Here is a 110,276-nt window from a genome sequence, read left to right on the forward strand (position 1 = left end):
CCGGACCCTCTTACTAGCCCCCTATAGTCGAATGTGTCTTTTTGTTCGATGGCACTTGTTTCGTCCGCGATCGCCCGCCCTGTCGTGTGCATCGGTCCGAATCCGTCAAAAGACGACACAGCCAGACAGTAAAACTCTCGCGCGCCGCGCCTTCGAGCGCGATTCAATTAGAAGGACGAGACAATGCCAAACGGCATCAGGCCACGAAGGGGAGCATTGACGGTGCTACGCCGTCAGGACGCTGGTTACAAGACCGCCGACGAGAAGCAGCAAGCGAAGCGAGCCGCGCGGGTGTTCCTCTCGAACAAACTAGACTGGATCGGCGACGAGCAATTTTTGGAAGGGGCGCGCAGTCTGCTGGGAATCAGCGAACCGGAGGCGGCGAACCTGCGATGGAAGATCGAGCGCGCCATTGAAACGGGCGAACTGGTGACGGTTCCAGATACGCCGATCAAGCCGACCCCGGATCGGCCGCGCGGGGGCGGTCAATCTGGCGGCGAGCCCCGCTCATTTGCATCAGGACCAACGTTCACGCCGTCGCAGCTCTTTAAGCGCGCGGCGAGCGTGTTGCCGCTCGCCGCGTCGTACGTTGCGCCAGCGGTGCGGCAGCTAACTGCCGCCGATGGCCCGGCAATTTGGGCAGCGGAGCCGGGCGACATCCTGCCGGACGGCTCTATCGCAACGCCGGTCTCGAAGTCCTTTTTCGCCGACGCACAGCCGTTCGAGTATGTCCCCGATGACCTTGGCGGCGATGTCGACGAGCTGGCGGCCAGCACGAACAATCCGCGCTATGCGGCCAAGATGCTCGGTTACTCCAGCCAGCAGTTCCGCGAGATGGTTCACCGCTTCAAAACCACCAACGGGATTGCTGCAGACGATGACCTGCTTTGGCACGACAACGGCGATGTCTATCTTGACGGCGATTACATCGATAACTTTCACGGTTACGAGAACTGAGAGAGAGGCATGAATAAGAGTCCTCGGCTGGCCCACGCCAGTTTCATCATAACGGGCGATCGTGTCGTGCCCGATTTCTGGACGAGCTATTTCGGTGTGCAGCCCGACATTGCAGTGAAAAAAGGTGATGCAATCCGAAGAAGGCGTGGGACGATAACGGCGCACCGCCGAACCGGCGTTTGGAGCGTCAGCAGTGAGTCGGCGGTCGCTAGCGACCAACTTTCGCCGCATCTGCGATACCTGAAAAGCAGTCTTGGCCTACCGCGCGAAGACCTTCGGACGCTCGTCGAGCAGGCGGGAGCGAAGATGCGGTTCTTCTGCTTCTGGGTGAATGAGTCCGGCGACCGAATTCCAGACGTGCCGGCCGATATCCAATCAATGATGGATGCTCTCGGCGGCACCATCGAGATTGACGAGTATCAGTGAAAGATTCGCCCGGCGGCTTGAGGATGGTTTGTTTGCCGCACGCGACGCCTGTGGAGCCGTCGGGACTCTACTATTGAGGCGGGCCACAGCATGAATGCGCGTCGTTTGGCCTATGCGTCGTTTTCCATCTATCAAGACGTGGAGCCGCCAGAATTCTGGACGGACTATTTCGGCGTGCCGCCTTCGACGGCCGGCGTAAAGGGGCAGCCCCGGCTAACCCGATCCGGCCGCAAGAGTGCATTCCCTTGGCGCCAAGGAATCTGGAGCATTTCCAGCAAGGATGTCGTGTCTAGCGACTACCTATCGCCGCACCTCCGCTATCTCGTCAGCCTTCTCGCTCTTCCTCGTGTTGATCTGCGCGCCCAGATCGAGCGGCAACACGCGAAGGTTCGGTTCTTCTGCTATTGGAACAACGCGGACGGAAACCGAGTGCCGGACGTGCCTCCGGATATTCGAAGGATGTCTGAAGCGACGGGAATCGAGATTGATATCGACGAGTACCGATGACAGGGCGGGGCGACGCCTGCGGGAGTTCCGTCCGCCGGCGCGCCGGCGCGCGAGCATCGGTCAGGGGCGGCGAGCCCGGCCGCTCATGTAAGCAACGGATCGGCTTTTGCGTGTCCAGCGAAGCGCTAAACAACCGGCGGCGGCTCCCGAGGCGATTCGGGCTGAAAGCCCTTATCTGGCAAGCTTTTCGAGGATTTGATGCAGACGGAAGGAAACCAACGCGGACAGGAGATTGGCGGAGGCGGTGAGATTCGAACTCACGGAAGGATCGCTCCTTCGCCGGTTTTCAAGACCGGTGCCTTAAACCGCTCGGCCACACCTCCAGCAAGGCGCGTATTGTAGCGCAACTCGTCGGCGTCGAGCGACCTCAGCCTTCGAGTGTGCGCGTCGCGCTGAGCGCGGTGAAAAGCCGCATCCACACGAGCGCGACGATGATCGTCCCCAATCCGCCGATCAGCACCGCCGGCACCGCGCCGAACAGTCCCGCCGTCATGCCCGATTCGAATTCGCCGAGCTGGTTCGACGTGCCGATAAAGAGCGAGTTGATCGCGCCGACGCGACCGCGCATCTCGTCCGGCGTCTGCAACTGCACGAGCGACATGCGCACGACCACGCTGATCACATCGGATGCGCCGAGCGCCGCCAGCGCAATTAGCGAAAGATAGACGTTGCGCGAGAGCCCGAACACGATCGTCGCGATGCCGAACGCAATCACGCCGGCAAAGAGCGCCGTGCCCGCGCGCCGTCGCAGCGGAAAATGCGCGAGCCAGATCGACCCGCAGAGCGCGCCCACGGCCGGCGCCGCGCGCAAAATGCCGAGTCCCCACGGCCCCGTATGCAGGATGTCGCTCGCGAAAACCGGCAACAGCGCCGTCGCGCCGCCAAGCAGCACGGCGAACAGATCGAGCGACAGCGCGCCGAGAATCACCGGCTTGCTGCGAATGAAGCCGATGCCCGAGAACAGCGCCTCGAAGGACAACGGCGCGCGCACGCGCACGGCGTTCTCGATCTTGATCGCGCCGACCGCGCACCCGGCAACGAGAAACGCCACGCACACCGCGCCGTACACGGTCGACGCACCCAGGCCGTAGAGCAGGCCGCCCATCGCGGGGCCGAGAATCTGCGCGGTCTGGTTCGCGGACGTCGACCAGGCGCTTGCGTGCTGCAACTGGTTTCGCGCGACGAGGTTCGGCAGGAGCGCCGCCATCGAAGGCGATTCGAATGCGCGCGCCGCGCCCGTGATCGCGGCAATCGCGTAGATCGGGCCGGCGTGATTCCAGCCGCGCCATGCGTAAAGACACAGCATGAGCGCCGCGACGCTCTCGACCGTCTGGCAGACATACGCAATCGTGCGCCGGTCATAGCGATCCGCGACGTGCCCGACGACGAGTGTCAGCACGAACATCGGCAGGAACTGCGCGAGGCCGACGAGACCGAGCGCGAACGCGCTGTGTGTGATCGAATAGACCTGCCAGCCGATCGCGACCGACATCATCTGAAACGCGACGGAAGACATCACGCGCGCCGTCCAGAAGAGCGCGAACGGGCGATGCCGCATGACCGAGCCCGGCGCCATCGTCGGTGCGCTCATCGTGCCGAATCGTCCAGAAAGAGCTCTTGCAGATCGTTGAGGAAGCGTTGACCGCGCTCGGTCGGCGCAATGCGCTCGAAATCGCGCGTGATGAGGCCGCGCTTCTCCGCTTCGACGAGCGCCGGCTCGATGGCCGAGAGCGCCAGTCCCGTGCGCTCGACGAACGCATGCACCGGAAAACCTTCGACCAGCCGCAGCGTGTTCAGCATGAACTCGAACGGCAGATCGCGCGGGCCGACTTCGCGCTCTTCCTGAATCGCGCTTTCCGTGGCCGACAGCGCGTGATCCATGTACGTCGCCGGATGCTTGAAGCGCGCCTGCCGCACGATCTTCGACGGAAACGACAGCTTGGTGTGCGCGCCCGCGCCGATGCCGAGGTAATCGCCGAAGCGCCAGTAATTGAGATTGTGGCGGCTCTGCCGATGCGGCTTCGCATACGCCGATACTTCGTAGCGCTCGTAGCCGGCATCGCGCGTGCGCTCGTGTATCCAGTCCTGCATGTCGGCGGCGGCATCGTCGTCGGGCAGGGCGGGCGGGTACTTGGCGAAGAGCGTGTTCGGCTCCATCGTCAGGTGATACAGCGACAAATGCGGCGGCGCAAATGCAATCGCCGTCTCGATATCGCGCCGGCATTCGTCGAGCGACTGCTGCGGCAGCGCGAACATCAGGTCGAGATTGAAGTTGTCGAAGTGCTTCGCCGCGATCTCGACGGCGCGCTGAGCCTGCGTCGCGTCATGGATACGGCCGAGCGCCTTCAGATGCGCCTCGTTGAAGCTCTGAATGCCGATCGACAGCCGGTTCACGCCGCTCGCGCGGAACGAAGCGAACTTCGCCGCTTCGAACGTGCCGGGATTCGCTTCGAGCGTGATTTCGGCGTCGGCGTCGATGGGCAAGAGCGCGCGCGCGTCCGAGAGCAGCCTGTCGAGCCCCTTGGCCGACAACAGCGACGGCGTGCCCCCGCCGATGAAAATGGTATGCACGTGCCGTCCCCAGACGAGCGGCAACGCGCGTTCGAGGTCGGCGCGCAATGCATCGAGATAGCGTTCTTCGGGGAACGTATCGTCCTTCCACTCGTGCGAGTTGAAGTCGCAATACGGGCACTTGCGCACGCACCACGGAAAATGCACGTACAGCGAAAGCGGCGGCAGCGACGTCAGCCGGATGCTTCCGGGCGACGTGAACGCCTGCACGATGTTGATCGTCTTCGGTCCGCTGCTCACGCGAGTTCCTTTAGTCGTTGCAGCAGATCGCGCAATGCAAGCGCGCGATGACTCACCGCGTTCTTGCGCGCCGGATCGAGTTCGGCGGCGGTCGCGCCGAGCGCCGGCAGGAAGAAGTGCGGGTCGTAGCCGAAGCCGTGCGCGCCGCGCGGCGTGTCGATCACTTCGCCGTGCCAGCGGCCTTCCGCGATGAGCGGCTCGGGATCATCGGCGTGACGCACGAGCACGAGCACGCAGAAGTAATACGCGCGACGATCCGCTTCGTTCGCGAGGTCGGCGACGAGTCGCGCGTTGTTCGCGGCATCGCTCTTCTCGCCGCCGTGCTTCATCGCGTAGCGCGCCGAGTGCACGCCGGGTGCGCCGTTCAGCGCGCGCACGCAGAGGCCGGAATCGTCGGCGAGGGCGGGCAGGCCGGTCAATGCCGACGCGTGACGCGCCTTCGCGAGCGCGTTCTCGACGAACGTCGGATGCGGCTCCTCGGCTTCCGGCACGCCGAGTTCGCCCTGCGCGATCAGTTCGATGCCCGCGGCGTTCAGGAGCGACGCGAACTCGCGCAGCTTGCCCGCGTTGTTCGACGCGAGCACGACGCGTCCGATGCCATGCCCGATGCCATGTGAATCAGACACCTTCGATCTCCAGCGCGGCCTTTTGCTTGGCGATCAGCGCCTTGATGCCGCTGTCGGCGAGATCGAGCAGCGCGTTCATCTCGTCGCGCGAGAACGGCGCGCCTTCGGCCGTGCCCTGTACTTCGACGAAGCCGCCCGCGCCGGTCATCACGACGTTCATGTCGGTATCGCACTGCGAGTCTTCCTCGTAGTCGAGGTCGAGCACGGGCGAGCCGTCGAAGATGCCGACCGAAATGGCCGCGACGAAATCCTTCACCGGCGATTGCGCGATACGTCCGCTCGCGAGCAGCTTCGTCACGGCATCGTGCGCGGCGACGAACGCGCCCGTGATGCTCGCGGTGCGCGTGCCGCCGTCGGCCTGGATCACGTCGCAGTCGAGATGCAGCGTGCGCGGGCCGAGCACGTTCAGATCGAACACGGAGCGCAGCGCCCGGCCGATCAGCCGTTGAATCTCCTGCGTGCGACCGGTCTGCTTGCCGCGCGCGGCTTCGCGGTCGCTACGCGTGTGCGTCGCGCGCGGCAGCATGCCGTATTCGGCGGTGAGCCAGCCTTGCTCGCGTCCGGTAAGAAACGCCGGCACGCGTTCGGCGATGCTCGCCGTGCAGATCACTTTCGTATCGCCGAACTCGACGAGCACCGATCCTTCCGCGTGCTTCGTGTAGTGCCGCGTGATGCGCACGTCGCGCAACTGGCTCGCGCGGCGGCCGCTCGGGCGGGCAATGGAAGGCTTGAGCAGGGGAGAGTCGGTCATGGTGAGCGAGGGAAGAAAGAGTCGGGCGCGATTCGAATGTTCGGTGCGCCAGGTGGTGCGATTTTATCGTCAATCACCGGGCGGCGTTGCCGGCCGCGGAATGTCCGGCGCGCGTTCGGGCGGACGGCGCGCGCGGTAAAAATGGGATAATGCGGGTTCATCGCCCGGCGGCCAAACGCGTGCCAATCCCAGCGCACCTTCATTCGCGCCGGGCGTTTCGTTGAACCGGCCTTCGGCAAGCGAAGGCGCACATCGCGAGACGTACCATGATCTACAGCATGACAGGCTATGCCAGCGCGACGCGCGAAGTCGTCGCGGACGGCGCGGGCGGCGCAGGCGTCGGCGTTTCGGTGGAATTGCGCACGGTGAATTCGCGCTTTCTCGACCTGAACTTCCGCATGCCCGAAGACGTGCGCGCCACCGAGCCGCAAATGCGCGAAATGCTGATGACGAAGCTCTCGCGCGGCAAGGTCGATATCCGCATCAACCTGAATCGCGTCGAGCAGACGGCCAATGCGGGCGCGCTCAATCGCGACGCGCTCACGCAACTCGCCACGCTGGAGCGCGCGGTGCTCGACGTCTTTCCGGATGCCGAACGCATGCGCACCGGCGAGATCCTGCGCTGGCCGGGCGTGCTCGCGGAAAGCTCGGTCTCGCAGGACACGCTGCGCGAAGCGGTGCTCGCGTGTGCCAAGCAAGCGATCGCGGATCTCATCGAAGTGCGCGCGCGCGAAGGCGCGGCGCTCGCCAACGTGCTCATCAACAATGTGACGGAGATGGAAGCGATCGTCGCGCGCATCACGCCGCTCGTGCCCGAACTGATCGCGAAGCATCAGCAGAAGATCGTCGAGCGCCTGCAGGACGCGCTCGGCATCGCGACGTCGGACAATGCCACGACGACGAGCGTGCCGCGCGATGAAATCGCCGAGCGCATCCGTCAGGAAGTGACGATGTACGGCATTCGCATCGACATCGCGGAAGAGTTGCAGCGCCTGAGCGCGCATCTCACGGAAACGCGCCACGTGCTGCAAAAGGGCGGCAAGGTCGGCAAGCGGCTCGACTTCATGATGCAGGAGCTTAATCGCGAAGCGAACACGCTCGGCTCGAAGGCGGCCGCCAAGGAACTCGCGGATGCGTCGATGACGCTGAAGCTGCTCATCGAACAGATGCGCGAACAAGTACAGAATCTGGAGTAACGCTCGATCATGCCGAACACCACGCACCGCTCGCATAGCACGTACACGGGCATTTATCCCGGCAACCTGTTCATGGTCGTCGCGCCGTCGGGGGCAGGCAAGTCCACGCTCGTGAACGCGCTGCTCGCGCAGGACCCGGCCATTCGCCTGTCCGTCTCGTACACGACGCGCGACCCGCGCCCGGCCGAGACCAACGGCGTGCAGTATCACTTCGTGTCCGTCGACGAATTCATGGAGCGGCACGACAAGGGCGAGTTTCTGGAAAGCGCGGAAGTGCACGGCAACTACTACGCGACCTCGCGCCTGTGGATCGAGGACCAGATGAAGATGGGCCACGACGTGCTGCTCGAAATCGACTGGCAGGGCGCGCAGCAGGTCAAGAAACGCTTTCGCAATGCGGTCGAGATTTTCATTCTGCCGCCTTCGCTGGACGCGCTCGAAGACCGCCTGAAGAAGCGCGGCCAGGACGCGCCTAACGTGATCGTGCGGCGGCTGCTCGCGGCAGGCAGCGAGATGGCGCATGCGTCGGAAGCGGAGTATGTCGTGATCAACGAGAATTTCGATCGCGCGCTCAACGAACTGCGCTGCCTCGTGGCCGCGACGCGCCTGCGCTTCACGTCGCAATACGCGCGTCACACGCAGCTTTTCGTCGAGCTCGGCATTCATCCCACGCACCCGCAATGACGCGAGCGGTGGCCGAGTCGTATCGGTCACATAAGGTAGAATAAAACCCACATCGAGAAGGATACAAACATGGCCCGCATCACTGTCGAAGACTGCCTGAAACAAATTCCGAACCGCTTCGAGCTCGCGCTCGCGGCAACGTATCGTGCGCGCCAGCTCGCGCAAGGCCACACCCCGAAGATCGAAAGCCGCGACAAGCCGACCGTCGTCGCGCTGCGCGAAATCGCAGCGGGGCAGGTGGGCGTCGAAATGCTGAAGAAAGTGCCCGTCTGACGGACGGTTCTTTCGACCTCTTTTACCCGTTTCATCCGTTTCACTTTTTGCAAACCCGGCGCAACTGATGGATAAGCGGCGCGTCAGACGAACACGGAGGCGAACATGAGTCAGACACCGCTGCCCGTCTCCGCTTCAGTGGACCCGGACATCGAGATCGATCAGGATTCGCTTCTCGATGCCGACAAGCCGCACGCGGCGCGCAAGTACATCGACGCGGTTCTCGAACAGTCGTTTCGCCATCTGTTCGGGCCGACCGCCACGCCGGAGCAGCCGCGCAAGCACGACGTCGTTTCCATCGCGAATCTGACGAACGCGCTGGCCAGCTACATCTCCGCCGACGAGATCAAGGAAGTCAAGGCGGCTTTCCATTTCAGCGACGAAGCGCACCTCGGGCAATATCGCCAGAGCGGCGAGCCGTACATCACGCATCCGGTCGCGGTCGCGGAAATCTGCGCGGGCTGGAAGCTGGACGCGCAGTCGATCATGGCCGCGCTCCTGCACGACGTGATCGAAGATCAGGGCGTCACTAAGACGGAAATCGCCGAGCGGTTCGGCGCGAAGGTCGCGGAACTGGTCGACGGCTTGTCCAAGCTGGACAAGATGGAGTTCCGCAACCGCGAGGAAGCGCAGGCGGAAAACTTCCGCAAGATGCTGCTCGCGATGGCGCGCGACGTGCGCGTCATTCTGGTGAAGCTCGCCGACCGGCTGCACAACATGCGCACGCTGGGCGCGGTGCCGCCGGAGAAGCGTCGGCGCGTGGCGCGCGAAACGCTGGATATCTACGCGCCGATCGCGCATCGGCTCGGTCTCAACAACACGTATCGCGAGTTGCAGGATCTGAGCTTCGCGAACTTCAATCCGAACCGTTACGCCACGCTCGAAAAAGCGGTGAAGGCGGCGCGCGGCAATCGGCGTGAAGTGGTCGGCAAGATTCTCGAAGCGGTGCAGCGCACGATCGCGGACGCGAAGATCAGCGCCGAAGTCACCGGCCGCGAAAAGACCATCTACAGCATCTACAAGAAGATGCGGGACAAGCAGTTGTCGTTCTCGCAAGTGCTGGATGTGTACGGCTTTCGCGTGGTCGTGGAAAGCGCGCTGGAGTGCTACACGTGCATCGGCGCGCTGCATGCGCTCTACAAGCCCGTGCCGGGCAAGTTCAAGGATTACATCGCGATTCCGAAGGTCAACGGCTATCAGTCGTTGCATACCACGCTCGTCGGGCCGTTCGGCGCGCCGATCGAGTTTCAGATTCGCACGCGCAAGATGCACGAGATCGCCGAGGCAGGCGTCGCGGCGCATTGGCTTTACAAGAACGGCGGCGCGGATCTGAACGACGTTCAGAAGCGCGCGCATCAATGGCTCAAGTCGCTGCTCGACATCCAGAGCGAAGCGGGCGATTCGAGCGAATTCCTCGAACACGTCAAGATCGACCTGTTCCCGGACGCGGTCTATGTGTTCACGCCGAAGTCCAAGATCATGCCGCTGCCGCGCGGCGCGACGGCGCTCGACTTCGCGTATTCGATTCACAGCGACCTCGGCAATCAGTGCGTCGCGGTCAAGATCAACAACGAACTGCTGCCGCTGCGCACGGAGTTGAAGAGCGGCGATATCGTCGAAGTGATCACCGCGCCGTACTCGAAGCCGAATCCCGCGTGGCTCGGGTTCGTGCGCACCGGCAAGGCGCGCTCGGCCATCCGTCACTACCTGAAGACGATGCGCCTGAACGAATCCGTGCAGCTCGGCGAGCGGCTCGTCGATCAAAGTCTCAAGGGCTACGGTCTCGCGCTGTCGGACGTGACGCCGGAGGTCTGGGAAAAGCTCGTGCTGTGGACCGGCAACAAGACGCGTCAGGAAATCTTCGCGGATATCGGTCTGGGCCGGCGCGTGGCGGCCGTGATGGCCAAGCGCATCGAAGTGCTGATGAACGGCATTGCGGACGACGAGGATCATCCGCATCGCGAGCACCACAACACCAATTCCGCGCCGCCCGTGGTTATCACGGGTACGGAAGGCATGTCGGTGCAACTGTCGCCGTGCTGCCGCCCGATTCCCGGCGACGACATCATGGGCTATATCGGGATCGGGCTCGGCATGGCGATCCACACGACCGAATGCCGCGTCGCGCAGCGCATCCACCGGCGCGATCCGGGGCGCTGGATCGACGTGGCGTGGGCGCCGCAGCCGGGGCGTCTCTTCGACGTCGCCGTGAAGGTGCTCGTGAAGAACACGAAGGGCGTGTTCGCGCGCGTGGCGGCGGACATCACGTCGGCGGACGCGAACATCGTTCACATCGCAATGGACGAGGACGTCTCGCAGGAAGCGAAGCTGCTGCGCTTCGTCATTCAGGTGAGCGATCGCGTGCATCTCGCGAATGTGATGCGTCGCGTGCGCACGAATCTGGACGTGATGCGCATTGCGCGCGAGCGTCCGAGCGACGAGCCGCATCATCGCAATCAGGACGGCGGCATGCGCATCGACCGGGAACGCGCCGACTACTGATCCGGCGCGGGAACGCGGCGTGCATGCGGTCGTCAGTCGACCGAAAGCATGGAGAGCGCCGTTATGAATACATCCGACCTCGAAGGCCCCACGCTCGATTACTGGGTGGCGCGCGGCCTTCACGACTTCATCAGGGAAATCCACTTTACCGACAGCGGCACGACGCTCTCGATCCGCGGCAATGACCGCGGCAAGGCGTGGGACGGGCGGTTTCTGCCGTCGACGTCGTGGGAGGCCGCCTCTGTCGTGCTGGAGCGCGCCTGCCGGCTCGAAATGAGCGACGTGGGACGCGGGGAAGTGGAGTGCACGGCGACGTTCGGCAAGGACGGCGAGCCGGTGCACGCGCGGGGGCCGTCGCTGCGCGTGGCGCTCTTGCGCGCGTTCGTGCGGCATTCGTTCGGCGATACCGTCGACGATGTCTACTTGCGGCATCCGCAGACCTTGCTCGGCACGCGCGCGGAAGCGATCAGCGAGCCGACGGCGTTCATCTCGGCGGAGGACGTGCCGGCGCCCAACGCGCGCATTGGCGATATCAAGTCGCCGCCACGGCCCTGACGATCAGCGTCGCGATAAGCGAGGGGAAAAACAAAAAGGGCCTTCCGGATGGAAGGCCCTTCAAAAGTGGCGCGGCTGGCAGGATTCGAACCCACGACCCCTTGGTTCGTAGCCAAGTACTCTATCCAACTGAGCTACAGCCGCACGCAAAACGGTACTACAACGATACTGCTAGTGACTTCAACGCGCTTTTGGTTAAGCGCTGGTGTTTGGCTTCGAAGCAAAACACCGGAAAAGGTGGCGCGGCTGGCAGGATTCGAACCCACGACCCCTTGGTTCGTAGCCAAGTACTCTATCCAACTGAGCTACAGCCGCACGCAGAAGCGGAATTATAGCCAAGCCCGTTTGAAAAGGGAAGAGGCGTTGACCGAAAAGTGGGTGAGATGGGCTAGCGTCGTGGTAAGTTGACGATTACACGCCTCTACACACTCAGCGCGCGATGCGCGGAATTCTGGAATCGGTTTGCACCATGAACAAGGCATTTGTCAAAGAATCCGACGAGAGCGACGACGATCTCGAACTGGGCCAGCCGGATGTGCCGGCCGGCGCGAAGAACTACATCACGCCTGCCGGCCATCAGCGGCTGCGCGACGAGTTGCTGCAACTGCTCGACAACGAGCGCCCGGAAGTGGTCAAGCTCGTGTCGTGGGCGGCGTCGAACGGTGATCGCTCGGAGAATGGCGATTACATCTACGGCAAGCGGCGCCTGCGAGAGATCGACCGGCGCATCCGCTTTCTGACGAAGCGTCTCGATCTCGCGGAGGTCGTGGATGCGCGCAAGCAGGAGAACGTCGATCAGGTCTTCTTCGGCGCGACGGTGGACTACGCGGGCGACGACGGCATCGTGCATACGGTGACGATCGTCGGCGTCGACGAGGTGGATTTGGACCGCGGGCACGTGAGCTGGATCTCGCCGGTCGCGCGGGCGCTCCTGAAGGCGCGTATCGGCGATACGGTGCCGCTGCACACGCCGGCGGGCGTGCAGCAGATCGATATTCTCGACGTGCGGTATCCGCGCTAGTTCGCGCGTCATGTCGGCGTAGAGACGAAAAAAAGCCGCTCCGAGGAGCGGCTTTTTAACAAGCAGAACTGCAGTCGAGGCTTAGAAGCGGTGACGAACGCCAACCGTTGCCGAGACTTGGTTCGAGGTCGACGAGATGCCAACGCCGTTGATCGTCGCGCCGATGTTCGTGCCGTCCGTGTTCGTCACGTGCTGGTACTCGCCCTGCAGATACACGTCGGTACGCTTCGACAGCGCATATGCCGTTTGGAGGTCGACCTGGTGGAACTTCGGCTTCACGCCTTCGATGCGCGCATCGGTGAACGTGTAGTTCGCTGCCAGCGACAGAGCCGGCGTCAGGTTGTAGCGGCCGTTCACTTCGTAGTTCTGGAAGCGCACGCTGTTGCCCAGCGTGATGTTGCCGAGACCTTGCGAGCCGACGTTCGTCAGACCGACGCCGCTGTCGAGCATGGTTTGCGTGAACACGAAGCCAACCGTCGCCGGACCGAACGCGTAGTTCAGGCCACCACCGAAGATGCGCTGACGGCCTGCCGAGAACGGAGCCTGGTCAGCCGTGACCGCGCCGCCCGCGATTGCCGCGCCCGCTGCATTGATCGGCGCGCTGTTGTTCGTCTGGAAGTACGCACCCGCCACGTTCAACGGACCGTAGTTATACGACACACCCGCGCTGTACGCACGGTTGTTCGCGAAACCGCCAGCCTGGTTCGAGAAGCCGTACATCGCGCCGAACTTCAGGCCAGCGTAGTTCGCGCTGGTGTACTTGACCGAGTTGTCGACGCGGAACGTGTTGGTCAGGTTGTCGTTATCGAACGGGTGGGCGAACTGCGTGCCGCCGTATTGCGTGCCCGTCAGAGCCAGAGGCCCGAGGAAGTCGACCACGGAGTCATATTGACGGCCGAGGGTCACAGCGCCGAACTGGTTGCTCGACAGACCAACATATGCCTGACGGCCGAACTCACGACCACCTTGGCCGTTCGTGCCGTTCATGATGTTGAAGCCGTTCTCCAACGTGAAGATCGCCTTCAGGCCGCCGCCCAGGTCTTCCGAACCGCGCAGGCCCCAACGGCTGCCGTTGACCGCGCCGCTCGTCGCCTTCCAGTTGCTGTGGCCGTTCTGATTGTTCGTGTAGGTGATGCCCGCATCGATCAGGCCGTAGAGCGTGACGCTGCTTTGCGCGTGAGCGGCGGTAGCGAAGACGCCCGTGAGGGCTGCGACCATGAGAGTCTTTTTCATCTTTGTAACTCCGAGAGCAGATTGGGCCTAAGGAACCCAGGCTTTGAGGAAACCTCGCTGCGACCGGCTGCGAGAGGCGCGGTCGGAGGAGCAACGTGCCGCGGACAGCGACGCGTTTGTTTCCGGACCAGACGAAGTGTAAAGACGGTGTTACATAGCGACACGTTCCACTTCGCGCAATAAATCATTCTCCGATTAGCAATGATCGCAAGAGGCGATTTTCTGCTTTAGATTCAGTGATTTATTGGCGAATAAAGGGCGCGGCGCTTAAGTGTCAACCAATCTGCGTTGCAGATGTGCGACACGATTTGCGCCGAAATGGAATGGGACGAGTTCGGAAAATGGATTGTTGAGAAAACAGCAACAGAAGATTGCCACGCCTGAGGGTAATTATTGCGACGGCGGTGGCTATACTGTCATTTCTGCTTTCCGAAGCAGACTTTTTCGTTGACGGAAAAGATCTCCAAACTTTGTCAGCGCGGCCTTTTGGTCGCGCTTTTTTTTTGCTTGTCACAGTGTGGTCGAGGCTTCAGCGGGCTCGAGGTCGACGGCTTCCTCCCGGTTCGGCACGAGGTCGTCGTCCAGCGGCGTGGCCCAGTCCTCGGTGACGTAGCGGCGGGCGTCCATCGGCGATGCAAGCAGGTTCTGCCAGTGATCACCGTGCCATGCCGGTTCGAATGAAAGCGGCGATATCGACGGCGCGCCAGATGGAATAAACGAACCGACGAGTGACTTCAGCCATTGCGCAAAGCGCGTCAAGTGATTCATCGTCGATCCTCCTATTCATTGCATCACATCTTATTTCCATGATCCTCTCGGGTGGAGAATCGGGCAAGGCGAGTTAACACTTACTCCTTGGTAATGAGATTTGCACCTCGCGCCAGATAATCGGCTTTTCACGAATGCTATCTTTATCGAAACTATATGCGCCGAGTAAAGCCGTCACATGATCCCAACTGCGGCTAGTTAATCAAGCGTGATGAAGTAACTTTGCAGAACGCCGCGAACCGTTAATTCCGGAGTTAATCAGCCGTGGCTGATCTACGCTGCCTGGCGAGGCCGCGAAGCGTGGCCCACACGGCGCAGCCGCCGAGCGGGAACGGCTGTCCCGCGTGGCGCAGGTGCGGCAAGGCCTACCACGCCGAATTTCCGAGCAGTATTCCCGCATGCGTTTTATGACTGGGGTTTATACGAGATTGCAAGGCGAAAACATGCGCGACCACGCGCGAAATCGGCTTTCGCCGTATCGACGCACCTGCGACTCCATAATATCCCGGTAAATCGGTGAAACTACCTACGTCGGCGCCCTCAAGATATTCGATGAATTGCCGAGACCGCCCGATTTGCCCGAACCTTCCGCCGACGCCTCGGAGATACCGGTGCGTTAGAATGGGCAATTCGAATTCCCCGTTGCACGGCCGAAGCTGCCGCACTGCCTTAGATCACGATGCACCCCAATTTCCCTCCCGCGCTTGCACTGCCTTCCACCCCTCTCGTTTTCGTCGATCTCGAAACCACCGGCGGCACGTTCGGCGTCGATCGCATCACTGAAATCGGTATCGTCGAGGCCGGGCCGCAAGGGGTGTCGCAGTGGACCTCGCTCGTGAATCCGGAGCGGCCGATTCCCGCATTCGTTCAGCAGCTGACCGGCATCGACGACGCGATGGTGCGAGACGCGCCCACCTTCGCCGAACTCGCGGCCGGCTTGCTCGACCGGATGGACGGGCGGCTCTTCGTCGCGCACAACGCGCACTTCGATCACAGTTTTCTGAAGAGCGAGTTCAGGCGCATCGGCATGCGCTTCGTGCCGGACGTGCTGTGCACGGTCCAACTGTCGCGGGCGGTGTATCCGGCGGAAACGCGGCACGGGCTGGATGCGCTCGTCGAACGTCACGCGCTCGTGCCCGCCGCCCGGCATCGCGCGCTCGCCGATGCGGATCTGCTGTGGCAGTTCTGGCAGCATCTGCATCGGGCGCACGCGCCGGAGACACTGGCGGAACACGTGGGCCGGGTGACGCGCCGCTTCCGTCTCGCGGCGCAGATCGACGAAGACACGATCGAGCGCATTCCGGCGGGCTGCGGCGCGTACGTCTTCTTCGGCGACGACGACGCACCGCTCTATGTCGGCCGCAGCGTGCGCTTGCGCCAGCGCGTGCGCTCGCATTTGACCGGGCCGCGCCGGTCAGCGAAGGACCTGCGCCTGGCCGCCCTTGTGCGACGCGTGGAATGGAAGGCGACGGGCGGCGAAATCGGCGCGATGCTTGCCGAGGCGCAGATGATCGCGACGCTGCGTCCTTTGCTCAACCGCGCGCCGAAGTCCCGAGCCGGTGATGCGCGCGGCATGCCGTGGCCGCACACAGGCGCCATCGCCATCGAGGAACGCGACGCGGCAACCGGGCACCGCGCATGGCATGTGGTCGACAACTGGCAGTACTTCGGCACCGCTGGGACGCTCGAGCAAGCGCATGAATTGCGGGCGACAGGCGAACCCGCGCGTTTCGACCTGGCGGTATACCGCATTCTCGGCGAACGTCTGGCTCGCGGTCTCGCGTTCGTGCCGTTGCGGCAGGACGTGCTGGCGAGCGCGGCTTCCTAACCTCAGCCGATCCCGCCGACGCCGCCGGCCGCGCACACGTGAGACAACGCGCGCCCGAGCGGCGCGTTCATCGACGAGTCATAGCGCGTGACGTGCTTCCAGCGCGCGAGGCTATCGGCGAGACGCAGCGGACAGTCATCGGCGTGGCGCATCGGCTCGATACGCGAGAGCGCGGTCAACAGCGCGCTCGTCAGCCGATCCAGCTTCGGGCGGGTCTCGGTGGCGAGATCGGGCGGCGAACCTTCGGGCGCGGCCCTCAGCGCGCGCCAGTTCGCGAACAGCGCGTTCTGCACGTCCTTGCTCGCGTCGATCTGATCGCGGAAGAACTGCTGCGCGAATTCTGGATCGATGTCCGCGGCGCGTGCTTTTTCGTCAACGTGCCGGAGCAGCGCGGCTTCGCGCGGCGCGTCGGTGATCGGCTCGTGGCGCGCCCACTTATAGCGGGCGACCGGTTCAGCGAGAGCTAAGCGTTGAGAAACGAGCGCGATGAGGTTGGTGAACGCCGTGTCGTCGCCGTCTGCTTGCGCGGGCGCGGCAGCCGCGAGCAGCAGCGTGCAGGCGACGGTCAGGCGAGAAAGAAGAGAGAGAAGAGCGGGGGCCGATCGGTGGCGCATCGTCTGGGCGGTTCGCGCAAAAGCGCCAGCATAGCGCAGGCGCGCAGTCGTGCGGACGGTTGGATCAGGCGAGCGAAGCCAGGCGTCAGCCCGACTCGTTTCAGAAGGAGAGGGCGTGACGCTTCCTGGCGAGCGCCATGTGCGGACTGCGAAGTCCGTGCGCGCCGCGCGCACCGGGCGTCGTCTTCACGACGGCGGCGTGATGGTTCAGCGCGGCCGCCTACTTGACCGAAGCCAGCTTGCGCTGTTCGTCGAAGAACGCGCGCACGTGCTCGGGCAGTTCGGTCGCGAGAAACTCGACGGCTACCGGCTCCGGGTCCGGACAATGCACCTTGTCGGGCGTCGGGATTTTCGTCGGTTTGGCGTCCATGGTTCTCTCCTCGGGTGACATCGACATTCGATTGCTGGCTATTGCGACTGCTGCATGTCTCGTGCGCTGCCGCATGGCCGATTAACTGATCCTCTGTTTAAGCGTTATCGGTTCGGCGTGGCTTCGGCTTGAGCGCAAAACTATGGTGACCGATCAAGCATATGACCGTTCGTGCGGCGGTCGGTAATTTTCGCTGACGGATGAACCCGCTTACTTAAGTTTTAGCAAAAACAACCGCAGTGGACCAAGCCGTTAGAACAACGCGGAGCCCCGTCGCGCCAGGCGCGGCGCCGCGCCCACGCTGAATCGTTGCCTTTCCTCTATGGATATAACGATACCGGGAAACCTTCGTTGACGCTGTGGTGCAAAGCGGAAAATGGCTCGTCGTTGTACGAAAGCGCACATATCGCGCGATTTAGAGAAGCCGGTTGCGCGAATGCGAAATGCTTTTGCGTATTTGCGCCGCGAACCGAAATTCGAGGCAGTCGAGGAAGCCGGAGGAAGCAACTACGCATTGGAGGAGAGCCGGTCTCGCGCGCGTTCGAGACCACCAAAAACAAAAACCCGCGTCATTTGCATGAACGCGGGTTTTGGTTTGCTGCTTGAAGCTTGTGGTGCCGGAAAGAGGAATCGAACCCCCGACCTTCGCATTACGAATGCGCTGCTCTACCGTCTGAGCTATTCCGGCATCAGAGAAACAAGATTATAGCGACCACATTCTCGATTTGGCAAGACCCTGAATCAATTTTTCTTTGTCTGATGGTAGCGGGTGACGCGGTCCACTTCGTTCTTCGAGCCGAGGAACACCGGCACGCGCTGGTGCAAGCTCGTCGGGACGATGTCGAGAATGCGCCGCTCGCCGTCGGTCGCCGCGCCGCCCGCCTGCTCGACGATGAACGCCATCGGGTTCGCTTCGTACATGAGGCGCAGCTTGCCCGGGCGATCCGGCGTGCGCTTGTCGGCCGGATACATGAAGATGCCGCCGCGATTCAGGATGCGATGCACGTCCGCGACCATCGACGCGATCCAGCGCATATTGAAGTCTTCCTTGCGCGGACCGTCCTTGCCTTCGTTCAGTTCGTTGACGTAGCGCTGCACCGGCTCGTACCAGTGGCGGCTGTTCGACGCGTTGATCGCATATTCGCGGGTTTCCGTCGGCACCTGCATGTCGCGCTGCGTCAGCACCCAGGAGCCGAGTTCGCGGTCGAGCGTGAAGCAGTTGACGCCATTGCCCGTGGTCAGCACCAGCACCGTCTGCGGCCCGTACACGGCATAACCTGCGGCCACTTGTGCGCTTCCCGGCTGCATGAAGACCGCTTCCGTCGGGTCCGCGCCGTCCGGGCAGCGCAACACCGAGAAGATGGTCCCGATCGACACGTTCACGTCGATGTTCGACGAGCCGTCGAGCGGATCGAAGGTCAGCAGATAGTTGCCCTTCGGATAGCGGTTCGGAATCGGGAAGATCTTTTCCATCTCTTCCGATGCCATCGCGGCCAGGTTGCCGCCCCATTCGTTGGCTTCGAGCAGGATTTCGTTCGAGAGCACGTCGAGCTTCTTCTGCACTTCGCCTTGCACGTTCTCGCTGCCGGCGGAGCCGAGCGCATCGCCGAGCGCGCCTTTGCTCACCTGATAGCCGATTTGCTTGCAGGCCCGCGCGACGACTTCGATCAGAAGACGCAGGTCGGCCGGCAGGTTCTGGTGTTCGCGCTGCTGCTCGATCAGATACTTCGTGAGCGTGGTACGGCTGGAAATGGAGGACATGCTGGGCTCCGGTGAGCGTTAGACGAATATTCACGATTCTAACCGCTCGATCCTGCTCGCCCATGTGACAGCACCGGCCGTCGCCGCCATAAACAAGAATGGCCGTCGCACGAAACATCGCGCGACGGCCACTGAGCGGGTCAAGCGCGGTTACGCCGCCAACGCCTTCTCGACCACTTCCCGCACGTCGCGCGACTTCGCCTTCGACGCGACTTCGCTCAACGCCGCGTGCATCTTCTCGCGCAGCGCCGGGGTGAAGCGCCGCCACATCTCGAGTCCGCGCGCGAGCCGCGCCGCGACCTGCGGATTCAACGCGTCCAGCGCGATAACCTGCTCGGCCCAGAACGCGTAGCCGGAGCCGTCGACCGCGTGGAACTGCGCGGGATTGCCGCTACAGAAGCTAAAAATGAGCGAGCGCGCGCGGTTCGGGTTTTTCAGCGTGAATGCCGGATGCTGCATCAGCTGCCGCACGATCTCGATCACCTTACGCTGCTCGCCGCCGCGCTGCGTCGCCTGAAGCGCGAACCACTTGTCGACCACCAGCGCCTCCTTCTCGAAGCGGCGATAGAAGTCCGCGAGCGCCGCATCGGCGACGGTCGGGTCCGCGCCTGCCGTCGCGCTGGCAAGCAACAGCGCCGAAAGCGCGGCGGAGCGGTCCGTCATGTTGTTCGCGTCGTCGTACTGCTTTTGCGCGAGACGCACGGCGTCGCTCGGATCGTCGACTTGGCTCAGATAGGCGAGCGCCAGATTCTTGAGCGCGCGCTTGCCGGCGTCTTCGGGCGTCGGCCGGTATTCGCCCGGCGTCTGGTTCGCCTCGTAGACAGCGAGCCACTTGTCGCGCAACTGCGACGCGAGCCGGCGGCTCATGAACACGCGCGCCGCGTGCACCGCGGCGGGGTCCGACACGCTCATCTGCTCGGCGAGATAGCTCTCGGACGGCAGCATCAGCGCGAGTTCGCGGAAGGCGGGCGTGAGCGTGGTGTCGTCGAGCACCTGAGCGAACGCCGCGATCACTTCGTCGTCGATCGAAAGCGTCTCGCCCTTCGCCGCGCGCCCGGCGAGCGCGAGCAACTCGCGCGTGGCGAGGCGCTGGCCGGCTTCCCAGCGGTTGAACGGATCGCTGTCGTGCGCGAGCAGGAACGCGAGCTGTTCATTCGTGTAGTCGTATTCGACGATCACAGGCGCCGAGAAATTGCGCAGCAGCGAGGGCAGGGGCGCCTCGGCGACATCGACGAAGGTGAACGACTGCTCGCGCTCCGTGAATTCGAGCACGCGCGTCGTGCCGCTCGGCTCTTTTTCGCCTTCGAGACGCAGCGGCAGATCCGCACCGTTCGCGCCGATCAGACCGACCGCGAACGGAATCAGAAGCGGTCCCTTCTGCGTCGCGCGGGCGGCTTCCGAAGTCTCGCCGTAGCCTTGCGTCAGCGTCAGCGTGTACTTCTTGTTCGCGGCGTCGTAGGACGCGCGCACGGTGACGCGCGGCGTGCCCGCCTGGCTGTACCAGCGCTCGTATTGCGCGAGGTCGCGATGATTTGCGTCGGCCATCGCCTGACGGAAGTCGTCGCACGTCACGGCCTGGCCGTCGTGGCGCTGGAAGTAGAGGTCCATGCCGCGCCGGAAGCCGTCGCGGCCGAACAGCGTCTGATACATCCGCACGACTTCCGAGCCTTTCTCGTAGACGGTCATCGTGTAGAAGTTGTTGATCTCGACGTAGCTCTCCGGGCGCACCGGATGCGCCATCGGGCCGGCGTCCTCGGCGAACTGCATTTGCCGCAGCACGCGCACGTCCTCGATGCGCTTGGTCGCGCGGGCCGCCGCGCTCGCCGCGCCATCGGCGTCGCCCGCGGCCATGTCGGCGGAGAATTCCTGATCGCGGAACACCGTCAGCCCTTCCTTCAGGCTCAACTGGAACCAGTCGCGGCACGTCACGCGGTTGCCGGTCCAGTTATGGAAGTACTCGTGGCCGACCACCGCCTCGATGTTCGAAAAGTCCGTGTCCGTCGCCGTTTCCGGATTGGCGAGCACGTACTTTGTGTTGAAGATGTTGAGGCCCTTGTTCTCCATCGCGCCCATGTTGAAGTCGCTCACCGCGACGATCATGAAGCGGTCCAGATCCAGTTCCAGCCCGAAGCGCTTCTCGTCCCAGCGGATCGAGTGAATGAGCGAATCCATCGCGTGGCGCGTCTTGTCGAGATCGTGTTCCTCGACCCACACCTGCAGCAGCTTTTCCTTGCCCGAGCCGGTCTTGATGCGTTCTTCCAGCGCGACGAGCTTGCCCGCGACGAGCGCAAATAGATAACTCGGCTTCTTGAACGGATCTTCCCACTTGGCGAAGTGGCGGCCGTCGGGCAGATCGCCTTCCTCGATCAGATTTCCGTTGGACAAAAGCACCGGATACGCCGCCTTGTCGGCGCGCAGCGTGACGGTGTAGGTGGCCATCACGTCCGGACGGTCGAGGAAGTACGTGATGCGCCTGAAGCCTTCCGCCTCGCATTGCGTGAAGAAGTTGCCGCTCGACACATAAAGACCGGAGAGCGTCGTGTTCTGCTCCGGATTGCAGACGGTTTCGATGCTGAGTTCGAACGCGTCGCCGGGAAGGTCGCCGATCGACAAACCGTTCTCGCTGGTCTGCACGTCCGCGTGCGCTGCGCCGTTGATCGCGGCGCGCACGAACTCCAGTTGCTCGCCGATCAGTTCGAGGCGCGGCGCATGGCCCGGCGCGTCCGGGTTGCGGCGCAGGCGCATGGTGTTCTTCACGACCGTGCGCGACGGCACGAGGTCGAATTCCAGCGCGACCGAATCGATGAGGAAAGCGGGCGGCGTATAGTCCTCGCGGCGAATCACAGCGGACGCGGTCGGTGCGGGCGTGTTGGACATGGCAAGATCATCTCGGTGAGAGTGGCGGCCCGAACGCTCACGTGCGGCTCATGCGCGCACGAACGCGGGCTCAGCAGGTCGAACCATTGTACAAAACGGCTGGCTATCGTGAGTCCGGTGAGTCCGGTGAGTCCGGTGAGTCCGGCGCCGCCGTTCGACGCTCGCCCGAGCGCAGTCAACGAAATGAGGATGGCCATGAACCTCTCGACCCATCGGCTGATACGCGCGGCCTCCCTGCCCGGCGCGTTGTGGCTTGCTGGCTGCACGACCTACGTCCAGACGCAGGTGACCGCGTTCTCGGACTGGACGGGCAGCGACGCCACGCGCACCTATGCGTTCGCCCGCGGTGACGACCAGCAGAACAGCATCGAGCAGAAGACTTACGAGACGCTCGTCGCGAGCGAACTGGCGAAATACGCGTTCAAGGAGGCGCCGCAAGCAAGCGCGCATTTTCAGGTGGCGCTCGCGTATTCCGTGCGCGGCGACCTCGTGACGGTGCGGCAGCCCGTCTATTACGATCCGTGGCCGTGGTACGGCTACTACGGCCGTCCGTTCTGGGGGCCGTGGGGCGGCTTCGGTCCATACGGCCCGTGGGGTCCGACGGGCTATGTCGACCAGAGTTACCCCGTCTATATCCACGCGCTGCAGATCCGCATGACCGAGCGCGTGACCGGACGCGAGGTCTACAAGGTGACAGCGGTCAATTCGACCGACGACGCCTCGCTGTATCGCGCGATGCCGTATCTCGCCCGCAGCGCGCTCGCCGACTTCCCGCTCGGCAACGGCACGGTGCGCACGGTGACGCTGCCGGTGGACAAGAACGTCGGCATCGGCAACGAGACGGCGGCATCGCCCGATTCGACGGCGAGCGGCGCCGCGCCGGCGCCTGCAACAGCGCCCAAAACCGCGGAGTGACGGTGGCTCGCGGCACGCCGAGACGCGCCAGAACAGGGCATTCGGCCGCGCCGCAATATATGCAGCGGCGGTCAATAAGCGATATATTCGCGGTCATGACAAAACCGTGTCCGCCCCGTCCGAAAGCCGTTCCCGAGCCCGCCACATGGGACGCCCGGCTCGCCCGCCGCCTCGTCACGCCGCTCGTCGGCACGCCCGTCACGCCGAATCATCTGACGACCGTTCGCCTCGCCATCGGGCTCGGCGGCGCGTACTACCTTTCGCTCGGCGACTTCTGGCTGTGCTCGCTCGGCGCGCTCCTGATCGCGCTGTCAAATTTCGTCGATCACACCGATGGCGAGCTTGCGCGCATCAGCGGTCAGTCGAGTAAGATCGGACACTTTTACGACCTTGCGTGCGACGCGCTCGTGACCGTGCTGCTCTTCGCCGGCATCGGTTTTTACGTCGCGGTGCATCATCCTTCGTACGCGACGGCCGCGCAGTGGCTCGGCGGCGTGGCGGGCGTCGCGGTCGCGCTCATTTTCTTCCTGCGCATGCGCATCGAGTCGATGGTCGGCAAGTCCGGCACCAAGCAGGCAACGGTCGCCGGCTTCGAAACCGAAGACGTGCTGTATCTGCTGCCGCTCGTGACGGTGCTGAACGGCATGACGCCGTTTCTGATCGCGGCGGCCATCGGCGCGCCGTTGTTCGCGGTGTTCGTCGCGGTGGACTACCGGCGCGTGACGCGCCGCGTGCGCGCCGAAGCCACCGTGCGCGCGAAGGCACAGACAGCACAGACGGCGCACGCCGCGCGCAAGGACGGCAACGATTTTCAGGCGGTGAGATGAGCGATACGGCAACTCCGGTCAACCAGCAACCTCGACAGTCACACGCGGACCACGCGGGCCGCCCGTCGCCACGCGATATCGACGCGACCCTCAACGCGCGCCTCGCCACGTTGCCCACGCCGAGGCTGCACGCGGACTACGAGAAACAAGGCTCCTTCCTCTATCTCGACGACTTCCTTCCGCGCGACTACACCGAACGCCTGATCGCCGCCGTGCACGACGTGATGCCGGCCGTGAACCGCAACTACCTGCCGGGCCACAAGGCGGGCGGCAGCGTGAGCCGTCATACGCTCGACAAGCTCGCGCCGTTCATCGCGGACCTGTACCGCTCGGAGGCGCTCATCAAGTGGCTGGAGGCGGTGAGCGGCGACAAGCTGCAACTCTCGCCCGAAGACGATCCGCACGCCTACGCGCTTTATTTCTACACGCGCCCCGGCGATCACATCGGCTGGCACTACGACACGTCGTACTACAACGGCCGCCGCTACACCATGCTGCTCGGCGTGATCGACGACTCGTCCTGCCGCCTCGACTACGAACTGCACACGCGCACGCCGAACGCGACGCCGCAGCCCGGCTCGGTGCAGTATCCGCCGGGCGCGCTGGTGTTCTTCGACGGCGACAAGCTCCGGCATCGCGTCACGCCGCTCGGCGAAAACGAGATGCGCGTGTCGCTCACGTTCGAGTACGTCACGAACCCGGAGATGCGGCCGTTCCAGCGTTTCATCTCGAACATGAAGGACTCGATCGCGTACTTCGGCTTTAAGCAGGTCTTTCGCCGCAAAGGCGGCAAGAACGGACAGGCATGAGCCGCGCGGGCACGTTTCTGCTGTCGATCGGCGTGGTGTTGTTCATCGCGCTGCTCGGCTGGCAAGGTTTCGGCTCGGTGGCGTCGACGCTCGCCGCCGCGGGCTGGGGCATCTTTGCGGTGGCCGCGTTTCACTTCGCGCCGCTCGTGCTCGACGCGGGCGCGATCAGCGTGCTCTTCTCCCGCAACGAACGCGACGTCACCTTGCGCGACGCGCTGCTCGCGCGCTGGGCGGGCGAATCGGTCAATAGCCTGATGCCCGCCGGACAAATCGGCGGGCCCATGCTGATGGTCCGCCATCTCTCGCAGCGCGGCATGCGCGCGCGCGACGCAGCCGCCGTCATCACCGTGAGCACGACGATGCAGACCGTCGCGCAGCTTCTTTTCGCGCTCGTCGGCGTCGTGCTGCTGACGAGCTACGCGGCGGGCGGCTCGTCGACGGTCGTGTCGATTGCGGTGCTCGCGGTCGTCGCCGTGATCGGCGCGATGATCTTCGGTTTCTATCTCGCGCAGCGGCGCGGTCTCTTCGGCCGCGCGATGCGCTTTGCGTCCGGCATTGCCGCGCGCTTTTCGAAGAAGCGCGACTGGTCGTCGCTCGTCACGCGCGCCGAGGCGGTCGATACGGCCGTTCACGCGCTGTATCGCGAGCGCGGCAAGGTGGCGGCGAGCTTCCGCCTGAGCCTTCTCGGCTGGATCGTCGGCACGGGCGAAGTCTGGATCGTGCTCGATCTGCTCGGGCATCCGGTCGGCTGGACCGAAGCGCTGCTGCTCGAAAGTCTCGGTCAGGCGATTCGCGGCGCGGCGTTCGCCATTCCCGGCTCGCTCGGCGTGCAGGAAGGCGGTTATCTGCTGCTCGCGCGCCTCGTCGGCCTGCCGCCCGAAACGGCGCTGGCGCTCTCGCTCGCCAAGCGCGCCCGCGAGCTCTTGCTCGGCGTGCCGGGCATCGTCTATCTGCATTTCGTTGAAAAAGGCTGGCAGCGCCGTCGTCTTGCGCGCGTGCCGGATATCGACTGATTCACCCTCGAAGGGAACAACAACCATGCGCGCAATTATTCTTGCGGCCGGGATGGGACTGCGTCTTGTTCAGCCCGAAGGCCAGCAAAAGCCGAAATGCCTGCTGCGCTTTGGCGACGCCTCGCTCCTCGAACGCCATCTTCATTATCTGAAGGGCGCGGGTGTCGATGAAATCGTCTTCGTCACCGGCTTCAAGCACGAACAGATCGAGGCCGAACTCGCGTCGATCGACTGGAAGCCGAAGACGGAGATCGTCGTGAACGAGGAATTCACGCTCGGCAGCGTGCTGTCCGTGCATACCGCGCGCGAAGCGATGACGCGCGGCGGCGACGTGCTGCTGATGGACGCCGACGTGCTCTACGATGAGCGCATCATCGAATCGCTGGTCGCGGGCGGCGCCGTGAATCGCCTGCTGATCGACCGCGATTTCGAAGCCGGCGACGAGCCGGTGAAGCTGTGCGTCGAAAACGGCGTGCCGGTGGAACTGCGCAAGCAGGTCGCGGCGGGCCTCGCGTACGACACCATCGGCGAATCGGTCGGTTTCTTCCGCTTCGACGAGAAGACGGCCGCGCGTCTTGCCGATATCGTCGCGGATTATGTCGAAACGGGCCGCGCGAAGATGCCGCACGAAGAAGCGGTGCGCGACCTGCTGCTGGAAAAAGCCCACGTGTTCGATATCGCCGATGTGACCGGCGCGCCGTGGATTGAAATCGACTTTCAGAACGACGTGAAGCGCGCAGCCGACGAAGTGCTGCCGCAGTTGCAACCGCTACGTCAGTTTGCAGGAGCCTCCCAACAATGAACGCACCCCGAACCATTCCCGTCGGCTACTCGCGCACCATGCGCCTGCGCGAGATGCTGCAAAGCAGCCGCCTCGAATTCCTGATGGAAGCGCACAACGGCATCTCGGCGCGCATCGCGAAGGAAGCCGGTTTCAAGGCGATCTGGGGCTCGGGCCTCTCGATCTCCGCGCAGTTCGGCGTGCGCGACAACAACGAAGCGAGCTGGACGCAGGTTGTCGATAACCTCGAATTCATGGCCGACGCGAGCGATCTGCCGATCCTGCTCGACGGCGACACCGGCTACGGCAACTTCAACAACGTGCGCCGGCTGGTGAAGAAGCTGGAGCAGCGCGGCATCGCGGGCGTGTGCATCGAGGACAAGCAGTTCCCGAAGACCAACAGCTTCATCAACGGCGAAGCGCAGCCGCTCGCGGACATCGACGAATTCTGCGGCAAGATCAAGGCCGGCAAGGATTCGCAAAGCGATCCTAACTTCTCGATCGTGGCGCGCGTCGAGGCGCTGATCGCCGGCTGGGGCATGGAGGAGGCGCTCAAGCGCGCCGAGGCGTACCGGCAGGCGGGCGCGGACGCGATTCTGATCCACAGCAAGCTCTCGAAGCCCGACGAAATCCTGACCTTCGCGCGCGAATGGGCCGGGCGCGGTCCGCTCGTGATCGTGCCGACGAAGTATTACAGCACGCCGACCGACGCGTTCCGTCAGGCGGGCATCAGCTGCGTGATCTGGGCGAACCATCTGATTCGCGGCGCCGTTTCCGCGATGCAGGCTATCGCGAAGGAAATTCACGACAGCGAGACGCTCGTCAATGTGGAAGACCGCATCGCGACGGTCAACGAGATTTTCCGGCTGCAAGACGCCGACGAATACTCGGCGGCAGAGAACATCTATCTGACGGCGGCCAACGAAAAGCGCAGCGCGGTCGTGCTGGCGGCGAGCCGCGGCGCGGGCCTCGAAGCCGTGACGGCCGATCGTCCGAAAGTGATGCTGCCGGTCGCGGGCAAGCCGCTTCTGCGCCATCTGGTCGAGGCGTTCAAGAAGGAAGGCATCAATGACATCACGGTGGTCGGCGGCTACCGTGCCGATGCGATCGATATGTCGGGCGTCCGGCTCGTCGTCAACGACAAGCACGCGTCGACGGGCGAACTGGCATCGCTCGCGTGCGCCGCGAAGCACATCACCGGCGACACGGTGCTCTCCTACGGCGACCTGCTGTTTCGCAGCTATATCCTGCGCGATCTCGTCGAATCGCCGAGCGACTTCTGCGTCGTCGTCGATTCGTCGCAGACGCCGCAATCGGGCGCGTCCGCGACGGACTTCGCTTATTGCTCGCAACCCGATGACCGCGCGCTCTTCGGGCAGGAAGTGTGGCTGGAAAGCGTGGTCGGCGCGGGACATGGCCTGACCGAAAACCGCGCGCCGCAAGGCCGCTGGATGGGTCTCATCAATGTACGCAGCGGTGCCCGTGACCGCCTGCTCGCGGTGCTCGCGCAGCTTCAGGCGCGCCCCGACTTCGATACGCTCGACATGGCCGCGCTGCTGAATGCGCTCGTCGCGGCGGGCGAAAAGATCGAAGTGCAGTACGTGCACGGCCACTGGCGCGGCGTGAACGACCTCGACGACTTCCGTCGCGCGGGCGACTTTGCGCACGGTCAAACGCCGATCGGCTCGGAAGGACTGGAGAACGCGCGTGATTGAGGCCGCCCAGTTCGTCGAGGCGGCGCGCGCGCGCGGCTTCGACTGGTATGCGGGCGTGCCGTGCTCGTTTCTCACGCCGTTCATCAACTACGTGCTGCAGGACGAATCGCTGCATTACGTGTCGGCGGCGAACGAAGGCGATGCGGTCGCGCTGATCGCAGGCGTCGCGCTTGGCGCAGGGAACGGCGAGCGCAAACGTCGCGGCATCGCGATGATGCAGAACTCCGGCCTCGGCAACGCAGTGAGCCCGCTGACCTCGCTCACGTGGACGTTCCGGCTGCCGCAGCTTCTGATCGTGACGTGGCGCGGCCAGCCGGGCGTCGCCGACGAGCCGCAGCACGCGCTGATGGGCCCGATCACGCCGCAGATGCTCGACACGATGGAGATTCCGTGGGAGCTTTTCCCGACGGAAGCGGACGCCATCGGTCCGGCGCTCGACCGCGCGACCGAATACATGGACCGCACCGGCCGACCGTATGCGCTCGTGATGCAGAAGGGCAGCGTCGCGCCGTACGAACTGAAGAAGACCGGGCTGTCGGGCGTGCGCTCGTCCGAAGCCTCCGCGCCGGTCGACCGATTCGAAGGCGAGCGCGTGACACGTCATGCCGCGCTCGAGCGGGTGATCGCACGCACGCCTAAGGACTCGACGGTCGTCCTGGCTTCGACCGGCTTCTGCGGCCGCGAGCTGTACGCCATCGACGACCGCGAGAACCAGTTGTATCTCGTCGGCTCCATGGGCTGCGTGACGCCGATGGCGCTCGGCCTCGCGCTGTCGCGTCCGGACCTGACCGTCGTCGCGCTCGACGGCGACGGCGCGGCGCTCATGCGCATGGGCGCGTTTTCGACGCTCGGCGCGTACGGCCCGGCCAACCTCATCCACTTGTTGCTCGACAACGGCGCGCACGAATCGACCGGCGGACAGGCGACCGTGTCGCGCGGCGTCGATTTCGCGTCGATCGCGTCGGCGTGCGGCTATGCGCTCGCGCTCGACGGTGACGACATCGGCGTGATCGACCGCCTCTTCGACGCGCAAGCGCCCGAAGGCGCGCGCTTCGCGCGGCTGTCGATTACCACCGGCACGCCCGCCGACCTGCCGCGCCCGAAGATCACGCCGGAAGACGTGCGCGCGCGTCTGCAACGACACATCGGAGAACGCTGATGCTGCTGCTCAATCCCGGTCCCGTCACGCTGACCGAACGCGTGCGCAACAGCCTGCTGCGGACGGACCTGTGCCATCGCGAGCCGGAGTTCTTCGACTTGCAGGACGAAGCGAGAACGCGGCTCGTCGCGGCATACGAGCTCGATCCCGCGGAGTGGACCGCGGTGCTGATGACCGGTTCCGGCACGGCTGCCGTCGAAAGCATGATCGCGGGCCTCGTGCCGGAAGGCGGGCGGCTGCTCGTCGTGGAAAACGGCGTGTATGGCGACCGCATCGCGCAGATCGCGGCGCAGTACGGCATCGAGCATGACGTGCTGAAGTACGAATGGATGCAGGCGCCGGACACCGACGCGATCATCCACATGATCGACGAGAAGGCGTTCTCGCACGTCGCGATCATTCATCATGAAACGACGACGGGCCGCCTGAATCCGCTCGATGCGCTCTCGCGGGCGTGCGCCGAACGCGGCGTCGGCCTCTTGGTCGATGGCGTGAGCAGCTTCGGCGCGGAAGCGATCGACTTCGACGGCGGCGGTATCGTCGCGGTGGCGGCGACGGCGAACAAGTGCCTGCACGGCGTGCCGGGCGCGGCGTTCGTGATCGCGCGGCGCGACGCGCTGGCGAAGGCCGCGAGCCGCACGTATTACCTCGGCATCGCGCGGCTCGCCAAGTTGCAGGACGCGCGCAACACGCCGTTCACGCCGTCGGTGCATGCGTACTACGCGCTCGTGGAGGCGTTGCGCGAGTTCGAGGACGAAGGCGGCTGGCGCAAGCGCCACGCGCGCTATGCGGCGCTCGCCGAGCAAGTGCGAGCGGGCTTTGCGGCGCTCGGCATCGAAAGCGCTTTGCCGGCGGACGAGTCGTCGGTCGTGCTGCGCGCGTACCGGCTGCCGGCGGGCATCAGCTACGAAACGCTGCACGATGCGCTCAAAGCCAAGGGCTTCGTGATCTACGCGGGGCAGGGCGGCTTGTCGAAGACCTTGTTCCGCATCTCGACGATGGGCGCGCTCGACGCCAGCGACATGGATCGCCTCATCGCATCCGTCGCGGACCTGCTGCGTTGAGCGTAAGCGTCAGGGGCCTTTGCAGAAGATCGCCGTGATGAAGGGCGCGACGTGGTGTACATCCGCGTCGCTGCCCGCTGCGTCGACCTTTTCCTTCACGGCGTCGTCGCTCGCCCAGACGACCACGCCGTAAGCCGAATCCGCGATCGGCTCACCGTTGCCCTGTCGGAAGATCGGATCGTCCTTCTGGTAGCCGACGACCGCATACACCTTGAATCCGTATGCCGTCAGCGTCGCGCCTTTGACCGCCTTGAACGCGTTGACCGAGTTCGGCTCCACGCGCATGGGCTTCTTCTCGATCAATCCGTCCTGCTGAAGCGGCGCGATGAAGTCGTGCGCGGTGGAGTGGCAGTCGAGTTGCGCTTCGATTGCGCGTGCATGCGACGGCGCAGCCGACAGGGCGAGCGCGAGGGATGCGGCTAGGCGAAAGAAAAGCGCGGCGGCCTTCATAACGAATCTTCACGGTGACGGACGAAAGCTTGCACTTTAGCGAGCGCGCAAAATTTGTGCTCGGATCAGCGCTTTCTCGGCATCGCAAAGGAAAACGCCCTTCGTGCGAAGGGCGCTTAATCGACACTCAGGCCGCCAGTTCCAGCGCCGTCGTCCTGCGTCGCTCGCGCTCGTGCACGCGCTTGCCTGCCGCGTAGGTTTCGAACACGGCGCGGTCATCGCCGAGCAGCGCGAACGCGAACAGCAGTTCTTCGAGCGATTCGACGCGCGCCGTGCGCCGGGCGAGCAGCGGCGTCGCGGCCGGATCGAGCACGACGAAATCCGCTTCGCTGCCGGGCGCGAGCGTGCCGATCTTGTCGTCGAGTTCGAGCACTTGCGCGGCGCCCGTCGTCGCGAGCCAGAACATGCGCGTCGCGCTCAGGTGATGCCCCGTCAGACGCGCGACCTTGTGCGCTTCGTTCATCGTCTGGAGCATCGAAAACGAGGTGCCGCCGCCCACATCCGTCGCGAGCGCGACCGGCATCTTTGACGCGCCAGCTTTCTCGAAATCGAACAAACCGCTGCCGAGAAACAGGTTCGACGTCGGGCAATGCGACGCCACCGCGCCCGTTTCGGCCATGCGCTGCCGGTCGGTGTCATCCAGATGAATGCAGTGGCCGTACACCGCGCGCCGCCGCAATAGGCCGTAGTGATCGTAGACGTCCAGATAGCTGCGGTGCCCCGGAAACAGGCGCTCGACCCACTTGATCTCGTCGGTGTTCTCCGCGACGTGCGTCTGAATGAACACATCGCGATGTTGCTGCGCGAGCGCGCCGCACGCTTCCAGTTGCGCTTCGGTCGATGTCGGCGCGAAGCGCGGCGTCAGCGCGTAATGCTGTCGGCCGCGACCGTGCCAGCGCGCGATGAGCTCGGCGCTGTCGTCGTAGCCGGATTGCGCCGTATCACGAAGAAACTCGGGGCAGTTGCGATCCATCAGCACCTTGCCCGCCACCATGCGCAGATTGCGCGCCTCGCTTTCGGTGAAGAACGCATCGGCGGATTGCTTGTGCACCGTGCAGTAGACGAGCGCTGTCGTCGTGCCGCACGCGAGCAGTTCGTCGAGGAAGAAGCTCGCCGTCTCCCGCGCGACGGCCGGATTCTCGAAGCCGCGCTCGGTCGGAAACGTGTACGTGTTGAGCCACGGCAAGAGACCCGGCGCGGGCGACGCGATCATGTCCGTCTGCGGAAAGTGAATGTGCGAGTCGATGAAGCCCGGCACGATCAGCTTGTCGCGCATGGTGTGCACGGTCGCGTCCGCGCCGAGCCTGTCGCGCAGCGACGCATACGCGCCTGCCGCGGCCACTTTGCCGTCCTCGACGATCAACAGGCCGTCGGCCTCGTACACCGCGCCGTCGGCGGCGAGCGCGGGGTCTTCGCGGAAGGTGAGCAACTGGGCGCGGTAGGCGGTCTGAGTCATGGTGCAACGTCTCCGATTTCTAGTGATGTCTACAACTGCGAAAGCAATACGAGCGAGAAGGCCGCGATGATCCACATCGCCGGCTTGATCTCGTTGAAGCGCCCGGTCGCCGACTTGAGCACGACGAACGCGAGAAAGCCGTACGCGACGCCGTCCGTGATCGAGTAGGTCAGCGGAATCAGGATCATCGCGAGGAACGCGGGAATGGCTTCATCGAAGCGATGCCATTCGATTTGCGTGATCGCTTCCATCATGAACACGCCGACGAGCACGAGCGCGGGCGCGGTCGCGATCGCCGGAACGAGCGACAGGAGCGGCGAGAGGAACAGGAATGGCAGGAAGCACAAGCCCGCGACGACGGCGACGAGCCCGGTGCGCCCGCCCGCCGAAATGCCCGCCGCCGATTCGATATAGGCGTTCGCGGGACTCGTGCCGAGCGGCGCTGAAACGAGCGCGGAAAAGGCGTCGACCATCATCGACTGGCGGATGTTGCGCGGGTTGCCGTTCGCGTCGAACAGCTTGCCGGCCTCGGAAATCGCCATGAAGGTGGAGAGCGCGTCGAAGAACGACGTGAAGAGCATCACGAAGATGAACGGCCAGTAGACCACTTTCAGCGCGCCCGTCAGGTCCAGTTGCCAGATGCCCGAGAAGTCCGGCGCGGCGAAAAGGCCGTTCCAGTTCACGAGCGTCTTTGTGGCGATGGCGGCGGGCCAGTACGCGGTGCCGTCGCCCCAGACGCGGCCGATCGGAATGGCGATGATCGTCGTGAACACGATGCCGAGCATCAACGCGCCGGTCACTTTGCGCGCGACCAGAATTGTCGTGACGGCAAGGCCGATCAGGAACGTGATGACCACCGGATTGAGCGAGGCCGAATGCACGATGGTCACCGGATCGCCGACGACGAACTTCGCGTTCACGAGCCCGATCAGGCTGATGAACAGGCCGATGCCGCACGACACCGCATGGCGCAGGTTCGCGGGAATCGCATCGACGACGAGCTTGCGCGCGTTGAACACCGCGAGCACCGCGAAGATCACGCCGGCCCAGAACACGCAGCCGAGCGCCGTTTGCCACGGCATCTTGCCGCCGTGGACCATCACGAAGGCGAAGAGCGCGTTCATGCCCATGCCGGGCGCGACCAGCACGGGGTTGCGCGCGTAGAGGCCCATCGCGCAGCTGCCGAGAAAACTGACGATGACGGTTGCCGTGAGCGCTGCCGGAAACGGCACGCCGGCCTGCGAAAGAATGCCGGGGTTGACGACGATGATGTACATCGCCGTGAGAAAGGTCGTGATGCCCGCGACGATCTCGGTTTTCGTGCGCGAGCCGGCCGCGCGAATGCCGAAGAATCGTTCGAGGGCGGTGGTGTCGCGTTGTGTTGTTGCTGTGGTATCCATCTTTATTGCATTAGTGCGGTTAGTGCTTGGGTTACTGCTTCCAGTACGCGTCGAGGCGCGCGACCATCGCGGCGCGTTCCTCGTCGGTCACGAACGAGGCTTCCAGGCTGTTTTTCAACAGCGTGTAGACCTCCTTGTCCGAGAGCTTCAGCGCATCGACGATGGCGAAGTAGTTGGCGTTGACGTAGCCGCCGAAGTACGCGGGATCGTCCGAATTGATCATCACCGCGACGCCCTGATCCAGCAGGTCTTTCAGCGTGTGCTTCGTCATGTCATCGAACACGCAGAGCTTGATGTTCGAGAGCGGGCACACGGTCAGCGCGATGCGCGCATCCGCGAGACGCGCGACGAGCGCCGCGTCTTCGATGCTGCGCACGCCGTGATCGACGCGATCCACCTTGAGCACATCCAGCGCTTCGTAGACGTACGCGGGCGGACCTTCCTCGCCCGCATGCGCGACGAGCTTCAGCCCGCGTGCGCGCGCCTTCGCGAAGACGCGCTCGAACTTCGACGGCGGATGCCCGCGTTCCGACGAATCCAGCCCGACGCCGATCAGCCGGTGCGCGTACTGGTCGAAAAGCGGCAGCGCGCTTTCATACGTGGCGAGCGCGTCTTCCTCGGAGAGATGACGCAGGAAGCAGAGAATGAGCTTCGACGTGAGGCCGCGTTTCTCGCCTTCGGCGAGCGCGCGCTCGATGCCCGCGACGACCGTTTCGATGGCGACGCCGCGCTCCGTATGCGTTTGCGGATCGAAGAAGATCTCCGCGTGCGTCACGTGGTCGGCGAGCGCGCGCTCGACGTAGGCCATCGTCATGTCGTAGAAATCGGCCTCATGCAGCAGGACGCTCGCGCCCGCGTAGTAGATGTCGAGGAACGACTGCAAGTCGGTGAACGCGTACGCGGCGCGCAGCGCGTCGATGGAGTCGTACGCGAGCTTCACGCCGTTCCTTTCGGCAAGCGCGAAGATCAGTTCGGGTTCGAGCGAGCCTTCTATGTGAATGTGCAGTTCCGCCTTCGGCGCGCGCGCGATCTTGTCGGCGAGTGTGGGATTCATGGGCTTGGGGTTCTTATGTCGATGCTAGGGGCTTCCGCTCGGGGTCAAGCGGTCTGTTGCGACGACGCGGAGAGTTCGGCACGCGCTTCCACCGCCTGCAGCAGTTGGGCGGCTGCTGCGACGGCGATCACTTCGGGCGCTTTATCGACGATGCCGTCGATGCCGATCGGACACACCATTCTCGCGATGCGCGCGGGGTCGATGCCGCGCGCCGCGAGCCGGTGCTCGAACTGCCGGCGCTTCGTGTGCGAGCCGATCATGCCGAAGAACGCGAAGTCGCCGCGCGCGAGAATGCGTTCGGCCAGCACGAGATCCACCGCATGGTTGTGCGTCATGACGATGAAGTACGTGCCCGGCGGCGCGTTGTCGACGGCTTCGTCGGGCGCGTCGTTCGGCTCGATCGTCACGTTGTCCGGCACGAACTGCGCGGCCGGAAACGCGGCGTCGCGCTCGTCGACCCATCGCACATGGCAGGGCAGCGTGGCGAGCACGCGCACGAGCGCGGCGCCCACGTGACCCGCGCCGAACAGCACCACCTGAAAGTCGCGCGGCGCGATGGTTTCGGTGAGCAGCGCGCCGCTCTCGTCGAAGCCGGCGCCGTCCCACAACAGGCAGTCGGCGGTGTCGGCGCCCGGCTCGGGATCGGACAGCATCACGGCGTCGGGCATCGGCGCGAAGGAGACGCTGCGCACCGTCGAAAGCCCGGCCGCCGTGCGTTTGGCGAGCGAAGTCACCCAGTTCAGGTCCGATACGTCGAGCCGCTCGAAGGCGAGCACGACCGCGCCGCCGCAGCACTGGCCGAGGCTCGGACCGAGCGCGAAACGTTCGAGCCGGCGCATGCGCGGGCTGCGCATGCCGTCCTTCAGCACTTGCCGGGCGGTTTCGATCGCCTTCCACTCGAGATGGCCGCCGCCGATGGTGTAGCGGGCATCCTCGCGCGTCACGATCATCTTCGTGCCCGGCTCGCGCGGCGCGGAGCCTTCGACACGCGCGACCGTCACGAGCACGACGGCGTCGCCGTGCGCGAGCAGGTGTTGCAGGTCGTTCAGCCAAAGTTGCATGGATGAGGCTCCGGGAGAGGATCGGGTTATTGCGTCGTCGCAGGCGCTAGTTTACCGGGGCGGCGGACTGAGCCTCGGCGGCGACGGAAGCGAGCGCGTCGAGAATCGCTTCGGGCGTGGCGGGCGCGCGCAGCTTCGGCGCGTCGGGCGCGTCAGGCGAAGCGCCCGCGATGGCCGCGCGGATCGCGAGCAACACCGAAAACGCGAGCAACAGCGGCGGCTCGCCGACCGCCTTGGAGCGGAAGATAGTCGGCTCGACGTTCTCGTTGCCCGCGCCGCGAAAGAGCGCGACGTGGAACGCGGCGGGCGTGTCGTTGACGGCGGGAATCTTGTAGGTGGAAGGCGCGTGCGTCATCAGACGTCCGTCGCGGTTCCACCACAGCTCCTCGGTCGTGAGCCAGCCCATGCCCTGAATGAACCCGCCTTCCACTTGTCCCAGGTCGATGGCCGGATTGATCGAGCGCCCCGCGTCGTGAAGCACGTCGGCCCGCAGCAACTTCCATTCGCCGGTGAGCGTGTCGATTACGACCTCCGACACCGCCGCGCCGTACGCGAAGTAGTAGAACGGATGTCCGGTCAGCGTCTTCGCGTCCCAATGCACTTTGGGCGTCGCGTAGAAGCCGTCGGACCACAACTGCACGCGCGCCAGATACGCCGCCGAGACGAGTTGATCGAACGGCATCTGCCCGCCGTTCGCCTCGACCACGCCGCCGTGAAAGCGCACGTCCGCGGCTGCGCCGCCGAGCTGCTTCGCGGCCAGTTCCGCGAGGCGCTCGCGGATGGTCAGCGCCGCCGCTTCGGCCGCCTTGCCGTTGAGATCGCTTCCGGTGGATGCCGCCGTCGCCGACGTATTCGCGACCTTCGACGTATCGGTGGCCGTCACCCGCACGCGCGCCAGGCCGATGCCGAGCACGCTCGCCACCACTTGCGCGACCTTCGTGTTGAGCCCCTGGCCCATTTCCGTGCCGCCATGATTGACGAGCACCGAGCCGTCCTTGTAGACGTGCACGAGCGCGCCGGCCTGATTCAGAAACGGCACGTTGAACGAGATGCCGAACTTGACTGGCGTGAACGCGATGCCGCGCTTGAGCACGTCGTTCGTCGCGTTGAACGCGGCGATCGCTTGCCGGCGCGCGTGGTAATCGCTGGATGCGATCAAGTCGTCGGTGAGCGGGGCGAGCACGTTGTCCGCGACCGTCTGGCCGTACGGCGTGACGTTGCGCTCGTCGATGCCGTAGTAGTTCGCGCGCCGCACGTCGAGCGGATCGCGCTTCAGCCGATGCGCGATTTCATCGAGCATCACTTCCATCACGAGCGCGCCTTGCGGGCCGCCGAAGCCGCGAAACGCCGTGTTCGACTGCGTGTTCGTCTTGCAGCAGAACGCGCGGATATCGACATCGCTTAAGTAATACGCGTTGTCGAAGTGGCACACGGCGCGCGTCGCCACCGCGCCCGACAAGTCCGCCGAATAGCCGGCCCGCAGCGCGATCTCGACGCGCGCGCCGACGATGCGCCCGTCGTCGTCGAATCCCGCTTCGTATTCGTAGACCGCGTCGTGGCGCTTGCCGGTGATCATGAAGTCGTCGTCGCGATCGGCGCGCAGCTTCACCGGGCGCTTCAGCACATGCGCGGCGAGCGCCGCGACGCACGCGAAAAGCGCCGATTGCGATTCCTTGCCGCCGAAGCCGCCGCCCATGCGCCGGCATTCGCACACGACCGCGTGCGTCGGCCAGTCGAGCATGTGCGCGACGACCTGCTGCATTTCGCTCGGATGCTGCGTCGAGCTGTAGACGAGCATGCCGTCCGATTCCTTCGGCACCGCGTACGCCACCTGGCCTTCGAGATAGAACTGCTCCTGCCCGCCGACCTCGAATTCCCCGGCAATGCGATGCTTCGCGCCCGCGATGCGCGCGTCCGGATCGCCGCGTTTCAGATGCAGCGGCGGCAGCACGAACTGCTTGCGCGCCTTGGCTTCGCGCGGCGTCAGGACGGCTTCGAGCGGCTCGTAGCGCACGACATCGTCGCTTTTGGCGAGCGCGGCGGCGCGGCGCGCCAGATCGTGCGTCTCTGCGATGACCGCGAACACCGGCTGCCCGAGGTACTGCACTTCGTCGGCGGCGAGGATCGGGTCGTCGTGCAGCACCGGGCCGCAGTTGTTCTCGCCGCGAATGTCGGCGGCGGTCAGCACGGCGACCACGCCGGGCGCGGCGCGCACGGCATCGAGATTCATCGAGACGATGCGCGCGTGCGCGTATCGCGACAGCCCGAGCGCCGCGTGCAGCGTGCCGCGCAATTCGCGGATGTCGTCGGTGTAGATCGCCTCGCCGCTCACATGCAGCGCCGCCGATTCGTGCGGCAGCGCGGCGCCCGCAGCGTCGGCGTCCACGTTGGCGGGACGGGCTGCGGCATCCAGTGCGATCGGTTCGCTCGCCTTGTTCATGGCTGCTCCTCGGAGATCGACGCATGCGCGGCGTACGCGAACGCGTTCACTTGGGCCAGCGCGAGCGGCGCGTCGGCGCGCGTCTCCAGATGGAAGCGCCGCAGCAGGTTGCGCGCCACCTTCGCCCGATACGCGCTCGATGCGCGCATGTCGGTGAGCGGCTGGAAGTCGGCGTCGAGCGCGTTCATGGCGGCGCGCACGGTGTCGTCGCTCCATGGCGCGCCGATGAGCGCCGCTTCGGCCTGAGCCGCGCGCTTGGGCGTCGCCGCCATGCCGCCGAACCCAATCCGCGCGCTCGTCACGCGATGGCTGTCGTCCAGCCGGATCGCGAAAGCGGCGCAGACGGCGGAGATGTCCTGATCGTAGCGCTTCGCCACCTTGTACGTCCGGAACCGCAAGTCCGAGCCCGGGCGCGGCACGCGGATCGCCGCGACGAATTCGCCCGGCTGAAGCGCGGTCTTCTGATACGCGAGGTAGAACGCGTCGAGCGGCATCGTGCGCGTCTTGTCGCCGTGTTGGAGCACGAGTTCGGCGTTCAGCGCGATGAGCGCGGGCATCGAATCGCCGATCGGCGAGCCGTTCGCGATGTTCCCGCCGAGCGTGCCGGCATTGCGGATCGGGCGCGACGCGAAGCGCGTCCATAGCTCGGCGAGCTCGGGGTAATCGGCGGTGAGCGCGGCGTACGCATCTTCGAGCGATGCCGCCGCGCCGATCGTCAGCGTCTGCGCGTCGCGCTCAATGCGCTTCAGTTCCTCGACGTTGCCAATGAACAGAATGTCGCCGAGATCGCGAAACTGCTTGGTGATCCACAGGCCGATATCCGTGCTGCCGGCGAGCAGCCGCGCGTCCGGGTTCGCTGCGCGAAGGCGGGCGAATTCGGCGCGCGTGACGGGCGCAAGAAACGCCGACATGCCGAAGGCTTCGCCGCGCGCGTCCGGCGCGCGGTACTCGAGCGTCTGCGTGCGGCGCAGGCCGGCGAGCGTCGCGCGGATCGCATCGCGGTCGAAGGCCGGCGGCGGGTAGTCGAACATGCGCTCGGCGGCATCGATGATCGGCCGGTAGCCGGTGCAGCGGCACAGATTCCCGGAAATGGCGGCGGCGATCTCGTCGCGCGAGGGCGGGCCGGCATCGCGCGGATGGGCGTGATACAGCGCCCAGAGCGACATGACGAAGCCCGGCGTGCAGAAGCCGCATTGCGAGCCGTGGCAATCGACGAGCGCCTGCTGCACCGGGTGCAGCGCGCCGTCGGCGCCGCGCAGGTCTTCGACGGTGAACAACGCGCGCGAATCGAGCGTCGGCAGAAGCTGGATGCACGCGTTGACGGCCTTGAGCGCGAGCTCGCCGGCTGAATCGAGTTCGCCGACGACCACGGTGCAGGCGCCGCAATCGCCTTCGGCGCAGCCTTCTTTCGTGCCGGTGCAGTCGTTCGCGCGCAGATGCTGAAGCACGGTGCGCGTGGCGGGCGTATCGGCGATGTCGCGGACGGCGCCGCGGTGCAGGAAGCGGATGGTGTGCGTTGTCATGAGCCGGGCAGGGACATTGCGGACCAGGCGCGCGTTACGCGGTTTCCGCCCGCATCCCGAAGTTCGGGCATGCAGCGCGGACTGCGCGCACGTAGATCGCCATCCAGCCTCGACCATAGCACCGCAATATCCCAAAAATATTTTTGGGATCGTATTCAGATTATGCGGAAGCGGTGATGCGGGGAAGTGAAATGCGAGAGAAAGGCAAGACGCGCGGGACGCAAACGCCCGCGCCGAACGCAGTTAGAGCGCCGCCGCCCGCGTTTTGCGCCTCGACCGGAGGCTCAACGCAACCAGCGCGAAGATGATGGCGAACGCGACCAGCGACCACTGCGGCAGCGAGAGCCCGAGAATCGGCGGATAAGCGCTCTCGCAAAGCCCCGCCACCTTGAAGACTTGCGGCAGCCAGCGCGCGGGCGGCAGGCTGTCGACGACGGGTTGCAACGCATCGAAGCCGCAGCTAAAGCCGGGATTCGCCTGAATGTAGACGTGCCGCGCGGCCGTGGCCAGCCCGCCGAGCGCCGAAAGCGCGACGAGCGCCTCCAGCAGCGCGACGCCGCGCCAGCCGTTGAAGCCCGCGCCGAGAAACGCGAACACCGCAATCAGCACGAAGAAATAGCGCTGGATGATGCAAAGCGGACAGGGGTCTTCGCCACGGAAGAACTGCAGATACAGCGCCCCCGCGACGAGCCCGAGACATACGAAGCCCAGCAGCGTCAGAAGCCGCCGCTCGCGGCGCAGCGCGCGGTCGTCCTCGTGCATCGTGAATTGATGTAAATGGTTGTTCATTATTTCGCAACGTTTCGAGAAGGAAGCACCTGACCGGGCCGGCATCGCGCAGGAATTCTAGCGCGATCGCCCGGCGCGAAACACAGCCGCGTTTTTCGTGAACGATGCGGCGTGTCAGCGCGTCGTCTCCAGCACGGCTTCGACCGCGCGGCCGATGGACAGCAGCGTGTCGTCGGCGTTCGGCGCGCCCGCGAGCATGAGGCCGACCGGCGCCTCGCCGCGCCGGTGGCACGGCAGCGACAGCGCGCAGGCATCGAGAAAATTGAAGGTCGTCGGGTTGCGCAGCACGAGCGCGTTGGTGCGCGCGAAGCGGTCGTCGTCGGCTTCAAGATCGGCGATGCGCGGCGGCAGCACGGGCACCGTCGGGCAGAGGATGGCGTCGAAGCGTTGCCAGAGCGTCGTGCGCGCGGCCTCGATCATCGCGGCGCGCGCCTCGCACAGTTCGATATAGTCCGCGGCGCTCGCGGTTTCCGCGCGCATCAGACGCGCGAGCACGCGCGGATCGTATTCGCCGGCATGCTCGGCAATCAGCTTGCGATGCCACGCGTACGCCTCGATCGCCACCAGCCCGAAGCGGTTGATCTCGGGCAGACGGTCGAGCGGCGCGAAGCGCACGTCTTCCACCAGCGCGCCCGCGGCGGCGAGATGATCGACGGCCGCCTGCACGGCCTGCGCGACAGGCGCTTCCACGCCGTCCGTCACGTAATTCGTGAGCACGCCGAGGCGCACGCCGTCGAGCGGGCGGGTGGCGGGCACGTCCGGCTCGCGCCCCGCGAGAATGCGATCGACGAGCGCGCAACACGCGACCGTCGCGCCGATCGGCCCGAACGAATCCAGCGTCCTGGAAAGCGGCACGCCGCCTTGCTTCGGAATGCGGCTCGCGGTCGGCTTGAAGCCGGTCAGGCCGCAGAACGCGGCGGGAATGCGCAGCGAACCGCCGGTATCGGTGCCGAGCGCGACGGCGGCCATGCCGTCCGCGACCGATGCCGCCGCGCCCGACGACGATCCGCCCGCAATGCGCGCGTCGTCCGGCACGTTCGCACGGTACGGCGAGCGCGGCGTCCCATAGTGCGGATTCAGGCCGAGCCCCGAAAACGCGAACTCGCTCATGTTCGTGCGTCCGACGATCACCGCGCCCGCGCGGCGCAGGCGCGCCACCGTGACGGCATCGGCGCGGGCGGGCTCGGCGTTCCCGAGCACGCGCGATCCGGCGCGCGTCACCTGACCTTCGACATCGAAAAGATCTTTCACGGACACCGGAATGCCCGCGAGCGGCGAGAGCACCGTGCCGGCGCGGCGCAGCGCGTCGTGGGCGTCGGCGGCGGCGCGGGCGTGTTCGGCATCGACCTGAAGGAACACGGTCGAGCCCTGGCCGTCGGGATCGGCGATCCGTTCCAGCGCGGTCTCGACGAGCGCGCGGCTCGTCGTGCGGCCGCACTTCAATTCTGCGGCGAGGAGGGCTAGCGGGGGGAACTGCGGCGAAGTGGTCGGCATGGCATCGAGCAGTGGCGTTGCCGGCGGCGGCGCAGGCGAAGCGTGCGGCGGGCTTCGTTCATCGTGCCGGCGGCGGTCCGATGCGGGCGGGGGCGCGACGCATCGGCGGTGAAAGGGCGGGCGGTCGTGGCGAACTGAAGCCGGACGCCCAGGGTGGCTGTCATTCTAAGCCAGCGCAGTAAGAAATACGCCACCCCGACGCCACCACGACGCGACGTTGACGCGATGGCTGCGACGAGTCGCCCGCTTAGATGGTCCGCGAGAAGCGCCGGAGGCTGGCCTGTCCCAGATAGCGGTCGAACACCGACGCGACGTTGCGCACGAGCATTCGTCCGGCAGGCAGCACGCGAATGGCGTCCGGCGTGATGTCGATGAGGCCGTCGTCGGCCATCGGCGCGAGGCGCGCGAGTTCCGCCGCGAAGGCGTCGCCAAAGACGATGCCGTGTTCCCGCTCGATGTCGGCAAACCGCAGGACGCCGCCGCACATGAGCCGCATGATGACGTCGCGGCGCAAGAGGTCGTCGGCGGAAAGGCGAACGCCGCGCCGGATCGCGAAGCGCCCGCCGTCGATGGCGGCTGCGTAGTCGGCGAGATCGCGCGCGTTTTGCGCATAGACGTTGCCGACCTTGCCGATGGACGACGCGCCGATGCCGATCAGATCGCAGTCCGCATGCGTGCTGTAGCCCTGAAAGTTGCGCTGGAGCGTGCCGGCCTCAAAGGCGCGGGCGAGTTCGTCGCCGGGCAGCGCGAAATGGTCCATGCCGATGTAGACGTAGCCCGCATCGCTCATCCGCTCGATCACGCGCTCCAGAATGGCGAGCCGCACGGCGGCCGAAGGCAGCGCCGCTTCGTCGATCTGACGCTGCATCTTGAAGAGCGCGGGCATGTGCGCATAGCCGAACACGGAGACGCGGTCCGGCGCGAGCGCGATGATCGAATCCAGCGTGCGCGTGAAGCTCTCGACGCTCTGATGCGGCAAGCCGTAGATCAGATCGACGCTCACCGACTCGAAGCCGTGCTCGCGCGCCGCGTGCATCACGTCCTCGGTCATCGCGCGCGGCTGGATGCGGTTGACGGCCCGCTGCACGCGGTCGTCGAAGTCCTGCACGCCGAGACTCAACCGGTTGAAGCCGAGTTCGCGCAGCACCGCGATGGTTTCGGCGGACGCTTCGCGCGGATCGACTTCGATCGAATATTCGGCGCGCGCATCGGGCACGAGGTTGAAATGCTCGGCGGTGGCGGCCATGAGCTCGGCCATCTCGTCGTGCGAGAGGAAAGTCGGCGTGCCGCCGCCCCAATGAAGCTGCGTGACGGGGCGGCGAGTATCGAAGCACGCGGCCTGCATCGCGAGTTCGCGCTTCATGCGGTCGAGATACGGGCGGGCGTGCGCGCGATTCTTCGTCGCGACCTTGTTGCAGCCGCAATAGAAGCAGACGGTGTCGCAGAACGGAATGTGGAAGTACAGCGACAGATCCGCCGATGCGCCGCCTCGGCGTGCGGCTTCGTAGTAGTGCGCGGGATCGAACGATTCCGTGAACTGGACGGCCGTGGGGTAGGACGTGTAGCGCGGGCCGTGCGCGTCGTAACGCGCGAGCAGGTCCGGGCGAAAAATAGTGTCGGCGAGAGTCATGGGCAGCCTTCGAGTTGCGGCGATCTTACGCGGGCGCGTGCGCGCGCGCCTTGCGTGATAACGTCGCAGCCGCTTTGGCCTGGCATGGGAGAATGGAGGATCGTCCGCTGTCTCGTTTTTGCCATGTCAATTCCGTCTTCGTCCCCTCATGCCTGCCGCGAACGATGCGGCGCGTGCTGCATCGCGCCGTCCATCACGAGCGCCATTCCCGGCATGCCCAACGGCAAGCGCGCGGGCGAGCGGTGCGTCCAGCTCGACGATGACCTGCGCTGCAAGATCTTCGGCGATCCGCGCCGGCCCGCGTGTTGCGGCGGCCTGCAGCCGTCCGCCGAGATGTGCGGCGAGACGCGCGAGCACGCCGTTCAGTGGCTCACGCGGCTCGAAATCGACACGCAACCGCAATGAACTTCGTTTGTCCAAGCACCGTCACGACATCTAGTAGAGGAGATTCCCGCATGCCACGACCCGTCGCGCCGCTCAGGCGCCGGTTGCTGCTGGGCGCGCTCGCCGCGTGGCCGGCACTCGCGCTCGTATCGACGGCGCATGCCGCATCCATCTTTCCGTTTATTCCGGACCACTACACATTTTCGCAAAAGCAGGTGCAGGAAGCGGTCGCGCGCAAGTTTCCGCTGGAACGCACCGCGCGGCAGATTTTCGATGTCGTGCTGAGCAATCCTGTGGTCGGCATGGCGGCGGACCGCAATCGCGTGACGGTGCGCGTGGACGCGCGGCTGTCCACGCCTTTCATGCCGAACCCGGTGAACGGCGCATTCACGTTGTCGACGCAACTGGCCTACGACGCCCCGAGCCGCTCCGTCGTGCTCGTCTCGCCGACAGTTGACGACTCGCAGCTAACCGGCGACGCTGCCCAGTACAACCAACAAATCGCGGCGGCCGGCGCGCTGCTCGCCGCGCAATTGCTCGACCGCTATCCGATCTACACGTTCAAGCCGGAAGAGCTGCAATTTGCGGGCGTGTCTTACGAACCCGGTACAATCACAGTCCTTACAAACGGCATACGCGTTCAGATTGTCGAGAAGTGATTCGAAATCTCGGCGCGCAGTGCTCCACACCTGCAGCAAAAAAGCGAACAAGGGCTGACGGATGGACTGGATTCTGATGGTGAAGGCGCTCGTGCTGGGCGTCGTGGAAGGCTTGACGGAGTTTCTGCCGGTGTCGAGCACGGGGCACTTGATCGTCGCGGGCAGTCTGCTCAATTTCACCGACGCGCAAGCCAAGACGTTCGATGTCGTCATTCAGTTCGGCGCGATCCTCGCGATCTGCTGGGAATACCGCGGCAAGATCGGCTCCGTGGTAGGCGGCCTCGGCAGCCGTCCGGACGCGCGGCGTTTTGCGATCAACGTCATCATCGCGACGATTCCGGCCATCGTCTTGGGCCTCTTGCTCGAAAAGAAGATCAAGTCGGTGCTGTTCTCGCCGGTGCCGGTGTCGGTCGCGCTGATCGTCGGCGGGATCGTGATTTTGTGGGCGGAGGCGCGTCAGCGCGATCGCGGGGCGCCGCCACGCGTGCATTCGGTCGATGACCTCTCGTACGCCGATGCGCTGAAAGTCGGCCTCGCGCAATGCCTCGCGCTGATTCCCGGCACCTCGCGTTCGGGCGCGACGATCATCGGCGGCATGCTGTTCGGGCTGGAGCGCCGCGCGGCCACCGAATTCTCGTTCTTCCTCGCCATTCCGATCATCTTCGGCGCGACGCTCTACGAGATGGCCAAGTACTGGCGCGCGCTCACTGTGAACGACCTCGGGCTCTTTGCCGTCGGGCTCGTATCGGCGTTCGTGAGCGCCTTTATCTGCGTGCGATGGCTGCTCCGTTACGTCGCCTCGCACGACTTCACGGCATTCGCGTGGTATCGCATCGGCTTCGGGCTGCTGATTCTGATCGTCGGCTATAGCGGCGGGTTGAGCTGGGCGGACTGATCCGGCTTGATTGCCGCACAAACGACAACGCCACGGCTAGCCGTGGCGTTGTCGTTTGTCAGCGCGACTTACTTGCGGCGAAAGAGCAGATCCCAGACGCCGTGTCCGAGCCGCAAGCCGCGGCGCTCGAACTTCGTCACCGGCCGGTAATCCGGACGCGGCGCGTAGCCGTCCGCCGTATTTTCGAGCGTCGGTTCCGCCGAAAACACGTCGAGCATCTGCTCCGCGTAGTTCTGCCAGTCGGTCGCGAGATGCAGGTAGCCGCCCGGCTTCACGCGCGAGCTCAGGAGCGAGACGAACTTCGGCTGGATGAGCCGGCGCTTGTGGTGCCGCGCCTTGTGCCACGGATCGGGAAAGTAGATGTGCACGCCGTCGAGACTCGCGGGCGCGATCATGTGTTCGAGCACCTCGACCGCGTCGTGCTGGAGGATGCGGATGTTGCCGAGCTGCTGCTCGCCGATCAGCTTCAACAGCGCGCCGACGCCCGGCTCATGCACTTCGACGCCGATGAAGTCGTCGCCGGGGCGCGCGGCCGCGATTTCCGCCGTCGTCGCGCCCATGCCGAAGCCGATCTCCAGCACGCGCGGCGCCTGCCGGCCGAAGAGGGCGTCCCAGTCGGCGAGTTCCGGCGCGTACGGCACGACAAAGCGCGGACCCAGTTCGTCCATCGCGCGTTGTTGGCCCGGCGAAACGCGGCCCGCGCGCGTCACGAAACTGCGAATGCGCCGATGATGCAGCGGCTGCGATGCCGCACTCTCGGTACGCTCACCGGCGGCATGCGCGTCGTCATCGTGGGAATCGTGGGATTGGTCGTTCATGGCGGGATCGGAAGGCGAAGAAGCGTCGCGCGGAAACTAAAAAGCCGCCTCGCTGTATGGAAGGCGGCTTTCGCTTGTTTGCTGCTTATTTGCTGCTTATGTGTTGCTCGTGAATCTGGAGCGGGCGATGGGAATCGAACCCACGTCAGTAGCTTGGGAAGCTACGGTAATAGCCATTATACGACGCCCGCGTGAGCCGACTATTGTAAGCGCAACGCGCGCCGCCGCGCAATCGCGGGCGGCGCGGCGTCACTCAGATGCCGAAGAGCGTCATCGAAACCGCGACGCGCGTCACCACCATCAGCAGCACCTGCACGATCACGAAAAGCAGGATCGGCGACAAATCGATGCCGCCCAAGCGCGGCAAGATGCGGCGCAGCGGATCGAGAAACGGCGCGGTGATCTGATAGAGCAGCGGCATCGCGGGCGACTGCGGATTGAGCCACGAAAGCAGCGCCATCAGAATCGTCATCCAGATGATGAGGTTGAGCGCCCACTTGACGACCGTCAGCGCCGCGACGAGCAGGAGCATCGGCAGCATGACCGTCGGATCGACGCCGGCGAGATAGACCATCAACGTCACATAGACGAGCGCCGCGATATAGGCGGCGACAATGCTGGCCCAGTCGATCTTGCCGCCCGGCAGAATCTTGCGCAGCGGCAGCACGATCCAGTTGGTCGCCTGCATGACGGCATTCGAAACCGGGTTGTACGGCGGCATGCGCACGACCTGCATCCACGCGCGCAGGAGCAGCGCCGCGCCGAACAGAGTGAAGACGGTATTGAGCAGAAAACGGGCGATATCGCCGAACATCTCGGGTCCTCTGGAAAACGTGCGCGGCAAGAAGGCCGCGCCGGGGTCGGGAAAAGCGAAGGAACAGACGACGCTGGCAGCCGCTAAGACGGCCGCCGGGACTGAGGCTGGCTTGGCGCCGCGCACGCGCACGCTGCGTCGCGCGAGTCGTAGTGAGTGACCTTGATCATTGTTCGTTCTCTGGACTGAATGTCATGTGAAGTCGTCGCGCTCGGGCCGGAGCCCGCGAGCGCCGCGATTTCTTTCTCTTGCGAGCGAAAGGCGCCTAGCATTCCCCGCCCACCGTCAATGCCGGTGGGGCGCCGGACGTCACCATAACATGGCTGCGGGGCGGCTTGGGCGCGTTGTCGAACAACGACGAGCGTTTCCTCTCACAGTCGACTGAAAGCCGATCGCAAGCATAGCGCATGCTCGCGCGCATTGCCGCAAACCCTGATGTTGCCGGCGCACGACGTTTTGCGCGAGCGCGTTTCACGCAAAGATGGCAGCATAGGATGACAGAAAACGATTGAATCAGACGCCGTTACGGATCTTTCGGCTTTGCGCCGTTTAATCGATGGCATGTTTTCTGCTGATTATGTGGTTCACCGCACGCGGTTAGCGTGTTCTAGTTCTTTTGCGAACATTGATGAACGAACCGGGCGCGAATACTAAAGACAAGAGTGATTAACGGAAACGCATCGCTTTTAAGCGGCTGCTTTCCTCGACGTTTTCAAAACGCTACGTTCGGAGGTCGCATGAGCATTTTCTCTTATCGAAAGCATCTGCGTTTCTTGAGCCAGGCGCAAAGGCGTCGCTGGTGGGATCAGAAGAAGCGATTGACACCGCGTGTCGTAATCGGCGGGGCGTATGTTCCGCCCAATGTCACGCGCGAATTCGCTTATGTGAAAGTAGGCTGATCGCCTCAAAAGGAGTCGAGACACAATACATAGCCCCGCCGGACGGCCCGTCCGGCGGGGCTTTTAATTTGATTTGTAAAGATGCGTTACTCGAGCGGCACGCTGTCTCGACGCAAACAAACCATCAGCGCGCCCTCTACCTTGCCGTTCGGACTGCTCCTCGCCCGCGGCATCGCCAACCTGCCCGAGCGCCAGTCGCAGACCTTGCAATTTGCAACAAATGGCTCGAGCGGCCGCGCGCGTTTTTCGCTAAATTCAGAGTACGCAGCCGCGCGACCGGATGGACCGGTCGGCCTCAAGCGGCGAGGAGAACCAAAGTGAATAAGCTCGGTAGTTTGTTGGTCGCCGGCGCCCTCGGCCTGGGTGTCGCGAGTCTGGCGCAAGCGCATGTGTCGGTCGGGGTCGGTATCAGCGTGCCGGCGTATCCGGTGTATCAGGCGCCGCCGGCGCCGGTTTATGTCGCTCCGCCGCAGCCGGTTTATGTCGCGCCGCCTCCGCCTGTCGTCTATGGGCCGCCGCCGGCAGTCGTCGTGGGCGGATATGGATACGGTTATTACGGCCGTCCTTATTGGCGGCACGGGTATTATGGCCATCCGTATGGCCACGGTTACGGCTACGGTCGCGGCCACTGGCACTAATAGTCGCTTTTCCGCGATCGACCGCCCGAGCCCCGCAAGGGGCTTTTCTTTGGCATCGATGAAACTGGCTATTCCGATTCGCTTCGGAACTGGCGAGAATGGCGTTTTTCCGACGCCACTTCACATCCGATGCTTCCACTTCCTGCCCCGACTTTCGATGACGTCGCCGATGCCGCCCGCCGCATAGACGGCGTCGCGCATCGCACGCCCGTTCTCACGTCCCGCACGGCGGACGAAATCGCCGGCGCGTCGCTCTTTTTCAAGTGCGAGAACTTCCAGCGCATGGGCGCTTTCAAGTTCCGCGGCGCGTTCAACGCGCTTTCGCATTTCGACGACGCTCAGCGCGCGGCCGGCGTCATCACGTATTCGTCGGGCAATCACGCGCAGGCGATCGCGCTGTCCGCCCAGCTCGCCGGCATTCGCGCGACGATCATCATGCCGGAAGACGCGCCCGCCGCGAAGATCGCCGCGACGCGCGGCTACGGCGGCGAAGTCATCACGTATGACCGCTACACGCAGAATCGCGAAGAGATTGGCCGCGTGCTCGCCGAAGAGCGCGGCATGACGCTGATTCCGCCGTATGACCATCCGCATGTGATCGCGGGGCAGGGCACGGCGGCGAAGGAGTTGATCGAAGAAACCGGGCCGCTCGATTATCTCTTCGTGTGTCTCGGCGGCGGCGGGCTGATCGCGGGCTGCGCGCTCGCGGCGGCGGCGCTCTCGCCTTCGTGCAAGGTGATCGGCGTCGAGCCGGAAGCGGGCAACGACGCGCAGCAGTCGCTCGCGCGCGGCGAGATCGTGCATATCGAGGTGCCGCGCACCATCGCCGACGGCGCGGCGTCCACGCACGTCGGCGAATACAACTTCCCGATCATCCGCAAGCATGTGGAGCGCATCGTCACGGTGAGCGACGCGCAACTCGTCGATACGCTGCGCTTCTTCGCCGAGCGCATGAAGATGGTCGTCGAGCCGACCGGCTGCCTGGGGGCAGCGGCCGTGCTTCAGAAGGTCGTGCCGGTGGAAGGCAAGCGCGTAGGCGTGATCGTGAGCGGCGGCAACGTCGACCTGGCGCGCTTCGCGCAGTTCATCGCGTGAAGCGGGCCGTCAGGACGCCGCGTGCACGATCAGATCGCGGTAGCCGTTGACGATCACGCTGTACGCGAAATAAGCGAACAGCACGGCGGACATCACATGGCACGCGCGTAAGAGGCGCGTGCCGGCGCGCTTGCGGCCGTGGGCGGCGAGCGTGCAGACGAAGAGCGTCCAGCCGAGTCCGCCGCAGAAGAAGCCGAGCAGAAACACCGACGCGCTGATCGGGCTCGTCGCCCCGGCTTTCGCGATCAGCGCGCCGCCGACCGCCGCGAACCACAGAATCGCGCTCGGCGATGAAACCGCGAGCAGACATCCGCGCAGGAAGCTCTTGAGATGGCTTTGGCGCGGCGCGCGCGTGTCCGCTTCGCCCTCGACGGGCGGCGCGGACGCGGGGTTCATCGCCTCGCGCGCCATCTTCCACGTGAGAAACAGCAGCACGATGGCCCCGCCGATCCACACGACCCACCGCACCGCAGAGAACTGCAGCAGCGCCGACATGCCCGCCAGCGCCAGCGCGGCGTAGAACAGGTCGCCGAAACACGTCCCGAGGCCGAGCACGAGCCCCGGCTTGAACCCGTGCGACAGCGCGAGCGAAATGATCGCGACGTTGGCGATCCCGATATCCAGACATAGCGACAGCGACAAGAAGAAGCCGTCCGACATCAACGACCACGAATGCGTCATGCGTGCTCCGTGAGCGCGAGCGTCACGTCGAGCCGGCCGGTCGGCACGCCCATCGTGTTCACCATCGGCGGGTGACGAAAATCGTCGAGCGCGGCGCGTTGCTCGCGCGTGCCGATGTCGAGCAATTCCAGCACGTGCGCGACGACCGCATGCAGCACGTTCGTGTTGCCGTCCTCGACCTTCACCGCAATGCCGAGCGCGCCTTCCGGACGCTTGACGCCGATCGCATAGCTCGCGTCCGCGCCCGTCTTGCCGACGAGCGCGCCGCCGTACGCCCGCATCAGTCGCGTGCAGAAGCGTCCTTCGCCCGCTACAAGTTCGGGGTGCGACGTCATCGCGCGATAAATGCGTCCGAGCGGCGAGCCGTCCGGCGCGCCGGCGATCTTCATGTAGAGCCGAGCGAGGCGGTCGAGCGGGAAAGCGGGCGTCGGCAGATTGCATCCGTCGATGGCCCAGAGCACGTCGCCGAACGGCAGATCGACTGCCTGCGCCGTCGCGTGCTTCACGCGCGCCTGCAGCGGATGCTCCGGCAGGTGATAGCCGTCGAGCGCCGCGTTCATGGCCCGCGCGCCCGCCAACATGCCGGCGTGCTTGCCGGAACAGTTGCTGCACACGGGCGTCGGCGTGAAATCGCGGCGAATCCAGTCTTTGTACACGGCGTCCGATATCGGCGGATGGCCGCCGCAACGCAGATCACTCTCGCTCGCGCCGGACTTGGCCAGCATCGCGCGGGCGCGTTCGATGTGGCGCGGCTCGCTGCTGTGCGAGCCGCACATCAGCGCGAGATCGGCTTCGTCGAAGCCGAACTGTTCCAGCGCGCCCGTTTCGATGACGGCAAGCGCCTGCGCCGGCTTCGCCGCCGAGCGCGGCAGCGTCACGCGATGCGGATCGCCGAACGAATAGAGCAGACGGCCGGCGGCATCGACCACCGCGACATGCGCGACGTGCGTGTTCTCGATTGCATTTCCCCGATACAAGGTCGCTGCGATCATGCGTTTTTCCCCGCGTTGTCCAGTCCGATTTCGGTCCACAGCGCATCGACGCGCCGCTTGACGGCCGCATCCATCGTGATCGGGCGGCCCCATTCGCGGTTGGTCTCGCCCGGCCACTTGTTGGTCGCGTCGAGTCCCATTTTCGAGCCGAGGCCCGCGACCGGCGACGCGAAGTCGAGATAGTCGATCGGCGTGTTGTCGACCATGACGGTGTCGCGCGTGGGATCGACGCGCGTGGTGATCGCCCAGATCACTTCCTTCCAGTCGCGCACGTTGACGTCTTCATCTACCACGACGATGAACTTCGTATACATGAACTGCCGCAGGAAACTCCAGACGCCGAGCATCACGCGCTTGGCGTGACCGGCGTAGCTCTTCTTCATCTGCACGATGGCCATGCGATAGCTGCACCCTTCCGGCGGCAGATAGAAGTCCGTGATCTCGGGAAACTGCTTCTGCAAGAGCGGCACAAAGACTTCATTGAGCGCGACGCCGAGCACCGCGGGTTCGTCGGGCGGCTTACCGGTGTAGGTCGAGTGGAAGAGCGCGTCGCGGCGCAGCGTGATTTTTTCGACGGTGAAGACCGGAAACCACTCCTGCTCGTTGTAATAGCCGGTGTGATCGCCGTACGGACCTTCGAGCGCGTGTTCGTAACGCGCGGCGGCGCCTGTCGACGGACGCGGCGGCGCGCCTTCCGGCGCGGGTGGCATCGCGCCTTCCTGCGGATAGATGAAGCCTTCGAGCACGATCTCGGCACGCGCCGGGACCTGCAACGTATCGACGCCCGGCGTCAGGCACTTCGCGAGCTCGGTGCGCGAACCGCGCAGAAGGCCCGCGAACTGATACTCCGAAAGCGTATCGGGAACCGGCGTGACCGCGCCGAGAATGGTGGCCGGGTCCGCGCCCAGCACGACCGCCACCGGATACGGCTTGCCCGGATTGGCGAGCGCGAACTCGCGGAAATCGAGCGCGCCGCCGCGATGCGCGAGCCAGCGCATGATGAGCTTGTTGCGCCCGATGAGTTGCTGCCGATAGATGCCGAGGTTCTGCCGCGTCTTGTCCGGGCCGCGCGTGACGGTAAGGCCCCACGTGAGCAGCGGTCCGGCGTCGCCCGGCCAGCAGGTCTGGATCGGCAGGCGCGCGAGGTCCACGTCGCCGCCTTCCCACACGATCTCCTGGCAAGGCGGCGCGCCCACCGACTTGGGCGCCATGTCCCACACGGCCTTGGCGAGCGAGAGCAGCTTGCCGGCGTCCTTCAGGCCGCGCGGCGGCTCCGGCTCCTTCAGCGCGGACAGCAGCCTGCCGATATCGCGCAGCGAACTGAGCGCGGCGGTATCGCTGCCGAGGCTCGCATCGGCGCCGGTCTGTGGCTCCGTTTCGATGCCCATGCCGAGCGCCACGCGCCGCGTCGTGCCGAAAAGGTTCGCGAGCACCGGCATGCTGTGACCGGTCGGCGCTTCGAAAAGCAGCGCCGGGCCGCCCGCGCGCAACACGCGGTCGGATAGTTCGGTCATTTCCAGGACGGGGGAGACAGGCTGCCGGATGCGGCGCAGTTCACCGAGCGCTTCGAGGCGGGCGGTGAAGTCGCGCAGATCTTTATATTTCATCGATGGTCGGACGAGGACTCGAGGCCGCTACATGGAGCGGGGCGGGCGGGACGGCTGCGCGCTAGGCGATTGTCGATTTTACCTGCGTGTCAGTCCGTGCGCTGGGAGACATTCAGGAAATTCCGCTGGAAAGCGCCTTTGGGACGTGCGCTGGCGCTCCTAAACGGTGTTCATTATTACTGTAAGTAATTGAAACGGAACGGTATAGCATTGACGGATCATTAAACCCTGCTAGAATCCCTTCGCATCCATTGCAGGTTTTGAAACTTTTTACCTTAGCCTCAGGTCTTTTCTCAGACGCTATGCGTCGCCTGCGCCGCACCTGCCCGGCGATTCATGGCTGTTGGTTGTCACGGCCGGCGTTATCGAACGCCGGTTTTTCGCGTGGGAAGCCATCTGCGCATCAAGGGCATGCTGTTCGTGCCGCGCACTCCGGCCGCTTTTGCCGGTTCGGCTTTCCAGACGGCGCATGCCGTTTCCCCGATGCCGCTTACGCCTTGCCAAGAGCGAGCGGTGTCTGATTTGCGCTTTCGAACACCGGTTTATTGGTATTCATCAGCCTAAATCATGCAACATTGGGAGCATCGATGAACGCTTGGTTATCGTGGCGTCCCGACACTCGCGTCGCGCAAAGTTTGCGCACCGCGCTGCGTCGTGGAAGCCGTATGAGTCACTATCTCTTCAGCCTGGTCGGTTGCGCGGCGATCGTCACGGCGCTCGCGCTGTGGCTTCTGCCGTCCTGGCGCACCACCTTCGCCGCACGGATCATGCCGTTCGTGTCCGCCGCGGTCCAGGCGGGTCCTGCGCGGCTTCTCGCCGGCCAGCCGCTTCCTCCGTTCTCGGCGGTGCATCGCCAGCCGGCGGACGCGGCGCCGATCAGCCTCGCCGCGAACTCCGACCGGACCGCTGCGCCGGCGGCGCAGGTGCCGTCGCTAGGCGCCGCCGCCACGGACGACGAGAGCACGCGCCAACTGACCGGCGGCATCAGTCTCGCCGTGTCGCCCAACGGGCTCGATCCGCGCACCATGCCTTCGGTCAGCTTGCTGGCGAGCGCGATTCCGGCGCAGCGCATTGTCGCCGATGCGCGCGACGACCGCGTGCTCGTCTCCACGCGCGAGCAGAAGCTCGTCGCGAACTTCATCGCGCGGCGGTATCGCGTGGCCGAAGAGCCGGTCAGCGACCTCGTGCGCGCCGCGTTCGACACCGGCCGCGAAGTCGGTCTCGATCCGCTGCTGCTGCTGTCGGTGATGGCCATCGAATCGGGTTTCAATCCGTACGCGGAAAGCGGCGTCGGCGCGAAAGGGCTGATGCAGGTGATGTCGAAGGTGCACTCGGATAAGTTCGAGTACTTCGGCGGCAGCCACGCGGCGCTCGATCCGCTCGCGAACATCAAGGTCGGCGCGCTGGTGTTGAAGGATTGCATCGCGCGGGGCGGCTCGGTGGCGGGCGGCCTGCGCTACTACGTCGGCTCGACCTCGCAGGACGACGGCGGCTATGGCGCGAAGGTGCTGGCCGAACGTGCGCGTCTGCGCGATGTCGCGCGCGGCCGCAACGTGCCGATCAACGCGCCGCAGGCGCCGGTTCAGGCCGCGCCGAAGCAGGTGCTGGCTTCCGCCTCGGCGGATACGGCCAAGCGCGTCCACGTGACGATCGACGGCGCGAAGAAGGCCGACGCGCAGGACGAGAGCGATTCCGGCGAGTCGAAGCACGCCGTGTCCGCTGAGCTGGGCGCCTGATCGGTCAGTCGAACGGTCGGACAAAAGAAAAGGGCACCTCAAGCGGGTGCCCTTTTTGTCGTTTGAGTCGACTGAAACCCAGCGACTGAAATCCAGCGACTGAAATTCAGCGACTGAACAAGTCCCCGAGCCGCGACACCGCTTGTTCCAGCTTCGAATACGCCGTCGCATACGAGAGCCGGATGTAACGGTCCGGCGCGTGAAAGCCGAAATCCGCGCCCGGCACGAGCACTACGCCGGCGTCGTGCAGCATGGAACGCGTGAGCCTTTCGCTGTCGCCGGCGGCGGGATGCGGCACGCTCGTCGTATCGGCGTAGACGTAAAACGCGCCGTCCGGCACCACCGGCACGCCGAAACCGAGCGACCGCAGCGCCGGCACGATGTAGTCGCGCCGCCGCTTGAACTCCAGCCGGCGCGCTTCGTAGATGGCGAGCGTCTCCGGCTCGAAGCACGCGAGCGCAGCATGCTGCGCCAGCGCCGAGGCGCAGATGAACAGATTCTGCGAGAGCTTCTCGACCGCGCCGACCATCGCGTGCGGCACGACGAGCCAGCCGAGCCGCCAGCCGGTCATGTTGAAGTACTTCGAGAAGCTGTTGACCGTCACCACGTCGTCGCCGAAGGAGAGCGCCGACACGGGCTTTGCGTCGTAGCTCAGGCCTTGGTAGATCTCATCGACGATGGTGAAGCCGCCGCGCTCCCGCACCTTCCCGACGATGCGCCGCAGTTCGTCCGGCTCGATGGAGGTTCCCGTCGGATTCGACGGCGACGCGAGCAGCACGCCGCGCGTCGCGGGCGTCCAGTGCGCTTCGACCTGATCGGCGGTGAGCTGGAAGCGTTCGGCCGGGCCGCTCGCGATCAGCACCGGCTTGCCGTCCGCCGCCGACACGAAGTGCCGGTTGCACGGATAGCACGGGTCGGGCATCAACACTTCGTCGCCGTTGTCGACGAGCGCCATGCACGCGAGCAAGAGCGCCGCCGACGCACCCGCCGTCACCACGATGCGCGCGGGATCGACGCTTAGGCCGAACGCGTTGCGGTAATGCGCGGCGATCGCCTCGCGCAACGCCGTGACGCCGAGCGCGTTCGTGTACTGCGTGACGCCGCGCGTGAGCGCGTCGGCGGCGGCACGCGTGACGGGCGCGGGCGCGGTGAAGTCCGGCTCGCCGATGCCCATGTGGATGATGTCGCGTCCGGCGCGTTCGAGCGCCTGGGCGTCCTTCATCAGCTCCATCACGTAGAACGGCTCGATCGCGTCGACGCGGGAGGCGAGCCGCATGAGCGGTTCCGAAGCGGTATTCATGCCGTCGATCCCGTTAGCCGCGCCCGCGCGCCTGCGCTTCGGCAGGGCGCATCGCGACGGCGAGCTTGTCCAGCACGCCGTTCACGTACTTGTAGCCGTCCGAGCCGCCGAAGGTCTTCGTCAGCTCCACGGCCTCGTTGATGACCACGCGATACGGAATGTCGATGTGATGCTTGAACTCGAAAGCGGCCACGAGCAACACCGCGCGTTCGACCGGCGAGAGCTGGTCGATCGGGCGGTCGAGGCACGGTTGCAGTTCGGCGGAAAGCGCATCGGCTTCCTTGATGACACCGTGCAGGATCGCGTCCAGATGTTCGTGGTCGGCCTTGTCGAAGCCCTGCGCGTTGCGCAGTTGCGCGTCGATCTCGCCGCCGGGCGCACCCGACAGCAGCCATTGGTAAAGCCCTTGCGTCGCGAGTTCACGCGAGCGGCGTCGTGCGCTCTTCATGCGCGGTCCTCGTCTTCGTCTTCGTCATCTTCTTCGTCGCCGCCGAGCTGTTCCAGCGCGACCGACAGATTCGCCATTTCGACCGCCACGCGCGCAGCGTCGCGGCCCTTTTCGGTCATGCGCGCGACGGCTTGTTCGTCGTTCTCGGTCGTGAGCACCGCGTTCGCCACCGGAATGCCGAAATCCAGCGCGATGCGCGAAATGCCCGAGCCGCTTTCGTTCGACACGAGCTCGAAGTGGTACGTCTCGCCGCGCACGACCGCGCCGAGCGCGATCAGGGCGTCGAACTGGCCGGATTCTGCGAGCTTTTGCAGCGCGAGCGGAATCTCGAGCGCGCCCGGCACGGTCACGAGCAGCACGTCCTCGCCGATCACGCCGAGGCGCTCCAGCTCCTCGATGCAGGCATCCGCGAGGCCGTTGCACACCGGTTCGTTGAAGCGCGACTGCACGATGCCGATGCGCAGGCCGTCACCGTCGAGGTTCGGCTGGTATTGTCCGATTTCCATGTAGAGATCCGTTGGTTTGGAATAAGTTGGATGCGGCGGCTGTCGTGAATCAGGCCGAACGCAGATGCGCCACTGTGCCGTCCGTGGCGCTCGCCGCCGTCGCGGGGCAGCCGGGCATCGGAATGAAGCCGGTCACTTCGAGCCCGTAGCCCGACATGCTGCCGAGGCGCCGCGGATTGGCGAGCACCTGCATCTTGCCGACGCCCAGATCGCGCAGAATCTGCGCGCCGATGCCGTAGGTCTTGAAGTCGATCGGGCGGCGCTGCGGCTTCGCCGCTTTGTCGCTTTCGTCGAGCGCGCGGAAGGTTTCGACCAGATGCTCGCGGCTGTCGCCGCAATTCAACATGACGATAGCGCCGAGATCGCGCGCGGCGATTTCCTTCATGGCGGCGTCGATGGTCCACGAGTGCGTGGACGCGTCGATTTCGAGCAGATCCAGCACCGACAGCGGTTCGTGCACGCGCACGGGCGTTTCGCGGTCCGGCGACGGCGTGCCGCGCACGAGCGCGATATGCGGCGAGCCGGTCGGTTCGTCGCGATACAGCACCGCGCGGAACGTGCCGTGCGCGGTCTGCATGGTGCGCTCGCTGACCTTCTCGATGATGGATTCGGTGCGGCTGCGATAGTGGATCAGGTCCGCGATGGTGCCGATCTTGATGCCGTGCTGCTCGCCGAATTCGATGAGGTCCGGCAGACGCGCCATTTCGCCGTCGTCGCGGATCACTTCGCAGATCACGGCAGCAGGCGTGAGGCCCGCGAGCGCGGTCAGGTCGCAGCCGGCTTCCGTGTGGCCCGCGCGCACGAGCACGCCGCCCGGCTGCGCCATGATCGGGAACACGTGACCCGGCTGGACGATGTCCTCGGCGCGCGCATGGGCCGCGACCGCCGCGGCGATGGTGCGCGAACGGTCGGCGGCGGAAATGCCGGTGGTCACGCCCTCGGCGGCTTCGATGCTGACGGTGAACGCCGTGCCGTACTGCGTGCCGTTGCGCTGCGTCATGAGCGGCAGGTTCAGCAGCTTGCAGCGTTCCTGCGTGAGCGTGAGGCAGATCAGGCCGCGGCCGTAGCGCGCCATGAAGTTGATCGCTTCGGGCGTGATGAAGTCGGCGGGGACGATCAGGTCGCCTTCGTTCTCGCGATCTTCCTCGTCGACGAGGATCACCATGCGGCCGGCCTTGAGCTCGGCGATGATTTCTGGAGTGGAAGCGATCGACATGGTGGCGTCCCGGCAGGTCTGTTTGGGAAAGGCCTGTATTTTACGCCACGGCCGATGGACAGTTGTCGGGAAAACGCGGGGCGGGGCGGCGTGTCGTGCTGCTTGCAACGCGATCGAGCGTTGCGTCGGCTTGGGTAGAGCGCAGGGCCGCGGGAGGCGCCGGCGCCGGACGAACGCGCGATGTCCGGCAACGCGCGCGCTTCAGCGACGTTTGCGTATGACGCTCACCAGCCGCCGAACAATCGGTCTAGCGCCGACAAGATCTCGTCCTGTCGATGTACGAGCGAGCTGACTGGCTTGGTCAACGCGCTGCGCGGAATGGCGGCAAGCGTCGGGGTATCGAGCATGCACTCGATTCCCTCGATTGAAAACACGGGAATCAGATCGGGCGGAAGCGGTACCGGAGCGATCCGGTCTAATCGGCGCAGTGGAATGACCACGCGCGTTGCCAGCCCCGATAGATGATTCCCCTGGACCTCGACAATATAAGGCGTACTGGCGTGTCCACTTGGATTGGCGAAAACGTCGAACCGGGCCATCAAAACGTCCGGTATTGTCCGAGCGGCAAGCCATCGCGCTCGATCATGTCGTTGTACGCCTGGATGAACTCCGCATGTTTGATCGCCCACTGGCGATCTTTCTCCAACTGCACTGCCTGTCGTATCGCGCGCTCGCACGTCTGCGAGAAGTTGATGCCGAGCTCCTTTGCGTCCTTGTAGACGTCCTCGGGCAGGCTAATGTTGGTAGCCCGGCGCGGAATGGTGTCGGTCGTCGTGTGGCGCATGATCGCCCTCTCGATGTGGGTATTTATGCGCATTGTAACCCACATGAGGCCGTTACCTCGCGGGGGGCCTCGCGCTATGCGCCGTACCGGCTTACCCCGCCGACATCATCCTCTCCACATACCGCGCGATCAGATCGATCTCCAGATTCACCTTCGCGCCCGCGTGAAGCGCCTTTAACGTCGTCACTTCGACCGTATGCGGAATCAGGTTGATCGAAAACTCGCAACCATCCGCGCGATCCTCGACGGCGTTCACCGTCAGACTCACGCCGTTCACCGTCACCGAGCCCTTGTACGCCAGATATTTGCCAATGTCCTTCGGCGCGACGATCCGCAATTCATGCGATTCGCCCACGCGCTCGAAGCGCGACACCGTGCCGAGCCCGTCTACGTGGCCGGACACCAGATGCCCGCCCAGCCGGTCGTGCGCGCGCAGCGCCTTTTCGAGATTGACCTCCGCCCCCGCATCGCCCAGGCCGACCGTCTTGTTCAGGCTTTCGCGCGAGACGTCGACATCGAACGCATCCGGCGTCTTCTCGATCACCGTCATGCACGCGCCCTGAATCGCGATGCTGTCGCCCAGTTCGACGTCCGCGAGATCGAGGCCGCCCGCCGCCACCCGCAGACGCACGCCGGCTTGCGGCTCCGCGCCGAGCGGCGTGACCTTTTCGATGCGGCCTACCGCCGCGACGATTCCTGTAAACATGAAGCGCGTTCCTTTGTATCGAAGCGTGTTTAGAGCAAGGGACCGGCGACGTGCGCATCGGCGAAGCGCGCCAGAATGCGCAGATCGTCGCCGAGCCGGTCGATGCGATGAAACTTGAGATGCGGCCGCGCATCGAGCGTGGCGGGCGGCGCGAAGTCGAACATGCCGGGCGCGCTGCCGAGCAGGCTCGGCGCGAGATACACCAGCAGTTCGTCGACGCAGCCTTCGCGCAAGAGCGAGCCGTTCAGCTTGTGCCCCGCCTCGACGTGCAGTTCGTTGATGCCGCGATCTGCGAGCGCCGTGAGCATCGCCGGAAGATCCACCTTGCCGTGCTCGTTCGACAACTCGATCAATTGCGCGCCCTTATCGCGCAGCAACTCGGCGCGTTGGGCGTCGGCGTGCGCGGAATGGAAGATCCACGGCGGCGCGTCGTCGAGAATGCGCGCATCCAGCGGCACGTCGAGCCGGCTGTCGATCAGAACGCGCTGCGGCTGGCGCGGCGTGTCGACCGCGCGCACGGTGAGTTGCGGATCGTCCTCGCGTACCGTGCCGATGCCGGTCAGGATCGCGCAGGCGCGGGCGCGCCACGCGTGACCGTCGGCGCGCGCGTCTTCGCCGGTGATCCACTGGCTTTCGCCCGATGGCAGGCCTGTGCGTCCGTCGAGCGTCGCCGCCACTTTCATGCGCACCCACGGCCGACGGCGCGTCATGCGCGAGACGAAGCCGATGTTCATTTCGTGCGCCTCGTTCGCGAGCAGCCCGCAGCGCACGTCGATGCCCGCGTCGCGCAGCATCGCGAGGCCGCGGCCGGACACGGCCGGGTTCGGGTCTTCCATCGCGGCGATGACTTTCTCGACGCGCGCGTCGATCAGCGCGTGCGCGCAGGGCGGCGTGCGCCCGAAGTGGCTGCACGGTTCGAGCGTCACGTACGCGGTCGCGCCGCGCGGGTCCTTGCCGCGCGAACGGGCGTCTTTCAGCGCGCGCACTTCGGCGTGATCCTGGCCGGCCGGCTGCGTGAAGCCCATGCCGATCACTTCGCCGTTTTTGACGAGCACGCAGCCGACGCGCGGATTCGGCGTCGTCGTGTACATGCCGCGCGAGGCGAGCGCGAGCGCGCGCTCCATGTAGGTGAAATCGGATTGCGAGAACATCGCGGCGGCCCGTTGCGCGACGCGGCCTTAAACCGCGAGCGACGCGAACGCGCCACGCGCGGCGTCGAGCGTTGCGTCGAGCACGGCGTCGTCGTGGGCGCTGGACACGAACCCCGCTTCGAACGCGGACGGCGCGAAGTACACGCCGGCATCGAGCATCGCGTGGAAGAACGCGTTGAAGCGCTTCGTGTCGCCCTTCGCGATCTGCGCGAAGCTGCCCGGCACCTGATCCATGAAGTACAGGCCGAACATGCCGCCGATCGAGTCGGCGCAGAAGGGCACTTTGGCTTCGCGCGCGACAGACGTGAGGCCGTCGACGAGCTTGCGCGTCTTCTTCGCGAGGTCGTCGTAGAAGCCTTCGCGCTGAATGATTTGCAGCGTCTTTAGGCCCGCCGCCACCGCGATGGGATTGCCCGAGAGCGTGCCCGCCTGATAGACGCCTCCGAGCGGCGCGAGATGCGCCATGATGTCGCGTCGTCCGCCGAACGCCGCCGCCGGCATGCCGCCGCCGATGACCTTGCCGAGGCACGTGAGGTCCGGCTTGATGCCGTACACCTGCTGCGCGCCGCCGAGCGCGACGCGAAACCCGCACATCACTTCGTCGAAAATCAGCACGGAGCCGTACTCGTTGCAGCGTTCACGCAGCGCGTTCAGGAACTCGGGTGTCGCGCGCACGAGGTTCATGTTGCCCGCGACCGGCTCCACGATCACCGACGCAATCTCCGCGCCGAACGCCGCGAATGCTTCGTTGAGCTGCTCGACGTTGTTGTATTCGAGCACCGTCGTGTGCTTTGCAATGTCCGCGGGCACGCCCGCCGACGTCGGATTGCCGAAAGTCAGCAGGCCCGAGCCCGCCTTCACGAGCAGGCTGTCCGCGTGGCCGTGATAGCAGCCCTCGAACTTCACGATGCGGCTGCGGTTCGTGAAGCCGCGCGCAAGACGCAGCGCGCTCATCGTCGCTTCGGTGCCGGAAGACACCATGCGCACCTGTTCGATGGACGGCACGAGCTTGCAGATTTCCTCCGCGATTTCGATTTCCGCTTCGGTCGGCGCGCCGAACGAGAAGCCGTCGGCCAGCACGCGCTGCACCGCTTCGAGCACTTCCGGGTGCACGTGGCCGACGATCATCGGCCCCCACGAGCCGATGTAGTCGATATAGCGTTTGCCTTCGGCATCCCAGAAGTACGGGCCTTGCGCGCGCTCGATGAAGCGGGGCGTGCCGCCGACCGAGCGAAACGCCCGCACCGGCGAATTCACGCCGCCGGGGATGGTTCGCTGAGCGCGTTCGAAGAGGGCTTGGTTCTTGGACATGGAGAAGGCCTGCGCTGAAAGTGGATGCAAGACACGCGACCGGCTTGCGCGGCGAAAGACGCCGCCCGGCGCGATGAAAGCACGGCGCCGATGCGCGTCCGGTGCGACAAGTGTTGCCTGAAATTGTACCGGACTCGTTGACGGGGAGCCGGTTACTGCTGGCGCGTTCGCGCGGGCTTGCGCGGCGGCGCGTCGTCGGCTGCGCGGGCCTGGCGCGCGCTCGCTTTGCTCGGCACTGCGGGAACGGTGGATTGGCTCAACGCGGGCGGACGGCCGCGCCGGCCGGTGCGCTCGGTCCAGAGCTTTTCGAGCGCGCCCTCGGCCATCGGCTTGATGAGCGTGCCGGAGCTTTGCGCATCCCACGTCTGCACGGAGAACGGATGCGCGCGCAACTCGTCGCGCGTGACGACGACATGTTCATGTGCATCGACGAGCCAGTCATACACGAAGTCGATGCACAGCCGATACCCGCGCTTCGACTGCGCGTCGGGCACTTCATACGGCGCGCGCGTCACGTAGCCCGAGCCCAACACGCCTTTCGGTTCCTGCGCCACGCGATGCACGAACACGCGATCGCCCGGCATGAGGCCGCGCGCGGTGCCGCAGCCCCAGACATCGGCGACGGCTTCGCCTGCCGCCACCCGGCGCGCGATCTCGGGCAATTCGGGCCACGGCCACTTCTTCGGGCTCCAGATCAGCAGAAAGGCGGTCATCGTGTCGAGGAAAGGAGGGAAGGGCGGAAGCGGTGAGCTTAGCGTACCCGGTCAAACCGGGGCGTCGCGTACAATGGCCGCTCGCTTCGAACGCTTTCTCCGATAGCTGCAACCACCACGACGGGCCACGCAGCGCTCGTCTTCATCCTTGCACACTCGATGTCAGACACTACCCGCCGCCGGCCCGATGGCCGGCTGATCCTGTTGCTCGGCGCGCTCGCCGCATGCGGTCCGCTGTCCATCGACATGTATCTGCCGAGCCTGCCGTCGCTCGCCGCCGCGTTCGGGACGAGCCCGGCCGCCGCGCAAAGCACGCTGACGAGCTTCATGTTCGGCTTCTCGTTCGGCATGCTGCTGTACGGCCCATTGTCCGATGCCTACGGCAGGCGGCCGATTCTTCTGGGCGGCATCGCGCTGTACGCGCTCGCGAGCATCGCGTGCGCGACGGCGTTCTCCATCGACGCACTCGTGTTCGTGCGCTTCCTGCAGGCGCTCGGCGCGGGCGCGGCGTCGGTGCTCGCGCGCGCCATCGCCCGCGACGCGCACGCGCCGACCGACGCCGCCCGCGTCCTGTCGATGCTCTCCATCGTCACGTCCATCGGCCCGTTGCTCGCGCCGCTGATCGGCGGGCAACTGCTGCTGCTCGGCGGCTGGCGTGTGGTGTTCGTTGCGCTCACGCTCTTCGGCACGCTGTGCGCGGTGACCGCGTTCCTGCGCGTGCCCGAAACGTGGCCGAAGGAGAAACGCGCGGGCGCGGCGCTCGGCACGTCGTTCGCGGCATACGGGCATCTGCTGACCGATACGGTCACGTGGGGCCATGTGTTGTGCGGCGGCATGGCGTTCGCGTCGATGTTCGCGTATATCACCGCGACGCCGTTCGTCTACATCGACTATTTCCACGTCAAGCCGCAGCATTACGGGCTTTTATTCGGGCTCAATATCGTCGGGATCATCGGCGGGAATGTGCTCAACACGAAGCTCGTCGGGCGCGTGGGCGCGATGAAGATGATTTCCGGCGCGGCGTTCGTCAGCGTCGTGGCGGCCCTCGTGGTCGCGCTCGTCTCGCTGACGGGCTGGGGCGGCTTGTGGTCGATCGTCGCGAGCCTGTTCTTTGTCGTCGGCGTGGTCGGCCTCTTGTCCGCCAATTGCACGACCGAACTCATGCACCGTTATCCGCGCAACGCGGGAGCGGCGGCCGCCGTCTTCGGCGCGATGCAGCTCGCGCTCGGCGCGCTCGCGAGTCTCGCCGTCGGCCTCTTTCACGACGTCTCGCCGCACGGCATGGGCATCGTCATCGGCACGTGCGGCGTCCTGACGTTCGCCGGGCGCACGCTCGTGATGCGCTCGCACGCGGCGCCCGTGCGCGTCTGAAGTCAGGCAGTGACGCGGCGCGTTGGGCGAAAAAAAACCTCGCGCGATGGCGAGGTCAATCTGGGTCAAAGGTGTTTCAACTCGACTCATGCCGCCTTGGGTCAGAAGGCCGCGCGGTCGAGCCGTTTTAGTGGGCAGTATTCGTCCGGGTCAAAGGTGAATACTCGCTCGATTCGGTTTGGGCGATAGGCGTCTCCTCCTGTCGAGAATCGGGTGCCTGGGTCAAAGGTGTTCCCGATCAGTTCGTTTCGGTCGAAAAGTCAGTCAAACCATTCCCGTTGCCGCGAACCTTCTGTCGAGGAAGGCGTTTCGCCGGATCAACAAGGAATGGTTGAACTATAGGCGGGCCGTAAGCTCGGCTATATCGAACGAATTCGAATCGTAAGAGAGCGACGCTTTTTCACCGAAACACGCCGTTGCGCCGCGAGCGGATCACCGTGTCGGCGGCAGCGGCCCGACAACCGAAGCGAGAAACGTGAACGCCGCCGCTTCGGCCTGCGCGACCGCTTCCGGCTCGACGCCCGCGCCGTGGCCGCCTTCGCCCGTTTCCTGATACCAGACGTTGTCGTGGCCTTGCGCCTGCATCTTCGCGACCATCTTGCGCGCGTGGCCCGGATGCACGCGGTCGTCGCTCGTCGATGACGTGAAGAGCGCCGGCGGATAGACGGCATCCGCCTTCACGTTCTGATACGGCGAATAGGCCATCAGATGCGGGAGATCGGCGGCGTCGTCCGGATCGCCGTATTCGTCGATCCAGGATGCGCCTTGCAAGAGCGTGTGAAACCGCGCCATGTCGACGAGCGGCACCTCCGACAGCACGGCGCCGAAGCACTCCGGCCGCTGCACCATGCACACGGCGGTGAGCAGGCCGCCGTTGCTCGCGCCGCGAATGGCGAGCTGCTTCGCCGTGGTGACGCCGCTCTCGACGAGCGCCTGCGCCACCGCGACAAAATCGTCGAACGAGACTTGCCGGTTCTCGCGCAGCGCCGCCTGATGCCATTGCGGACCGAACTCGCCGCCGCCGCGAATGTTCGCCACCGCGTACAGGCCGCCGCGCTCCAGCCACGCGATGCCGGTCGTCGCGTCGTATTGCGGGTCCAGCGCGACTTCGAAGCCGCCGTAGCCGTAGAGCAGGCACGGCCGCGCTTGTTGCGGCGTCTGCGCATCGACATCGCGGCCGATCAGCCAGTACGGAATGCGCTCGCCGTCGGGCGCGATCGCATGACGGCGCACGGCGGTGAGCCCGGACGCGTCGAACTGCGCGGGCAGACGCGCGAGCAAGGCCCACGGGGCGTCGCTGGCAAGATCGGCGTGATAGAGCGACGGCGGCATCAGAAAGTGCTCGACGTGGATGAGGACCGTGTCGTCGCGCTCGCTGTCGATGGAATCGACATAGCTCTGGCTCGCGTCCGGCAACGCAAACTCGCGCGATTGCCACGCGCCGTCGCCATCCGCGGGCGGACGCCAGAGCGTGACGCGCGGCGTGCCGTCGTCCATTTGCGAGACGATCAGCCATTGTTTCGTGAAGTCGATGCTCGCCAACACGCGCCGCTCGGCGGGCGTAAAGAGCGCGGTGAAGTTGCGCGAGCCGTCGAGAAACGCGTCGCGCCGGATCACGGTGAGCGAGCCTGCCGCGTGACGCCGGCCGCCCACGTTCCATTGCTTGCGCGGCGTGACGAAGAGCCAGCCGTTCCAGTGCTCGATCTCGACGTGCTGAGGCAGGTCGTACTGATGCCATTCGTTCGCGGTTTCGTCGAGCCAGAAGTGCAGCGTGTCGTAGAACGTCACGGCGCGCGACGCGAGATGCAGCTTTTCGAGCGGATCGTAGTCCGCGCCCGCCGATACGTCGCGGCGCGCGCCTTCGAACACGACGGGCGCATCGGCGAGCGGCGTGCCGCGCTTCCAGCGCCGCGCCTGACGCGGAAAGCCCGACGTCGTGAGCGCGGGCCGCGCGCTCGTCTTGCTGTCGTCCCAGCCGACATAGACCGTATCGCGGTCGATCCACGAAATGTCGTGCTTGCCGACGTCCGTCAGCGCGAAGCCGTCTTCCACGAAGCGGCGTTCCTGGATATCGAACTCGCGCACGATGCACGCATCCGATCCGCCCGGCGACAGCGAGACGAGCGCGCGGTCATAGCCGGGGTAGAGCATGTCGAAGTCGGCGAGCGCCCAGCGCGTGTCGTCGTGCTCGTTCGTGTTCAGGTCGAGCGCATCGACATCGAGCACGATGTCCCATTCGGGCGTGCCGGCGAGCCACGCGCTCCACGGCGCGCGGCGCACGATGCCGAGCGGATGCGCGTCGTCCTGCCACGTGTTGTAGGCCCAGTCGCCGTAGCGCGAGCAGGTGACGATGCGATCCTGCGACGTGTACGCCTTCTCGAGCCGCGCGGCGAGCGCGCGCGCGTCGGGCGTTTCGCCGAAGGCTGCTTCGGTGCGGCGATTCTGGGCATCGATCCAGGCTTGTACGCGGGCGTCGTCGAGCGATTCGAGTCCGATGAAAGGATCAGGGTTGTCGGCTTGCGGCCAGAGAAGGGAAGGGTGATCGGAAAGAAGGGACATGGCGCGGCGCATTCAAAAGCGAAACGCTGATTGTGCCGCATCGGCGCGACCGCGCCATCAAACAAAAAGCCGCGCACGAGGCGCGGCTTGGAAGCAGATCAGCAACGACGGCGCTCAGGCCAGCCGCTCTTCCGTCTTCGGGTCGAACAGCACCGCCTTCGACACATCGAACAGCAGCGTCATGTTCGACAACGGCTGCGGATTGCTCGCCGGGTGCACGCGCGACACGATGCGCTTGCCGTTCACCTGCGCGAACACGAGCGTGTCCGGGCCGGTCGGCTCGATCACGTCGACGCGCACGTCCATCGGTTGCAGGCTCGCATCTGCGACGTCGTGCGCGCTGCGCGCGTCGGTGATGCGCTCCGGGCGAAGGCCGAGCACCACGTCCTGACCGATCCTGCCGCGCAGCTTCGCGGCATCGAACGGCAACTTCAGCACGTTACGCGCGACGCCCGTGTCCAGTTCCAGGCCGACGCCCGCGCCGGCCTCGACCAGCTTGCCGCTGATGAAGTTCATCGGCGGCGCGCCGATGAAGCCCGCCACGAACAGGTTCGACGGCGAATCGTAGATTTCCTGCGGTGCCCCGAACTGCTGCACGATGCCGTCCTTCATCACGGCGATGCGGTCGCCGAGCGTCATCGCTTCGATCTGATCGTGCGTCACGTAGACGATCGTCGTGCCGAGGCGCTGATGCAGCAGCTTGATTTCCGAGCGCATCTCGATGCGCAGCTTCGCGTCGAGGTTCGAGAGCGGCTCGTCGAAGAGGAACATCACCGGATCGCGCGCGAGCGCGCGGCCCATGGCGACGCGCTGACGCTGACCGCCCGACAGTTGCCCCGGCTTGCGGTCGAGCAGGTGGCCGATCTGCAGCGTCTCGGAGACGCGATCGACGATCTTCTTCTGCTCGTCCTTCGGCACCTTGCGAATGTTGAGGCCGAACGAGATGTTGTCGCGCACGCTCATGGAAGGGTAGAGCGCGTACGACTGGAACACCATCGCAATATCGCGGTCCTTTGGCGAGAGGTTGTTGACCGTCTTGCCGTCGATCTGGATCTCGCCCTTGGTGACGGTCTCCAGCCCCGCAATCATGTTGAGCAGCGTGGACTTGCCGCAGCCCGAGCCGCCGACGAGGATCAGGAACTGTCCGTCCTCGATGTCGATGTTGACGCCCTTGAGAACCGGCACCCCGTTCGGGTAGGTCTTGTACACGTCACGGATGGAAAGGCTTGCCATGCTTGATTCCTCTATGTTGTCTCTTCAGCGGGAAGCGCGTTCGTTGCGCTCAACCCTTCACCGCGCCCGCCGTCAGGCCGCGCACGAAGTAACGTCCTGCGATCATGTAGACGAGAATCGTCGGCAAGGCCGCGATGATCGCGCCCGCCATGTCCACGTTGTATTCCTTCACACCCGTCGACGTATTGACGAGGTTGTTCAGCGCCACCGTGATCGGCATCGAATCCACGCCCGAAAACACGATACCGAACAGGAAGTCGTTCCAGATCTGCGTGAACTGCCAGATCAGGCAGACCATGAAGATCGGCAGCGAGACGGGCAGCAGGATCTTCGTGAAGATCATGAAGAAGCCCGCGCCGTCGATGCGCGCCGCCTTCACGAGTTCAGCCGGAATGCTCACGTAGAAGTTGCGGAAGAACATGGTCGTGAACGCGATGCCGTAGATCACGTGCACGAGCACGAGGCCGCTCGTCGTGTTCGACAGTCCGAGGAAGCCTTGCAGCCGCGCCATCGGCAGAAGAATGGCCTGAAACGGGATGAAGCAGCCGACGAGCAGCATCGTGAAGAACGCGTCCGCGCCGCGGAAGCGCCAGTGCGTGAGCACGTAGCCGTTGAACGCGCCGACGATCGACGAGATCAGCACGGCCGGTATCACCATGCGCACGGAGTTCATGAAGAACGGCTCCATGCCGTCGCAGCGCACGCCGGTACACGCTTCCTGCCACGCCTTCACCCACGGCGCGAGCGTGAAGTGCGTGGGCGGCGTGAGCAGGTTGCCGGTGCGAAGCTGGTCCAGGTCCTTGAACGACGTGGACAGCATCACGTAGATCGGGAACAGGAAGTAGAGCGCGAAAAGAATCAGCACCGCGTAAATGACGGCGCGGCTGATCGTCATCTTAGGCTGCATTGCGAGTGCTCCTCGATTCCAGATACATGAGCGGCACGAGAACCGCGACGACCGTGGCGAGCATCATCATCGACGAAGCGGCGCCGACGCCCAGTTGTCCCCGGTTGAACGAGAACGTGTACATGAAGATGGCCGGCAGCGACGACGACGTGCCCGGTCCGCCGGCGGTCAACGCGACGACGAGGTCGAAGGTCTTGATCGTGATGTGGCAGAGAATCAGCAGCACCGAGAAGAACACCGGACGCATGCTCGGAATCACGATCTTGCGGTAGATGGTCGGCAGCGTCGCGCCGTCCACTTGCGCGGCCTTGAAGATTTCGCTGTCCACGCCGCGCAGGCCGGCGAGGAAAAGCGCCATCACGAAGCCGCTCGATTGCCAGACCGCCGCGATCACGACGCAGAAGATCGCCTTGTCCGGATCGCCGAGCCAGTTGAACGTGAAGCTCGTCCAGCCCCAGTCGTGGAACACCTTTTCGATGCCGAGGCCGGGGTTCAGAATCCATTGCCACGCGGTGCCCGTCACGATGAACGACAGCGCCATCGGGTACAGAAAGACCGCGCGCAGCGCGCCTTCGTTGCGGATTTTCTGGTCGAGCAGGATCGCGAGGAAGAGGCCGAGGGCGACGCAAATGGCGATGAACGGAATGCCGAACCAGCCGAGATTGGCGGCGGAGGTCCACCAGACGTCGTTGGCGAAAAGCTGCCGGTATCGGTCGAAGCCGGCGAACTCGTAGCGCGGCATCAGTCGCGATTCGGACAGCGACAGATAGCCTGTCACGGCAATGAAGCCGTAGACGAAGACGAGCGCGATCACGATGCTGGGAGCGAGCACCAGCTTGGGAATCCAGCGATCGGCGAGCGCCGCCGTGGGCGAAGCGCGGCGAGGCTGGTGCGGACTCTTTTCCGCGGTACCGCTGAGGGAGGCAGTCACAACTCGACTCCTGGAAGATGCGCCGGCGCTTAGATTGCGCCATGACGCGCTTGAATGACGCTGACTTGCGCGCGCGGTGCGAAGGTGTGCTTTCGGATCGGCTGACTTCGGCACGACCGGCGCTTGGTACGACGTTATGTGACGCTTCTGTGGCTCGGGCGGCGGGCGGCCGTGCTGCGCCGCCTGCCGCCCGTCACGCTGCTACGTCCTTACTTCGTCTTGGCGGCGTTCGCGAGCGCCTGAACCGCGCTCTTCGAATCCTGCGACGAATTCATGAACTTCGTCACGACGTCGGTCATGGCGCCCGCGACAGCGTCGCCCTGAGCCATGCCGTGCGCGAGCGACGGAACATAGCCGCCCGACTTGATCGCCGTCTGTTCATCAGCGTAGGACTTCTTCGCGCAGTCGTCGAATTTGTCCATCTTCACGCCGAGACGCACCGGGATCGAGCCCTTGTTCAGGCTGAACTGTTCCTGGAAGTCCGGCGACATGATGGTCTTCGCGAGCGCGAGCTGGCCCGGCGTGGCCGTCTTCTGGCCCTTCTGCTGGAAGAACACGAACGAGTCGACGTTGAAGGTGTAGGCCTTCTCCGTGCCCGGCACGGCGGCGCAGACGTAGTCCGTGCCGGCCTTCTTGTTCGCGCCGGCGAATTCGCCCTTCGCCCAGTCGCCCATGAACTGCATGCCGGCCTTGCCGTTGATGACCATCGCGGTGGCGAGGTTCCAGTCGCGGCCGGTGCGGCCGCTATCGAAGTAGCCCTGGATCTTGCGGACGGTGTCGAACACCGAGACCATCTTGTCGGAGGTCAGCGTCTTCTGGTCCAGATCGACGATGGCCTTCTTGTAGAAGTCCGCGCCCTGCGACAGCACGACGTCTTCCCACAGCGTCAGGTCTTGCCACGGCTGGCCGCCCATCGCGATCGGCATGATGCCCGCGGCCTTCATCTTGTCGGCCACCTGGAAGAACTCGGCCCAGGTCGTCGGGACCTTGCCGCCTGCCTTGTCGAGCGCGGCCTTGTTGATGTACAGCCAGTTCACGCGATGCACCGAGAACGGCGCGGCGACATAGTGGCCGTCAGCGTGGATGATCTTGTCGATTTCCGGCGGCAGGTTCTTCTTCCAGTCGCCGGCGACCGAGTCGATCGGCACCAGCACGCCTTGCTCCGACCATTCCTGGATCAGCGGACCCTTGATCTGAGCCGCCGACGGCGCGTTGCCCGAGATCACCTGGGTCTTCAGCGCGGTCATCGCCGCAGCGCCTGCGCCGCCCGCGACCGCGAAGTCCTTCCACTGATAGCCCTGCTTGGTCATGTCGTCCTTGAGCACGCCGACCGCTTTCGATTCGCCGCCCGAGGTCCACCAGTGCAGCACGGAGACAGCCTCGGCAGCCTGAACCGCCGACGCCGTCGCGCCGCACAGAAGACCTGCGGCGCACAGCGCGCCCATGAGCTTACGGACTTTCATTGTTTATCTCCTCCAGCACCTGAACAAGTAACGAGTGGCCCCTGATGTCGCCAGGAAGCGTTGAAAAAAACGGTGGTTACACAACGGCAATGCTTGGGTGGCCGTGGCTCGGGTGTCGGGGGTGTCGGCGGAGAAGCGCGCCACGCGGGCGATGCATGCGCGCGTGCGAAGCCGGCAGTCCGATATCCGATAGTCGGCCGCTCGGCTCTCAAGAGATGAGTAGGTCAAATCGCAACGACTGTCTCCTCTGCGAGCCGATGGCGTCATGCCTGTGCCGGCCCATGCTAGTGATTGCTTTTGATTTTTACCCGCGCACACGAGCCGCGATTGCAACGCGGAACGAGAGGGCGCAGGCGCGAGGCGGTACACGTGCGAAACGCAGCCGGTGCATGGAAGCAGCGATTTCCGGTCTTCGCTAACATGAGTACGCGGTCGCCTTAGGGAAAACACTCAGCTTCTGATTGACAAGCCATTTTTTTCCCGGGTGACATTTCCTCTTGATTTGGATTGTAGTTAAACTACAATTCAGTGTCAAAAAAAATTTTGTCGAACTACGGTACCCTTTCGTTCGACGTCCCACCGACTTCACAGACGGCCTCAAAACCCATGGAAAGCGACTCGAATTTCATCTTCGTGCTCTTCGGCGGGACCGGCGACTTGTCGATGCGCAAGATTCTTCCGGCGCTGTTCGAAGCGCACCGGGCGGGCATGCTGGCCGCGTCGGGCAAGATAGTCGCGGTGGCGCGCGGCGCGCAGGCTCCGGGCGAATACCTCGCGTGGGTCGAGGAACACGTGAAGCCTCATGTGTCGAAGAAGGGCCTCGACGAGACCGCGTGGCGCAGCTTCCTGGAGCGCATCGAATACGTGCAGCTCGATCTGGGCCGCGCGGAAGACTTCGTGGTGCTGCGCGACGCGCTCGCCAAATACGACGGCACGCGCGTGTTTTATCTCGCGACGGGGCCGTCGCTCTTCGTGCCCATCTGCCGCGCGCTGTCGGAAGTCGGCCTGAACCAGAACGCGCGCATCGTGCTTGAAAAGCCGCTCGGCTATGACCTGAAGTCGTCCAACGCCATCAACGACGCGGTCGGCGAGATCTTCCAGGAAGAGCAGATCTACCGGATCGACCACTATCTCGGCAAGGAGCCGGTGCAGAACCTCTTGGCACTGCGCTTCGGCAATGCGCTCTTCGAGCCGTTGTGGCGGCGCGAATGGGTCGAGAGCATCCAGATCACCATTGCGGAAGAACTCGGCGTGGAAGCGCGCGGCGACTTCTACGACAACACCGGCGCGTTGCGCGACATGGTGCAGAACCACTTGCTGCAACTGCTTTCCATCGTGACGATGGAGCCGCCGCATTCGATGGATTCCGACTCCGTGCGCGACGAAAAGCTGCGCGTGCTGCGCGCGCTGAAGCCAATCGACGAGCGAGACATCAGCCGCGTCGCCGTGCGCGGGCAGTATCACGCGGGCGTGATTCGCGGCGCATCGGTGCCCGCCTACGCAACGGAAGCCGGCGTGCGCCCCGACAGCAACACGGAAACCTTCGTCGCGCTGAAAGTCGAGATCGAAAACTGGCGCTGGGCCGGCGTGCCGTTCTTCCTACGCACCGGCAAGCGCCTCGCGGACCGCGTCGCGGAGATCGTCGTGAATTTCCGGCCCGTGCCGCATTCGGCGCTCGGCGCAAATGCGTTGCGCGCGGGCGCGAACCGGCTCGTGATCCGCCTGCAGCCGAACGAGACCATTCGCCTCTACTGCCTCGCGAAGCAGCCGGGCGAGGGCATGAATCTCGCAAGCGTCCATCTGGACCTCGCGTTCGACCAGTTCTTCAAGGAAGGGCAGATGGAGGCGTACCAGCGGCTGTTGCTGGACGTGATCCACGGGCGGCTCGCGCTCTTCGTGCGTCGCGACGAGCAGGAAGCCGCGTGGCGCTGGGTCGAGCCGATTCTGAACGCGTGGGCGGCGTCGACGAACAAGCCCAAGCCGTACGCGGCGGGCACGTGGGGGCCGGCGGCGTCGAGCGCGATGCTCGCGCAGCATGGCACGTGCTGGCTGGAAGAAGAGAATTGAGGGCGTCGCGCTGACGCCTCCATTCAGAGAGACGCCGCGCGGGACGCCAGCACACAAGACCGCTTCGCGGGCCGTTCGCGGCTTCGCGGCATAAGGCGGGTCGATAAACCAAGACAAGCAGGATGGAGGAGCAGTGATCGAGCTTCGCACTTTCGACGACCCGCGCGCCCACTCGGACGCGCTGGCGAAGGCCGTCAGCGACGCGCTTGCCGCGTCGCTCGCGGCCAGAGGCGCCGCATCGGCCGATGCCAGCGCAGCCGCATCAGGACAGTCCGCTCATGCCACGCTCGCCGTGTCCGGCGGCACGAGCCCGCGTCCGTTCTTGCAGACGCTCTCGCACGAGCCGCTCGCGTGGGCGCACATCGACGTGACGCTCGTCGACGACCGCTGGGTGCCTGAAACCGATTCCGCGAGCAACGCGCGCCTCGTGCGCGAGACGCTGCTGCAAGACGCGGGCGCGGCCGCCTACTTCCTGCCGCTCGTCGATACGTCCGCCACGCTCGACGCGCACGTCGCCGCGCTCAACGCCGACGCGCGCCGCCGTCTGCCGGATGTCGCCGTGCTCGGCATGGGCGAGGACGGCCACACGGCGTCCATCTTCGCGGACGCGCCCGAATGGGACTTCGCCATTTCCACGCAGGACCGCTTCGTCGCCGTGCATCCGGGCAACGCGCCGCACGCGCGGGTGAGCCTGTCGATGTCCGCGCTCAAGCAGGTGAAGCAGCTTTTCCTCTTCATCTCCGGCCAGAAGAAACTGGACGTGCTGAACGCGGCGCTCGCCGCGCGCCAAAAGAATGCCATCTCGACCCTGGCCAACGATGAAGGAGTGAAGCTCGATGTCTACTGGTGTGCATAAGGCCGCGCCGGCGGCGAGCCACGCCGATGGACCGAGGCTGCTCGCCGACATCGGCGGCACCAACGCGCGCTTCGCGCTGGAGACGGCGCCCGGCGAAATCGGGCAGATTCGCGTGTATCCGGGCGCCGATTACCCCGGCATCGCCGAAGTCATGCAGCAGTATCTGAAGGACACGAAAGTCGGCCGCGTGAATCACGCTGCGATCGCGATCGCCAATCCGGTGGACGGCGATCACGTGAAGATGACGAACCACGACTGGAGCTTTTCGATCGAAGCGACGCGCCGCGCGCTCGGCTTCGACACGCTGCTCGTCGTCAACGACTTCACCGCGCTCGCGATGGCGCTGCCCGGTCTCACCGATGCGCAGCGCGTGCAGGTGGGCGGCGGCGCGCGCCGGCAGAACAGCGTGATCGGCCTTCTGGGTCCGGGCACGGGCCTGGGCGTGTCGGGTCTGATTCCCGCGGACGATCGCTGGATCGCGCTCGGCAGCGAAGGCGGCCACGCTACCTTTTCGCCGTTCGATGAAAGCGAAGACCTCGTCACGCGCTATGCGCGCCGCAAGTTCCCGCACGTGTCGTTCGAGCGCGTGTGCGCGGGGCAGGGGCTGGAGCTGATCTACCGCGCATTCGCGGAGCGCGACAATGTCGCGGTGGCCGACACCTTCACCGCCGCCGACGTCACCACGCGCGCGCATCAAGGCGAGGCGCTCGCGCTCGAAACGGTGAACTGCTTCTGCGCGATCCTCGGCACGTTCGCCGGCAACATCGCGGTGACGCTCGGCGCGCTGGGCGGCATTTATATCGGCGGCGGCATCGTGCTGAAGCTGGGCGAGCTCTTCCACAAGTCGCCGTTTCGCGAGCGATTCGAGTCGAAAGGGCGTTTCCAGCAGTATTTGTCCGGCATTCCGACTTACGTCATCACCGCGGAATATCCGGCGTTCCTCGGCGTCTCCGCGATTCTTGCCGAGCAGTTGTCGAATCGCGCGAACAGCGGATCGTCGGCGGTGTTCGAGCGCATTCGCCAGATGCGCGATGCGCTCACGCCCGCCGAGCGGCGCGTGGCCGATCTCGCGCTGAATCATCCGCGCTCGATCATCAACGATCCGATCATCGACATCGCGCGCAAGGCCGACGTGAGCCAGCCGACGGTGATTCGCTTTTGCCGCTCGCTGGGCTGTCAGGGCCTCTCCGACTTCAAGCTGAAGCTCGCGACGGGTCTCACCGGCACGATTCCGGTGAGCCACAGCCAGGTGCATCTCGGCGATACGGCCACCGACTTCGGCGCGAAGGTGCTGGACAACACCGTGTCGGCCATCCTTCAGCTGCGCGAGCATCTGAACTTCGAGAACGTCGAGCGCGCGATCGACATTCTGAACGGCGCGCGGCGCATCGAGTTCTATGGCTTGGGGAATTCGAACATCGTCGCGCAGGACGCGCACTACAAGTTCTTCCGCTTCGGCATCCCGACGATTGCCTACGGCGATCTGTACATGCAGGCGGCGTCGGCGGCGCTGCTCGGCAAGGGCGATGTGATCGTGGCCGTGTCGAAGTCCGGGCGCGCGCCGGAACTGCTGCGCGTGCTGGAAGTGGCGATGCAGCAGGGCGCGACGGTCATCGCGATCACGTCGAGCAACACGCCGCTCGCCAAGCGCGCGACGGTGGCGCTGGAGACGGATCACATCGAGATTCGCGAGTCGCAGTTGTCGATGATCTCGCGCATTCTGCATCTCGTGATCATCGACATCCTGGCGGTCGGCGTGGCCATTCGCCGCGCGGCGCCGCAGCCGGGTGCGAAGATCAGCGAGACGGTCGCGCAAGCCCGCGAGTCCAGCGACGACGAAGCCGCCGCCGTGCTCGACTGGCTGAGTCACGGTGCGTCGGGCATGGCGAAGGAATAACGCCCGAGCAGTGCGAATGAAAAGGGCCGCCGATGCGAATCGGCGGCCCTTTCTATGATGCTTGTTGAGTCAGACGCGCTGCTTAGAACGAGTGCTGAATGCCCGCGTACACGCCCGTCTGGCTGCGGCCGGGGAACGGATTGTCCGTCGACGCAGCGGTGCCGAAGCTGTTCGCGTTGAGGCCGTAGTTCGCCGTCTTGCTGTTCTGAACGGTGGCCACTTGCAGGTCGAACAGAGTGCGCTTCGACAGATTGTACGAGCCACCGACGGTGTACATCGTCGCGTTGCCTGCGCCGTTGTTGCCGTTCACGTGATAGACAGCAGCCGTCAGCGCCGCGGCCGGCGACGCCTGCCACGTCACGCCGCCCCATTCGTGGTCGAGCGTGGTCGGCTCGCCCGGCAACTGGCCGGTCATGCCCGAAGAACGAATCGCCTGATAACCGGCCTGAACCTTGAACTGGCCGAGGAACACGTTGGCCATCGCGGAGTATTCGCGCGAGTAGGCGTAGACGCCTTGAGTCGTGCCGTAGCTGCCGCCGAGTTGACCGTTGGCCGGATTGCGGATCTCGTCGTACATGCCGCGAATCTGGAAGTAGGGCGACGTATAAGTGACGTACGCGCCTGCTTCACGGCCTTGCGGCGTCGTGCCGTTGCCGTTCCAGTTGGTCGCGTTCGAAAGCGCGTATTGGCCGTAGAAGTCGAAGCCCGCGAACTTGGGCGACTGGTACGAGATGTTGTTGCTCGATTGCGGCCAGTTGCGGCCACGCACCAGCGAAGCCGACGACCAGCTCGACTGGCCGAATGGATCGAAGTCCCACACGCCGTTGGACACGAACAGTTCGCGGCCGAGCAGCACGGTGCCGAAGCTGTTGTTGGCGATACCGACCGTCGCCCAGCGGTTGAAGAGGCCGCCGCCGCCGGGGCCCTGGCCCGTCATGGTGTTGAAGCTGCCTTCCAGCTGGAACACGGCGCGATTGCCGCCGCCCAGATCTTCGGCGCCCTTCAAGCCCCACAGGCTCGTGCCCCAGTCGCCGCTTTCGGCGCGGATGCGGCTCGCCGTGACGTTCTTCGCCGCCCCGGTCGGCACGCCGTTCATGTATTCGAGTCCCGCGTCCAGGCGGCCATACAGCGTCACGCTGCTTTGGGCATGCGCCGCCGCGCCGAACGTGAGCAGCGCCGCCGCTGCAAGCAAAGCCTTCTTCATCATCTCCTCCAACTCCTGTCAAAAGTGAACCAACTGCCGTTGGATTTTGAAGGAGAACTACATTTTCGGAGGGCCGGCTTTGTACTTTTGATTCAATTTGACAAACGCGGCAACAAGCCGCCGCATGCATGCGTCAGACGAGCCGCCAATAAAAAACGGTGCGACACCCTTTCGGGCACCGCACCGATACGCGCCTCTCGCAGCAGCGTGAAAACCTTATAGAACTATTCTTGGTTCAGACTCGCTGCTTAGAACGAGTGCTGAATGCCGGCGTAGACGCCCGTCTGGCTGTGGCCGGCGAACGGGTTGTCCGTGGCGGCGGCCGTGCCGAAGTTGTTGGCGTTCAGGCCGTAGTTGGCCGTCTTGCTGTTCTGCACCGTCGCGACCTGCAGGTCGAACAGGGTGCGCTTCGACAGGTTGTACGAGCCGCCGACCGTGTAGATGGTCGCGTTACCCGCGCCGTTGTTGCCGTTCACGTGGTAGACCGCGCCGATCAGTGCCGCCGCCGGCGTTGCTTGCCACGTCACGCCGCCCCATTCGTGGTCGAGCGTGGTCGGCTGGCCGGGCAACTGGCCCACCATGCCGGACGAGCGGATCGCCTGGTAAGCGCCCTGAACCTTGAACTGGCCGAGGAACAGGTTGAACATCGCCGTGTACTCGCGCGAGTACGCGTAGACGCCGTTGCCGTTCGCGTTGTTCGCGCCGGTCGTGCCGCCGTTGAGCGCGTTGTAGGCGCCGCCGAGCGTACCGTTGGCCGGGTTGCGGATCTCGTCGTACATACCGCGAATCTGGAAGAGCGGCGTGGTGTACGTGATGTACGCGCCACCTTCGCGGCCTTGCGGCGTCGTGCCGTTGCCGTTCCAGTTCGTTGCGTTCGACAGTGCGTACTGGCCGTAGAAGTCGAAGCCCGCGAACTTCGGCGACTGGTACGAAATGTTGTTGCTCGATTGCGGCCAGTTGCGGCCACGCACCAGCGAAGCCGACGACCAGTTCGACTGACCGAACGGATCGAAGTCCCACACGCCGTTAGCGATGAAGAGCTCGCGACCCAACAGCAGCGTACCGAAGTTGTTGTTCGCGACACCGACCGTCGCCCAACGATTGAAGAGGCCGCCGCCGCCCGGGCCTTGACCCGTCATCGTGTTGAAGCTGCCTTCCAACTGGAACACGGCGCGATAGCCGCCGCCCAGATCTTCGACGCCCTTCATGCCCCAGAGGCTCGTACCCCAGTCGCCGCTTTCCGCACGGAAGCGGTGCGACGAGCCGGTGGCCGCGCCGTTGGCGCCGACGCCGGTCGGCACGCCGTTCATGTACTCCAGTCCGGCGTCCAGGCGGCCATACAGCGTCACGCTGCTTTGAGCCTGCGCCACCGCGCTGAACGTCAGCAGTGCTGCTGCCGCGAGCAAAGCTTTCTTCATCATCTCCTCCAACCCTGTCAAGAAATAGAACCAAGTGCTGCCGTGTGCGGTTCGATGCGGGCGCATCCAACCGGAAATTGTTTTTCGAGGAACGACACACGCGTAACGACAGTGCTCGTGACGACTCGCGCGTCGTGGGCGCGAATCTGACGCCGGTCCGTCGACTGGCGTTTCCTCACTTTGTTTTGAAGTAAAACTACTTTTTGTGCACTTCGTTTTGGTACTTTAGTTACCAATTTAACAAATTACGTCACACTCGCCAAAGGAATTTGACGCTCGCCGATGCGGTGTGTCAAAAACGCAAAGCCATTGTGGCGTGGACGCGACCCAAAGCATGGGAAACGGCCCGTAAAGCCTTATGCAGCAAGGCTCCGCGCTCGGGAAAGTTTCGGGGTCAGGTTTCACGCCTATTGACGCGCGGACGTCTCGGCGCTAGGTGGCAGAAATGGGCTGGAAGGGCCGTCGGGCGGGGCGCGGCGGCGAAAAAAAAGCGCCTCGCGGGCGCTTTTTCTGGAAGAGTGTGCGGCAGCTACTTGAGACTACCCGAAAGAAACTGCCTGAGCCGCTCGCTCTTCGGCTGAGCGAACACTTCGTTCGGGCGACCTTCCTCCTCGATGCGCCCCTGGTGCAGAAACACGACGTGGTTCGACACATTGCGCGCGAACGCCATTTCGTGCGTGACGACGATCATCGTGCGGCCTTCCTCGGCGAGCGTCTGCATCACCTTCAGCACTTCGCCGACGAGCTCGGGATCGAGCGCAGACGTGGGTTCGTCGAAGAGCATGACGTCCGGGTGCATGGCGAGGGCGCGCGCAATCGCCACGCGCTGCTGCTGGCCGCCCGACAAATGCGACGGATACTGCTTCTCCAGCCGCGGCGCGAGCCCGACCTTCTCCAGATACGTGCGGGCGCGGTCCTCGGCTTCCTTCTTCGGCAGGCCGAGCACGTTCACGGGCGCCTCCGTCACGTTCTCCAACACGTTCATGTGCGACCAGAGGTTGAAGTGCTGGAACACCATCGACAGCTTCGAGCGGACCTGCCGCAGTTGCTTCGCGTCCGCGACCTTCAACGCGCCGGTCTTGTCCAACATCGTGCGCACTTCGGCGCCGTCGACGAAAATGCGCCCGCGATTCGGCTGCTCAAGAAAGTTGATACAGCGCAGCATCGTGCTCTTGCCGGACCCCGACGACCCGATGATGCTGATCACGTCGCCGGCGTTCGCCTTCAGCGAGACGCCTTTCAGAACTTCGTTGCTGCCGTACTGCTTGTGAATGTCGTCGACGAAAAGCTTGTGCTTCTGGGAATTCATGTGCGGTCCTGTAGCCCGATTGCCTGACTTATTTGCCTTGCGGCCGCAGGTACGCGAGCCAGCGATGTTCGGCGCGGCGGAAGAGCCACACGAGCGCGAACGAAATGACGAGGTAGAGCAGGGCGGCAATGCCGAACGCCTGGAACGACTGATACGTCGCGGAGTTCACATCGCGCGCGATCTTCAGGATGTCCGGCACGGTCGCCGTGAACGCGACGGTCGTCGCGTGCAGCATGAGAATGACTTCGTTGCTGTAGTAAGGCAGCGCGCGGCGCAGCGCCGACGGCAGAATCACTCGGCGATACAGCGTGAAGCTCGACATGCCGTATGCGCGCGCCGCTTCGATCTCGCCGTAGGGCGTCGCCTTGATCGCGCCGGCGAAGATTTCCGTCGTGTACGCGCAGGTGTTGAGCGTGAACGCGAGCAGCGTGCAGTTCATGCCGCTGCGGAAGAACTCGGACAGCAGCATGTGATCGCGCACGACCTGCAGGCTGTAAAGACCCGTGTAGCAGAGCAGCAGTTGCACGTAGAGCGGCGTGCCGCGAAACACGTACGTGTACAGCCAGACGCTGCGCGAGAGCAGCTTGTTCTTCGACACCCGCGCCACGGCGAGCGGCACGGAGAGGCAGAACCCGAGGCCGATGGACACCACGAGCAGCCACATCGTGATGGCGAGACCGGTAATGCGGTAGCCGTCGGTGAAAAGGTAGTTCTTCCAGAATTCCTGGATGATTTCGATCATGAAGTCCGCCGCTCTTTGATACTGGAATAAGGCTGGATATCCGAATGCCGCTGGTTAAAGGTCCGCCTTGCGCACGCCGATGGAGTAGCGCCGCTCCAGCCAGATCAGCACGAAGTTCGAGATCGTGGTGATGGCGAGATAGACGACGCCCGCGAGCAGCGTGAAGAAGAAGAACCGCTGCGTGCCTTTGCCGGCGTCCTGGGCGGCCTTCACCACATCCGCGAGGCCGATGATCGACACGAGCGCGGTCGCCTTCACCATCACCTGCCAGTTGTTGCCGATGCCCGGCAGCGCAAAGCGCATCATCTGAGGAAACATGATGCGCGAGAAGGTCTGCCACGGCGTCATGCCGTAGGCGGCGCCCGCTTCGAGCTGGCCGCGCGGCACCGATAGGAACGCGCCGCGGAACGTCTCGGTGAAATACGCGCCGTAGATGAAGCCGAGCACGAGAATGCCCGCGAGGAACGGATCGATATCGATCTGATCCCAGCCGAGCTGGTCGGTGAGCAGGTTCAGCCAGATCTGGATGCTGTAGAAGAGCAGCAGCATCAGCACGAGATCGGGTACGCCGCGAATCAGCGTCGTATAGACCGTGCCGATGCCCGACGCGATACGGCTCTTGGAGAGCTTCGCCGCCGCGCCGATGAGGCCGATCACGAAGGCGAACGCCAGCGACAGCACCGCGAGCTTGACGGTCTGCCAGGTGCCCGCGAGGATCAGCGGACCGTAGCCTTGCAACATGGTGATTCCTTGATAAGGTGCGCCCATTCCACGCGCGCACGAAGCGGCTCGCCGCCGCGCTTCCGCCGTAACTCGCTGCCGAATTTGGCCGCCTACGCGCGGCTCGCCGGCGTTACCTCGATGAAGCCCCGACGCGGATGGTCTCGTTTCTTTCCGGCGCCGCTCGTGGCGCGGGCGCCGGCGGTCCGTATTCTAGGTGGCCAAAATTGGCGAGCACGCCCAAAACGCAAATGCCGCGATTGTCGTGGATGCCGCGAAGGTCCCGAATGCCCGTGTTTCCGAAGGCGCTGCCGCCCGAAAAGCGCGGTATTTTACCCGAACCCGGCGTGCGCGCGGCGATAGCCGGAGAAGTCCGATTACCTCCATCGGCGGGACGGTGTAGTGCCGTTGCGCTCGTTGTTCCGGCAGGCGGCCGCCCTTACATTGTCTCCATCGCAGTTCAACGTCTACACCGGGAGCACAACATGTTCGAGATTCGCCGCAGCAACGAACGCGGTCACGCTAACCACGGCTGGCTGGACTCGTATCACACCTTCTCGTTCGCCGATTACTACGATCCGGAGCACGTCCACTTCGGCGCGCTGCGCGTGATCAACGAAGACCGCGTCGCGGGCGGGCAGGGCTTCGGGACGCACGGTCATCGCGACATGGAGATCGTGAGCTACGTGCTGGAAGGCGCGCTCGCGCATCGCGACAGCATGGGCAATGGATCGACCATCCGCCCCGGCGACGTCCAGCGCATGAGCGCCGGCACCGGCGTGCGGCACAGCGAGTTCAACGGCTCGCCGACCGAAACGGCGCACTTCCTGCAAATCTGGATCATTCCGGATGCGCCGGGCGGCGCGCCGGGCTACGAGGAAAAGCGTTTCACCGATGACGAAAAGCGCGGCCGCCTGCGCGTGATCGCTTCGCCCGAAGGCACGGACGGCTCGGTGAAGATCGGCGCCGACGCCCGGATTTTCGCGGGCCTGTTCGATGGCGACGAGCGCGCCGAGTTCGACGTGCCGGCGGGCCGCCGCGTGTATGTGCACGTGGCGCGCGGCAAGGTGTCGGTGAACGGCGAGGCGCTCGGCGCGGGCGATGCCGCGAAGATCGAGGACATCGCCAAAGTGACGATCGACGGCGGCGAGCGGGCGGAAGTGCTGCTGTTCGATCTGGCTTGACCGGCCATTGATGTGAGAAACCGCGGGCGCGAGCCCGCGGTTTTTTTTCGCCTGCGAGAACCGTTTACGGTTTCGCAGTCGCCGAGGCGCCCGGCGCGCCCGGCGCGGCCTGAGCCGCGTCCGGCCCGCCGCGATGCTTGCCCCAGCGCTCGTGCATCTTCTGCTGATGCTCGCGCATGCGGGCGAAGTGTTGCTTGAGCGCCGTGCTCACGGTCGTCTTTTGCTGGTCGTTCAGCGCGTTATAGAAGTTGAGCCAGGCGGTCGCCGTCTGCTCGTGCAACTGCATCTGCTGCTGCTCGAGCTTCTGGTGCGCCGCGTGCATCGCGTTCAGGTCCAGAATCGGCTGGTTCTGCATCGACTGGAACTGCTCGCGCATCTGGCGATGGCTTTCCCGCATGGCCTTGTGATTCTGCTTCATCGTGTCGATGGCCGTTTGCCAGAGCCTTTCCTGATCCGTATTCAGCTTGAGCTGGCCGTGCAACTCGTCGAGCTGCTTCTGCATGCGCATTTCCATGTGATGACCGCCGGGCCCGCCCATCATGGCCGGGGCGCCGGGCGGCGGCGCGTTCGGCGCGTCGTTGGTGGCGGCGTGGGCCGCGCCGAAGGTCAGCGCGAGTGCGGTAGCAGCGGCGGCGAGAATGCGATATTGCTTGCTCATCGTGAGACTCCCTGATTGATGTCGGAGCCGAATGCGCGGATTTCGTTGAGACCGCGCTTGGTCGGTGAGACACAGCGTAGTGGCTCGTACCGGCGCGCGTGTTACCGGGGCGGCGTTTCGTATTACGCTGGTTTACGCGCTGCTTTCGCGGTAACACCCCGTAACCCTTTGCGGCGCGAGAGCCGCCGAGCGGGCGGGGCTCACGCGCTAAACTCCCTCTCATGACTACACAAATTCTTGTCGTCGACGACGACGCCGAACTGCGCGATCTCTTGCGCGACTATCTGGTCCGGCAGGGCATCGAAGTATCGGTGCTGCACGACGCCGGTTCGCTCGAACGCCGTATCGAGCGCGAGCGCCCCGATCTGATCGTTCTCGATCTGATGATGCCGGGCGTCGACGGCCTGACGGCGCTGCGCAAGCTGCGCGCATCGGGCGACGACATTCCCGTCATCATGCTGACCGCGCGCGCGGACGACGTGGACCGCATCGTCGGTCTGGAACTCGGCGCGGACGATTATCTCGGCAAGCCGTTCAACCCGCGCGAACTGCTCGCGCGCGTGCAGGCCGTGCTGCGCCGCCGCCGCACCATTCCGTCCGCCGCGCCCGAGCAGCGCGAGCCGTATTCGTTCGGCCGCTTCCGCCTGGACTTCCAGTCGCGCACGCTGCAACACGACGAAAAGCCGATCACGCTGTCCGGCAGCGAATTCGCGCTGCTCAAGATTTTCGTGAACCACCCGATGCGCACGCTCACGCGCGAGCGCCTGCTCGAACTGCTGCACGGTCCTGAATACGACGGCACCGACCGCGGCATCGACGTGCAGGTGTGGCGCCTGAGGCGCATTCTTGAGAGCGATCCTTCCGCGCCGCGCTTCATCCAGACGGTGCGGGGACGCGGCTACGTGTTCGTGCCCGACGGCGAGCAAAATGCGCCGGCCCATTGATTCGCTGTTCGGCCGGCTCGTCGTTCTGGTCATCGGCGTGCTGGTGCTCTCGCACCTCGCGTGGTTCGCCGTCATCCGCGTCGAGCGCGACTACTCGCAAACGCGCTATGCCGTCGAGGAAGCGGCGTTCCTCGTCGAAGCGGTGCGGCAGCACATCGCGAACAATCCGGAGCAGCCGTTGCCCTCGCGCGTGCGCATCGTGCCGCTGCAAGCCGCGGATGTGCCGCAGCCCGCGAGCGGCGACGAGCTTCCGCGTCCGCTCTCGCGCTTCATCGAGGACATGAAAGACCGCTTGCCGGACGGCACCGACGTGCGCCCCGGCCCGCCCGGCGCGCCGCCGAGCGTCTGGGTCCACGGCGCGAAGGACGCGGGCTGGATCGTCGTGCCGGTGCAGCCGCTGCGCCCGCCGCGCTCGCGCGACCGCATGCTCGTGTGGCTTGCCATCATCTTTTCGACGGCCGTGCTGGCGGCGCTCTTCGCCGCATGGCAGTTGCAGTCGCCGCTGCGCTCGCTCGCGCAGGCGGTCGCGCGCTTCGGACGCGGGCAGCCCACGCCGCCCGTGCCCGAGCGCGGCCCGCGCGAGTTGCGCCAGCTCACGCACGGCTTCAATCAGATGGTGCGCGAAGTGTCGCAAAGCGAGAGCGACCGCGCGGTGATGCTGGCGGGCGTCGCGCACGATCTGAAGACGCCGCTTGCGCGCCTGCGCCTGCGCGCCGAAATGATGGACGACGAGAAAACGCGCGACGGCGTGGTGCGCGACGTCGATTCCATGGCGCATATCGTCGATCAGTTTCTCGTCTTCGCGCACGACCGACCGGACGGCAGCGAGCCGGTCGCGGTGGATCAGCAGTGCGAGCGCGTCGCGCGGGCGTATCGCGCGGTCGCACCGGGCGCGGATACCGTGCGCCTGAAGCTCGAAGCGGGGCCGGGCTTCGTGCTGCCGGCCGCGACGCTCGACCGCCTGCTCTCGAACCTGCTGGACAACGCGCATGCTTATGGCGCGCCGCCCATCGTCATCGAGACGCGGCGCGAGGCGAAAGGCTGGGTGCTGTCCGTGTCGGACCACGGCAAGGGCATTGCGCCCGACGACCTCATCAAGGCGAGCCGCCCGTTCGTGCGGCTGGATCCGGCGCGCGGCGGCAGCGGGCATAGCGGCCTCGGGCTCGCCATCGTAGAGCGGCTCGCGCGGCGCGCGGGCGGCGAGTGCGAGATCGGCAATCAGGTCGATGGCGGCTTGCGGGTCGCGATGACCTTCCCGTTCGATCCCGCCGCGCGGACGGTCACGGCGCGCCGCGCCGGATCGCCGCACGAGGAGCGCGCGTTCTGACCACGCGCCCGTAATTCCGCGAGGCTCAGTCGAACAGCGTCTGAAGCGCCGAGGCCGCCTCGCTATCTACCGTGTTGTACGTCACGGTGGACGCCTCGAAGATGTAGTGCGTCGTGTACTTGCCGAGGCGCGACAGGATTTCCTCCTGAATCACCTCGGGCGCGAGGTCGATCTTCAGATACCACGCGGTGGACGACAGCCGCGTCTGGAACGACCCGTACTCCGCGAGCAATTGGTCGAACGTTTCAGCGTCCTGATCGCGGCACACGATGACCAGATTTCCCTTCATGCAATCCTCCCGATAACAGCCACGCAGTCGATACCCAGCACCGATGATACCTGCGCGGACATGTCCGCGTGGCGACGAGGGACATGCAAGCGGCGCTACTTGCCGGCGAGCGAGTCTTCGGTGTGGCGTGTGGCCGGCGGGTCGGCGGGGCGCACTTCGCTGCGGTCGCGCCCGCGCGACTTCGCCTCGTAGAGCGCGAGATCGGCGCGCGAGAGCATCCATTCGAGCGCGTCGTCGCTCGCCTGTTCGGTGATGCCGATGCTCACCGAAAGCACCGCATCGTCCGGTAAATGCGCGCAGTGCTCGTGATGAAAGCGCTTGCGCAGCCGTTCGAGCACGGCTTGCGCGTCGGCGAGCGACGTCTGCGGCAGCAGAATGCCGAACTCCTCGCCGCCGAGCCGCCCGATCGCATCGCTCGGACGAAGCTGCTCGCGGCAGACTTCCGCGAAATGCTCGAGCGCGCGGTCGCCTGAAGCGTGCCCATAGCGGTCGTTGATCTGCTTGAAATGGTCGAGATCGGCGATGGCGACCGACAGCGGCGTGCCGGTCGAGCGCGCCAGTTCGACCTCTTGCCGCAGCGTGTCGAGGAAATAGCGGCGCGACAGGGCGCCCGTGAGCGCGTCGTGGCGCGCTTCCGCCGACAAGAGCGTATTGGCCGATTGCAACTGCTCCGCCAGATCACGCGTTGCGCGATGCAGCCTGCGCTCGCGCGAATACGAGGTGGCGATCACCACGGCGAGCGTCACGACGCCCAGCATCGTGAGGAACACGAGCAGGCGGTCGCGGCTATGGTTGCGCGTGATTTCTGTCCAGCTGGTGAGCGGGTGGACGATATGCGCCGACAAGCCCGAGTTGAGGCCGGTGCGCTCGTCGTACAGCGAGGGCACGGTGTCGCCGTTGACGGCGAAAAAGCCCTTCGCGAGCGCGGGCGCGAGCCAGGGCGCCGACTGCCGCATGCGCTCGCCGACGTTTTCGATGCGCAGCGGCGCGAACGCATCGCGTCGATAGTGTTCGAGGCGCTCGCGGGCCGTCATGCGGGCGATGGCCGCATCCGGCATCGCCCGATATTCGAGCCGGCCGTCGTGCGCCATCACCACGACGCCGTTCTCGTCGGTGACGAACGTGCCGGGGCGCGACACCCAGTGCCGCAACCGGTCGATGCTGACCTTCGCGATCACCGCGCCGACCAGGAGCCCGTCCTGATACACGGGCGCGGCGATGAAGATGCCCGGTTCGCCCGACAGCCGGCCGACGCCGTACATTTCGACGAAACCGCCGAGCAGCGCCCGCACGACATACGCGCGGCCGCTCATGTCGTAGCCGATGAAGCTGTCGTCTTCGCCCGCGTTGCTCGACGCAATGCAGTAGCCCTGTTCGTTCACGAGCCAGAGCGAGTCGAGTCCGGAGAAGCCCTGCGCGTCGTGCAGGAAGCGGTTCACCTTGTCGAGTCCGGGCCGGGCCATCCATTGCTGGCGCCGCACGTTTTCCGTCGCCTTCACGCTCGACGCGTAACGCCGCGACTCCGACAGCGCGCGCTGCGTGACGTCCATCTGCGCGAGCGTCGCGGGAATGGCGCGGGACATGGCGAGGTCGCTCGCGATGATCTGCGCCATGTTGTCGACGATGGAGCCAGCCATCTGTCGTTCGGTGCGCACGGTCGCGGTCATCTCCTGCTGTACCATCCGGTCCGACAGCAGCCCGGCGGCAACCCAGCACCCGAGCGCGAGCAACGCGAGGCAAAGCGTCGCGATGGCACGGTGCAGGAGGAGCTTGTTCATTGGTCGGGCCCGTGTCGCGGCGTCACGCCACGGCCATCGGGTGTTCGGCGCGTGCTCGCGACGCGGCCGCGAGAAGCGCTGCGCCGGGCGTGGCCGATTCGCGCGGGGACTCGCCGTCACGGGCCAAAAACGCGATAATCGCCGCCCTGAGGCGGGCGGTCAGCCGGCTTGCCCGGGCGCGTTCATTGCGTCTGTCAGGCGCGGCGGCGGCGGTCTGTGCATGCGCGCGAGCTTCGGGCGTGCGGCCAGAAAGGTGTCTCGTGTCCGTCGGACGGCCTTCCGACTCGATCTTGGCGTCTCGCATTGCATCGGCGCTCATTTATTGTTTGTGACAAGCCCAGATTGGACGATGTTTTTCGTCGTCTATCAAGCGCCTTATTACTGCGAAAGGCGTTCGCCCAACACATTGCTTCGCAACCACGCGGTTCGCTTGCCGCGGCGGCCCGCTTGTGCGTGCGTTCGGCGCGATGGCGGGCCGAAAGCGCGCTGCAAGGATGAAGCGGCGCGCGCCGGTTTGCGCCGGCCCTTCAGTTCGGCCCGGCCGTGCCGATGAGCAACAGAAGCCGCACGCCGCGAGTCAAAGTTCGGCGCGAAGGTTGTGCCTGTCATCGTGAGTGGTGTAGTGTCGCTCGGTTCAGCGCGAGCGCGTGTCGTCCGGCGGGCGGCCGGACGCGTTGAACCTGTTGAACCCGTCGTGCGTCATCGCGCGCCGTCGCGGCAGCTACAGTGAGGGGGCTCGCCCGGACGACGGCACTGGCCGTCTCGAGCATCATCCGCGCCTTGCGCGGTCGTAACACAGCCTTACGGGGAGGGCCTTGAATGGAATTTGGTTTCAATCTGAATCGCACGGCGAACGCGTCCGCCTGGCGGCTCCTGCCCAACCGCTGGGACTTCGTGGCGTTCCCGATGATCATCTGCATCATCGCGCTCGCCGCTGTCGGCTTCCACGAAACGCTCGCGCCCATCTCGACCCTGCAGACGCAGGCGATCTCGCTCGACCCCGCGAATCTCCCCGAATATGCGTTGCGAACGACCTTGCGCATGCTGGCCGCGATGGTCGCGTCGCTCGTCTTCACGCTCGCCTACGGCACGCTCGCCGCGAAGAGCCGGCGCGCGTCGCTCGTGCTCGTGCCGATTCTCGACATCCTCCAGTCGGTGCCGGTGCTCGGCTACATCTCTTTTACCGTCACGTTCTTTCTCGCGCTTTTCCCTGGGCGCGTGATCGGCGCGGAGTGCGCGGCCATTTTCGCGATTTTCACGAGCCAGGCGTGGAACATGACGTTCAGCTTCTACCAGTCGCTGCGCACGGTGCCGCGCGACCTGGACGAAGTCTCGCGCGGCTTTCACCTGACCAACTGGCAACGCTTCTGGAAGCTCGAAGTGCCGTTCTCGATGCCCGGCCTCATCTGGAACATGATGATGTCGATGTCGGGCGGCTGGTTCTTCGTCGTGGCCTCCGAGGCGATCACGGTCGGCAATCGCAGCATTGTGCTGCCGGGCATCGGCGCGTATCTCGCGGCGGCCATCGGCGAGCGCAACCTCGGCGCGATCGGCTGGGTGATTCTGGCGATGACCGTTGTGATTCTTGCCTACGACCAGTTGATGTTCCGCCCGCTCGTCGCGTGGGCGGACAAGTTCCGCATGGAGAACACGAGTTCGGGCAACGCGCCGGAATCGTGGCTCCTCGACCTGATTCGCCGCACGCGCCTGATTCACCGGCTGCTCGTGCCGGCGGGATGGATTCTCGCCAAAGCGGCGCGCGTGCCGATCAAACTGCCGTCGCTGCAAGGCGTGAAGCTGCCGCTGCGCGCGCCGGTGTCGTCGACGCGCGCCGGCGATATCGCGTGGGGCGCGGCGGTGCTCGTGATTACCGCGTACGTGGTCTGGAAGGTGGTGTCGTTCGTCGCGACGGGCGTCACCTGGGGCGAAGTCGGGCATGTGTTCGTGCTCGGCTTCATCACGCTGCTGCGCGTGGTGGTGCTGATCGCGATTGCGTCGGTGATCTGGGTGCCGATCGGCGTGCTCATCGGCCTGCGCCCGGCGCTCGCCGAGAAGTTCCAGCCGCTCGCCCAGTTCCTCGCGGCGTTTCCGGCCAACCTGCTGTTTCCGGTGTTCGTCGTCGGGATCGTGCGCTGGCACCTGAACCCGGATATCTGGCTGTCGCCGCTCATCGTGCTCGGGACGCAGTGGTATATCCTTTTCAACGTGATCGCGGGCGCGTCGGCCTATCCGAACGATTACCGCGAAGCCGCGACGAACTTCCAGATTCGCGGCTGGCAGTGGTGGAAGAAGGCCATGCTGCCGGGCATATTCCCGTACTACGTCACCGGCGCGATCACCGCTTCGGGCGGCGCGTGGAACGCGAGCATCGTCGCGGAAGCGGTGTCGTGGGGCAAGACCAGTGTCGTCGCGCACGGACTGGGCGCCTATATCGCGCAGAACACGGCCGATGGCGACTACCCGAAGATCATTCTCGGCATCGCGGTGATGTCGCTCTTCGTGACGCTGTTCAACCGCCTGTTGTGGCGCCCGCTGTACGCCTACGCCGAAGCGCGGCTTCGACTGGATTGAGGACGAGTTCCGATGCAGAACCTTAAAAATACCCAGACGCCCGCCCAGCAGGCGGCGGTGCGCACTCCCGGCACGCCCGCCGGCGCGCCGGCGTCGGCGTCGCTGAAGCCGCCGCGCCTCGGCGCGGAGATTCTGCGCGTGCAGAACGTGAGCCGCGGCTTCAACAAGACGCAGGGCGAACTGCTCGTGCTCGACGACGCGAACCTCTCGCTGCGCGAAGGCGAGATCGTCGGTCTGCTCGGGCGCTCGGGCTCGGGCAAGTCGACGCTGCTGCGCATCATCGCCGGACTGATCGAGCCGACCGACGGCGAAGTGACCTATCTGAACGAGCCATTGCGCGGCCCGGCGAAGGGCGTCGCGATGGTGTTCCAGACCTTCGCGCTCTTTCCGTGGCTGACCGTGCTGCAAAACGTGGAGGCCGGTCTGGAAGCGCAGGGCGTGGGCGCGCGGGAGCGCCGCGAACGGGCGCTCGCGGCGATCGACCTGATCGGTCTGGACGGCTTCGAAAACGCCTATCCGCGCGAACTGTCGGGCGGCATGCGGCAGCGCGTGGGCTTTGCGCGGGCGCTCGTCGTCGATCCGACGCTGCTCCTGATGGACGAGCCGTTTTCCGCGCTCGACGTGCTGACCGCCGAAAACCTGCGTACCGACTTGCTCGATTTGTGGACGCAGGGCCGTCTGCCGATCAAGTCCGTGCTGATCGTGACGCACAACATCGAAGAAGCGGTGTTCATGTGCGACCGCATTCTCGTGCTGTCGTCGAATCCCGGCCGCGTGATGGCCGAGATCAAGGTGCCGTTCAAGCACCCGCGCAACCGGCTGGACCCGGCGTTCCGGCGCCTGGTGGACGACATCTACGCGAAGATGACCGCCCGCCAGCTCGACGACGCGAAGAAGAAGGGGCTGGAGCTCGGAAGCTGGCTGCCGTCCGTGTCGACGAACCTGATGGCCGGTCTCATCGAAACGCTCGCCGCCGAGCCGTACCACGGCCGGGCGGACATGCCGGAGATCGCGCGGACGCTGCATCTGGAAGTGGACGACCTGTTCCCGATCGCCGAAGTGCTGCAACATCTCGGTTTCGCGGACGTGCGCGAAGGCGACATCTATCTGACGCCGCAGGCCCGCGTGTTCGCGGAATTCGGCACGCAGGAACGCAAGATGATGTTCGCCGAGCACTTGCTGCGGCATGTGCCGCTCGCCGCGCGAATCAAGAAGGTGCTCAACGAGCGGCCGGGGCATCGCGCGCCGCGCGTGCGCTTCGAGCAGGAACTCGAAGACTTTCTCTCCGATAAAGCCGCGCAGGAGACGCTCGATGCGGTCATCGACTGGGGACGTTACGGCGAGATTTTCTCGTATAACGACCAGACGGAGATGCTGAGTCTGGAGGATGTGGAGGCCTGATTTGGCCGTCCGTCGCTCAGACAAAGGCGCGGTTTCCGGAGACGGAAACCGCGCCTTTGATCTTCACGACGGAGAACGCGAGTAGACGCCCAAGCTGATTGCGCAGTTCCTCGCCCAAATAAAAAGCGCGGTTCCCGAAAACGGAAACCGCGCTTTTTTGCGCGCGCCGCGTGTGCTCTACGCCTACTGCAAATTGCCCCAACGCTCGACCGCTGGCTCCGCCGACGCCCACTTCCAGCCTTCCGTCTGCTTGCACGCGCTCGCCACGAACCACTCGGCGTGCGCATTCGCATCGTCGCCGTCCGCAACGGAGAACGCGAACTCCTTGCAGCTTGCCAGCGCGTTGTCGAACTCGCGCAGCACGCGCACATCGCCGTGGCCGTTTTCGATCGGCAACGTGTGCTTGACCTTCCATGGGCGCGTCTCGCCGACGGCCGATACGCCCGCCGCAGCCGCGATGGCTACTTGCTGATCCGTATGCAGCGACTTCGACACGCGCTTCACGGCTTCGTCGGTGGCGGCCTGCACCGCGATGCCGACGCCTAAGCCGATGGCCGGATTCGTCGTCACGGCGCCTGTCGCGATGCCCGCGACCGCGCCTGTGGCCGCGCCGATGGACGCGCATCCGCTCATCGTCACGCACGCGGCGGCGACCGCCACGGCAAGCGAGAAGCGCAGCGCGGGATGAACTGCGAGCCGCACCGTCATTGCAGCGAGCCCCAACGCGGCGTGGCGGGTTCGGCCGACGCCCATTTCCACTTGTTGCCATCGCGGCAGACGGACGCGACGTAGAACGCGCTGTCGGCGGGGCGGTCCTTGGTGGCGTCGCGATCGACGGAGAACACGATTTCCTTGCAGTCGAGCGCGCCGCTGCTGATCGTGCGGCTGACCGTCACCCGGCCTTTTTCGTCTTCTTCGAGCGGGATCGAATGCGTCACGACCCATGGGGCCACGGCGCCCACCGCGAGCGGGCCGGCAACCGCCGCGATCTTGTCCTGCGTATCCGTGTGCACGATGCGCTGCGTGTACTGCACGCCCGCTCGCGCCGCCGCTACCGCGCCTAAGCCGATGCCGGTCGCCACGGCGGCGTTGTCCGTGACCTTGGCCGCCACGGCCGCGCCCGCGATACCCGCGCCCGCTGTCGCGCCTTCGCTATAGAGGGAATTGCATCCGCTGAGCGTCAGGCACGCAATGACGCCGCTCGTGATCGCGGCAAGCGCGGCGGCGCGCTTGCCGCGCCGGGGGACACCAATCTGCATATTGCTTTTCCTTCGTCTGCCGTTTTTTCTCGCTGCGGTCTTCGGAAAGGCCGCAGCCGACGTTCCTTCGAGCAGGCACTCGGGTGCAAGTCCTGTCGCGGGCTTCGCGCATTTTGAAGCATGCCTCTAATTACCGCTTCGGGAAAATTGCAAGAAATTGCAAGCGGCGGGAACGCGTTGCGGATTTCGTAACGCGGGCCGTGAAGGAAGGACGCCGCAGGAGGCGGCGACGGCCTTCTGCGGCGGTGAGACGAGGATCAGCTTTCGCTGGTGGAAGGGGTGTCGCTCGCGTCGGTGTCTTCGTTTTCGTACGCGCCGAGGCGGTTGTACAGCGTCTTGAGACTGACGCCGAGCGCCTTGGCCGCGCGCCGCTTGTCGCCGCCGCAGTGCTTGAGCGTGCCGAGAATGATCTGCTTCTGCGCGTCGGCGAGCGGCGTGCCGACCCAGACGTTCATCGCATCGCCTTGCGTGACGGGCTTCTTCACCCGAGACGCCAGATGCGGATGCGCGATTTCGACCGTCTTCTCCGCGAGGATGAACGCGCGATAGACCGTGTTCTTCAACTCGCGCACGTTGCCGGGCCACGAATAGGTGCGCAGCACGTCGAGCGCGCGCTTGCTGAAAACCTTGTTCGTGCCTTCCTGCGCGTTCATTTCGGAGAGGAAATGCTGCGCGAGCAGTTCGCGGTCGGCGTCGCGCTCGCGCAGGGGCGGCGCGCGCAGCGGGAACACGGCGAGACGGTACATCAGGTCTTCGCGCAGCCCGTTTTCCTTGACCGCGGCGACCGGATCGCGGTTCGTCGCGGCGATCACGCGCACGTCCGAACTGATCAGATCATTGCCGCCGACGCGAAAGAACGTGCCGGTTTCGAGCGCGCGCAGCAGCTTCACCTGACGCACCGGCGACATTTCCGTCACTTCGTCGAGGAATAGCGTGCCGCCGTTCGCGTGCTCGAAATAGCCGATGCGTCCCTGCACCGCGCCCGTGAAACTGCCTTTCTCGTGGCCGAAAAGCTCGGCTTCGATCAGGTTGTCCGGAATCGCGCCGCAGTTGACGGCGATGAACGGCGCGTCCTTGCGCGCGCTGTGGTCGTGAATCGTCCGCGCGACGAGCTCCTTGCCGGTGCCCGACTCGCCGATGATGAGCGCCGTCGCGTCGGTGGCGGCGACGCGCTCGATCTGCGCGTACAGCTCCAGCATGACGGGCGACGAGCCGTACAGTAGTCCGTAAGACTTCAAACCCGGCACGTCCCCCGCAGAGCGCTTTTTCTGCGCTGGTGTTTCGCCTGCGACAAGCGGCGGGTCAAGATCGGTTGACGCCATAGGTCCTGATAGTTCCTGAGTTCTGCGAATGTGATGGGCGGGCGGCGCGCGGCGCCGTCGGCTGACGCGCCGCCCGTGGGCACGCGCGGTCGCTCGATTCGGCTGAATGTCCGGCGCGGCCGGGTGGGTCCGTGGCGTCGGGCGTCGGCGGCGGCGCGGAAGTGCTGACGCGCTGCGCTGTCGTGCGCCCGATGGCGATGGGTTTCCCTCGAAAGCGTCAGTCCGGAGTCGCGGCGCAACTCGATGATTCGCCGCTGCGACTCTATCTCATAAACGCTATTTAACCATTCGCGACGATATTGCGGCAATGCGTGCCGTCGGTCGGATGGCAATTTGTCTGATTGCGTTTTGCGCCGCGCACGGTATCCGGAAAGGTTCTCCGTGCGCGCCGCGAATTTACAAGTCCACGGCGTAAGAGTTACCCGACAGCCGCGCGTCTATTTCGACTTTTGCGCAGACGCCCGCGGGCGCGCCGCCTTTGCGCGAATGGCACGGAAGCTGCTTCACCTTACTCATCCTTATTCGAATGCCCGAGACGGGAAGCTGAAGAACGGGCAACGGGAGAGGTCGAGCACATCATGGAAGACATTTTCGATTTCGATGTTGCCGCCGACGAGCGCCGCGATCAGGCGGCACAAGCGCGGCCGGCTCGCGACAGGGGCGCGCGGCCGTCGGGCGATCGGCAGGAACTCGCGGCGGGCGAACCGATCGACATCTATCACTGGGCGGCCGTCGCGCTGGTGACGGCGCTGATGTGCGCGGTGCTCGGTTACGCGGCCGGCACGCCCGCGCTGGCTCGCGCCGCCAACGTGACGAGCCTCGTGTTCGGTGTGGCAGGCGGCGCGCTGACGGCGAGCGGCATCATCCGGCGGCTGCGCGCGCGCATGACAGCGAGCGGCGCGCATCGGCCGCTGACCGTGACGGTGCCGAAGGCGCAGTAGTCGCCTGGCCGCTGTAGTTGTAATGAGATCCGCAATTTTGCGGAGGACCCACTTGGCGAGGACTGATTCATGAGTCACACGACTGTCCAGCTTGCGTTGGGCAAGCAGAAGATCATCGAAGACATCAAGGTGCTGCTGAACGACTCGGAAGAGTTGTTGCGCCTGTCGTCGGCGCTGCCGGGCGAGGGCGTCGAGGCGCTGCGCTCGCGTCTGCGCGATCACGCCGACACGGCACGCGCCGCGCTCGAAGACGCGCAGGCGAACGCGCAAAGCCGTTATCGGGCGAGCATCGAATGCACCGAGCGGTACGTGCGCGAGAATCCGTGGCAGTCGCTCGGCATGGCGGCTGCTGCGGGTTTCCTGCTCGCCGCAATCATTTCGCGCTGATCGCGCGGATCGTTCGCCCGTTTCTGACGGGCGCGCGGCATCGAACTCAACGACACGGGAGAGAACAACAATGGCACGGTCATCGATTGGAGTGTTCGGCGCGCTTTTCGCCGTCGGCAGCGTGCTCGCCTGGAAATGGGTGCAGTCGCAGGACGCAAACGGGCGACGCGCCCTCAGCGGCACGAACCGCTGGCAAGGAGGACGCTCGCGCGGCGGAAAGTACGTCGTCGGCGGGACGCCGGACGCCTGGCATTTCCCAAAAAGCTGATCGCGCAATTCGCGTCGGCACCACGCGGTCGGGCGCATCGGCTCACTGCGCCGAGCCCTTCGCGATCCCCACGCAATAGAACGCACGCCCTCGCGGCGTGCGTTTTTATCTTGATAAACCCTTATAATCATTGAACCTCTGCCATAAGTCGCGAATTGGAAAAACTTACGGCTCAGAGACCCAAGCGTGCGGAACTTTCGGAAATTAATCTGTTTTCTGCGCTTCGCGGTCGGGTTTTAGCCCCACGGGCGCCCGACCCGCCAGACGCACCGGCCCGGACGGCCCCAGTCGCCCGGAGAAGACCACGCCGCCACGCGGCGTGTGACCCTGAAACGCTTTGGAAGAATTCGAGACGCAATGCCACACGTATTGATTGTCGATGACGATCCCAGTACCCGCGAGGCGCTAGCCGCGATCATCGGCGAAGACGGACTGACCACGGCCACCGCCAGCGATCTGCGCGAAGCGCGCATCCAGCTCGTGCGGCAGACGCCGGACGTCGTTTTCACCGACCTGAAACTGCCCGACGGAACGGGCGTCGACCTGTTCGAAGATCTCGATCCGCGCTCCGGCGTGGAATTTATCGTCATCACCGGGCATGCGACGGTCGAATCCGCCGTGAGCGCGCTCAAGATGGGCGCCGCCGATTACCTCGTCAAGCCCATCAACATGCAGCGCGTGAAGGCGATTTTGTCGCGCCTGCCGCGCGCCGGCGATCTGAAGGCGGAAATCGGCACGCTGCGCGGCGAGTTGCGCCGCATGGGCCGTTTCGGGCTCATGCTCGGCAATTCGCCCGCCATGCAAACGGTCTACGACCAGATCGGCCGCGTCGCGCCGACGGCGGCCTCCGTGCTGCTGATCGGCGAGTCGGGCACGGGGAAGGAAGTCGCCGCCCAGACGCTGCATGAGCTCAGCCTGCGCCGCAAGCATTCGTTCATCGCGGTGAACTGCGGTGCGATTTCGCCGAACCTGATCGAGTCCGAAATGTTCGGTCACGAACGCGGGTCGTTCACGGGCGCGGATCGTCAGCACAAGGGTTATTTCGAACGCGCGAACGGCGGCACGCTGTTCCTCGACGAAATCACCGAAATGCCGATCGAACTGCAGGTGAAGCTGCTTCGCGTGCTGGAGACGGGCATGTTCATGCGCGTCGGCACGACGAAGGAAATCGAGACCGACGTGCGCCTGATCGCCGCGACGAACCGCGATCCGGAGCAGGCCGTGCTCGAAGGCAAGCTGCGGCTCGACCTATACCACCGGCTCAACGTGTTCCCGATCAACCTGCCGCCGCTGCGCGAACGCGGCAAGGACGTGGAGCTGCTCGGACAGGCGTTCCTCGACGAGCTGAACGCCCGTTACAACACGAAGAAGGACTTCCCGCCGGCGGTGCGCGAGATGCTCGCGTCGTACAACTGGCCGGGGAACGTCCGCGAACTGAAGAACTACGTGCAGCGCGCGTACATCATGTCCGGCTCCGATTCCGACAGCACCGCGACCGTCCCGCTGCAAATCTCGCTGTCGCGGCCTTCGTCGGGCACGGCGGTGACGATTCCGTTCGGGACGTCGCTTGCGCAAGCGGATCGGCAACTGATTCTCGCGACGCTCGAACAATGCGGCGGCGTGAAGACGAGGGCGGCGGAAATCCTCGGCATCAGCCTGAAAACGCTCTACAACCGGCTCGTGGAGTACGGCGAGGATGCGAACAAGGCGGCCGTCGGCGAAGGCGGAGACGTGAACGAATCGGAAAGCGAAAATCGCTGAACGTCGCTTATCTTCACATGAAAACAACGCCCGCTGCTTGCAAAAAGCGCGGGCGTTTTTGTTGGCAGGCGCGCTTTCAGCAACGATAATGACAGGAATGGACGCGTCGGCCGAGGTGAAATCAGGGGCATAACCCTTGCTGCCGATCCATGCGACATCCGCGTTCGACGGGACAGCAGCCGCTCTCCGGACGAAGATGCAACCACGATCACAAGACCGCAAGGAGCCCGCAATGTCCGATTTCGCCTCCGAGCGCGCGCCGTTCAGCGCGCAGACGCCACAGCCGCCGGACCCGCCGGTGACGCCGCCCGATCCGCCGCCGCCGACGCCGATTCCGCCCGATACGAATCCAGACCCGACGCGCGATCCGCCCGAGCCGCCGACGCAGCCGATCGGCGATCCGCCGCCCGGGCCGAACGAAACACCGCATGTCCGCTGACGCGCGCGAGCCGCGGCGGACCGATTCACCGATGTCGTGCAAGCCTTGAACAATCTTCCATCCCGAGCGTAGGGATTACAACAGACAAAGTACGAATGACCGGCGTCGCCTACGGTGGCCGGTCGTTTCTTCTCAAACCGCGCTGCCGGCAGTCGCAAGCAAAGCCAGCAGCGCATCGGTCCGACGCCGCCGAGGTCCATTCGCGACGGCCTTCTTTCTGGAGGCATCAATGAGGCATCCCGCACTGCGACGCTCCGCGCGTCATTCGTCCAAGCGCGAAGCCCGCGCCGAAGCCGCGAAAAACGGCGCCGCGCCGACGTCGGTCACGCCGCCTGCGCATCACGACCCGGCCGGTCAGAACCGCCCTGCGCCTGGCGTTCCGCCCGATGGCGAACACAACCAGGGCGGCGTGCGCTCCGAAGGCATCGACTATCAGCGCGACCTCGGCTCCGAGCAGGACGCGTGAGCGTCATCCGCCCGGGCCAACCATCACAAGCATAAAGTTCTACGCGGCTGCGTTTCGCCGCGTGTTTTCGTTCGCCGGTAACATCTGGATACGAATTTCCCACTCGATAGCGGGCAAAAAGGCATAGGACTTGCATGTTTCTCGTCGCCAATTGAGCAGCAACGATAACTGATGGAGTGACGCCGTAATGAGCAGATTGATCGTGGTATCGAATCGCGTCGCGCCGGTCCAGGAAGGCAAGCCCAGCGCGGGCGGGCTCGCGATCGGCGTGCTGGACGCGCTCAAGGAGACGGGCGGCGTGTGGTTCGGCTGGAGCGGCGAGATCGTCGGCGAAGCGGCCGCGCCCGTTGTCGAGAAAAACGGCAACGTGACCTATGCCACCGTCGGACTCACGCGGCGCGACTACGACCAGTACTACCGCGGCTTCTCGAACGCGACGCTCTGGCCGACCTTCCACTATCGCAACGACCTCTCGCGCTTCGACCGCGAAGAATACGCAGGCTACATGCGCGTGAACGCGACGCTCGCCGCGAAGCTGAAGACGCTGCTGCAGCCGGAAGACATCATCTGGGTCCACGATTACCATCTGCTGCCGTTCGCGCAGGAGTTGCGCAAGATCGGCGTGACGAATCCCATCGGCTTCTTCCTGCACATTCCGTTTCCGGTGCCCGAAGTCATGCGCACGGTGCCGCCGCACGAGGAACTGATGACGGCGCTATGCCAGTTCGATGTCGTCGGCTTCCAGACGGAGAGCGACAAGCAGTCGTTCATCGACTACATCGAGCGCAGCGGCCGCGGCCATTTCAGCGACGACGGCATGTTGCAGGCGTTCGGGCGCATGCTGAAGGTGGGCGCGTATCCGATCGGCATCTATCCGGACGCGATCGCGAAAGCCGCCGAGCAATACTCGACGCGCAAGCAGGTCAAGAGCCTGCGCGACTCCATGCGCGGCCGCAAGCTCATCATGAGCGTGGACCGGCTGGATTATTCGAAGGGTCTCGTCGAGCGTTTTCAGGCATTCGAGCGGCTTCTGCTCAACGCGCCGGGCTGGCACGGCCGCGTGTCGCTCGTGCAGATCGCGCCGCCGACGCGCGCCGACGTGCAAACGTATCAGCGCATCCGCCAGAATCTGGAAGGCGAGGCGGGGCGCATCAACGGGCGTTTCGCGCAGCTCGACTGGACGCCGATTCAGTACCTCAATCGCAAGTACGAACGCAATCTGCTGATGGCGCTGTTCCGGCTGTCCCAGGTCGGCTATGTGACGCCGTTGCGCGACGGCATGAATCTGGTCGCGAAGGAGTACGTCGCATCGCAGGACCCGGAAGATCCGGGCGCGCTGGTGCTCTCGCAGTTCGCGGGCGCGGCGGATCAGTTGCCGGGCGCGCTCGTCGTCAATCCGTTCGATCTCTCGCAGATGTCCGAGGCGCTGGAGCGCGCGCTCTCGATGCCGCTCGCCGAACGCCAGGCGCGCCACGCCGACATGATGGCGCCTTTGCGCAAGAACAACCTCTCCGTCTGGCGTGATTCCTTCCTGTCGGATCTGCGCAGCGTCGCGACGGCGACGTCCGTGACGGCGAAAACGGTCAAGACGGTGAAGCAGGGCGCATCCGAAGCGAAGCGGGCGGCGCGGGCCTGATCGCTCGGCCGCCGCTTCACCACGAAGCCCCGCACATCGAAAGAAGCGCGGGGCTTTTCACTTGGGCGATGCCAAGCGCGGAACGGTCCTTGCGATCTCGTCATCGACACACTCGAAGGAGATCGATGATGACTGGAAGCACACTGAATCCGCCGGAAGAAGGCGGCACGGAATGGGGCAAGGGGCACGGCACCGGCGCGCTCGGCCCGAGCGATTCTTCGGACTCCGGCTCTGACGTGCAGGGCGAAATGCGTCGTCCGGGCGACATCGAAGACGAACTCGACGCCCACGCGCTCGGCCTGTCGGATGCGCAGCTCGACAGCGACAGCGATCGCTCCGGCACCGGCGAAGACGCATCCGCCGACGGCGACAACAATCTCTTCGCGAACGCGGACATTCTGCCCGATGGCGTCGAGGATGAAACGGAGATCACCGATCTCGCCGACGACGAAGCCGTCGATCCCGACGCCGACGAGGAAGACGTCTGACGGTTCCGGCCGGCCGGTCGCAAGAATGAAGCGCGCGCGGATCATTCCGTGCGCGCTTTTTTACGCGCATTGCCCGGGAACGCTAACATCGGCGGTCGAACCACGAAAAGCGCACGCCCGCGCCGCCCTTGCCGATGAACCGCCACGTTCCCGACCCGATGACACCGCTCGCCGAAGGCCGCACCACGCGCTTCGGCTGGCTTTCGTGGGTCGCCGATCCCGTCACGCAGTGGATTCAGGACCACTGCCTGATGTTCTCGGCGGCCATCTCGTTCTTCGCTGCGTTCTCGCTTGCGCCGACGCTCGTCATCGTGATCGCGGTAGCGAGCATCTTCTTCGGCGCGGACGCCGTACAGGGGCGCCTCTTCCATGAAATCAGCGGCATCGTCGGCGCGGACGCCGCGCATACGCTCGAAGCGATCGTCGCGAACGCGTGGCACGCGGACATGGCGCGCAGCACGGCGGTGCTGTCGATTGCGGGCGTGCTGGTCGGCGCGTCGGCCACGTTCTCGTCGCTGCACAGCGCGCTGAACGTCATCTGGCCCACGCCCCTCGTCAGTACGCGCGAGAGCATCGTCGGCCTGTTGCGCGTGCGGGTGATGTCGTTCGCGCTCGTGGTCGGCGCGGGGCTGCTCGTCGTCGCGCTGCTGCTGCTCGACGCGGCCGTCGAAGTGCTCGGCCATTGGGCGCTCGGCGACGGCAATCCGTTCGTCGTGCTATCGAGCCTCACGCGTCACGCCATTTCGCTGGCGATGCTGGTGCTCGCGTTCTCCGTCCTGCTCAAGTTTCTGCCGACGACGCGCATGCGCTGGCGCGACGCCGCGCTCGGCGCGGCCGCCGCGGCGCTGCTGTTCGAAGGCGGCAAGCGGCTCTTCGCGCTCTACGTGCAACACGCGGGCACGGCGAACATGTTCGGCGCGGCGGGATCGCTCGCCGTCATCCTCTTGTGGCTCTACTACTCGGCGGCGGTCTTTCTGCTGGGCGCCGAGATTTCCGCGACGGCGGCGCGCAAGCGCACGCATCGCGAGTCCGGCTGGCGCTGACGAAAAAAAGGCCGCCCGATCTGGGCGGCCCGACATGGCGCTTCCTGCTGTGCTGCTCTGCGATTCGCTTGACCGGGTCTTCGCTGAGTGCAGGGAGCGCGGAAACTGCTTGCGGCGTTCCGCCTCAAGCCTGCCTGCGCAGTTCCGCAGGCGGCACCTTCATCAGATGCCGATACTTCGCCACCGTGCGGCGCGCGACGATCACGCCCTGATCGGCGAGCATCTTCGCGAGACTCACGTCCGAGAGCGGATCGCGCGTGTTTTCCTTCGCGATCATTTCCTTCAGCAGCGCGCGCACTGCGGCGGCCGAGCACGTGCCGCCGCTTTCCGTGCTGAGTTCGCGCGGGAAGAAGTGCTTGAACTCGAAGATGCCGCGCGGCGTCGACATGTACTTGTTGCCCGTCGCGCGAGAAATGGTCGATTCGTGCAGGCCGAGCTCATCGGCGACATCGCGCAGGACGAGCGGCTTCAGCGCAATCTCGCCGTAGTCGAAGAACGCCTTCTGATGCGAGACGATGCATTCGGCCACGCGCTGAATCGTCGTGAAGCGCTGCTGCGCGTTGCGGATCAGCCAGCGCGCTTCCTGCAACTGCTGCGCGAGCGGCGAACGGCTCGCGCCGGCCGACTGCGCAAAGAGTTCCGCGTACATGCGATGGATGCGCGCGCGCGGCAGCACCGCCGGGTTGATCGTCACGACCCATTGCTTCTTGACCTGGCGCACGATCACGTCCGGCACCACGTAGTTGTCTTCGCTCTGGCCGTAGTTCTCGCCCGGCTTCGGGTCGAGACGGCGCACGAGCGCGCACGCGATGCGCAGTTCCTCGGCGCTGCAGCCGATCTTCTTCTGCAACTCGGCCTGCTCGCGGCGCGCGAGCCGCTCCAGATGATGCGCGACGATTTCTCGCGCCACGTCGCGGCCCGGCGTGTCTTCGGGCATCGCGTCGAGTTGCAGCGTCAGGCATTCGGACAGATTGCGCGCGCCGACGCCCGGCTTGTCGAGCGACTGCACGAGCTTGAGCGCGATATTAAGCTCGTCCTCGTTGATCGCCGGCTCGATGTCGACGACATCGGCCAGTTCGCTCAATTCCTGACGCAGATAGCCGTCATCGTCGAGCGCCTCGATGATGAGCTGCGCCACCGCGCGATCGCGTTCGTTGAGCTGATAGAGCCGCAGCGCGTCGTGCAGCGTTTCGTGCAGCGACGGTTCGATGCGGACCCAGTCGGCCGGATCGGAGCCTTCGCCATCGCCGTTGTTGCGCGATGCGTTGCGCCCGAACGGGTCGGACGAGAATTCGCTGATGGCGTCGTCGCGCGAACCGCTGTCCGCGCCGGAATCGCCGTCCATGCTGGTTTCCGAGGCGAGCGGCGCCTCGGCGGGGCTGTCGGCGGCGGGCGAGAGCGCGGTGTCGCTCATCGAGTTGCCGTTGTCCGCGCCGAGAGCGTTGTCCTCGGTTTGCGACTCGTCGTATTCGAGGAAGGGGTTGGTATCCAGCGCGTTACGCAGCTCTTGCTGAAATTCGAGCGACGAAAGCTGCAGCAGGCGTACCGACTGCTGCAGGCGCGGGGTGAGCGCAAGGCTTTGCTTGGTGCGGAGTTCGAGTGAAGGCGGCATTGCTTGCTAATCCTCGATGTTCTTGACGGGGTCGATGTGTGTGTCGACCAGCTAAAGCAACAGCTATGCCACCGATTGCTAAAGCCATGCTGAGCTTGAGTTTTTTCTCTCGGCGGGCGCCGCATTGATGCGTGCGGAAGGCCACTTTCACGCAGTTTTTACACGGGCTCAGACAAAAGCACCGCGCCGGGCGAGGCTTGGCGCGCGGGGTTTTCGCTGCCCTCGGCGGCATGGCGCGCGAGGGCGCCGAAACCGCTGAGTGCCCGCAGACTTCAGCCTTGCGAACGTGTTCGCCGCCGAACGAAGCTTTCGTCCGACGCGATCCGGCACGCATGTTGCGTCACCGTCCTCGCGGTCGGCGCGGCGACGCCGGCCGGATGACGCAGCATGCAACAGGCACCAGACCAGCAGCACAAACGGGGCGCTCCATCCATGTCCCGCGACCGAGCGGGTAAGACCGGGGCGCAAGACCAGAACTGAAAACAAGGAGTATCACTATGAAGACGACTCAATTCCTCAAAGCAGCCGGCGGTATCGCGTGCGTCGTGTTCGCGCTCAACGCAGGCGCTCAGACCAACTCGACGTCGTCCTCCTCGGGCTCGGAACCGTCCGTCGGCCAGAAAATGGATCAGGTCGGCAAGAAGGTGGATGACGGCGCGGTCACGACCAAGGTCAAGGCCGAACTGCTCAGCGCAAAGAACGTGAAGTCCACGCACATCCACGTGAAGACGCGCGGCGGCGTCGTTTCGCTGACCGGCACCGTGCCGTCGGCAGAAGACAAGACGAATGCCGAGCAGGTTGTCAAGGAAGTCTCGGGTGTTGCATCCGTGAAGAACCATCTTAAAATTGCTGCCGACTAACACGAAAGTGATGGCATAGTTCGTATGCCCGGCCTGCCTCGGCGGGTCAGGGCGCGAGCAAACGAACCCGCGCAGGCGTCCGGTATGTGGCCGAAGAAGGCTGCACACCGGGCTCCGGGCGCGGGTTCGCGCATCAGGCGGTCATGCCGCTCGCGGCTCGAAGCAGAAGATGCATCACCTCGCAGCATCGTTGACACCCTAAAAACAGACGGCCCGTTCAGGCGTCACTAGAGGCGGCGAGAAGCGCCGTACTGCGGCGCTAAAAGCCCCGGCAAAAGGAGCTCTTGATGAAGACGAAGAAGATGGCATTGATCGGCGCGCTTGCGCTCGCATTCACGACGACGGCGTTCGCGCAGGCATCGGACAGCGCCGCGACGACGGACGCGGCTTCCGGCGCGCATGCGAAGAAGAAGGGCACGTATCTGCATCAGCAGAACAAGAGCCACAAGCTGAAGGGCGCGTCGGCGGCCGCTGCCGCTTCGTCGCTCGGCACGAACGACAAGGGCCAGCCGCACTAAGCCGCCGCGGTTCGCGCTCGACAAAACGGCCACGTGAGTGGCCGTTTTGCTTTTCCATCGCCGCATGAAAGCGGCGATGGCCTGAGACAACGATTCGCGCTTTAGGACTTCGCGGCAGCGTACTGATCACGCAGATCGCGGATGCGGTCATGGTTCTCGACCACGCCCTGATACTGCCGCTCGACCACGGCGCGGATATCGGCCGGCAGGTCCTTGTCGAGCGCCTGGCGGTAGTTCTTCTTCGCCGCGTCCTCGCCGCGCTCGCATTCCGCGAGAACCGCGTGATCGGTCGGGCTCGTCACCGCCGACTTCACATCCACCCAGCCGCGATGCAGCGCGCCGGAGATCGAGCCGCCGGTTTCCGGCTTGCCGCCGAGACGCTGCACGAGACCTTGCAGTTCGATGGCGCCTTGCGCGCAGGCTTCCGCGCGGTTCTGGAACAACAGCTTGAGGCTCGGGTCACGCGTGTCTTCAGCGGCCTTGAGGAACCCCTTTTCCCCGTCCTTCGACGTTTCGATGAGGTCATTCAGTACCGATACGACGTTCGTGCTCATATACACCTCCTTTTAGTGACGAAGTTGCGTTCGACGCAGCCTCGGTGCGAGGCGCGCGCTTGCCGGTTAGGTATTGCACGTCGCGTGCCCGGACGGACGTATGCTGCGGCACGCGCATTGCTGGCCGTCTGCCGCAAATATCACGACGCGTCCCACGCAGGGCGCGCAGCGACAAAGGCAACAGGAAAATCGATGAAATGGTCACGCGTGCTCGCCAATCGCGAGCTTTTCGTATTCGTTGCGATCGTGGCGTCGGCGATCGCGCTGCACGTCCGTGCGGAAGCGATCGACCGGTCCGCTGCTTCGGCGGCTGCCGCGGCTATGCGCGCAGCTTATTCGCAGCTATGCGAGCCGTCGCCGCATGGCTCGACGCGAGCGCACCCGCGCCCCGCGGATTGCCGCCCGCGCGCGCGTATCGAGCCGACGCAGACCGAGCGGCTGTGGCTCTGATGCGGCGCATTGCTGCGTAGAACGAACAAGCATGAAGAACGCACGAAGAAGCGCCCGGCGAAAACCGGGCGCCCTAGCTTTTGTAGGCGTGATCTTCGAACCGTAACGATCAAACCGGTTGTGGCGGCTTGAGCGGATCGAAGTCGCTCCAGCGGCCTTGCTTCCAGCGGCCCGACGCGCGTTCGATATCCAGTCCGCCGGCTTCGCGCAGGATGTTCGCGGCGCGGTCATACGTCTCGGGCGACACATGCACAGCCACCAGCACGCCGGCATGACGCGTGGGCTCTTCCTCCGGTTGCGAGGGCGCGCCCGGCTTCTTCTTGGTATGCGACATCGCGCCCGCGAGCGAGCCGATATACGCGCCGACGCCGGCAGCGACGACCGACACGAGCAGCGGCGCCTTGAACAAGGCGAAGATCGCCGCGCCGATGACCGCGCCGATCACCGCGCCGATGGTCACGCCCTTGCCGGCGCCTTTGGGCGCGGCGCCCGCGCCCTTGTCGGTATGGACGTCGCCGCCGATCGGAAAGCGCGCGTGCTGCCCGCTCGGGTTCACGAAGAACAGCGTGACGTCCTCTTCCACGAAGCCGTTCGCGAAGAGCCGCTGGGCAGCCGTTTCTGCGTCAGGAAAAGTCTGGAACCGGCCCGCGATGATCAGGGACATGTTTCCTCCTTTTTAGTATCGGTTAATCGGATGTGGCCCGCGAATGCGGCTCGCGCGGCGCGGAGCCGTTCATAGACGCGCGCGGAATCAGTCCGGCTCCATGCCGGCCACGCGAAAGAGCCCGCTGCGCAGCACGACCGACTGGCCGCCGTTGTCGTCGAGCGCCTCGGCGCACACCGCGCGAATGCGCGCCGCGCCGCTTTCGAACGCGGGTAGCAGGTCTTCCTCGCGCGGCGACTTCGCGCCGAAATGGTCTTCCAGCGCCTCGGCGCTGATCGAGCAGACGACTGCTTCGCCATCGACGAGCGCCGTGAAGTGGATGGCGAGATCGTCGCCGTTGTAGACGGGGGGATCGTCGGAAAACGTAATGTGCATGGTCGAGTCCTCATAAGCCGGACGAGGGCCGGCGGACGCGCGAACGCATGGGGCGTCCGCGCGGTCGAGAAGGTGCCCGGCGCTCATGACGCCTTCGCCTTGGCTAGTTGCTGCGCCATCGCGTAGTGATGACGGAGGATCGGCAGTGCCTTCGCCGCCGCCGCCTTCAACGCGGCATCGTTGCCTTTTTCGCTCTCCTTCGCGAACAGCTCGACCGCCTTCTGATGCGCGGCGAGCGCGACTTTCTCAATATAGGCCTTGTCGAACTCGGCCCCCTTGAGATTTTGCAGACTGCCGGTGACGGACGAATCCGCGCTCGGCGGCGACGTGATCCCGTGGCGCTTCGCGATGACATCGAGGTTGCGCGCGAGCTTGGCGTGATCCGCGATCATTCGCTGTGCGAACTCCTTCACGTCCTTGTCGCCCGAGCGCGTGAGCGCCAGCTTGCTCGCCGCGATTTCGGTCGCGCCCGCGGTGCCGGCGTCCTGGATGAACTGCTGGTCGGCCGCCGAGAGCTTCTGCGATGGCGGCGCGTTCGCAGGCGTGCTGGCGCTCGCGGCGTCTTCGGTCTGCGCCTGGGCGAGGGTCGCGCAGGCCGCGAACAGAAGGGCGCTGAGACGGGCGATTAAACGGCTCTGGCGTGGCATCGGCGTGACTCCGGTTCGTGGGTCGAGCCGGCGCATTCAGGCAGCGCGCGCTTTGCTGAGCGCCTCGATCAGCGCCTGATTGAAGGCCGGCAGGTCGTCGGGCTTTCGGCTCGTGATGAGATTGCCGTCGATCTGCACTTCCTGGTCGACCCACGTGCCGCCGGCGTTGCGCACGTCGTCCTGAAGACTCGGCCAGCTCGTCATCGTGCGGCCCGCGACGATGCCCGCCGAGATCGGCAGCCAGCCGCCGTGGCAGATGACGGCGATCGGCTTCTTCGCCTGATCGGCTTCCTTGACGAAGGCTTGCGCTTTCGCGTCGAGGCGGATGGCATCGCCATTCACGACGCCGCCCGGCAACACGACGGCGTCGTAGTCTGCGGCGGTTGCTTCGTCGAGCGTGCGATCCACCTTCACGGTGTCGCCCTTGTCGACGTGCTTGAAACCCTGGATCTCGCCGGGCTTCTGCGAGATGACGTCGACCTGCGCGCCGGCTTCCTTCAGCGCGCGCTGCGGATCGACGAGTTCGGCCTGCTCGAAGCCGTCGACGGCGAGGATCGCTACCTTGTAGCCGTTGAGGGAAATCGCCATGAACACAACTCCTTTTATTGCTCGGTTCGGACGGTCGCGCGACAGATGTCTGCGCGGATTCACGCCCGAAAGGGGAGCAAGGGTTGTGCCCAATTGATCGCCTTATTGCTTGCGATGGATGCAGAAGCGGGCGTGATGGATGGCGGGCGAGTTGCAGCCGGAATGCGCGTAAGGCCGGTTCGACGCTGTGCTTGCTAGCGATGCGCAGGATGCGGATGACGGCTGATGACAGCCGCCGCCGCAGAGAATGCCGCCGCGACGCCGAGCGCGATTAACGGCCCGCGATGCGGATCTCGTCAATGAGGAGCGCCGCGCTTCACGCCGCTTCCACGCTCTGCTTACTGGCAAGCCGCAGCATGCTGACAACAGCCGCCGCCGCCGAAAACACCGCCGCAACCCCGAGCGCGATCAACGGCCCGCGATGCGGCTCCAGACCGAAAATCAGCGCGACGAGCGCGGCGCCGAGCGTCTGCCCCGTCAACCGCGCGGTGCCGAGCATGCCGCTCGCGCCGCCGCTGCGATGACGGGGCGCCGACGACAGCATCTGGCGATTGTTCGGCGACTGAAAGAGGCCGAAGCCGAGCCCGCAGATGGCCATGCGCCAGCTGATGTCGAAGGCTCCCGGATGCCCGCCGACGGTCGCGAGCAGAACGAGTCCCACGGTCAGCACAGCCAGCCCGATGCCGCCGAGCAATCCGGCGGGATAGCGGTCCGAGAGCACGCCCGCGAGCGGCGCGACGAACACGATCACGAACGGCCACGGCGTCATCAGAAAGCCGGTCTGGACCTGACTCATGCCGAAGCTGTCCTGCAGCAGAAACGGCAGCGAGACGAACGCGAGCATCTGCGCGCAGAACGAACACACCGACGTGCCGATCGAAAGCGCGAACACCGGAATGCGCAGCAAATCGACGGGCAAGAGCGGCGCGCTCTGGTTCAGTTGCCGCCGCACGAAGATCGTGCCGATCACGCCGGTCGCGATGAACTCTGCGATCACGAACGGGCGATGTTCGCCGTGGCCGAGTCCATCGACCGCGACGATCGCGATGCCGAAGAACAGCGCGTTGAGCACGGCGCTCACGTAATCGTACGGCTGCCGGTGGCCCGGCGTGCGCGGCAGCGACTTCATGCCGATGGCGAGCGCCGCGAGCCCGATCGGCACGTTGATCGCGAAGAGCCACGGCCACGACGCGACCGACAGCACGCCCGAGGCGACGGTCGGACCGATCACCGACGAGATCGCGACCACGGTGGCGTTGATGCTGACGCCGCGCCCCAGTTGCTTCTGCGGATAGATGATGCGCACGATGGCCGTGTTGACGCTCATGATCCCGGCCGCGCCGAAGCCCTGTACGACGCGCGTGAGAGTAAGCGCGACAAGCGATCCCGAGAGCGCGCAGCCGAGCGACGAGAGCGTGAACAGCGCGAGGCCGCCGAGATACACGCGCCGATAGCCGATCCGGTCGCCGAGCGAGGCGAGCGGCAACAGGGAGATGGTGACGGCGAGCTGATACGCGTTGACGACCCAGATGGACGAGGCGGGTGTCGCGGACAGGTTGCGCGCGATGGTCGGCAGCGCGACGTTGGCAATCGCGCCGTCGAGCACCGCGAGCGTGATGCCGAGCGCGACGACGACAATCGCCCAATAGCGTTGGGGAAGGGGCAGGCCTTGGTCGGAATCCATCGACGGATCTTGAGTGGCAAGGCGGCGCATTGTACGTCGCGCCGTTTTCAAATCGCTTGTGGCGTCGGGCCGCGTGATCGATCATGCGGCCCGGCCTGCGTGGCTCACGCGTTACTTGAGTTCGTAGAGACCCGTGTAGGTCGCCGAATCGATTTCGTTCAGGTGCGTCATGAAGCGCGCGACCGCGTTGGTCGCGTTGAGGTCGAGCGGCAGCTTTTCCGCCTGCAGCGCGTGAATGCGGAAGATGTAGCGATGCGGCTTGTCACCGCGCGGCGGCGCGGCCCCGCCGAAGCCGACCGTGCCGTAGTCGTTGCGCAGTTGCAGCGCGCCCGCAGGAAGCAGACTGCCGTCGGCCTTGCCGGCATTGCGCGGCAGCGAGCGGGCATCGGCCGGAATGTTGACCACGACCCAGTGCCAGAAGCCACTGCCCGTGGGCGCGTCCGGGTCGTACACGGTGAGCGCGAAACTTTTGGTGTCGGCGGGCGGGTCTTCCCACTGGAGCGCGGGAGAGATGTTCTCGCCCGACGTGCCGAACGCCTGCATGTCGAGTTCCTGCGCGCGGGTCATGAAACCGTTCGCTGGAAATTCGTCGGACCAGATGCGGAAATCAGCCATGAGAGTCATGCCTCCTGATGAGCGATAGAAGCGTGCCCCGCAGCGCGTGGCGCTTCTTCGATTGCGCGAAGCGACGCAGCGAATGTGCCCGCCATGGAGCGAGCGCCGGGGGAGCGCGTCGAGTGTAGCATCCGCCCCTGAATTTCTGCGGGCGGCTCATCGGCGATATACGCGGAT

Annotated in this window: 104 protein-coding genes and 5 tRNA genes; 45 read left to right on the forward strand and 64 right to left on the reverse strand. The window is 65.1% G+C overall.

The window, feature by feature from the left end:
* Window positions 1–183: 183 nt before the first annotated feature.
* The 3 genes from NCR34_RS04285 to NCR34_RS04295 all read left to right on the forward strand — a co-directional run bounded on the left by NCR34_RS04285 (window position 184) and on the right by NCR34_RS04295 (window position 1,890).
* The gene (locus tag NCR34_RS04285) at window positions 184–957 is read left to right on the forward strand and encodes a hypothetical protein (protein ID WP_250499162.1); all 774 of its coding nucleotides are present in this window, start codon (window positions 184–186) and stop codon (window positions 955–957) included.
* Between the two features lie 9 nt (window positions 958–966).
* The gene (locus NCR34_RS04290) at window positions 967–1,383 is read left to right on the forward strand and encodes a DUF4279 domain-containing protein (protein ID WP_250499163.1); all 417 of its coding nucleotides are present in this window, start codon (window positions 967–969) and stop codon (window positions 1,381–1,383) included.
* Between the two features lie 90 nt (window positions 1,384–1,473).
* Window positions 1,474–1,890, forward strand: coding sequence for a DUF4279 domain-containing protein (locus NCR34_RS04295; protein WP_250499164.1), 417 nt, complete (start codon window positions 1,474–1,476; stop codon window positions 1,888–1,890).
* Between the two features lie 233 nt (window positions 1,891–2,123).
* Here the strand turns inward: NCR34_RS04295 and NCR34_RS04300 are convergent.
* From NCR34_RS04300 to rph, 5 genes are all read right to left on the reverse strand, one after another.
* Window positions 2,124–2,213: transfer RNA gene (locus NCR34_RS04300), tRNA-Ser, on the reverse strand.
* A gap of 44 nt (window positions 2,214–2,257) precedes the next feature.
* The gene (locus NCR34_RS04305; protein WP_250499165.1) at window positions 2,258–3,481 is read right to left on the reverse strand and encodes an MFS transporter; all 1,224 of its coding nucleotides are present in this window, start codon (window positions 3,479–3,481) and stop codon (window positions 2,258–2,260) included.
* Window positions 3,478–4,701, reverse strand: a complete 1,224-nt coding sequence (hemW, locus tag NCR34_RS04310) for a radical SAM family heme chaperone HemW (protein ID WP_250499166.1) — start codon at window positions 4,699–4,701, stop codon at window positions 3,478–3,480. The genes NCR34_RS04305 and hemW overlap by 4 nt, the downstream gene beginning before the upstream one ends.
* Complete coding sequence (gene rdgB / locus NCR34_RS04315; protein ID WP_250499167.1) at window positions 4,698–5,327, reverse strand: RdgB/HAM1 family non-canonical purine NTP pyrophosphatase; 630 nt, start codon at window positions 5,325–5,327, stop codon at window positions 4,698–4,700. Before rdgB ends, hemW begins: the two co-directional genes overlap by 4 nt.
* Complete coding sequence (gene rph, locus NCR34_RS04320) at window positions 5,320–6,078, reverse strand: ribonuclease PH (RefSeq protein WP_206467770.1); 759 nt, start codon at window positions 6,076–6,078, stop codon at window positions 5,320–5,322. Before rph ends, rdgB begins: the two co-directional genes overlap by 8 nt.
* A 266-nt stretch (window positions 6,079–6,344) precedes the next feature.
* Between rph and NCR34_RS04325 the strand changes: the two genes are divergently transcribed.
* The 5 genes from NCR34_RS04325 (at window position 6,345) to NCR34_RS04345 (ending at window position 11,288) form a co-directional block, all read left to right on the forward strand.
* Entirely contained in the window at window positions 6,345–7,274 is a 930-nt protein-coding gene (locus tag NCR34_RS04325; protein ID WP_250499168.1) for a YicC/YloC family endoribonuclease, read from the forward strand.
* A gap of 9 nt (window positions 7,275–7,283) precedes the next feature.
* Window positions 7,284–7,958 carry a guanylate kinase gene (gene gmk, locus NCR34_RS04330; protein ID WP_175939755.1) on the forward strand — a complete coding sequence of 225 codons (675 nt, stop codon included), beginning with the start codon at window positions 7,284–7,286 and terminating at the stop codon, window positions 7,956–7,958.
* Window positions 7,959–8,027: 69 nt separating this feature from the next.
* Window positions 8,028–8,231 (forward strand): DNA-directed RNA polymerase subunit omega, encoded by a 204-nt coding sequence (gene rpoZ / locus NCR34_RS04335; protein WP_006025620.1) that lies wholly within the window; start codon window positions 8,028–8,030, stop codon window positions 8,229–8,231.
* A 105-nt stretch (window positions 8,232–8,336) separates the two neighbouring features.
* A complete protein-coding gene (locus tag NCR34_RS04340; protein WP_248321614.1) occupies window positions 8,337–10,733 on the forward strand; it encodes a RelA/SpoT family protein in 2,397 nt (798 codons plus the stop codon).
* A gap of 63 nt (window positions 10,734–10,796) precedes the next feature.
* Complete coding sequence (locus NCR34_RS04345) at window positions 10,797–11,288, forward strand: phage protein NinX family protein (protein ID WP_250499169.1); 492 nt, start codon at window positions 10,797–10,799, stop codon at window positions 11,286–11,288.
* 67 nt (window positions 11,289–11,355) lie between these two features.
* Here the strand turns inward: NCR34_RS04345 and NCR34_RS04350 are convergent.
* Both NCR34_RS04350 and NCR34_RS04355 read right to left on the reverse strand, forming a co-directional pair.
* Window positions 11,356–11,432: transfer RNA gene (locus NCR34_RS04350), tRNA-Arg, on the reverse strand.
* A gap of 94 nt (window positions 11,433–11,526) precedes the next feature.
* A tRNA-Arg gene (locus tag NCR34_RS04355) sits at window positions 11,527–11,603 on the reverse strand.
* Between the two features lie 154 nt (window positions 11,604–11,757).
* Between NCR34_RS04355 and greB the strand changes: the two genes are divergently transcribed.
* Complete coding sequence (gene greB / locus NCR34_RS04360; RefSeq protein ID WP_248321616.1) at window positions 11,758–12,309, forward strand: transcription elongation factor GreB; 552 nt, start codon at window positions 11,758–11,760, stop codon at window positions 12,307–12,309.
* 81 nt (window positions 12,310–12,390) lie between these two features.
* Here greB and NCR34_RS04365 read toward each other — a convergent pair whose 3' ends face one another.
* Together NCR34_RS04365 and NCR34_RS04370 are read right to left on the reverse strand one after the other, a co-directional pair.
* Entirely contained in the window at window positions 12,391–13,542 is a 1,152-nt protein-coding gene (locus NCR34_RS04365; protein ID WP_248321618.1) for a porin, read from the reverse strand.
* A 510-nt stretch (window positions 13,543–14,052) separates the two neighbouring features.
* Window positions 14,053–14,310: a hypothetical protein gene (locus tag NCR34_RS04370; RefSeq protein ID WP_248321620.1), complete on the reverse strand. Its 258-nt coding sequence runs from the start codon at window positions 14,308–14,310 to the stop codon at window positions 14,053–14,055.
* Between the two features lie 679 nt (window positions 14,311–14,989).
* Here NCR34_RS04370 and NCR34_RS04375 point away from each other — a divergent pair.
* The gene (locus NCR34_RS04375) at window positions 14,990–16,138 is read left to right on the forward strand and encodes an exonuclease domain-containing protein (protein WP_248321621.1); all 1,149 of its coding nucleotides are present in this window, start codon (window positions 14,990–14,992) and stop codon (window positions 16,136–16,138) included.
* A 2-nt stretch (window positions 16,139–16,140) separates the two neighbouring features.
* On the opposite strand, the gene NCR34_RS04380 is transcribed toward NCR34_RS04375, so the two are convergent.
* The 5 genes from NCR34_RS04380 to pepN form a co-directional block, all read right to left on the reverse strand.
* Entirely contained in the window at window positions 16,141–16,752 is a 612-nt protein-coding gene (locus NCR34_RS04380) for a chorismate mutase (RefSeq protein ID WP_248321622.1), read from the reverse strand.
* Window positions 16,753–16,972: 220 nt separating this feature from the next.
* On the reverse strand, window positions 16,973–17,122 hold the full coding sequence (locus tag NCR34_RS04385) for a hypothetical protein (protein ID WP_175939762.1): 150 nt from the start codon (window positions 17,120–17,122) through the stop codon (window positions 16,973–16,975).
* Window positions 17,123–17,734: 612 nt separating this feature from the next.
* Window positions 17,735–17,810 (reverse strand) — tRNA-Thr (locus tag NCR34_RS04390).
* A 53-nt stretch (window positions 17,811–17,863) separates the two neighbouring features.
* A complete protein-coding gene (locus tag NCR34_RS04395) occupies window positions 17,864–18,883 on the reverse strand; it encodes a class 1 fructose-bisphosphatase (protein WP_248321623.1) in 1,020 nt (339 codons plus the stop codon).
* 150 nt (window positions 18,884–19,033) lie between these two features.
* A complete protein-coding gene (gene pepN, locus NCR34_RS04400; protein WP_248321624.1) occupies window positions 19,034–21,760 on the reverse strand; it encodes an aminopeptidase N in 2,727 nt (908 codons plus the stop codon).
* 195 nt (window positions 21,761–21,955) lie between these two features.
* Between pepN and NCR34_RS04405 the strand changes: the two genes are divergently transcribed.
* The 8 genes from NCR34_RS04405 to NCR34_RS04440 all read left to right on the forward strand — a co-directional run bounded on the left by NCR34_RS04405 (window position 21,956) and on the right by NCR34_RS04440 (window position 30,043).
* A complete protein-coding gene (locus NCR34_RS04405; protein WP_248321625.1) occupies window positions 21,956–22,675 on the forward strand; it encodes a DUF4136 domain-containing protein in 720 nt (239 codons plus the stop codon).
* A 95-nt stretch (window positions 22,676–22,770) separates the two neighbouring features.
* Entirely contained in the window at window positions 22,771–23,502 is a 732-nt protein-coding gene (locus tag NCR34_RS04410) for a CDP-alcohol phosphatidyltransferase family protein (protein WP_248321626.1), read from the forward strand.
* Window positions 23,499–24,311: a HalD/BesD family halogenase gene (locus NCR34_RS04415; protein WP_248321627.1), complete on the forward strand. Its 813-nt coding sequence runs from the start codon at window positions 23,499–23,501 to the stop codon at window positions 24,309–24,311. The genes NCR34_RS04410 and NCR34_RS04415 overlap by 4 nt, the downstream gene beginning before the upstream one ends.
* Window positions 24,308–25,324, forward strand: coding sequence for a flippase-like domain-containing protein (locus NCR34_RS04420; RefSeq protein ID WP_250499170.1), 1,017 nt, complete (start codon window positions 24,308–24,310; stop codon window positions 25,322–25,324). The genes NCR34_RS04415 and NCR34_RS04420 overlap by 4 nt, the downstream gene beginning before the upstream one ends.
* Before the next feature lie 25 nt (window positions 25,325–25,349).
* Entirely contained in the window at window positions 25,350–26,126 is a 777-nt protein-coding gene (locus tag NCR34_RS04425) for a phosphocholine cytidylyltransferase family protein (protein WP_250499171.1), read from the forward strand.
* Window positions 26,123–27,820, forward strand: a complete 1,698-nt coding sequence (aepX, locus tag NCR34_RS04430; RefSeq protein WP_250499172.1) for a phosphoenolpyruvate mutase — start codon at window positions 26,123–26,125, stop codon at window positions 27,818–27,820. Before NCR34_RS04425 ends, aepX begins: the two co-directional genes overlap by 4 nt.
* The gene (gene aepY, locus NCR34_RS04435) at window positions 27,813–28,979 is read left to right on the forward strand and encodes a phosphonopyruvate decarboxylase (protein WP_250499173.1); all 1,167 of its coding nucleotides are present in this window, start codon (window positions 27,813–27,815) and stop codon (window positions 28,977–28,979) included. Before aepX ends, aepY begins: the two co-directional genes overlap by 8 nt.
* A complete protein-coding gene (locus NCR34_RS04440; RefSeq protein ID WP_250499174.1) occupies window positions 28,979–30,043 on the forward strand; it encodes a 2-aminoethylphosphonate aminotransferase in 1,065 nt (354 codons plus the stop codon). Before aepY ends, NCR34_RS04440 begins: the two co-directional genes overlap by 1 nt.
* A gap of 9 nt (window positions 30,044–30,052) precedes the next feature.
* Here NCR34_RS04440 and NCR34_RS04445 read toward each other — a convergent pair whose 3' ends face one another.
* The 10 genes from NCR34_RS04445 to hemN all read right to left on the reverse strand — a co-directional run bounded on the left by NCR34_RS04445 (window position 30,053) and on the right by hemN (window position 43,340).
* Complete coding sequence (locus tag NCR34_RS04445; protein WP_250499175.1) at window positions 30,053–30,493, reverse strand: hypothetical protein; 441 nt, start codon at window positions 30,491–30,493, stop codon at window positions 30,053–30,055.
* Window positions 30,494–30,620: 127 nt separating this feature from the next.
* Complete coding sequence (gene guaD, locus NCR34_RS04450) at window positions 30,621–31,949, reverse strand: guanine deaminase (protein WP_250499176.1); 1,329 nt, start codon at window positions 31,947–31,949, stop codon at window positions 30,621–30,623.
* A 29-nt stretch (window positions 31,950–31,978) separates the two neighbouring features.
* Window positions 31,979–33,349 carry an NCS2 family permease gene (locus NCR34_RS04455; RefSeq protein WP_175939775.1) on the reverse strand — a complete coding sequence of 457 codons (1,371 nt, stop codon included), beginning with the start codon at window positions 33,347–33,349 and terminating at the stop codon, window positions 31,979–31,981.
* Between the two features lie 31 nt (window positions 33,350–33,380).
* Entirely contained in the window at window positions 33,381–34,403 is a 1,023-nt protein-coding gene (locus tag NCR34_RS04460; protein WP_250499177.1) for an adenosine deaminase, read from the reverse strand.
* Window positions 34,404–34,447: 44 nt separating this feature from the next.
* Window positions 34,448–35,464, reverse strand: coding sequence for a xanthine dehydrogenase accessory protein XdhC (gene xdhC / locus NCR34_RS04465; protein ID WP_250499178.1), 1,017 nt, complete (start codon window positions 35,462–35,464; stop codon window positions 34,448–34,450).
* A 46-nt stretch (window positions 35,465–35,510) separates the two neighbouring features.
* Window positions 35,511–37,904: a xanthine dehydrogenase molybdopterin binding subunit gene (gene xdhB, locus NCR34_RS04470; protein WP_250499179.1), complete on the reverse strand. Its 2,394-nt coding sequence runs from the start codon at window positions 37,902–37,904 to the stop codon at window positions 35,511–35,513.
* Entirely contained in the window at window positions 37,901–39,427 is a 1,527-nt protein-coding gene (gene xdhA, locus NCR34_RS04475) for a xanthine dehydrogenase small subunit (protein ID WP_250499180.1), read from the reverse strand. Before xdhA ends, xdhB begins: the two co-directional genes overlap by 4 nt.
* Window positions 39,428–39,670: 243 nt before the next feature.
* Complete coding sequence (locus NCR34_RS04480) at window positions 39,671–40,189, reverse strand: disulfide bond formation protein B (protein ID WP_250499257.1); 519 nt, start codon at window positions 40,187–40,189, stop codon at window positions 39,671–39,673.
* A gap of 141 nt (window positions 40,190–40,330) precedes the next feature.
* Window positions 40,331–41,710 (reverse strand): amidase, encoded by a 1,380-nt coding sequence (locus tag NCR34_RS04485; RefSeq protein WP_250499181.1) that lies wholly within the window; start codon window positions 41,708–41,710, stop codon window positions 40,331–40,333.
* Window positions 41,711–41,957: 247 nt separating this feature from the next.
* The gene (gene hemN, locus NCR34_RS04490) at window positions 41,958–43,340 is read right to left on the reverse strand and encodes an oxygen-independent coproporphyrinogen III oxidase (protein WP_250499182.1); all 1,383 of its coding nucleotides are present in this window, start codon (window positions 43,338–43,340) and stop codon (window positions 41,958–41,960) included.
* Between the two features lie 123 nt (window positions 43,341–43,463).
* Between hemN and NCR34_RS04495 the strand changes: the two genes are divergently transcribed.
* From NCR34_RS04495 to NCR34_RS04505, 3 genes are all read left to right on the forward strand, one after another.
* A complete protein-coding gene (locus NCR34_RS04495; protein ID WP_250499183.1) occupies window positions 43,464–43,745 on the forward strand; it encodes a YkgJ family cysteine cluster protein in 282 nt (93 codons plus the stop codon).
* A gap of 50 nt (window positions 43,746–43,795) precedes the next feature.
* Window positions 43,796–44,383, forward strand: coding sequence for a DUF1439 domain-containing protein (locus NCR34_RS04500; RefSeq protein ID WP_250499184.1), 588 nt, complete (start codon window positions 43,796–43,798; stop codon window positions 44,381–44,383).
* Window positions 44,384–44,444: 61 nt separating this feature from the next.
* Window positions 44,445–45,278 carry an undecaprenyl-diphosphate phosphatase gene (locus tag NCR34_RS04505; RefSeq protein WP_250499185.1) on the forward strand — a complete coding sequence of 278 codons (834 nt, stop codon included), beginning with the start codon at window positions 44,445–44,447 and terminating at the stop codon, window positions 45,276–45,278.
* Window positions 45,279–45,346: 68 nt separating this feature from the next.
* On the opposite strand, the gene trmB is transcribed toward NCR34_RS04505, so the two are convergent.
* From trmB to NCR34_RS04520, 3 genes are all read right to left on the reverse strand, one after another.
* Window positions 45,347–46,096: a tRNA (guanosine(46)-N7)-methyltransferase TrmB gene (gene trmB, locus NCR34_RS04510; protein ID WP_250499186.1), complete on the reverse strand. Its 750-nt coding sequence runs from the start codon at window positions 46,094–46,096 to the stop codon at window positions 45,347–45,349.
* A 116-nt stretch (window positions 46,097–46,212) separates the two neighbouring features.
* Window positions 46,213–46,287, reverse strand: a tRNA-Gly gene (locus NCR34_RS04515).
* A gap of 62 nt (window positions 46,288–46,349) precedes the next feature.
* Entirely contained in the window at window positions 46,350–46,910 is a 561-nt protein-coding gene (locus NCR34_RS04520) for a YggT family protein (RefSeq protein WP_248321645.1), read from the reverse strand.
* A 1,216-nt stretch (window positions 46,911–48,126) separates the two neighbouring features.
* On the opposite strand from NCR34_RS04520, the gene NCR34_RS04525 reads away from it, so the two are divergent.
* A complete protein-coding gene (locus NCR34_RS04525; RefSeq protein ID WP_250499187.1) occupies window positions 48,127–48,447 on the forward strand; it encodes a hypothetical protein in 321 nt (106 codons plus the stop codon).
* Between the two features lie 129 nt (window positions 48,448–48,576).
* Complete coding sequence (locus NCR34_RS04530) at window positions 48,577–49,542, forward strand: threo-3-hydroxy-L-aspartate ammonia-lyase (RefSeq protein WP_250499188.1); 966 nt, start codon at window positions 48,577–48,579, stop codon at window positions 49,540–49,542.
* A gap of 9 nt (window positions 49,543–49,551) precedes the next feature.
* On the opposite strand, the gene NCR34_RS04535 is transcribed toward NCR34_RS04530, so the two are convergent.
* The 3 genes from NCR34_RS04535 to NCR34_RS04545 are packed head-to-tail and all read right to left on the reverse strand — an operon-like array spanning window position 49,552 to window position 52,822.
* A complete protein-coding gene (locus tag NCR34_RS04535; protein WP_248321648.1) occupies window positions 49,552–50,223 on the reverse strand; it encodes a LysE family translocator in 672 nt (223 codons plus the stop codon).
* Window positions 50,220–51,215 carry an asparaginase gene (locus NCR34_RS04540; protein WP_250499189.1) on the reverse strand — a complete coding sequence of 332 codons (996 nt, stop codon included), beginning with the start codon at window positions 51,213–51,215 and terminating at the stop codon, window positions 50,220–50,222. Before NCR34_RS04540 ends, NCR34_RS04535 begins: the two co-directional genes overlap by 4 nt.
* Window positions 51,212–52,822, reverse strand: a complete 1,611-nt coding sequence (locus tag NCR34_RS04545) for a UbiD family decarboxylase (RefSeq protein ID WP_250499190.1) — start codon at window positions 52,820–52,822, stop codon at window positions 51,212–51,214. Before NCR34_RS04545 ends, NCR34_RS04540 begins: the two co-directional genes overlap by 4 nt.
* Before the next feature lie 587 nt (window positions 52,823–53,409).
* Between NCR34_RS04545 and NCR34_RS04550 the strand changes: the two genes are divergently transcribed.
* The gene (locus NCR34_RS04550; RefSeq protein ID WP_250499191.1) at window positions 53,410–54,558 is read left to right on the forward strand and encodes a lytic transglycosylase domain-containing protein; all 1,149 of its coding nucleotides are present in this window, start codon (window positions 53,410–53,412) and stop codon (window positions 54,556–54,558) included.
* Window positions 54,559–54,664: 106 nt separating this feature from the next.
* Here NCR34_RS04550 and NCR34_RS04555 read toward each other — a convergent pair whose 3' ends face one another.
* The 10 genes from NCR34_RS04555 to NCR34_RS04600 all read right to left on the reverse strand — a co-directional run bounded on the left by NCR34_RS04555 (window position 54,665) and on the right by NCR34_RS04600 (window position 62,693).
* Entirely contained in the window at window positions 54,665–55,858 is a 1,194-nt protein-coding gene (locus NCR34_RS04555; RefSeq protein ID WP_250499192.1) for a pyridoxal phosphate-dependent aminotransferase, read from the reverse strand.
* A 13-nt stretch (window positions 55,859–55,871) separates the two neighbouring features.
* Entirely contained in the window at window positions 55,872–56,306 is a 435-nt protein-coding gene (nusB, locus tag NCR34_RS04560; protein WP_175939794.1) for a transcription antitermination factor NusB, read from the reverse strand.
* Window positions 56,303–56,812: a 6,7-dimethyl-8-ribityllumazine synthase gene (gene ribH / locus NCR34_RS04565; RefSeq protein ID WP_175939795.1), complete on the reverse strand. Its 510-nt coding sequence runs from the start codon at window positions 56,810–56,812 to the stop codon at window positions 56,303–56,305. Before ribH ends, nusB begins: the two co-directional genes overlap by 4 nt.
* A 49-nt stretch (window positions 56,813–56,861) precedes the next feature.
* Window positions 56,862–58,028, reverse strand: a complete 1,167-nt coding sequence (gene ribBA / locus NCR34_RS04570) for a bifunctional 3,4-dihydroxy-2-butanone-4-phosphate synthase/GTP cyclohydrolase II (protein WP_248321653.1) — start codon at window positions 58,026–58,028, stop codon at window positions 56,862–56,864.
* Window positions 58,029–58,252: 224 nt separating this feature from the next.
* Window positions 58,253–58,567, reverse strand: coding sequence for a CcdB family protein (locus NCR34_RS04575; protein ID WP_248321654.1), 315 nt, complete (start codon window positions 58,565–58,567; stop codon window positions 58,253–58,255).
* Entirely contained in the window at window positions 58,567–58,812 is a 246-nt protein-coding gene (locus tag NCR34_RS04580) for a type II toxin-antitoxin system CcdA family antitoxin (RefSeq protein ID WP_248321655.1), read from the reverse strand. The genes NCR34_RS04575 and NCR34_RS04580 overlap by 1 nt, the downstream gene beginning before the upstream one ends.
* 91 nt (window positions 58,813–58,903) lie before the next feature.
* Window positions 58,904–59,518 carry a riboflavin synthase gene (locus NCR34_RS04585; protein ID WP_248321656.1) on the reverse strand — a complete coding sequence of 205 codons (615 nt, stop codon included), beginning with the start codon at window positions 59,516–59,518 and terminating at the stop codon, window positions 58,904–58,906.
* Between the two features lie 29 nt (window positions 59,519–59,547).
* Window positions 59,548–60,669 carry a bifunctional diaminohydroxyphosphoribosylaminopyrimidine deaminase/5-amino-6-(5-phosphoribosylamino)uracil reductase RibD gene (gene ribD / locus NCR34_RS04590; protein WP_250499193.1) on the reverse strand — a complete coding sequence of 374 codons (1,122 nt, stop codon included), beginning with the start codon at window positions 60,667–60,669 and terminating at the stop codon, window positions 59,548–59,550.
* Between the two features lie 27 nt (window positions 60,670–60,696).
* The gene (hemL, locus tag NCR34_RS04595; protein ID WP_248321657.1) at window positions 60,697–61,980 is read right to left on the reverse strand and encodes a glutamate-1-semialdehyde 2,1-aminomutase; all 1,284 of its coding nucleotides are present in this window, start codon (window positions 61,978–61,980) and stop codon (window positions 60,697–60,699) included.
* 152 nt (window positions 61,981–62,132) lie between these two features.
* Window positions 62,133–62,693 carry a hypothetical protein gene (locus NCR34_RS04600; RefSeq protein ID WP_248321658.1) on the reverse strand — a complete coding sequence of 187 codons (561 nt, stop codon included), beginning with the start codon at window positions 62,691–62,693 and terminating at the stop codon, window positions 62,133–62,135.
* Window positions 62,694–62,852: 159 nt separating this feature from the next.
* On the opposite strand from NCR34_RS04600, the gene NCR34_RS04605 reads away from it, so the two are divergent.
* Window positions 62,853–64,064 carry a Bcr/CflA family multidrug efflux MFS transporter gene (locus NCR34_RS04605; RefSeq protein ID WP_248321659.1) on the forward strand — a complete coding sequence of 404 codons (1,212 nt, stop codon included), beginning with the start codon at window positions 62,853–62,855 and terminating at the stop codon, window positions 64,062–64,064.
* Between the two features lie 432 nt (window positions 64,065–64,496).
* On the opposite strand, the gene NCR34_RS04610 is transcribed toward NCR34_RS04605, so the two are convergent.
* The 5 genes from NCR34_RS04610 to NCR34_RS04630 all read right to left on the reverse strand — a co-directional run bounded on the left by NCR34_RS04610 (window position 64,497) and on the right by NCR34_RS04630 (window position 71,157).
* Entirely contained in the window at window positions 64,497–66,623 is a 2,127-nt protein-coding gene (locus NCR34_RS04610; protein ID WP_248321660.1) for a prolyl oligopeptidase family serine peptidase, read from the reverse strand.
* A gap of 114 nt (window positions 66,624–66,737) precedes the next feature.
* Complete coding sequence (locus NCR34_RS04615; protein ID WP_248321661.1) at window positions 66,738–67,856, reverse strand: ABC transporter ATP-binding protein; 1,119 nt, start codon at window positions 67,854–67,856, stop codon at window positions 66,738–66,740.
* Between the two features lie 49 nt (window positions 67,857–67,905).
* On the reverse strand, window positions 67,906–68,763 hold the full coding sequence (locus tag NCR34_RS04620; RefSeq protein WP_248321662.1) for a carbohydrate ABC transporter permease: 858 nt from the start codon (window positions 68,761–68,763) through the stop codon (window positions 67,906–67,908).
* Window positions 68,753–69,694, reverse strand: coding sequence for a carbohydrate ABC transporter permease (locus NCR34_RS04625; protein WP_248321663.1), 942 nt, complete (start codon window positions 69,692–69,694; stop codon window positions 68,753–68,755). Before NCR34_RS04625 ends, NCR34_RS04620 begins: the two co-directional genes overlap by 11 nt.
* A 209-nt stretch (window positions 69,695–69,903) precedes the next feature.
* On the reverse strand, window positions 69,904–71,157 hold the full coding sequence (locus NCR34_RS04630) for an ABC transporter substrate-binding protein (RefSeq protein ID WP_248321664.1): 1,254 nt from the start codon (window positions 71,155–71,157) through the stop codon (window positions 69,904–69,906).
* Window positions 71,158–71,763: 606 nt separating this feature from the next.
* Here NCR34_RS04630 and zwf point away from each other — a divergent pair.
* The 3 genes from zwf to NCR34_RS04645 all read left to right on the forward strand — a co-directional run bounded on the left by zwf (window position 71,764) and on the right by NCR34_RS04645 (window position 75,977).
* Window positions 71,764–73,224 (forward strand): glucose-6-phosphate dehydrogenase, encoded by a 1,461-nt coding sequence (gene zwf, locus NCR34_RS04635; protein WP_248321665.1) that lies wholly within the window; start codon window positions 71,764–71,766, stop codon window positions 73,222–73,224.
* Window positions 73,225–73,357: 133 nt separating this feature from the next.
* The gene (gene pgl, locus NCR34_RS04640; RefSeq protein WP_248321666.1) at window positions 73,358–74,080 is read left to right on the forward strand and encodes a 6-phosphogluconolactonase; all 723 of its coding nucleotides are present in this window, start codon (window positions 73,358–73,360) and stop codon (window positions 74,078–74,080) included.
* Entirely contained in the window at window positions 74,061–75,977 is a 1,917-nt protein-coding gene (locus tag NCR34_RS04645) for a bifunctional transcriptional regulator/glucokinase (RefSeq protein ID WP_206467803.1), read from the forward strand. The genes pgl and NCR34_RS04645 overlap by 20 nt, the downstream gene beginning before the upstream one ends.
* An 82-nt stretch (window positions 75,978–76,059) precedes the next feature.
* Here NCR34_RS04645 and NCR34_RS04650 read toward each other — a convergent pair whose 3' ends face one another.
* The 5 genes from NCR34_RS04650 to NCR34_RS04670 all read right to left on the reverse strand — a co-directional run bounded on the left by NCR34_RS04650 (window position 76,060) and on the right by NCR34_RS04670 (window position 81,391).
* Window positions 76,060–77,181, reverse strand: a complete 1,122-nt coding sequence (locus tag NCR34_RS04650; protein ID WP_250499258.1) for a porin — start codon at window positions 77,179–77,181, stop codon at window positions 76,060–76,062.
* A gap of 248 nt (window positions 77,182–77,429) precedes the next feature.
* Complete coding sequence (locus NCR34_RS04655) at window positions 77,430–78,599, reverse strand: porin (RefSeq protein WP_248321667.1); 1,170 nt, start codon at window positions 78,597–78,599, stop codon at window positions 77,430–77,432.
* Between the two features lie 529 nt (window positions 78,600–79,128).
* Window positions 79,129–79,908 (reverse strand): ABC transporter ATP-binding protein, encoded by a 780-nt coding sequence (locus NCR34_RS04660; protein WP_175939811.1) that lies wholly within the window; start codon window positions 79,906–79,908, stop codon window positions 79,129–79,131.
* Between the two features lie 28 nt (window positions 79,909–79,936).
* On the reverse strand, window positions 79,937–80,650 hold the full coding sequence (locus NCR34_RS04665) for an ABC transporter permease (protein ID WP_248321668.1): 714 nt from the start codon (window positions 80,648–80,650) through the stop codon (window positions 79,937–79,939).
* A gap of 54 nt (window positions 80,651–80,704) precedes the next feature.
* The gene (locus NCR34_RS04670) at window positions 80,705–81,391 is read right to left on the reverse strand and encodes an ABC transporter permease (protein WP_175939813.1); all 687 of its coding nucleotides are present in this window, start codon (window positions 81,389–81,391) and stop codon (window positions 80,705–80,707) included.
* 464 nt (window positions 81,392–81,855) lie between these two features.
* Between NCR34_RS04670 and NCR34_RS04675 the strand changes: the two genes are divergently transcribed.
* Complete coding sequence (locus NCR34_RS04675; protein WP_248321669.1) at window positions 81,856–82,554, forward strand: pirin family protein; 699 nt, start codon at window positions 81,856–81,858, stop codon at window positions 82,552–82,554.
* Window positions 82,555–82,618: 64 nt separating this feature from the next.
* Here NCR34_RS04675 and NCR34_RS04680 read toward each other — a convergent pair whose 3' ends face one another.
* On the reverse strand, window positions 82,619–83,212 hold the full coding sequence (locus tag NCR34_RS04680) for a Spy/CpxP family protein refolding chaperone (protein ID WP_248321671.1): 594 nt from the start codon (window positions 83,210–83,212) through the stop codon (window positions 82,619–82,621).
* 221 nt (window positions 83,213–83,433) lie between these two features.
* Between NCR34_RS04680 and NCR34_RS04685 the strand changes: the two genes are divergently transcribed.
* The gene (locus NCR34_RS04685; RefSeq protein WP_175939816.1) at window positions 83,434–84,156 is read left to right on the forward strand and encodes a response regulator; all 723 of its coding nucleotides are present in this window, start codon (window positions 83,434–83,436) and stop codon (window positions 84,154–84,156) included.
* Window positions 84,140–85,483 (forward strand): ATP-binding protein, encoded by a 1,344-nt coding sequence (locus tag NCR34_RS04690; RefSeq protein ID WP_248321672.1) that lies wholly within the window; start codon window positions 84,140–84,142, stop codon window positions 85,481–85,483. The genes NCR34_RS04685 and NCR34_RS04690 overlap by 17 nt, the downstream gene beginning before the upstream one ends.
* Window positions 85,484–85,508: 25 nt before the next feature.
* Here the strand turns inward: NCR34_RS04690 and NCR34_RS04695 are convergent, their stop codons facing one another.
* Both NCR34_RS04695 and NCR34_RS04700 read right to left on the reverse strand, forming a co-directional pair.
* Window positions 85,509–85,772 (reverse strand): double-stranded DNA-specific endonuclease, encoded by a 264-nt coding sequence (locus tag NCR34_RS04695; protein WP_175939818.1) that lies wholly within the window; start codon window positions 85,770–85,772, stop codon window positions 85,509–85,511.
* A 95-nt stretch (window positions 85,773–85,867) separates the two neighbouring features.
* Window positions 85,868–87,550, reverse strand: a complete 1,683-nt coding sequence (locus NCR34_RS04700) for a sensor domain-containing diguanylate cyclase (protein ID WP_248321673.1) — start codon at window positions 87,548–87,550, stop codon at window positions 85,868–85,870.
* 819 nt (window positions 87,551–88,369) lie between these two features.
* Here NCR34_RS04700 and NCR34_RS04705 point away from each other — a divergent pair.
* Entirely contained in the window at window positions 88,370–90,121 is a 1,752-nt protein-coding gene (locus NCR34_RS04705) for an ABC transporter permease (protein ID WP_248321674.1), read from the forward strand.
* A 12-nt stretch (window positions 90,122–90,133) separates the two neighbouring features.
* The gene (locus NCR34_RS04710) at window positions 90,134–91,522 is read left to right on the forward strand and encodes an ABC transporter ATP-binding protein (protein WP_248321675.1); all 1,389 of its coding nucleotides are present in this window, start codon (window positions 90,134–90,136) and stop codon (window positions 91,520–91,522) included.
* A 183-nt stretch (window positions 91,523–91,705) separates the two neighbouring features.
* On the opposite strand, the gene NCR34_RS04715 is transcribed toward NCR34_RS04710, so the two are convergent.
* The 3 genes from NCR34_RS04715 to NCR34_RS04725 form a co-directional block, all read right to left on the reverse strand.
* Window positions 91,706–92,230, reverse strand: coding sequence for a hypothetical protein (locus NCR34_RS04715; RefSeq protein WP_371747406.1), 525 nt, complete (start codon window positions 92,228–92,230; stop codon window positions 91,706–91,708).
* On the reverse strand, window positions 92,227–92,781 hold the full coding sequence (locus NCR34_RS04720; RefSeq protein WP_248321676.1) for a hypothetical protein: 555 nt from the start codon (window positions 92,779–92,781) through the stop codon (window positions 92,227–92,229). The genes NCR34_RS04715 and NCR34_RS04720 overlap by 4 nt, the downstream gene beginning before the upstream one ends.
* Window positions 92,782–93,038: 257 nt before the next feature.
* The gene (locus NCR34_RS04725; protein ID WP_244848222.1) at window positions 93,039–94,103 is read right to left on the reverse strand and encodes a sigma-54 interaction domain-containing protein; all 1,065 of its coding nucleotides are present in this window, start codon (window positions 94,101–94,103) and stop codon (window positions 93,039–93,041) included.
* Between the two features lie 578 nt (window positions 94,104–94,681).
* On the opposite strand from NCR34_RS04725, the gene NCR34_RS04730 reads away from it, so the two are divergent.
* From NCR34_RS04730 to NCR34_RS04770, 9 genes are all read left to right on the forward strand, one after another.
* Window positions 94,682–95,044 carry a hypothetical protein gene (locus tag NCR34_RS04730; RefSeq protein WP_248321677.1) on the forward strand — a complete coding sequence of 121 codons (363 nt, stop codon included), beginning with the start codon at window positions 94,682–94,684 and terminating at the stop codon, window positions 95,042–95,044.
* A 69-nt stretch (window positions 95,045–95,113) separates the two neighbouring features.
* Entirely contained in the window at window positions 95,114–95,431 is a 318-nt protein-coding gene (locus NCR34_RS04735; RefSeq protein ID WP_248321678.1) for an ElaB/YgaM/YqjD family protein, read from the forward strand.
* 70 nt (window positions 95,432–95,501) lie between these two features.
* Window positions 95,502–95,699 carry a hypothetical protein gene (locus NCR34_RS04740; protein ID WP_248321679.1) on the forward strand — a complete coding sequence of 66 codons (198 nt, stop codon included), beginning with the start codon at window positions 95,502–95,504 and terminating at the stop codon, window positions 95,697–95,699.
* Window positions 95,700–96,056: 357 nt separating this feature from the next.
* Window positions 96,057–97,460, forward strand: a complete 1,404-nt coding sequence (locus tag NCR34_RS04745; RefSeq protein WP_175939826.1) for a sigma-54-dependent transcriptional regulator — start codon at window positions 96,057–96,059, stop codon at window positions 97,458–97,460.
* Between the two features lie 232 nt (window positions 97,461–97,692).
* Entirely contained in the window at window positions 97,693–97,899 is a 207-nt protein-coding gene (locus tag NCR34_RS04750) for a hypothetical protein (protein WP_248321680.1), read from the forward strand.
* Between the two features lie 229 nt (window positions 97,900–98,128).
* Window positions 98,129–98,365 carry a hypothetical protein gene (locus tag NCR34_RS04755; RefSeq protein ID WP_175939828.1) on the forward strand — a complete coding sequence of 79 codons (237 nt, stop codon included), beginning with the start codon at window positions 98,129–98,131 and terminating at the stop codon, window positions 98,363–98,365.
* A gap of 187 nt (window positions 98,366–98,552) precedes the next feature.
* Window positions 98,553–100,001, forward strand: coding sequence for an alpha,alpha-trehalose-phosphate synthase (UDP-forming) (gene otsA, locus NCR34_RS04760; RefSeq protein WP_248321681.1), 1,449 nt, complete (start codon window positions 98,553–98,555; stop codon window positions 99,999–100,001).
* A gap of 125 nt (window positions 100,002–100,126) precedes the next feature.
* Complete coding sequence (locus NCR34_RS04765) at window positions 100,127–100,489, forward strand: chemotaxis protein (protein WP_175939830.1); 363 nt, start codon at window positions 100,127–100,129, stop codon at window positions 100,487–100,489.
* Window positions 100,490–100,623: 134 nt separating this feature from the next.
* Window positions 100,624–101,532: a YihY/virulence factor BrkB family protein gene (locus NCR34_RS04770; RefSeq protein ID WP_250499194.1), complete on the forward strand. Its 909-nt coding sequence runs from the start codon at window positions 100,624–100,626 to the stop codon at window positions 101,530–101,532.
* Between the two features lie 124 nt (window positions 101,533–101,656).
* Here the strand turns inward: NCR34_RS04770 and NCR34_RS04775 are convergent, their stop codons facing one another.
* Window positions 101,657–103,144, reverse strand: a complete 1,488-nt coding sequence (locus NCR34_RS04775; protein ID WP_206467814.1) for an RNA polymerase factor sigma-54 — start codon at window positions 103,142–103,144, stop codon at window positions 101,657–101,659.
* Between the two features lie 497 nt (window positions 103,145–103,641).
* Between NCR34_RS04775 and NCR34_RS04780 the strand changes: the two genes are divergently transcribed.
* Together NCR34_RS04780 and NCR34_RS04785 are read left to right on the forward strand one after the other, a co-directional pair.
* A complete protein-coding gene (locus NCR34_RS04780; protein WP_250499195.1) occupies window positions 103,642–104,004 on the forward strand; it encodes a BON domain-containing protein in 363 nt (120 codons plus the stop codon).
* Between the two features lie 287 nt (window positions 104,005–104,291).
* Window positions 104,292–104,522, forward strand: a complete 231-nt coding sequence (locus NCR34_RS04785) for a hypothetical protein (RefSeq protein ID WP_244848233.1) — start codon at window positions 104,292–104,294, stop codon at window positions 104,520–104,522.
* Window positions 104,523–104,623: 101 nt separating this feature from the next.
* On the opposite strand, the gene NCR34_RS04790 is transcribed toward NCR34_RS04785, so the two are convergent.
* On the reverse strand, window positions 104,624–105,076 hold the full coding sequence (locus NCR34_RS04790; RefSeq protein WP_175939835.1) for a PA2169 family four-helix-bundle protein: 453 nt from the start codon (window positions 105,074–105,076) through the stop codon (window positions 104,624–104,626).
* A 192-nt stretch (window positions 105,077–105,268) separates the two neighbouring features.
* Here NCR34_RS04790 and NCR34_RS04795 point away from each other — a divergent pair, with 192 nt between their 5' ends.
* Entirely contained in the window at window positions 105,269–105,526 is a 258-nt protein-coding gene (locus NCR34_RS04795; RefSeq protein ID WP_248321684.1) for a hypothetical protein, read from the forward strand.
* Window positions 105,527–105,635: 109 nt separating this feature from the next.
* On the opposite strand, the gene NCR34_RS04800 is transcribed toward NCR34_RS04795, so the two are convergent.
* The 6 genes from NCR34_RS04800 to NCR34_RS04825 all read right to left on the reverse strand — a co-directional run bounded on the left by NCR34_RS04800 (window position 105,636) and on the right by NCR34_RS04825 (window position 110,099).
* Window positions 105,636–106,190, reverse strand: coding sequence for a hypothetical protein (locus NCR34_RS04800; RefSeq protein WP_248321685.1), 555 nt, complete (start codon window positions 106,188–106,190; stop codon window positions 105,636–105,638).
* A gap of 87 nt (window positions 106,191–106,277) precedes the next feature.
* The gene (locus NCR34_RS04805) at window positions 106,278–106,565 is read right to left on the reverse strand and encodes a DUF1488 family protein (RefSeq protein ID WP_248321686.1); all 288 of its coding nucleotides are present in this window, start codon (window positions 106,563–106,565) and stop codon (window positions 106,278–106,280) included.
* A gap of 83 nt (window positions 106,566–106,648) precedes the next feature.
* On the reverse strand, window positions 106,649–107,212 hold the full coding sequence (locus NCR34_RS04810) for a DUF4142 domain-containing protein (RefSeq protein WP_248321687.1): 564 nt from the start codon (window positions 107,210–107,212) through the stop codon (window positions 106,649–106,651).
* A 36-nt stretch (window positions 107,213–107,248) separates the two neighbouring features.
* Window positions 107,249–107,800, reverse strand: coding sequence for a type 1 glutamine amidotransferase domain-containing protein (locus NCR34_RS04815; protein ID WP_248321688.1), 552 nt, complete (start codon window positions 107,798–107,800; stop codon window positions 107,249–107,251).
* Window positions 107,801–108,116: 316 nt separating this feature from the next.
* Window positions 108,117–109,484: an MFS transporter gene (locus tag NCR34_RS04820; protein WP_350029420.1), complete on the reverse strand. Its 1,368-nt coding sequence runs from the start codon at window positions 109,482–109,484 to the stop codon at window positions 108,117–108,119.
* Window positions 109,485–109,595: 111 nt separating this feature from the next.
* Entirely contained in the window at window positions 109,596–110,099 is a 504-nt protein-coding gene (locus tag NCR34_RS04825) for a YbhB/YbcL family Raf kinase inhibitor-like protein (protein ID WP_175939842.1), read from the reverse strand.
* Between the last annotated feature and the right edge of the window lie 177 nt (window positions 110,100–110,276).

Source organism: Caballeronia sp. GAWG1-5s-s, assembly GCF_023631445.1.
Classification (GTDB): Bacteria; Pseudomonadota; Gammaproteobacteria; order Burkholderiales; family Burkholderiaceae; genus Caballeronia.

What these genes read in the sequence shown, in the direction of transcription:
- NCR34_RS04285 (WP_250499162.1), top strand. Translation starts at nt 184, where the DNA reads ATGCCAAACGGCATCAGGCCACGAAGGGGAGCATTGACGGTGCTACGC.
- NCR34_RS04290 (WP_250499163.1), top strand. Translation starts at nt 967, where the DNA reads ATGAATAAGAGTCCTCGGCTGGCCCACGCCAGTTTCATCATAACGGGC.
- NCR34_RS04295 (WP_250499164.1), top strand. Translation starts at nt 1,474, where the DNA reads ATGAATGCGCGTCGTTTGGCCTATGCGTCGTTTTCCATCTATCAAGAC.
- NCR34_RS04305 (WP_250499165.1), bottom strand. Translation starts at nt 3,481, where the DNA reads ATGAGCGCACCGACGATGGCGCCGGGCTCGGTCATGCGGCATCGCCCG.
- rph (WP_206467770.1), bottom strand. Translation starts at nt 6,078, where the DNA reads ATGACCGACTCTCCCCTGCTCAAGCCTTCCATTGCCCGCCCGAGCGGC.
- NCR34_RS04325 (WP_250499168.1), top strand. Translation starts at nt 6,345, where the DNA reads ATGATCTACAGCATGACAGGCTATGCCAGCGCGACGCGCGAAGTCGTC.
- gmk (WP_175939755.1), top strand. Translation starts at nt 7,284, where the DNA reads ATGCCGAACACCACGCACCGCTCGCATAGCACGTACACGGGCATTTAT.
- rpoZ (WP_006025620.1), top strand. Translation starts at nt 8,028, where the DNA reads ATGGCCCGCATCACTGTCGAAGACTGCCTGAAACAAATTCCGAACCGC.
- NCR34_RS04340 (WP_248321614.1), top strand. Translation starts at nt 8,337, where the DNA reads ATGAGTCAGACACCGCTGCCCGTCTCCGCTTCAGTGGACCCGGACATC.
- NCR34_RS04345 (WP_250499169.1), top strand. Translation starts at nt 10,797, where the DNA reads ATGAATACATCCGACCTCGAAGGCCCCACGCTCGATTACTGGGTGGCG.
- greB (WP_248321616.1), top strand. Translation starts at nt 11,758, where the DNA reads ATGAACAAGGCATTTGTCAAAGAATCCGACGAGAGCGACGACGATCTC.
- NCR34_RS04365 (WP_248321618.1), bottom strand. Translation starts at nt 13,542, where the DNA reads ATGAAAAAGACTCTCATGGTCGCAGCCCTCACGGGCGTCTTCGCTACC.
- NCR34_RS04370 (WP_248321620.1), bottom strand. Translation starts at nt 14,310, where the DNA reads ATGAATCACTTGACGCGCTTTGCGCAATGGCTGAAGTCACTCGTCGGT.
- NCR34_RS04375 (WP_248321621.1), top strand. Translation starts at nt 14,990, where the DNA reads ATGCACCCCAATTTCCCTCCCGCGCTTGCACTGCCTTCCACCCCTCTC.
- NCR34_RS04380 (WP_248321622.1), bottom strand. Translation starts at nt 16,752, where the DNA reads ATGCGCCACCGATCGGCCCCCGCTCTTCTCTCTCTTCTTTCTCGCCTG.
- NCR34_RS04385 (WP_175939762.1), bottom strand. Translation starts at nt 17,122, where the DNA reads ATGGACGCCAAACCGACGAAAATCCCGACGCCCGACAAGGTGCATTGT.
- NCR34_RS04395 (WP_248321623.1), bottom strand. Translation starts at nt 18,883, where the DNA reads ATGTCCTCCATTTCCAGCCGTACCACGCTCACGAAGTATCTGATCGAG.
- pepN (WP_248321624.1), bottom strand. Translation starts at nt 21,760, where the DNA reads ATGTCCAACACGCCCGCACCGACCGCGTCCGCTGTGATTCGCCGCGAG.
- NCR34_RS04405 (WP_248321625.1), top strand. Translation starts at nt 21,956, where the DNA reads ATGAACCTCTCGACCCATCGGCTGATACGCGCGGCCTCCCTGCCCGGC.
- NCR34_RS04410 (WP_248321626.1), top strand. Translation starts at nt 22,771, where the DNA reads ATGACAAAACCGTGTCCGCCCCGTCCGAAAGCCGTTCCCGAGCCCGCC.
- NCR34_RS04415 (WP_248321627.1), top strand. Translation starts at nt 23,499, where the DNA reads ATGAGCGATACGGCAACTCCGGTCAACCAGCAACCTCGACAGTCACAC.
- NCR34_RS04420 (WP_250499170.1), top strand. Translation starts at nt 24,308, where the DNA reads ATGAGCCGCGCGGGCACGTTTCTGCTGTCGATCGGCGTGGTGTTGTTC.
- NCR34_RS04425 (WP_250499171.1), top strand. Translation starts at nt 25,350, where the DNA reads ATGCGCGCAATTATTCTTGCGGCCGGGATGGGACTGCGTCTTGTTCAG.
- aepX (WP_250499172.1), top strand. Translation starts at nt 26,123, where the DNA reads ATGAACGCACCCCGAACCATTCCCGTCGGCTACTCGCGCACCATGCGC.
- NCR34_RS04440 (WP_250499174.1), top strand. Translation starts at nt 28,979, where the DNA reads ATGCTGCTGCTCAATCCCGGTCCCGTCACGCTGACCGAACGCGTGCGC.
- NCR34_RS04445 (WP_250499175.1), bottom strand. Translation starts at nt 30,493, where the DNA reads ATGAAGGCCGCCGCGCTTTTCTTTCGCCTAGCCGCATCCCTCGCGCTC.
- guaD (WP_250499176.1), bottom strand. Translation starts at nt 31,949, where the DNA reads ATGACTCAGACCGCCTACCGCGCCCAGTTGCTCACCTTCCGCGAAGAC.
- NCR34_RS04455 (WP_175939775.1), bottom strand. Translation starts at nt 33,349, where the DNA reads ATGGATACCACAGCAACAACACAACGCGACACCACCGCCCTCGAACGA.
- NCR34_RS04460 (WP_250499177.1), bottom strand. Translation starts at nt 34,403, where the DNA reads ATGAATCCCACACTCGCCGACAAGATCGCGCGCGCGCCGAAGGCGGAA.
- xdhC (WP_250499178.1), bottom strand. Translation starts at nt 35,464, where the DNA reads ATGCAACTTTGGCTGAACGACCTGCAACACCTGCTCGCGCACGGCGAC.
- xdhB (WP_250499179.1), bottom strand. Translation starts at nt 37,904, where the DNA reads ATGAACAAGGCGAGCGAACCGATCGCACTGGATGCCGCAGCCCGTCCC.
- xdhA (WP_250499180.1), bottom strand. Translation starts at nt 39,427, where the DNA reads ATGACAACGCACACCATCCGCTTCCTGCACCGCGGCGCCGTCCGCGAC.
- NCR34_RS04480 (WP_250499257.1), bottom strand. Translation starts at nt 40,189, where the DNA reads ATGCACGAGGACGACCGCGCGCTGCGCCGCGAGCGGCGGCTTCTGACG.
- NCR34_RS04485 (WP_250499181.1), bottom strand. Translation starts at nt 41,710, where the DNA reads ATGCCGACCACTTCGCCGCAGTTCCCCCCGCTAGCCCTCCTCGCCGCA.
- hemN (WP_250499182.1), bottom strand. Translation starts at nt 43,340, where the DNA reads ATGACTCTCGCCGACACTATTTTTCGCCCGGACCTGCTCGCGCGTTAC.
- NCR34_RS04495 (WP_250499183.1), top strand. Translation starts at nt 43,464, where the DNA reads ATGTCAATTCCGTCTTCGTCCCCTCATGCCTGCCGCGAACGATGCGGC.
- NCR34_RS04500 (WP_250499184.1), top strand. Translation starts at nt 43,796, where the DNA reads ATGCCACGACCCGTCGCGCCGCTCAGGCGCCGGTTGCTGCTGGGCGCG.
- NCR34_RS04505 (WP_250499185.1), top strand. Translation starts at nt 44,445, where the DNA reads ATGGACTGGATTCTGATGGTGAAGGCGCTCGTGCTGGGCGTCGTGGAA.
- trmB (WP_250499186.1), bottom strand. Translation starts at nt 46,096, where the DNA reads ATGAACGACCAATCCCACGATTCCCACGATGACGACGCGCATGCCGCC.
- NCR34_RS04520 (WP_248321645.1), bottom strand. Translation starts at nt 46,910, where the DNA reads ATGTTCGGCGATATCGCCCGTTTTCTGCTCAATACCGTCTTCACTCTG.
- NCR34_RS04530 (WP_250499188.1), top strand. Translation starts at nt 48,577, where the DNA reads ATGCTTCCACTTCCTGCCCCGACTTTCGATGACGTCGCCGATGCCGCC.
- NCR34_RS04535 (WP_248321648.1), bottom strand. Translation starts at nt 50,223, where the DNA reads ATGACGCATTCGTGGTCGTTGATGTCGGACGGCTTCTTCTTGTCGCTG.
- NCR34_RS04540 (WP_250499189.1), bottom strand. Translation starts at nt 51,215, where the DNA reads ATGATCGCAGCGACCTTGTATCGGGGAAATGCAATCGAGAACACGCAC.
- NCR34_RS04545 (WP_250499190.1), bottom strand. Translation starts at nt 52,822, where the DNA reads ATGAAATATAAAGATCTGCGCGACTTCACCGCCCGCCTCGAAGCGCTC.
- NCR34_RS04550 (WP_250499191.1), top strand. Translation starts at nt 53,410, where the DNA reads ATGAACGCTTGGTTATCGTGGCGTCCCGACACTCGCGTCGCGCAAAGT.
- NCR34_RS04555 (WP_250499192.1), bottom strand. Translation starts at nt 55,858, where the DNA reads ATGAATACCGCTTCGGAACCGCTCATGCGGCTCGCCTCCCGCGTCGAC.
- nusB (WP_175939794.1), bottom strand. Translation starts at nt 56,306, where the DNA reads ATGAAGAGCGCACGACGCCGCTCGCGTGAACTCGCGACGCAAGGGCTT.
- ribH (WP_175939795.1), bottom strand. Translation starts at nt 56,812, where the DNA reads ATGGAAATCGGACAATACCAGCCGAACCTCGACGGTGACGGCCTGCGC.
- ribBA (WP_248321653.1), bottom strand. Translation starts at nt 58,028, where the DNA reads ATGTCGATCGCTTCCACTCCAGAAATCATCGCCGAGCTCAAGGCCGGC.
- NCR34_RS04575 (WP_248321654.1), bottom strand. Translation starts at nt 58,567, where the DNA reads ATGGCCCGGTTCGACGTTTTCGCCAATCCAAGTGGACACGCCAGTACG.
- NCR34_RS04580 (WP_248321655.1), bottom strand. Translation starts at nt 58,812, where the DNA reads ATGCGCCACACGACGACCGACACCATTCCGCGCCGGGCTACCAACATT.
- NCR34_RS04585 (WP_248321656.1), bottom strand. Translation starts at nt 59,518, where the DNA reads ATGTTTACAGGAATCGTCGCGGCGGTAGGCCGCATCGAAAAGGTCACG.
- ribD (WP_250499193.1), bottom strand. Translation starts at nt 60,669, where the DNA reads ATGTTCTCGCAATCCGATTTCACCTACATGGAGCGCGCGCTCGCGCTC.
- hemL (WP_248321657.1), bottom strand. Translation starts at nt 61,980, where the DNA reads ATGTCCAAGAACCAAGCCCTCTTCGAACGCGCTCAGCGAACCATCCCC.
- NCR34_RS04600 (WP_248321658.1), bottom strand. Translation starts at nt 62,693, where the DNA reads ATGACCGCCTTTCTGCTGATCTGGAGCCCGAAGAAGTGGCCGTGGCCC.
- NCR34_RS04605 (WP_248321659.1), top strand. Translation starts at nt 62,853, where the DNA reads ATGTCAGACACTACCCGCCGCCGGCCCGATGGCCGGCTGATCCTGTTG.
- NCR34_RS04610 (WP_248321660.1), bottom strand. Translation starts at nt 66,623, where the DNA reads ATGTCCCTTCTTTCCGATCACCCTTCCCTTCTCTGGCCGCAAGCCGAC.
- NCR34_RS04615 (WP_248321661.1), bottom strand. Translation starts at nt 67,856, where the DNA reads ATGGCAAGCCTTTCCATCCGTGACGTGTACAAGACCTACCCGAACGGG.
- NCR34_RS04620 (WP_248321662.1), bottom strand. Translation starts at nt 68,763, where the DNA reads ATGCAGCCTAAGATGACGATCAGCCGCGCCGTCATTTACGCGGTGCTG.
- NCR34_RS04630 (WP_248321664.1), bottom strand. Translation starts at nt 71,157, where the DNA reads ATGAAAGTCCGTAAGCTCATGGGCGCGCTGTGCGCCGCAGGTCTTCTG.
- zwf (WP_248321665.1), top strand. Translation starts at nt 71,764, where the DNA reads ATGGAAAGCGACTCGAATTTCATCTTCGTGCTCTTCGGCGGGACCGGC.
- NCR34_RS04645 (WP_206467803.1), top strand. Translation starts at nt 74,061, where the DNA reads ATGTCTACTGGTGTGCATAAGGCCGCGCCGGCGGCGAGCCACGCCGAT.
- NCR34_RS04650 (WP_250499258.1), bottom strand. Translation starts at nt 77,181, where the DNA reads ATGAAGAAGGCTTTGCTTGCAGCGGCGGCGCTGCTCACGTTCGGCGCG.
- NCR34_RS04655 (WP_248321667.1), bottom strand. Translation starts at nt 78,599, where the DNA reads ATGAAGAAAGCTTTGCTCGCGGCAGCAGCACTGCTGACGTTCAGCGCG.
- NCR34_RS04660 (WP_175939811.1), bottom strand. Translation starts at nt 79,908, where the DNA reads ATGAATTCCCAGAAGCACAAGCTTTTCGTCGACGACATTCACAAGCAG.
- NCR34_RS04665 (WP_248321668.1), bottom strand. Translation starts at nt 80,650, where the DNA reads ATGATCGAAATCATCCAGGAATTCTGGAAGAACTACCTTTTCACCGAC.
- NCR34_RS04670 (WP_175939813.1), bottom strand. Translation starts at nt 81,391, where the DNA reads ATGTTGCAAGGCTACGGTCCGCTGATCCTCGCGGGCACCTGGCAGACC.
- NCR34_RS04675 (WP_248321669.1), top strand. Translation starts at nt 81,856, where the DNA reads ATGTTCGAGATTCGCCGCAGCAACGAACGCGGTCACGCTAACCACGGC.
- NCR34_RS04680 (WP_248321671.1), bottom strand. Translation starts at nt 83,212, where the DNA reads ATGAGCAAGCAATATCGCATTCTCGCCGCCGCTGCTACCGCACTCGCG.
- NCR34_RS04685 (WP_175939816.1), top strand. Translation starts at nt 83,434, where the DNA reads ATGACTACACAAATTCTTGTCGTCGACGACGACGCCGAACTGCGCGAT.
- NCR34_RS04690 (WP_248321672.1), top strand. Translation starts at nt 84,140, where the DNA reads ATGCGCCGGCCCATTGATTCGCTGTTCGGCCGGCTCGTCGTTCTGGTC.
- NCR34_RS04695 (WP_175939818.1), bottom strand. Translation starts at nt 85,772, where the DNA reads ATGAAGGGAAATCTGGTCATCGTGTGCCGCGATCAGGACGCTGAAACG.
- NCR34_RS04700 (WP_248321673.1), bottom strand. Translation starts at nt 87,550, where the DNA reads ATGAACAAGCTCCTCCTGCACCGTGCCATCGCGACGCTTTGCCTCGCG.
- NCR34_RS04705 (WP_248321674.1), top strand. Translation starts at nt 88,370, where the DNA reads ATGGAATTTGGTTTCAATCTGAATCGCACGGCGAACGCGTCCGCCTGG.
- NCR34_RS04710 (WP_248321675.1), top strand. Translation starts at nt 90,134, where the DNA reads ATGCAGAACCTTAAAAATACCCAGACGCCCGCCCAGCAGGCGGCGGTG.
- NCR34_RS04715 (WP_371747406.1), bottom strand. Translation starts at nt 92,230, where the DNA reads ATGACGGTGCGGCTCGCAGTTCATCCCGCGCTGCGCTTCTCGCTTGCC.
- NCR34_RS04720 (WP_248321676.1), bottom strand. Translation starts at nt 92,781, where the DNA reads ATGCAGATTGGTGTCCCCCGGCGCGGCAAGCGCGCCGCCGCGCTTGCC.
- NCR34_RS04725 (WP_244848222.1), bottom strand. Translation starts at nt 94,103, where the DNA reads ATGGCGTCAACCGATCTTGACCCGCCGCTTGTCGCAGGCGAAACACCA.
- NCR34_RS04730 (WP_248321677.1), top strand. Translation starts at nt 94,682, where the DNA reads ATGGAAGACATTTTCGATTTCGATGTTGCCGCCGACGAGCGCCGCGAT.
- NCR34_RS04735 (WP_248321678.1), top strand. Translation starts at nt 95,114, where the DNA reads ATGAGTCACACGACTGTCCAGCTTGCGTTGGGCAAGCAGAAGATCATC.
- NCR34_RS04740 (WP_248321679.1), top strand. Translation starts at nt 95,502, where the DNA reads ATGGCACGGTCATCGATTGGAGTGTTCGGCGCGCTTTTCGCCGTCGGC.
- NCR34_RS04745 (WP_175939826.1), top strand. Translation starts at nt 96,057, where the DNA reads ATGCCACACGTATTGATTGTCGATGACGATCCCAGTACCCGCGAGGCG.
- NCR34_RS04750 (WP_248321680.1), top strand. Translation starts at nt 97,693, where the DNA reads ATGTCCGATTTCGCCTCCGAGCGCGCGCCGTTCAGCGCGCAGACGCCA.
- NCR34_RS04755 (WP_175939828.1), top strand. Translation starts at nt 98,129, where the DNA reads ATGAGGCATCCCGCACTGCGACGCTCCGCGCGTCATTCGTCCAAGCGC.
- otsA (WP_248321681.1), top strand. Translation starts at nt 98,553, where the DNA reads ATGAGCAGATTGATCGTGGTATCGAATCGCGTCGCGCCGGTCCAGGAA.
- NCR34_RS04765 (WP_175939830.1), top strand. Translation starts at nt 100,127, where the DNA reads ATGATGACTGGAAGCACACTGAATCCGCCGGAAGAAGGCGGCACGGAA.
- NCR34_RS04770 (WP_250499194.1), top strand. Translation starts at nt 100,624, where the DNA reads ATGAACCGCCACGTTCCCGACCCGATGACACCGCTCGCCGAAGGCCGC.
- NCR34_RS04775 (WP_206467814.1), bottom strand. Translation starts at nt 103,144, where the DNA reads ATGCCGCCTTCACTCGAACTCCGCACCAAGCAAAGCCTTGCGCTCACC.
- NCR34_RS04780 (WP_250499195.1), top strand. Translation starts at nt 103,642, where the DNA reads ATGAAGACGACTCAATTCCTCAAAGCAGCCGGCGGTATCGCGTGCGTC.
- NCR34_RS04785 (WP_244848233.1), top strand. Translation starts at nt 104,292, where the DNA reads ATGAAGACGAAGAAGATGGCATTGATCGGCGCGCTTGCGCTCGCATTC.
- NCR34_RS04790 (WP_175939835.1), bottom strand. Translation starts at nt 105,076, where the DNA reads ATGAGCACGAACGTCGTATCGGTACTGAATGACCTCATCGAAACGTCG.
- NCR34_RS04795 (WP_248321684.1), top strand. Translation starts at nt 105,269, where the DNA reads ATGAAATGGTCACGCGTGCTCGCCAATCGCGAGCTTTTCGTATTCGTT.
- NCR34_RS04800 (WP_248321685.1), bottom strand. Translation starts at nt 106,190, where the DNA reads ATGTCCCTGATCATCGCGGGCCGGTTCCAGACTTTTCCTGACGCAGAA.
- NCR34_RS04805 (WP_248321686.1), bottom strand. Translation starts at nt 106,565, where the DNA reads ATGCACATTACGTTTTCCGACGATCCCCCCGTCTACAACGGCGACGAT.
- NCR34_RS04810 (WP_248321687.1), bottom strand. Translation starts at nt 107,212, where the DNA reads ATGCCACGCCAGAGCCGTTTAATCGCCCGTCTCAGCGCCCTTCTGTTC.
- NCR34_RS04815 (WP_248321688.1), bottom strand. Translation starts at nt 107,800, where the DNA reads ATGGCGATTTCCCTCAACGGCTACAAGGTAGCGATCCTCGCCGTCGAC.
- NCR34_RS04820 (WP_350029420.1), bottom strand. Translation starts at nt 109,484, where the DNA reads ATGGATTCCGACCAAGGCCTGCCCCTTCCCCAACGCTATTGGGCGATT.
- NCR34_RS04825 (WP_175939842.1), bottom strand. Translation starts at nt 110,099, where the DNA reads ATGGCTGATTTCCGCATCTGGTCCGACGAATTTCCAGCGAACGGTTTC.